General features: G+C 54.2%; 84 protein-coding genes, 1 tRNA gene, 1 pseudogene and 1 riboswitch (1 of these 87 only partly in view). Of the genes and pseudogenes, 57 read left to right on the forward strand and 29 right to left on the reverse strand.

The features are described 5' to 3' along the window. The 7 genes from hslO to TA5113_RS02260 form a co-directional block, all read left to right on the forward strand. Positions 1-90 carry the 3' portion of an Hsp33 family molecular chaperone HslO gene (gene hslO, locus TA5113_RS02230; protein ID WP_058313597.1) on the forward strand. The gene continues 900 nt to the left of window position 1, outside the view, so the window shows 90 of its 990 coding nt (coding positions 901-990); the start codon falls outside the window, past its left edge; it ends in the stop codon at positions 88-90. After that, positions 87-683 (forward strand): CoA pyrophosphatase, encoded by a 597-nt coding sequence (locus TA5113_RS02235; protein ID WP_058313598.1) that lies wholly within the window; start codon positions 87-89, stop codon positions 681-683. Before hslO ends, TA5113_RS02235 begins: the two co-directional genes overlap by 4 nt. Next, positions 680-1,831 (forward strand): CCA tRNA nucleotidyltransferase, encoded by a 1,152-nt coding sequence (locus TA5113_RS02240; RefSeq protein WP_058313599.1) that lies wholly within the window; start codon positions 680-682, stop codon positions 1,829-1,831. Before TA5113_RS02235 ends, TA5113_RS02240 begins: the two co-directional genes overlap by 4 nt. Before the next feature lie 211 nt (positions 1,832-2,042). Then, a complete protein-coding gene (locus TA5113_RS02245; RefSeq protein WP_058313600.1) occupies positions 2,043-3,923 on the forward strand; it encodes an ABC transporter ATP-binding protein in 1,881 nt (626 codons plus the stop codon). Beyond that, entirely contained in the window at positions 3,920-5,776 is a 1,857-nt protein-coding gene (locus TA5113_RS02250) for an ABC transporter ATP-binding protein (protein WP_058313601.1), read from the forward strand. The genes TA5113_RS02245 and TA5113_RS02250 overlap by 4 nt, the downstream gene beginning before the upstream one ends. 63 nt (positions 5,777-5,839) lie before the next feature. Further along, complete coding sequence (locus TA5113_RS02255) at positions 5,840-7,054, forward strand: class I SAM-dependent RNA methyltransferase (protein ID WP_058313782.1); 1,215 nt, start codon at positions 5,840-5,842, stop codon at positions 7,052-7,054. A gap of 78 nt (positions 7,055-7,132) precedes the next feature. Next, the gene (locus tag TA5113_RS02260) at positions 7,133-7,624 is read left to right on the forward strand and encodes a L,D-transpeptidase family protein (RefSeq protein WP_058313602.1); all 492 of its coding nucleotides are present in this window, start codon (positions 7,133-7,135) and stop codon (positions 7,622-7,624) included. Here TA5113_RS02260 and dalA read toward each other — a convergent pair whose 3' ends face one another. Then, entirely contained in the window at positions 7,625-8,197 is a 573-nt protein-coding gene (dalA, locus tag TA5113_RS02265; RefSeq protein ID WP_082638101.1) for a divisome-associated lipoprotein DalA, read from the reverse strand. It lies immediately after the preceding gene. Positions 8,198-8,400: 203 nt separating this feature from the next. On the opposite strand from dalA, the gene TA5113_RS02270 reads away from it, so the two are divergent. Both TA5113_RS02270 and TA5113_RS02275 read left to right on the forward strand, forming a co-directional pair. Beyond that, positions 8,401-9,015 carry a L,D-transpeptidase gene (locus TA5113_RS02270; RefSeq protein ID WP_058313603.1) on the forward strand — a complete coding sequence of 205 codons (615 nt, stop codon included), beginning with the start codon at positions 8,401-8,403 and terminating at the stop codon, positions 9,013-9,015. Positions 9,016-9,160: 145 nt separating this feature from the next. Next, positions 9,161-9,343 (forward strand): hypothetical protein, encoded by a 183-nt coding sequence (locus TA5113_RS02275; RefSeq protein ID WP_058313604.1) that lies wholly within the window; start codon positions 9,161-9,163, stop codon positions 9,341-9,343. Positions 9,344-9,441: 98 nt separating this feature from the next. Here TA5113_RS02275 and hemH read toward each other — a convergent pair whose 3' ends face one another. Beyond that, positions 9,442-10,500 (reverse strand): ferrochelatase, encoded by a 1,059-nt coding sequence (gene hemH / locus TA5113_RS02280; protein ID WP_058313605.1) that lies wholly within the window; start codon positions 10,498-10,500, stop codon positions 9,442-9,444. Positions 10,501-10,588: 88 nt separating this feature from the next. Then, entirely contained in the window at positions 10,589-11,404 is an 816-nt protein-coding gene (locus TA5113_RS02285; protein WP_058313606.1) for a methyltransferase domain-containing protein, read from the reverse strand. A gap of 12 nt (positions 11,405-11,416) precedes the next feature. Here TA5113_RS02285 and TA5113_RS02290 point away from each other — a divergent pair, with 12 nt between their 5' ends. The 6 genes from TA5113_RS02290 (at position 11,417) to TA5113_RS02310 (ending at position 14,469) form a co-directional block, all read left to right on the forward strand. Further along, positions 11,417-12,151 (forward strand): ComF family protein, encoded by a 735-nt coding sequence (locus tag TA5113_RS02290; RefSeq protein ID WP_181949454.1) that lies wholly within the window; start codon positions 11,417-11,419, stop codon positions 12,149-12,151. 37 nt (positions 12,152-12,188) lie between these two features. Then, on the forward strand, positions 12,189-12,446 hold the full coding sequence (gene grxC / locus TA5113_RS02295; RefSeq protein WP_058313607.1) for a glutaredoxin 3: 258 nt from the start codon (positions 12,189-12,191) through the stop codon (positions 12,444-12,446). After that, positions 12,446-13,285 carry a carbon-nitrogen hydrolase family protein gene (locus tag TA5113_RS02300; RefSeq protein WP_058313608.1) on the forward strand — a complete coding sequence of 280 codons (840 nt, stop codon included), beginning with the start codon at positions 12,446-12,448 and terminating at the stop codon, positions 13,283-13,285. Before grxC ends, TA5113_RS02300 begins: the two co-directional genes overlap by 1 nt. Further along, positions 13,266-13,718, forward strand: coding sequence for a MarR family winged helix-turn-helix transcriptional regulator (locus tag TA5113_RS02305; protein WP_058316592.1), 453 nt, complete (start codon positions 13,266-13,268; stop codon positions 13,716-13,718). Before TA5113_RS02300 ends, TA5113_RS02305 begins: the two co-directional genes overlap by 20 nt. Next, positions 13,715-13,873, forward strand: coding sequence for a hypothetical protein (locus TA5113_RS16875; RefSeq protein ID WP_165589372.1), 159 nt, complete (start codon positions 13,715-13,717; stop codon positions 13,871-13,873). The genes TA5113_RS02305 and TA5113_RS16875 overlap by 4 nt, the downstream gene beginning before the upstream one ends. Positions 13,874-13,941: 68 nt before the next feature. Beyond that, a complete protein-coding gene (locus TA5113_RS02310) occupies positions 13,942-14,469 on the forward strand; it encodes a hypothetical protein (protein ID WP_058313610.1) in 528 nt (175 codons plus the stop codon). Between the two features lie 29 nt (positions 14,470-14,498). On the opposite strand, the gene ubiG is transcribed toward TA5113_RS02310, so the two are convergent. Next, complete coding sequence (gene ubiG, locus TA5113_RS02315) at positions 14,499-15,245, reverse strand: bifunctional 2-polyprenyl-6-hydroxyphenol methylase/3-demethylubiquinol 3-O-methyltransferase UbiG (protein ID WP_058313611.1); 747 nt, start codon at positions 15,243-15,245, stop codon at positions 14,499-14,501. A 49-nt stretch (positions 15,246-15,294) separates the two neighbouring features. Here ubiG and pip point away from each other — a divergent pair, with 49 nt between their 5' ends. The 7 genes from pip (at position 15,295) to infB (ending at position 24,082) form a co-directional block, all read left to right on the forward strand. Continuing rightward, a complete protein-coding gene (pip, locus tag TA5113_RS02320) occupies positions 15,295-16,266 on the forward strand; it encodes a prolyl aminopeptidase (RefSeq protein ID WP_058316593.1) in 972 nt (323 codons plus the stop codon). Between the two features lie 84 nt (positions 16,267-16,350). Next, complete coding sequence (locus TA5113_RS02325; RefSeq protein WP_058313613.1) at positions 16,351-17,859, forward strand: ABC transporter substrate-binding protein; 1,509 nt, start codon at positions 16,351-16,353, stop codon at positions 17,857-17,859. 100 nt (positions 17,860-17,959) lie between these two features. Then, positions 17,960-18,580 (forward strand): CDGSH iron-sulfur domain-containing protein, encoded by a 621-nt coding sequence (locus TA5113_RS02330; RefSeq protein WP_058313614.1) that lies wholly within the window; start codon positions 17,960-17,962, stop codon positions 18,578-18,580. Positions 18,581-18,725: 145 nt separating this feature from the next. Further along, the gene (gene rimP / locus TA5113_RS02335) at positions 18,726-19,310 is read left to right on the forward strand and encodes a ribosome maturation factor RimP (RefSeq protein WP_058313615.1); all 585 of its coding nucleotides are present in this window, start codon (positions 18,726-18,728) and stop codon (positions 19,308-19,310) included. Positions 19,311-19,314: 4 nt separating this feature from the next. After that, entirely contained in the window at positions 19,315-20,943 is a 1,629-nt protein-coding gene (gene nusA, locus TA5113_RS02340) for a transcription termination factor NusA (protein ID WP_058313616.1), read from the forward strand. A gap of 8 nt (positions 20,944-20,951) precedes the next feature. Beyond that, on the forward strand, positions 20,952-21,584 hold the full coding sequence (locus TA5113_RS02345) for an RNA-binding protein (RefSeq protein ID WP_058313617.1): 633 nt from the start codon (positions 20,952-20,954) through the stop codon (positions 21,582-21,584). Beyond that, on the forward strand, positions 21,581-24,082 hold the full coding sequence (gene infB, locus TA5113_RS02350) for a translation initiation factor IF-2 (RefSeq protein WP_058316594.1): 2,502 nt from the start codon (positions 21,581-21,583) through the stop codon (positions 24,080-24,082). Before TA5113_RS02345 ends, infB begins: the two co-directional genes overlap by 4 nt. Before the next feature lie 127 nt (positions 24,083-24,209). On the opposite strand, the gene TA5113_RS17125 is transcribed toward infB, so the two are convergent. The 4 genes from TA5113_RS17125 to TA5113_RS02365 form a co-directional block, all read right to left on the reverse strand. Then, positions 24,210-24,332: a hypothetical protein gene (locus TA5113_RS17125; protein ID WP_258953911.1), complete on the reverse strand. Its 123-nt coding sequence runs from the start codon at positions 24,330-24,332 to the stop codon at positions 24,210-24,212. Positions 24,333-24,501: 169 nt separating this feature from the next. Next, on the reverse strand, positions 24,502-24,900 hold the full coding sequence (gene mutT, locus TA5113_RS02355) for an 8-oxo-dGTP diphosphatase MutT (protein ID WP_058313619.1): 399 nt from the start codon (positions 24,898-24,900) through the stop codon (positions 24,502-24,504). 10 nt (positions 24,901-24,910) lie between these two features. Next, complete coding sequence (gene argJ, locus TA5113_RS02360) at positions 24,911-26,140, reverse strand: bifunctional glutamate N-acetyltransferase/amino-acid acetyltransferase ArgJ (protein ID WP_058313620.1); 1,230 nt, start codon at positions 26,138-26,140, stop codon at positions 24,911-24,913. Between the two features lies 1 nt (position 26,141). Then, entirely contained in the window at positions 26,142-26,993 is an 852-nt protein-coding gene (locus tag TA5113_RS02365; RefSeq protein WP_058313621.1) for a peptidylprolyl isomerase, read from the reverse strand. Between the two features lie 183 nt (positions 26,994-27,176). Between TA5113_RS02365 and secA the strand changes: the two genes are divergently transcribed. The 3 genes from secA (at position 27,177) to TA5113_RS02380 (ending at position 32,557) form a co-directional block, all read left to right on the forward strand. Next, the gene (gene secA / locus TA5113_RS02370; RefSeq protein ID WP_058313784.1) at positions 27,177-29,873 is read left to right on the forward strand and encodes a preprotein translocase subunit SecA; all 2,697 of its coding nucleotides are present in this window, start codon (positions 27,177-27,179) and stop codon (positions 29,871-29,873) included. A 102-nt stretch (positions 29,874-29,975) separates the two neighbouring features. Then, positions 29,976-30,983: a hypothetical protein gene (locus tag TA5113_RS02375; protein WP_058313622.1), complete on the forward strand. Its 1,008-nt coding sequence runs from the start codon at positions 29,976-29,978 to the stop codon at positions 30,981-30,983. 20 nt (positions 30,984-31,003) lie between these two features. Next, complete coding sequence (locus tag TA5113_RS02380) at positions 31,004-32,557, forward strand: phosphate ABC transporter substrate-binding/OmpA family protein (RefSeq protein WP_058313623.1); 1,554 nt, start codon at positions 31,004-31,006, stop codon at positions 32,555-32,557. On the opposite strand, the gene radC is transcribed toward TA5113_RS02380, so the two are convergent. The 3 genes from radC to dnaK all read right to left on the reverse strand — a co-directional run bounded on the left by radC (position 32,549) and on the right by dnaK (position 36,530). Then, a complete protein-coding gene (radC, locus tag TA5113_RS02385) occupies positions 32,549-33,301 on the reverse strand; it encodes a RadC family protein (RefSeq protein WP_058313624.1) in 753 nt (250 codons plus the stop codon). The two genes, TA5113_RS02380 and radC, sit on opposite strands and share 9 nt — an antisense overlap. Positions 33,302-33,398: 97 nt before the next feature. Then, on the reverse strand, positions 33,399-34,541 hold the full coding sequence (gene dnaJ, locus TA5113_RS02390) for a molecular chaperone DnaJ (RefSeq protein WP_058313625.1): 1,143 nt from the start codon (positions 34,539-34,541) through the stop codon (positions 33,399-33,401). Positions 34,542-34,622: 81 nt separating this feature from the next. Then, entirely contained in the window at positions 34,623-36,530 is a 1,908-nt protein-coding gene (gene dnaK, locus TA5113_RS02395) for a molecular chaperone DnaK (RefSeq protein ID WP_058313626.1), read from the reverse strand. 200 nt (positions 36,531-36,730) lie between these two features. Between dnaK and TA5113_RS02400 the strand changes: the two genes are divergently transcribed. Then, positions 36,731-37,375: an alpha-ketoglutarate-dependent dioxygenase AlkB family protein gene (locus TA5113_RS02400; RefSeq protein ID WP_245627098.1), complete on the forward strand. Its 645-nt coding sequence runs from the start codon at positions 36,731-36,733 to the stop codon at positions 37,373-37,375. Here TA5113_RS02400 and TA5113_RS02405 read toward each other — a convergent pair. Together TA5113_RS02405 and TA5113_RS02410 are read right to left on the reverse strand one after the other, a co-directional pair. Beyond that, on the reverse strand, positions 37,339-37,965 hold the full coding sequence (locus tag TA5113_RS02405; RefSeq protein ID WP_058313627.1) for a hypothetical protein: 627 nt from the start codon (positions 37,963-37,965) through the stop codon (positions 37,339-37,341). The genes TA5113_RS02400 and TA5113_RS02405 overlap by 37 nt on opposite strands. Continuing rightward, on the reverse strand, positions 37,962-38,783 hold the full coding sequence (locus tag TA5113_RS02410; RefSeq protein WP_058313628.1) for an ABC transporter permease: 822 nt from the start codon (positions 38,781-38,783) through the stop codon (positions 37,962-37,964). The genes TA5113_RS02405 and TA5113_RS02410 overlap by 4 nt, the downstream gene beginning before the upstream one ends. Before the next feature lie 116 nt (positions 38,784-38,899). Between TA5113_RS02410 and cysQ the strand changes: the two genes are divergently transcribed. From cysQ to TA5113_RS02435, 5 genes are all read left to right on the forward strand, one after another. Then, positions 38,900-39,697 (forward strand): 3'(2'),5'-bisphosphate nucleotidase CysQ, encoded by a 798-nt coding sequence (cysQ, locus tag TA5113_RS02415; RefSeq protein WP_058313786.1) that lies wholly within the window; start codon positions 38,900-38,902, stop codon positions 39,695-39,697. A 128-nt stretch (positions 39,698-39,825) separates the two neighbouring features. Then, positions 39,826-40,848, forward strand: a complete 1,023-nt coding sequence (locus tag TA5113_RS02420) for a glycosyltransferase family 2 protein (RefSeq protein ID WP_058313629.1) — start codon at positions 39,826-39,828, stop codon at positions 40,846-40,848. 194 nt (positions 40,849-41,042) lie between these two features. Next, positions 41,043-42,029, forward strand: coding sequence for a glycosyltransferase family 2 protein (locus TA5113_RS02425; protein WP_058313630.1), 987 nt, complete (start codon positions 41,043-41,045; stop codon positions 42,027-42,029). After that, positions 42,026-43,723 carry a DUF5927 domain-containing protein gene (locus TA5113_RS02430; RefSeq protein ID WP_058313631.1) on the forward strand — a complete coding sequence of 566 codons (1,698 nt, stop codon included), beginning with the start codon at positions 42,026-42,028 and terminating at the stop codon, positions 43,721-43,723. Before TA5113_RS02425 ends, TA5113_RS02430 begins: the two co-directional genes overlap by 4 nt. A gap of 5 nt (positions 43,724-43,728) precedes the next feature. Beyond that, the gene (locus tag TA5113_RS02435) at positions 43,729-45,156 is read left to right on the forward strand and encodes a sulfotransferase family 2 domain-containing protein (RefSeq protein WP_058313632.1); all 1,428 of its coding nucleotides are present in this window, start codon (positions 43,729-43,731) and stop codon (positions 45,154-45,156) included. 9 nt (positions 45,157-45,165) lie between these two features. On the opposite strand, the gene TA5113_RS02440 is transcribed toward TA5113_RS02435, so the two are convergent. The 6 genes from TA5113_RS02440 to TA5113_RS02465 form a co-directional block, all read right to left on the reverse strand. Beyond that, the gene (locus TA5113_RS02440) at positions 45,166-45,630 is read right to left on the reverse strand and encodes a PTS sugar transporter subunit IIA (protein WP_058313633.1); all 465 of its coding nucleotides are present in this window, start codon (positions 45,628-45,630) and stop codon (positions 45,166-45,168) included. Between the two features lie 36 nt (positions 45,631-45,666). After that, a complete protein-coding gene (hpf, locus tag TA5113_RS02445) occupies positions 45,667-46,233 on the reverse strand; it encodes a ribosome hibernation-promoting factor, HPF/YfiA family (protein ID WP_058313634.1) in 567 nt (188 codons plus the stop codon). Between the two features lie 303 nt (positions 46,234-46,536). After that, a complete protein-coding gene (lptB, locus tag TA5113_RS02450; RefSeq protein ID WP_058313787.1) occupies positions 46,537-47,295 on the reverse strand; it encodes an LPS export ABC transporter ATP-binding protein in 759 nt (252 codons plus the stop codon). Beyond that, positions 47,295-47,786 carry a lipopolysaccharide transport periplasmic protein LptA gene (gene lptA / locus TA5113_RS02455; protein ID WP_058316595.1) on the reverse strand — a complete coding sequence of 164 codons (492 nt, stop codon included), beginning with the start codon at positions 47,784-47,786 and terminating at the stop codon, positions 47,295-47,297. The genes lptB and lptA overlap by 1 nt, the downstream gene beginning before the upstream one ends. A gap of 18 nt (positions 47,787-47,804) precedes the next feature. Then, positions 47,805-48,341 carry an LPS export ABC transporter periplasmic protein LptC gene (gene lptC / locus TA5113_RS02460; protein ID WP_220387187.1) on the reverse strand — a complete coding sequence of 179 codons (537 nt, stop codon included), beginning with the start codon at positions 48,339-48,341 and terminating at the stop codon, positions 47,805-47,807. 62 nt (positions 48,342-48,403) lie between these two features. Further along, positions 48,404-49,015 carry a ribonuclease D gene (locus TA5113_RS02465; RefSeq protein WP_058313637.1) on the reverse strand — a complete coding sequence of 204 codons (612 nt, stop codon included), beginning with the start codon at positions 49,013-49,015 and terminating at the stop codon, positions 48,404-48,406. Between the two features lie 169 nt (positions 49,016-49,184). Between TA5113_RS02465 and TA5113_RS02470 the strand changes: the two genes are divergently transcribed. Continuing rightward, positions 49,185-49,748 carry a DUF4202 domain-containing protein gene (locus tag TA5113_RS02470; RefSeq protein ID WP_058313788.1) on the forward strand — a complete coding sequence of 188 codons (564 nt, stop codon included), beginning with the start codon at positions 49,185-49,187 and terminating at the stop codon, positions 49,746-49,748. A gap of 134 nt (positions 49,749-49,882) precedes the next feature. Here the strand turns inward: TA5113_RS02470 and TA5113_RS02475 are convergent, their stop codons facing one another. Together TA5113_RS02475 and TA5113_RS02480 are read right to left on the reverse strand one after the other, a co-directional pair. Continuing rightward, complete coding sequence (locus tag TA5113_RS02475; RefSeq protein WP_058313638.1) at positions 49,883-50,944, reverse strand: ABC transporter ATP-binding protein; 1,062 nt, start codon at positions 50,942-50,944, stop codon at positions 49,883-49,885. Between the two features lie 12 nt (positions 50,945-50,956). Continuing rightward, positions 50,957-51,742, reverse strand: a complete 786-nt coding sequence (locus TA5113_RS02480) for an IclR family transcriptional regulator (protein ID WP_058313639.1) — start codon at positions 51,740-51,742, stop codon at positions 50,957-50,959. 141 nt (positions 51,743-51,883) lie between these two features. On the opposite strand from TA5113_RS02480, the gene TA5113_RS02485 reads away from it, so the two are divergent. From TA5113_RS02485 to TA5113_RS02525, 9 genes are all read left to right on the forward strand, one after another. Beyond that, on the forward strand, positions 51,884-53,119 hold the full coding sequence (locus TA5113_RS02485; protein WP_058313640.1) for an ABC transporter substrate-binding protein: 1,236 nt from the start codon (positions 51,884-51,886) through the stop codon (positions 53,117-53,119). A 79-nt stretch (positions 53,120-53,198) separates the two neighbouring features. Further along, positions 53,199-54,188, forward strand: a complete 990-nt coding sequence (locus TA5113_RS02490) for a carbohydrate ABC transporter permease (protein ID WP_058313641.1) — start codon at positions 53,199-53,201, stop codon at positions 54,186-54,188. 1 nt (position 54,189) lies between these two features. Continuing rightward, entirely contained in the window at positions 54,190-55,038 is an 849-nt protein-coding gene (locus TA5113_RS02495; RefSeq protein WP_058313642.1) for a carbohydrate ABC transporter permease, read from the forward strand. Further along, a complete protein-coding gene (locus TA5113_RS02500) occupies positions 55,035-57,119 on the forward strand; it encodes an alpha-galactosidase (RefSeq protein WP_058313643.1) in 2,085 nt (694 codons plus the stop codon). The genes TA5113_RS02495 and TA5113_RS02500 overlap by 4 nt, the downstream gene beginning before the upstream one ends. Then, positions 57,116-57,889, forward strand: coding sequence for an SDR family NAD(P)-dependent oxidoreductase (locus tag TA5113_RS02505; RefSeq protein WP_058313644.1), 774 nt, complete (start codon positions 57,116-57,118; stop codon positions 57,887-57,889). Before TA5113_RS02500 ends, TA5113_RS02505 begins: the two co-directional genes overlap by 4 nt. Next, the gene (locus TA5113_RS02510) at positions 57,886-58,809 is read left to right on the forward strand and encodes a 2-dehydro-3-deoxygalactonokinase (protein ID WP_058313645.1); all 924 of its coding nucleotides are present in this window, start codon (positions 57,886-57,888) and stop codon (positions 58,807-58,809) included. The genes TA5113_RS02505 and TA5113_RS02510 overlap by 4 nt, the downstream gene beginning before the upstream one ends. Continuing rightward, the gene (locus TA5113_RS02515) at positions 58,809-59,417 is read left to right on the forward strand and encodes a 2-dehydro-3-deoxy-6-phosphogalactonate aldolase (RefSeq protein ID WP_058313646.1); all 609 of its coding nucleotides are present in this window, start codon (positions 58,809-58,811) and stop codon (positions 59,415-59,417) included. The genes TA5113_RS02510 and TA5113_RS02515 overlap by 1 nt, the downstream gene beginning before the upstream one ends. After that, positions 59,414-60,265, forward strand: a complete 852-nt coding sequence (locus TA5113_RS02520; RefSeq protein ID WP_058313647.1) for an SMP-30/gluconolactonase/LRE family protein — start codon at positions 59,414-59,416, stop codon at positions 60,263-60,265. Before TA5113_RS02515 ends, TA5113_RS02520 begins: the two co-directional genes overlap by 4 nt. A 2-nt stretch (positions 60,266-60,267) precedes the next feature. Continuing rightward, a complete protein-coding gene (locus TA5113_RS02525; RefSeq protein WP_058313648.1) occupies positions 60,268-62,175 on the forward strand; it encodes a beta-galactosidase in 1,908 nt (635 codons plus the stop codon). 68 nt (positions 62,176-62,243) lie between these two features. Here the strand turns inward: TA5113_RS02525 and TA5113_RS02530 are convergent, their stop codons facing one another. Together TA5113_RS02530 and TA5113_RS02535 are read right to left on the reverse strand one after the other, a co-directional pair. Beyond that, positions 62,244-62,573 (reverse strand): DUF2322 family protein, encoded by a 330-nt coding sequence (locus TA5113_RS02530; protein WP_058313649.1) that lies wholly within the window; start codon positions 62,571-62,573, stop codon positions 62,244-62,246. 158 nt (positions 62,574-62,731) lie between these two features. Then, a tRNA-Lys gene (locus tag TA5113_RS02535) sits at positions 62,732-62,807 on the reverse strand. Positions 62,808-62,922: 115 nt separating this feature from the next. On the opposite strand from TA5113_RS02535, the gene dapF reads away from it, so the two are divergent. From dapF to TA5113_RS02550, 3 genes are read left to right on the forward strand one after another with little or no spacing between them, the layout of a single operon-like run. Beyond that, positions 62,923-63,756 (forward strand): diaminopimelate epimerase, encoded by an 834-nt coding sequence (gene dapF, locus TA5113_RS02540; RefSeq protein ID WP_058316596.1) that lies wholly within the window; start codon positions 62,923-62,925, stop codon positions 63,754-63,756. Further along, positions 63,753-65,024, forward strand: a complete 1,272-nt coding sequence (mtaB, locus tag TA5113_RS02545; RefSeq protein ID WP_058313651.1) for a tRNA (N(6)-L-threonylcarbamoyladenosine(37)-C(2))-methylthiotransferase MtaB — start codon at positions 63,753-63,755, stop codon at positions 65,022-65,024. The genes dapF and mtaB overlap by 4 nt, the downstream gene beginning before the upstream one ends. After that, positions 65,021-65,647, forward strand: coding sequence for a glutathione S-transferase (locus TA5113_RS02550; protein ID WP_058313652.1), 627 nt, complete (start codon positions 65,021-65,023; stop codon positions 65,645-65,647). Before mtaB ends, TA5113_RS02550 begins: the two co-directional genes overlap by 4 nt. Before the next feature lie 78 nt (positions 65,648-65,725). On the opposite strand, the gene TA5113_RS02555 is transcribed toward TA5113_RS02550, so the two are convergent. Further along, a complete protein-coding gene (locus tag TA5113_RS02555) occupies positions 65,726-66,166 on the reverse strand; it encodes a 6,7-dimethyl-8-ribityllumazine synthase (RefSeq protein ID WP_058313653.1) in 441 nt (146 codons plus the stop codon). Positions 66,167-66,245: 79 nt separating this feature from the next. After that, a riboswitch (FMN riboswitch) is annotated at positions 66,246-66,404 on the reverse strand. A 74-nt stretch (positions 66,405-66,478) separates the two neighbouring features. On the opposite strand from TA5113_RS02555, the gene TA5113_RS02560 reads away from it, so the two are divergent. Further along, positions 66,479-67,090 carry a glutathione S-transferase gene (locus TA5113_RS02560; protein WP_058313654.1) on the forward strand — a complete coding sequence of 204 codons (612 nt, stop codon included), beginning with the start codon at positions 66,479-66,481 and terminating at the stop codon, positions 67,088-67,090. Between the two features lie 33 nt (positions 67,091-67,123). Here the strand turns inward: TA5113_RS02560 and TA5113_RS02565 are convergent, their stop codons facing one another. Then, positions 67,124-67,768 (reverse strand): outer membrane beta-barrel protein, encoded by a 645-nt coding sequence (locus TA5113_RS02565; RefSeq protein WP_058313789.1) that lies wholly within the window; start codon positions 67,766-67,768, stop codon positions 67,124-67,126. Positions 67,769-67,987: 219 nt separating this feature from the next. Between TA5113_RS02565 and petA the strand changes: the two genes are divergently transcribed. Genes petA through TA5113_RS02580 form a run of 3 tightly spaced genes read left to right on the forward strand, consistent with a single transcriptional unit; the run spans position 67,988 to position 70,707 of the window. After that, positions 67,988-68,545 carry a ubiquinol-cytochrome c reductase iron-sulfur subunit gene (gene petA, locus TA5113_RS02570; RefSeq protein WP_058316597.1) on the forward strand — a complete coding sequence of 186 codons (558 nt, stop codon included), beginning with the start codon at positions 67,988-67,990 and terminating at the stop codon, positions 68,543-68,545. 11 nt (positions 68,546-68,556) lie between these two features. Continuing rightward, a complete protein-coding gene (petB, locus tag TA5113_RS02575) occupies positions 68,557-69,903 on the forward strand; it encodes a cytochrome b (RefSeq protein WP_058313656.1) in 1,347 nt (448 codons plus the stop codon). A 12-nt stretch (positions 69,904-69,915) separates the two neighbouring features. Continuing rightward, positions 69,916-70,707 carry a cytochrome c1 gene (locus tag TA5113_RS02580; protein WP_058313657.1) on the forward strand — a complete coding sequence of 264 codons (792 nt, stop codon included), beginning with the start codon at positions 69,916-69,918 and terminating at the stop codon, positions 70,705-70,707. A 191-nt stretch (positions 70,708-70,898) separates the two neighbouring features. Here the strand turns inward: TA5113_RS02580 and TA5113_RS02585 are convergent, their stop codons facing one another. From TA5113_RS02585 to trhO, 3 genes are all read right to left on the reverse strand, one after another. Further along, positions 70,899-72,461 carry an ABC transporter substrate-binding protein gene (locus TA5113_RS02585; protein WP_058313658.1) on the reverse strand — a complete coding sequence of 521 codons (1,563 nt, stop codon included), beginning with the start codon at positions 72,459-72,461 and terminating at the stop codon, positions 70,899-70,901. A 170-nt stretch (positions 72,462-72,631) separates the two neighbouring features. Then, positions 72,632-73,801, reverse strand: coding sequence for a winged helix-turn-helix domain-containing protein (locus tag TA5113_RS02590; protein WP_058313659.1), 1,170 nt, complete (start codon positions 73,799-73,801; stop codon positions 72,632-72,634). 45 nt (positions 73,802-73,846) lie between these two features. Continuing rightward, positions 73,847-74,755, reverse strand: coding sequence for an oxygen-dependent tRNA uridine(34) hydroxylase TrhO (trhO, locus tag TA5113_RS02595; protein ID WP_058313660.1), 909 nt, complete (start codon positions 74,753-74,755; stop codon positions 73,847-73,849). A 104-nt stretch (positions 74,756-74,859) separates the two neighbouring features. Between trhO and pncA the strand changes: the two genes are divergently transcribed. From pncA to TA5113_RS16880, 8 genes are all read left to right on the forward strand, one after another. Then, positions 74,860-75,456 (forward strand): bifunctional nicotinamidase/pyrazinamidase, encoded by a 597-nt coding sequence (gene pncA, locus TA5113_RS02600; protein ID WP_082625770.1) that lies wholly within the window; start codon positions 74,860-74,862, stop codon positions 75,454-75,456. Positions 75,457-75,509: 53 nt separating this feature from the next. Further along, positions 75,510-76,802 carry a nicotinate phosphoribosyltransferase gene (pncB, locus tag TA5113_RS02605; RefSeq protein ID WP_058316598.1) on the forward strand — a complete coding sequence of 431 codons (1,293 nt, stop codon included), beginning with the start codon at positions 75,510-75,512 and terminating at the stop codon, positions 76,800-76,802. A gap of 64 nt (positions 76,803-76,866) precedes the next feature. Beyond that, a complete protein-coding gene (locus TA5113_RS02610) occupies positions 76,867-77,205 on the forward strand; it encodes an ArsR/SmtB family transcription factor (RefSeq protein WP_058313663.1) in 339 nt (112 codons plus the stop codon). Beyond that, positions 77,187-77,618, forward strand: a complete 432-nt coding sequence (locus tag TA5113_RS02615; RefSeq protein WP_058313664.1) for an SRPBCC family protein — start codon at positions 77,187-77,189, stop codon at positions 77,616-77,618. The genes TA5113_RS02610 and TA5113_RS02615 overlap by 19 nt, the downstream gene beginning before the upstream one ends. A gap of 109 nt (positions 77,619-77,727) precedes the next feature. After that, entirely contained in the window at positions 77,728-78,042 is a 315-nt protein-coding gene (locus TA5113_RS02620) for a YciI family protein (protein ID WP_058313665.1), read from the forward strand. Positions 78,043-78,289: 247 nt separating this feature from the next. Next, positions 78,290-78,823: an invasion associated locus B family protein gene (locus TA5113_RS02625; protein ID WP_058313790.1), complete on the forward strand. Its 534-nt coding sequence runs from the start codon at positions 78,290-78,292 to the stop codon at positions 78,821-78,823. Between the two features lie 123 nt (positions 78,824-78,946). Beyond that, positions 78,947-80,134 carry a dual-specificity RNA methyltransferase RlmN gene (gene rlmN, locus TA5113_RS02630; RefSeq protein ID WP_058313666.1) on the forward strand — a complete coding sequence of 396 codons (1,188 nt, stop codon included), beginning with the start codon at positions 78,947-78,949 and terminating at the stop codon, positions 80,132-80,134. A gap of 57 nt (positions 80,135-80,191) precedes the next feature. Next, entirely contained in the window at positions 80,192-80,341 is a 150-nt protein-coding gene (locus tag TA5113_RS16880; protein WP_165589373.1) for a hypothetical protein, read from the forward strand. On the opposite strand, the pseudogene TA5113_RS02635 reads toward TA5113_RS16880, so the two are convergent. Continuing rightward, positions 80,325-81,167, reverse strand: a pseudogene (locus tag TA5113_RS02635) (LOG family protein). The gene TA5113_RS16880 and the pseudogene TA5113_RS02635 overlap by 17 nt on opposite strands. Positions 81,168-81,364: 197 nt before the next feature. Between TA5113_RS02635 and dapD the strand changes: the two are divergent. Next, positions 81,365-82,192 (forward strand): 2,3,4,5-tetrahydropyridine-2,6-dicarboxylate N-succinyltransferase, encoded by an 828-nt coding sequence (gene dapD / locus TA5113_RS02640; protein WP_058313668.1) that lies wholly within the window; start codon positions 81,365-81,367, stop codon positions 82,190-82,192. Positions 82,193-82,233: the final 41 nt, after the last annotated feature.

The following is an 82,233-nucleotide window of genomic DNA, read 5'->3' on the forward strand; positions in this document are numbered from 1 at the left end:
TGGGTTACTGCGGACTGCCAGTTCTGTGGCTCGCATTTCCAGCTTGATCCAAAAACCGTTGGGTTCGACGCGGAGAAACCTGCCGGATGACGGATGCGAAGGCGGCCCTGCTAAGTGCGATTGACCGCGACGGCGGGGCCTCTTCTGATTTTGATCTGAATCCCGATGTGGTGTTGCCGGAGGGGCGCAAATTGCGTCCAGCCGGGGTTTTGATCCCAGTTCAAATGATAGATGGACAGGCGCAGGTGATCCTCACCAAACGCAGTTCGCATTTGAAACATCACCCGGGCCAGATCGCTTTTCCTGGCGGCAAGCAGGACGAGGCGGACGCGGATGTCATTGCCGCTGCTTTACGTGAAGCGGATGAAGAGATTGGGCTCAAACCAACAAATGTCGAGGTGCTCGGGACGCTCGCCAGCCATGAAACGGTCACCAGCTTTTTAGTAACACCCGTTTTGGGCTTTGTTCGAGACGCTTTTGTTCACGAACCAGAGCCGGGAGAGGTCGAAGAGGTCTTTTCAGTCCCCCTTACGCACCTGATTGATCCGAACAATTTCCGTGTCGAAGGCCGTCGCTGGCGCGGGCAAAGGCGGCATTATTACACCGTGCCTTATGGGCCGTATTACATCTGGGGGGCCACCGCGCGCATGTTGCGTGGGTTGGCAGAACGGATGTCTTCATGAAAGTCACAGGGGATTGGCTCACACGGCAGACCACCCAAGACGTTTGCGCGATGCTTACCGGTGGTGGACACCAAGCTTTGCTTGTCGGGGGTTGCGTGCGTAATGCGCTGCTTGATGCGCCGGTGTCTGACATTGATATCTCGACAGATGCGCTGCCTGATCGGGTGATCGAGTTGGCTAAAGAGGTCGGTTTGAAAGCGATCCCAACCGGTAAGGAGCACGGGACAATTACTGTGATCGCTGGCGGTATTCCTCACGAGATCACCACATTTCGAAAAGACGTTGAAACTGATGGGCGTCGGGCCGTTGTGGCCTTCTCCGACTGCGTCGAAGATGATGCGCATCGCCGCGATTTCACAATGAACGCTCTCTACGTGAAACCGGATGGGACTTTGGTTGATCCGCTGGGTGGGCTTCAGGACCTTCATGCGCGCCGTTTCGTGTTTATTGATGATGCGGACATGCGCATTCGTGAGGACTATCTGCGGATCCTGCGCTTCTTCCGTTTTAACGCGTGGTATGGTGACCCAAGTGCCGGGCTGGATGCAGAGGCGTTGGCGGCCATTGCGGCGAATTCCGATGGAATAGAGTCTCTTTCTAAAGAGCGGGTCGGCACTGAAATGCTGAAATTGCTTTCTGCCTCTGATCCTGCGCCTGCTGTTGCCGCCATGCGGCAATCTGGGGCTTTGGCTCAGGTTCTGGAAGGTGCCGATGACAAGCCGCTTGCGCCCCTTGTGCATTTTGAAGCGGAAGCCGGTGTCGCGTCTGATCCAATACGACGCCTCGCTGCGCTGGGCGGGCAGGGGGTTGAGAAAGCGCTGCGCTTATCCAAGAAAGATGCGGCGCGGCTAGAGGTGTTGCGTGAGGAGACCGGAGCGATGACTCCGGTTGCCGAAATTGCCTATCGACAAGGTGCCGACCTTGCGATCTCGGTGATCTTGCTTCGTTCGGCAATGTTCGAACAACCGCTCCCGCACGGATTTAGCGAAGAAATCGCAATGGGTGCGACGGCGATTTTCCCAATCAAAGCAGCGGACCTATTGGACCAGTTTCAAGGCCCAGAATTGGGCGCGAAACTCAAGGCGCTTGAGAGTGCGTGGATCAAATCAGGTTTCGCGCTGGATAAAGACACGCTCCTGGAAATGTGAAGCCGCCGCTGTGCGCAGGTGTTGACTTGAGACTTCCTCTGGGTCACCTTCGCAGGGACTCACTAGGAGACTGCAAAAATGGATCGACGGACCTTTTTTATCTAAGCCGTCATTGACCGGTTCAATGATCGCTAACGCGGCTTTGGCCGAACCTTTTTGCCTACCCAACATTTCCCTGACCTTTTCAGGACGCCCTGTGTGAGTGACCCCAATGCCTTTTAAGTACTTTGAAAATCTTGTTGATCCCTATGCGGATTACGCTGAAACAGACACACCACCTAAGAAACTATGGCCATTTTTGATGGTCTACTCCGCGCCGTTCAAGCGCGTGTTTTGGATTGCTGCGATCCTTTCTGTGATTGTGGCCATCGTCGAAATTGGCCTGATCCATTACTTGGGCCGCCTCGTGGATTTGCTGAGCGGCGATCCCGCAGAAGTCTGGGCGCAGTATCAGACGGAGTTCATCCTAGCGGCGATATTTGTGCTGTTGATCCGGCCAATATTGCAGGCTCTGGACGTGTTGATCTTAAACAATTCGATCCTGCCGAACTTTGGCACATTGATCCGCTGGCGCGCCCATAAACATGTGCTGCGCCAATCGGTGGGATGGTTTGAGAACGATTTTGCAGGCCGCATTGCAAATCGGATCATGCAAACGCCTCCGGCAGCCGGTGAGGCGATCTTTCAGGTCTTTGACGCAATTGCATTTGCGCTTGCCTATGTGATCGGAGCTGCGGTGCTTTTGAACCAAGCAGACCCGAGACTGTTGGTGCCGCTGGTCATCTGGTTGGCGCTTTATGGGTGTTTGGTGGCCTGGACAGTCAAGCGCGTTGGACCGGCGTCTAAAGCCGCATCGGATGCGCGTTCCACCGTGACGGGTCGCGTTGTGGATGCCTACACGAATATACATTCGGTGAAGCTTTTCGCGCAGGACTCGCGCGAGCTTGATTATGCGAAAGATGCCATTGAAAACACCCGGGTGACCTTCCAGCGTGAGATGCGGATTTACACCATTATGGATGTGACACTGATCGTCCTGAATGGCTTGCTAATCCTCGGTGTTGTGGGCTGGTCCATCTGGCTCTGGATGCAGGGCAATGCGACCGTTGGCATCGTGGCGGCAGCGACGGCATTGACCCTGCGGCTGAACGCGATGACTGGTTGGATCATGTGGGCGCTGACCACTTTCTTCCGTCAATTGGGTGTCGTGGCCGAGGGAATGGAAACCATCGCGCAGCCGATTGATCTGGTGGATGGGCCGGGTTCCAAGCCTCTGGTCTTTAAGAATGGGAAGATCGAAGCGCGTGAACTGACGCACCATTATGGCCGCGAAAAAGGTGGTTTGAATGCGGTATCGCTGACGATCCAGCCAGGCGAGAAGATTGGGCTGGTTGGGCGATCTGGCGCAGGAAAATCGACCCTCGTTAAGCTGCTTTTGCGGTTTTATGATGCAGAAGGCGGTGCCATTTTAGTGGACGATCAGGACATCCGAGAGGTCACTCAGGACAGCCTGCGGGGTCATATCGGAATGGTGCAGCAAGACAGTTCTTTGTTGCATCGTTCTCTGCGCGACAACATTGCTTACGCCAAGCCCGATGCGAGTGATGCGGAAATCGAAGCGGCCGCGCGGAAGGCTGAGGCGCATGAGTTCATCCTTGAGCTAGAGGACCAAGAGGGCCGCAAAGGGTATGACGCCCATGTGGGTGAGCGCGGTGTTAAATTGTCCGGTGGTCAACGCCAGCGGATCACGCTTGCGCGGGTCATTCTGAAGGACGCGCCTATCTTGCTGTTGGACGAAGCCACATCTGCTCTGGATTCCGAAGTGGAAGCGGTCATTCAGGATACGCTGTATGGCATGATGGAGGGCAAGACCGTGATTGCCATTGCCCACCGACTCAGCACCATCGCGCAAATGGACCGTATTTTGGTCATCGATGATGGGAACATTGTTGAAGAGGGCAATCACAGCCAGCTACTGGCCATGCAAGGGCTTTACGCTAGCTTCTGGGAAAGGCAATCCGGTGGGTTCTTGGGTACCGAGGGTGGCACTGAGGATGGGACCGAGCCGGAATCAGAAGAGGCAGCGGAATGAGCGACGACAAAAGAAATGCATTGGTGCGCTGGTTTGGCGATTTGATCGATCCCGCACGTCCAACAGACGCGCCTCCCCCTGACACGCTTTGGGCGTTTTCGCGGTGGGTGATGGATGGGTTTGGGCCTGCCTTGATCATTGCTTTTTCGGGGTTCGCGCTTGCGGGCCTGTCAGAGGCCTATATCCTTTACCTGATCGGTGAAGTGCTTGATCTGACGCTTTCGGGGACCGAAGGCTTCTTCTCTGAAAACATGAACTTGCTGTTGTTTGCTGGGGCGTTCTTACTGATTTTCAGACCGCTGGTTTTCACGATGTCGTCGCTGTTCCAAAGCGTCGTCATTGCGCCAAACTTGATGAACCGGGTGCTCATCCGCCTCAATCGCTACACCAGCAGCCAGTCGATTAGCTATTTTGACGATGACTTCGCGGGGCGCATTGCGCAAAAGCAATTGCAGACCAGCAACGCGTTCTCCTCTGTTGTATCCGAGGTCATAAACGCAGGCACTTTCGCCTCTTCCACCTTTCTCAGCATGTTGCTGCTGTCAGGCGTTATTGAGCCGACTTTGGCTCTGATCGTTGCGGTTTGGATCGCTGTTTATCTTGGTCTGCTTAGCTATTTTATGCCGCGCGTCCGGGCGCGGTCAAAACAGCGCGCGAACGCGCGGGCTGCGGTAAGCGGACAGATTGTGGATACCACGGGCAATATGCGTACGGTGAAGCTTTTTGCGACGTCTGAGCATGAAGACAAAGCAGTCTTGCAGGAATCCGAGATATTCCGCGTTCGCTCCATGGAATGGGCGCAGCTTGCGGTAAGCATGCGGGGCGTCATGATTTTTCTGGCAGGAACGTTGCCCGCAACGGTCATGTTAGTCGGCCTTTTGAAATGGCAAGGCGGAGCTGTCACCACCGGTGAGTTGGCGGCGCTGGGCGCGATGTCTATTCGGCTTTCTCAGATGACTGGCTGGGTCAGCTGGACGTTGATGTCGATCTTTGCGCAAGTCGGCGAAATTGAAGATGGGATCAAGATGCTCGCCAAGCCGGTGACATTGTTTGATGACCCGGATGCTAAAGAGCTGCAGATTACGTCCGGCGCGATTTCCTTTAACGATGTGGGCTTTAACTATGGCACGGCGACCGGTGGGGTGGCTGACATTCAACTGACCGTCGCGCCCGGTGAAAAGGTGGGCATTGTTGGTGCGTCCGGGGCAGGGAAGTCCACGCTCGTTTCGCTTTTGTTGCGGCTTTACGATGCTGACAACGGCGCCATTACAATTGACGACCAAGACGTGACCAAAGTGACCCAAGACAGTTTGCGCCAGCAGATCGGGATGGTGACGCAGGATACGGCTTTGTTTAACCGCTCTGCCATGGACAATATTCGCTATGGCAAACCTGATGCGAGCGTTGGGGAGGTTGCTGCGGCAACGCGAAAAGCACGGGCAGAAGAGTTCGTGGGTGATCTGCTCGATCCAAAGGGTCGTCGCGGATACGACGCGTTTCTTGGGGAGCGCGGTGTAAAGTTGTCCGGTGGCCAGCGGCAGCGGATCGCCTTGGCTCGGGCCATTTTGAAAGATGCGCCGATCCTCATATTGGACGAGGCGACTTCGGCTCTGGACAGCGAAGTTGAAGCAGAAATTCAGGACGCCTTGCGTGAGGTTGTCGTCGGCAAAACCGTGATCGCCATTGCGCACCGTCTGTCGACCATCGCTGAAATGGACCGGATTATCGTGATGGATGAAGGTCGTATCGTAGAGCAGGGCAGCCACGCAGAGCTTTTGGCGAAAGATGGGCTGTATGCTGGGTTCTGGCAACGGCAGTCCGGTGGCTTTATTGGAGCCGAAGCGGCGGAATAAGGCTTTTCAGATGCGCGCATGCAGGCTATTGCCGCGCCCATTGCATCAAAAATGGCAGATCAGATGGCTGAGTTCCAGATCAACCGATTAGGGCACCAGGGCGACGGCATTGCCGATGGCCCGCTGTTTGCGCCCCTTACCTTGCCCGGCGAGACTGTGTCCGGGGAAGTCGACGGCACACAATTGCGCGATATTCGTGTGGTGACGCCATCAGACGACCGGGTCAAACCGCCGTGCCGCCATTTCAAGGCTTGTGGTGGATGTGGGCTTCAACACGCCTCAGACACCTTTGTCGCCGATTGGAAGGTTGATGTGGTGCGCCACGCTTTGGCGGCGCAGGGTATTGTCACTGAGTTTCGCCCGATTGAAACCTCGCCGGTGGCCGCCCGTCGGCGGGCTTCGATCTCGGCGCGTCGCACTAAGAAAGGTGCGATGGCTGGGTTTCACCAGCGGGCAAGCGACGTCATTGTCGAAATTCCCGATTGCCAGGTCCTGCACCCTGATCTGAAACCTGCGCTTGACGTAGCAAAGCAGCTCGCTGTGATTGGTGCGTCGCGCAAGGGTGAGTTGTCGGTGACGGCGACGTTGGCCCCGGAAGGGTTGGATATCTCGGTTGCCGGTGGCAAGCCGCTGGATGGTCCGTTCCAATCGCAGCTTGCGCAAGAAGCACAAAAAATGGGGCTCGCGCGGCTGACATGGGATGACGAAGTGATCGCGACGTGTTTCCCGCCGTGGCAGCCGATGGGAAAGGCCAAGGTCACGCCGCCGCCAGGCGCATTCTTACAGGCGACCGCTCATGGCGAAGAGGCGCTTTTGCGCGCTGCTTTGGAGATCGTCGGGGATGCCTCTAAGGTTGTCGATCTCTTCGCGGGATGCGGGACATTCTCACTTCCCCTTGCTGAAAAAGCCGAAGTGCACGCGGTCGAAGGCATCCGTTCAATGATGAAAGCGTTGGATCAGGGGTGGCGTCAGGCGCAGGGACTTAAACGGGTTACAACCGAAACCCGTGACCTTTTCCGCAACCCGATCTTGGCGCAGGACTTGCGTTACGACGCGGTGGTGATCGATCCGCCGCGTGCAGGCGCTGAGGCGCAATGCATTGAATTGGCCAAATCCAAAGTGCCAACCATCGCATTCGTGTCTTGTAACCCAGTGACTTTCGCCCGGGACGCGGCGACTTTGATCCGCGGGGATTACAAACTGCATTGGGTGCAGGTGGTGGATCAGTTCCGGTGGTCACCGCATATCGAGATGGTTGGGAAGTTCACGCGAGTTTGATGAAGGTGCCCGCGCAAAACCTCTGTGGCGGAGGCGGTGTTTGTGTTACGAGAGCCTTGAGCAGTATTGAGAGAACAGATGCAAAAAATTGCACTTTTGCTTGGGGTTTTGTTGGTCCTCGCGGGCTGTGGGTCTTCCAAGTTCGAAACCTATGACGGTCCTGAGGTCACGCGCATTATCTTGTTTAAAGAAGAAAGGCGCATGCATTTAATGCATGGGAATACGGCGTTGAAATCCTACGATGTCGATCTTGGATTTGCGCCTCTTGGCCACAAGGAACAAGAAGGAGACGGGCGCACGCCTGAAGGCGCATATGTCATCGACCGTCGCAATCCGAACAGTCAATTCCATTTGTCACTGGGTATCTCATATCCAAATGCTGATGACCGTGCCTATGCCGCAGAGCGAGGCTTTAGCCCCGGCGGGGATATTTTTATCCATGGAAGGCCGAAGAAATTCAGCAAGCTTCCCCAGGATTGGACGCAGGGTTGTATTGCCGTCACCAATCGCGAGATGCAGAAGATCTATGCGATGGTGAAGAACGGCACGCCTATTTGGATTTACGAGTAATCACTCGGCTGGGATTGCGGCTTCGGCCAGATCAAGCACGTCAGTTGTGGTGTCTTCGTACGAAATCTGCGGCGTCGGGATCTGTGGCGTACCCGGTGCGCCCATGACCAAAGTCCACCAGATCTTACCGTTGCTTTCTTGGTGCCAAGAGAACCCCATATCTGTTGCCGCTGGATCAAGGATCACCGCGCGTGGACCTTGTTCTTCCATCCACGCACCCAAAGTTTCCAGCTCGGTTTCATAGGTTTCCGAGATGGCTTCACCGACAAGAACCCCCTCATAGCCTACGCGTGCGACGCGCTGGATTGGAGAGGAGCCATCAGAGCCAAAATGCCAAGGGCGGTTTTGTATGGACATGTCACGGGAGTGGGTTGCCGCGGCTGCCACAAGTTTCGCGTCGAGATCGACTCTGCCCAATCCAGAGGCCGATCTTAGGGCATTGACCGAATCAACCATGCGGAACTGAATCTTGGACGTATCGTTTGAGCGAATCTTATAAAGCCGTGGCAAAGGCTTGCCGTCAGCACCCAATGGCGGTTCTGTAACCGTGGGCGTGCAGGCGGGAACCGCCATCAACAGTGCCATCATCGCCGCAATAAGACGCATATTATGCCCTTCCAAGTACTTTCGTCGTGTGCAGATGGGTGTAACGCCTGCCTCGTGGCGTTGAAAGCCCACATTCGCGTGAGTTGAGCCAAATGACGCTTGTTTGATTTGCGACTGAGGCATTCAAGCAATAGATTGGCGAAAAATCGCGTGACATGAGGCGAAATGAGATGAGTGAAGACAGCAAGACTAAAGCAGACAAGCTGCTTATTGGGCGCCGCGCCTTTCTGGCGACCGGCACCGCTTTTGTGGGTGCGCCTGCGTTGGCGCAAGACGTGAATTCTACAGCGACGACGGAAGTAGAGCGCGACATCACAGAAACGGTACGTCGCAATACCTCAAGCTTCCGCACCATGCGTTGGGAGCCCTATTTTGATAACCTCAAGAATGGGGCGATCTTGGTGGATATCACCAGCCGCGCGCTGCATTACTGGGGTGAGGACGGCACATATAAGCTGTATCCAAGCTCTGTGCCGCTGACCGAAGACCTGACCCGTCGTGGCCGCACCAAAGTCATCCGCAAGGTGGAAGGCCCGAGCTGGCGCCCGACACCAGCGATGCGTAAACGCAATCCTGAGTGGCCGGAATATGTTGGGCCGGGTCCTGATAACCCATTGGGGACTCATGCGCTTTATCTAAGCTGGACTTATTACCGGATCCACGGCACCCACGATACACGTAAGATCGGTCGCCGTTCTTCGAATGGATGTGTGGGCCTTTACAACGAACATATCGCCGAGCTCTTTGAATTGGCAAAAGTTGGCACACAAGTGTTGCTTATTTGACCACAAAGAGACGTTCGGCGGATTTTTCCCCCGTCTTTGGGTTTGCAAAGCCCTGCTTTTACTGTTTACACCTAAGATACGAGGTAAGTCTTGGGTGCTTACGTCGCCTAAACCTGTGACGTGAGCTAATTTTCTGGAGGTTACTATGAAAAAACTCGTTCTCGCAGCAGCTCTGACTGCAGCAGCTTCCACCGCATTCGCTGGTGGCATGTCCGAACCAATGGTTGAAGCACCAGTTGTTATGGAAGAAGCAGCGTCTTCTTCTTCTAACTTCGTTGTTCCTCTGCTGATCTTGGCAGTTGTAGCAGCAGCAGTTGCAGCTGACTAATCGGACCGACGGCGATTAGCCGTTGAGAAGAATTTAAAAGGGCGCTTCCTTTTGGAAGCGCCCTTTTCTTTTGAACCCAGTTAATTGGCTGATCCGTTTCAGGATGATGGTGTAAGCCAACCGCCAAGGTTTTCTTGCGCGATCTGGCTCAGCGCTTTGATATGCGCGTCATCGTCATTGAGGCACGGGATATAGGTGAAGTGTTCGCCACCCGCCTCCTCAAAGCTTTCTTTGATTTCTTCGTTGATCTCTTCAAGCGTCTCGATGCAGTCCGCAGAAAATGCCGGCGCAATCACGGCGATGTTCTTTTTTCCGTCCTCCTCGGCCAGACGCGCAACCTCCTCGACAGTGTAGGGTTGCAGCCACTCCTCTGGCCCGAAACGAGATTGGAAAGTGGTCACCAAATCAGTGTCTTCCCAACCGAGGCGTTCTTTGAGCAGTCGGGTCGTTTTTGAACATTGGCAATGATACGGGTCGCCCTGCATGAGATAGCGAAGAGGCATTCCGTGGTAGCTGACCACCAGAATGTCAGGTCGCGTTTCCATCTTGCCATAGGCGGTTTCCACCGATTTGGCCAAAGCGTCGATATAATCCGGGTGCTCAAAATACGCCGGTACGGTCCGAGCCGCAGGCTGCCACGCTTCTTTCTTCAGAGCGTCAAAGAAACTGTCATTTGCGGTTGCTGTCGTCGCGCCTGCGTAATGGGGGTAAAGCGGGAAGAACAGGATACGCTCACAACCAGCTTCTACCATTTTGCGCACCTTAGACTTGGTGGAAGGATTGCCATAGCGCATGCAGAAATCCACAATGACATCATCGCCATAAAGATCTTCCATCGCGGCGCGGAATTTTTTAGTTTTCGCCTTGGTGATCGTCATCAAAGGGCTTTCGCCTTCTTCGTGATTCCAGATCGATTTGTAGGCTTCACCGGATGTGAAGGGGCGTTTGGTCAGGATGATCAGTTGAAGCAGCGGCTGCCATTTCCATTTCGGGTAGTCGATGACCCGTTGATCCGAAAGGAACTCGTTCAGATAACGACGCATGGGCCAGTAGCTGTAGTGGTCAGGTGTGCCAAGATTTGCGAGCAGGATACCGGTTTTGCCACGGGGCACCTTTGGGTGGTCTTTGGGTGCATGCATAGGGCAGGTGGCTGACATTGTTGCGTCCTACTATCTTTTCAAAACGTCCATCTGAGATAGCGCCTTACAGCACTGGGTCAATTGTGAATTGCGCGGATTATGGTGTTTAGGGGAGTTTACTCTCTTTTGTGTCTAGCGCGTCCGCAAGTCGCTGTTGGGCCGATCCTGGACGTAGGGGCTTTTGTTGAGAAGGGTCTGGGGCCCATCCGGTCATGAAAATAAGGTCAAAAGTCGCTTGTACGCGTTCATCTATAGAGAAGTTTTGTTGATAGATCTCTGCAGCTCTTTGAAAAACGCCGCGCCGGGAAAAAGACCTGCGACGATTGGTCAGTGCGTTCGCTTCACCCATCGCGCGCAGATCCTTCATCAAGTGGAAGGCGCTTTCATAACTCGCAGTTACAGGGAAGCCGTCTGCAACCGGCAGGGCAAACCCCGCCCGTTGCAGCAATCCGCCCATGTCTCGGATTTCGCCCATCGGCAAAATGCGTGGCGACAAGCCGCCGGTCAATTCGGACTCCGCTTGCGCTAAAGAAGCGCGTAATTCGTGTAGTGTCTGTCCGCCGAAACTCGCGGTCAGCAGCAAACCGTCTGACTTCAGTGCGTGACGACATTGGATCAGTTGCCCCACCGGATCATTGGCCCAATGCAGTGCCATTGCGTGGATCACGACATCATGGGCGCCGGGCTGAAGTGAGAGCACGTCATCATCCGATATGATCACCGCTTTTGGAAAGCGCCCCGCCCAGATTTCGGGAAAAGGTGTCACGATCGCCGGTGCGCGAAAGGTTCTGTTAACCATCGATAGGCGATCTTGCAGGTCGTCGGCTGCGGTGGTTTGCAGGAACATCCCGCCCTCGCGGCCGGCACGACGTCGAAATATCTCTAGCGCTTTGCGATCGGTGAGCTGGGGCGTGTTTTGCATGGATCCGACCTTATGATCACGCGAAAACAAGTTCAAACCGCTATGCAGGTGATTTTTCCGCCTCGCTGCGTGAGTTGCGGCGACCTTGTGGAGGAAGATTTCAACTTATGTGGGGCGTGTTGGCGGGATACGCCTTTTATCGGTGGCGCGATTTGCGACGCTTGCGGATCACCGCTGCCCGGTGCACCGAGCGACGTGTTGGAGACCTGTGATGATTGCATGACCAATCCGACACCATGGGTGCGGGGACGGGCGGTGTTCCTTTATGAGGGCCGTGCCCGGCAAATGGTGTTACGGCTTAAACACGGAGACCGGCACGATATTGTGCATCCTGCGGCGCGTTGGATGGCATCGGCGGCAAAAGACATTGTCTCAGAGAAAACTGTGGTCTGTCCGATCCCGCTCCATTGGAAGCGGTTTCTTCGGCGAAGGTTTAACCAATCCGCACTCCTAGCTGCAGATATGGCACATCACTTGGCGGTGCCCTATGTGCCAGATTTGCTTGTGAGAACGCGGGCAACCTTGGCGATGGAAGGCATGTCGCGGCAGGAACGGCATGACAATCTGGTGGGTAGCATTGCGGTAAACCTTAAGCACTCTGGGCGGATCAAGGGCCGCGATATCCTTCTTGTAGATGATGTGATGACCAGCGGAGCGACATTTTCTGCGGCAACAGGGGCATGTTTGGCGGCAAAGGCGGCTCAAGTCAGCGTGATCGCCCTAGCAAGGGTGGCCAAACTGCCTTAGATCATGGCCCAAACCAAGATCCTAAGGAACTCAGACAATGGCAAATGTCGAAATCTATACCCGCCCAATGTGCGGCTTCTGCGCTGCGGCCAAGCGCCTTCTGACCCAAAAGAACGTGGCTTTTGTGGAATATGACGGCTGGAAAGAACCGGCGCGCAAAGACGAAATGATCCAGCGCAGCAATGGTGGCCGCACGTTCCCGCAGATTTTCATTGACGGAAAACACATCGGCGGTTGCGACGATATGATGGCGCTGGAAAGCGCGGGCAAGTTGGACCCGCTGCTGGCCGCTTGATGAAAACAGCGCTTCTGCAAATCACGTCGTCTGATGACCCCGAGACCAATCTGTCCTTGGTCAAAGACCGTATTGCGGAAGCGGTGGGCGAGGGTGCGGGATATGTTCTGACGCCCGAGGTCACAAATTGCGTATCGGGCAGCAGAACTCATCAGAACGAAGTCCTGCGTCTTGAACAGGATGATCCGACCCTTGCTGGCCTGCGAAATGAAGCGGCGCGTCATGGGATTTGGCTGACCATTGGGTCTTTGGCACTGAAAACCGACGACCCGGATGGGCGCTTTGCCAATCGACAGTTCCTGATCACGCCGGATGGCGAGATCGCCGCGCGATATGATAAAATCCACATGTTTGATGTGCAGGTTTCAGAGACAGAAACCTACCGGGAATCGGCCGGATACCGCCCCGGCACCAAGGCGGTCCTTGCAGAAACGCCCTTTGCGAACATCGGTCTGACGATCTGCTATGATCTGCGGTTTCCAAAACTGTTCCGCAGACTTGCGCAGGCTGGAGCTGAGGTCATCACAGTCCCATCGGCTTTTTCCAAAGTCACCGGGGCGGCCCATTGGCAGGCACTTTTGCAAGCGCGGGCGATTGAAAACGGCTGTTGGATACTAGCGCCCGCTCAAACGGGCGCCCACGCGGCAAATAGAGGTCCGCAGCGCCAAACATATGGGCATTCTCTGGCGGTTTCCCCTTGGGGAGAGGTTGTCACAAACGCTGGGGTTGAGCCGGGGACAATCTTCGTTGATTTGGACCGCGAAAAAGTGGACAAAGCTCGCACGCGCATTCCATCCCTGACCCACGATAAGGATTTCGATGGCCCAGACCGTCAGTGACTCCAATGCCTTAGCGGTCTCGCTGTTCAGTGAGATCCTGATGGCAGACCAGTTGGCCCGTAGCCGCCTGACCAAGGCGCTGCCAAAAGGGATGGAGCTTTCGCATTTCTCGGTTCTGAACCATCTGGCGCACACCCATGCAGAAAAAAGCCCGGCGCAATTGGCGAAGGCGTTTCATGTGACCCGTGGGGCGATGACCAACACGTTGAGCAAGCTGGAAACAGCCGGATACGTGCATATCCGCCCCGATTGGGATGACGCCCGCCGCAAGATGGTGGCGATCAGCCCAGCCGGTCAAAGCGCACGGGACGCGGCACTGGCGGGAATTGCGCCACTTCTTAGCGAAGTGGTGGGCGAATTGGGCGAAAACCGCGTGCGCGGCGTGTTGCCTGTCTTGCGAGAGCTTCGGGTGAAGCTGGAGGGTGACGGGTGATCGGCCGTAAAGGCATGAACCTGTTTGCCGTCATGGCGGCCGTGATCTTTTTGCTGGTCTATACGTTGCCGACCTTAAAGAGTGCGCAAGATGCTGAAGCCTGTGCCGCTGATGGCGGGCGCTGGGTGCATTCCGAGGGTGTTTGCGAGAAGTGAGCTGACTGTAGATCGTGGTCAGGACGTTTTGAATTCAACGAAAAAATAATGCTGTGTCGAACTAATAAATGTCGTTAACATCTCCTACACAAAAGATTTTTTGGGGAGCGAACGCCAATGAGCAAGACATTTTGAATTCCAGCGAAGAGACATATGACAGCCTTTATTCAGACCAAGATTCGCTTTGGCAGAAACGAGGACAGAAGAAAACCGTCGATACGATCATTCAAAGTGTGTCGGGGCGACTTCCGTATAATTGCCGTCAATATCGTTATTTGTTTTCTGATTTTGATGGTGACATTGTTTTTTTTAACCAAAGTTTCCTAGCATCGGGAAATTGCGTTCATACGAACTTACGGCTGAACCTCCGCACCCAAAGTGTTTGGTCGCTGGACTATGATGCGGTGTCGGATACGCTCGTACTGGTTGCTGGCAATTACAGTTCGACCTTCACCAACCTTCGGCAAAGCAATGACCCTGCTCAAATGAAAGTAAGCGTAGCAGAAAAAAGAGTAATTTTTGCTCTCCGCTCAAAGGTGCCTTACGGCGGCTGTACTTTGAGCCCGGGATCCAACTTGATCATCCAAGGTTTATAGCATTGCGCGGCCAATTTGGCCGCGCGCCATTAGGCGGCTTTCAAACTCGCCGTCACATAATTCACGCTCAAATCCCGGTCTGAAATCGACCAGCTCCAACCCAGCGGATTGAATACAAAGCCTTTACGGTCCACCGGGTTCAAGCCCGCGGTTTCCAGCATTGAAAACAGCTCATCCGGCGTGATGAATTTGTTCCATTCATGGGTGCCTTTTGGCAGCCAGCGCATGACCCACTCGGCACCGATGATGCCCATCATAAAGCTTTTGGCGTTCCGGTTTAGGGTTGAACACACCATCAAACCGCCCGGGCGCAAAAGCTGTTGGCAGACGGTCAGGAACTCTTGCGGGTCAGCCACGTGTTCGACCACTTCCATGTTGAGCACCACATCAAAAGTCTCGCCCGCTTCGGCGATGGCTTCGGCTGTGGTGTGCCGGTAGTCGATTTCCAGCCCAGATTGCTCCGCGTGGACTCGAGCCACCGGAATATTGCGTTCTGCTGCATCGGCGCCGACCACCGTTGCGCCAAGTCGCGCCATGGGTTCGCTCAGCAAACCGCCGCCGCAACCGATGTCGAGGATATTGATCCCTTCGAATGGTTTTTCGGACGTTAGGTCACGGTCGAATTCCTCGGCGATTTGCCGTGTGATATAGTCCAACCGGCACGGGTTTAGCATATGAAGCGGTTTGAACTTCCCATTGGGGTCCCACCATTCCGCGGCCATGGCCTGGAACTTTGCGACTTCGGCGGGGTCGACAGTGTTCATCGTGGGTTGCATTCTTCACTCCATGTGCTCATCTGGGGGCGCAATACTATATAGATCGAATATGGACAAACACTCGGGTCATAAGCGCACACTTGAATCATTATTTCCGCCGATCCATCCGTTTGATCAGCGGATGATGGATATGGGCGATGGCCACACAATTTATGTCGAACAATCTGGTAATCCAGAAGGCCTGCCCGTTGTTGTGTTCCATGGTGGTCCCGGCGGGGGCGCGAGCCCGGCGATGCGGCGGTATTTTTACCCCAAGGTCTATCGTATCATTTTGTTTGATCAGCGCGGATGCGGGCGGTCAAAACCCCATGCGTCGACTGAGGACAACACCACTTGGCATTTGATTGCGGACATTGAGCGTATCCGCGAAGAGCTAGAAATTGATCAATGGATCGTCTTTGGCGGCAGTTGGGGTGCGACCTTGGCGCTGCTTTATGCGCAAACCCATCCGACACGCCCGGCGGCTCTGGTATTGCGCGGGGTGTTCCTGATGACGCAGGCGGAGCTGAATTGGTTCTACGGCGGCGGCGCTGGGCAGTTCTGGCCGGAAGCTTGGCAGCGGTTTGCGAGCCTCATTCCAGAAGATGAGCACGATGACATGATCGCTGCCTATCACAAACGTTTGTTTTCTGGCGATGAAGAGACCGAAGTGAAATACGGACGCGCTTGGGCGTCGTGGGAGAACTCGCTGGCGTCTATGTCGTCAAACGGTATGTCCGGTCAGCCCAATGCAGAATATGCGCGGGCGTTCTCTCGGTTAGAGAACCACTATTTCACAAATGCGGGCTTCCTAGATTTCGACGGGCAGATCCTTGCGCATATGGACCGGATCACGTCGATCCCCGGTGTGATCGTTCAAGGGCGCTATGACATGATTTGCCCGCCGTATTCCGCTTACGAATTGGCAAAGAAATGGCCGAATGCGCGGTTGCGGATGATTCAGGATGCGGGGCACGCGCTCAGCGAACCGGGCATTACTGCTGAATTGGTGCGCGTCATGAAGGACTTCGCCGAGCTGTGAACAGAGTTTTTACGCTCATCCGCTTGTAAATCTTAAAAATCCGCGCTTTTCTGAAAGCCGCTTTAGACAAAGGACCTCGATTCCGTGACCCGTTTGGACAGACGTAACCTATTGAAGACCGGCGCTGCCGCCGGTGTTCTTGCGGCGTCTGGTCTTCCGCTGGGCGCTGCCGCGCGTCGCGGTGGGGTGTTGCGCCTTGGTGTCGGCGGAGCCCATGCAACGGATAGCTGGGACAGCCGAACCCATCGCGGCCAATTCATGGTCATGGCCGGGCATGGCGCAGTGTTTGATACGCTGACCCAAGTTGCGGCGAGCGGTGAATTGATTGGCGAGTTGGCGGAAAGCTGGGAAGCCAGTGCAGATGCCAAAGTGTGGACGTTCCGACTGCGCCAAGGGGTCGAGTTCCACAATGGCAAACTCTTTGACGCCCAAGACGTGATGGCGTCCTTGCGATTGCATCTGGAGCCACACTCCCCGGCACGTGGGATTGTTTCGGCGATTTCAGAGATGGAGGCGCTGGGCAGCCATGAGGTCCGGTTCCATCTGGCGGCACCAAATGCGGATTTCCCGTTCTTATTGGCGGATTATCACCTTTGCATCTACCCGGCGGACAACATGGCAACCGCCATGTCTCAAGGGATCGGTACGGGCCTTTATAAGGTTATCGGTTTTACACCTGGCAAGCGCGCGATGCTTGGGCGGGTGCGTGGGCACTATAAAGATGGCAAAGAAGGTTGGTTTGACGCGGTTGAGCTGATCGCGATGAATGAGCCGAGTGATCGGGTGAATGCGCTTTTGACCGGTCAAGTTGATGCGATCAACGATCTGGACCTCGCTCAGAAGGCTGATGTTCTGAAGAAGCCGACGCTGCGCGTGAGTGATGTGGTGGGCAACCAGCATATCGGGTTCTCGATGCGGGCGGATCGTGCTCCGTTTTATGATGTGAACCTGCGTAAGGCGCTAAAGCATGTGGTGGATCGGCAGGCGATTGTCGATGAAACATTATTGGGCCACGGGCAGGTCGGCGCGGACCATCCGATTGGGCCGCTTAATCAGTATCTCGCTGGGTCGCCTGTGCCAAATGACTACGATCCAGATCAATCACGGTTCTATTTGAAGAAGGCGGGCTTGCGGGCTTTGGATGTGCAGATTGATTCAAGCACGACGGCACATTCGGCGATGGCGCGTTTGACTGACGTTGTGGCGCGAGATGCGCAGGCGGCGGGCATCAATGTTTTGAGCGGTCAGGGCGCTGATTTAACGGTTCAGGCGTCGGTCTGGTCGGGGCGCGTCACCGAAGACTGGATGTTCACCATGATGGCCGCCGAAGGTGGCGCATGGAATGATAGCCAATGGCAGAACCCACAGTTCCAAAACCTGCTTCTGAGCGCACGGGCGGAACTGGCCACGGACAAGCGCCGTGCACTTTACCAAGACATGCAGGAACTCATGGCCAAAGACGGCGGTGCGCTGATCCCAGCTTTTGCGAATTTCGCGGATGCTCACCATGCGCGGCTGAAGCATGGACCTTCTGTCGGGAATTTATTCGCCCAAGACAGCGGTCGCATGATCGAGCGCTGGTGGTTCGCATAACGCAGTAATACTCTGCACCAACGCACAGACTTATGATTTTGCGCAAGAACACTCTGCACTTATGCTGATGTCATAAGACACAGCCAGTGAGGAGCCTGCCATGTCAGACAGCCCAACCATCGAAGAACGTGAAAACGGACCTTTTGTCGTCAAAGGGATCACACACTTGCGGATGCCTGATGGCAGCGAGGTGGAATGCAAGCCAGTGATGGCTTTGTGCCGTTGTGGTGAGAGTAAAAACAAACCTTTCTGCGATGGGGCGCATAAAGAGGCTGGTTTTGAAAGCCGAGGCGGAACACCTGCGGGGCGCGATCGTTTGCTGAACTATGAAGGCGAAGAGATTTCCGTCACTTTCAACCCGCTTCTGTGCTCGCATGCAGCGCAATGCAATAAGCTGTCTCCGCACGTGTTTGATTCCAAGAAGCGGCCTTGGATCACGCCTGACACCGGCACCATTGAAGATGTGAAAAAGGTGGTTGCGGCCTGTCCTTCGAGCGCCTTGGCCATTGCCAATGCTGATGAGCCGCACCTCACCACCGATGGTGCGCAGATACAAATTGAGAAAAACGGTCCGTATTGGATATTGGATGTGCCTTCGCCGGTGCCGCCGCAGGCCGAGAATATGTCCGAGCGAAAATACGTGCTGTGTCGTTGCGGGAAATCGGGCAACAAACCCTATTGCGACGGCACTCATCACGATGAAAAATGGCGCGATGATTAAGGCCTAACGAAACGCACTTGCAGACTCGGGGGATAAGGCGTATATCCCCCTCAACAGCGGCGCGCTGGACCTTCGGGTCGAACGCTCCACCGGAAATTCTGACGGGCCGCGGGCCCGTTTTTTTGTGTTTGGACATGACAACACTATGAGCAACTTGATTGCGAAAACTGCGATGGATCGGCGTTTGGCTGAGATTGTCGCCCCTGTGATTGAAGACATGGGGTTTGAGCTGGTGCGTCTGCGCTTAATGAGCGGCAAGACCAGCACGCTACAAATTATGGCGGAACGCCCAGAGGGCGGTATCGAAGTGGATGATTGTGGTGAAATCAGCACCGCGGTCAGCGCGATCCTAGACGTGGAAGATCCTTTGGATGATTCCTACGTCTTAGAAGTGGGCAGCCCAGGCATTGACCGCCCGCTGACCCGTCTCAAGGATTTTGAGACCTATGAAGGCTATGACGCCAAGCTTGAAACATCCGAGCTGATCGACGGCCAGAAACGCTTTCGCGGCATCCTTGCCGGCGTTGAAGGCGAAGAGGTGTTGGTTAACCTGGAGCAGGGCGGTGAAGTGCAAACCGTTGGCCTGCAATTTGACTGGCTGGCGGATGCCAAGCTGGTTCTAACCGATGATCTGATTGCCGAAATGCTGAAGCAGCGCAAAGAAGCGGGCAATCTGAGTGATAAAGATTTCGACGAGACTGAAACCGACACCGGTTCCAAGGAGGACTGAGTAAATGGCAATTACCTCTGCAAACCAGCTGGAGCTTTTGCAAACTGCTGAAGCTGTAGCCCGTGAAAAGATGATCGACCCCGGTCTGGTGGTTGAAGCGATGGAAGAATCGCTGGCCCGTGCGGCCAAGTCTCGTTACGGCGCGGAAATGGACATTCGCGTGTCCATCGACCGTAAAACCGGTAAAGCGACCTTCACACGCGTGCGTACCGTGGTGGATGAAGAAGAGATTGAGAACTACCAGGCGGAAATGACCGTTGAGCAAGCCAAACAGTATTTGGAAGCTCCGGAAATCGGCGACACGTTCGTTGAGGAAATCCCACCGGTAGAACTGGGCCGTATCGCGGCGCAATCTGCGAAGCAGGTTATCCTGCAGAAGGTCCGCGAAGCAGAGCGTGATCGTCAGTACGAAGAGTTCAAAGACAAGGCTGGTACCATCATCAATGGTCTGGTGAAACGCGAAGAATACGGCAATGTCATCGTAGATATTGGCCGTGGCGAAGCGGTTCTGCGTCGTAACGAAAAGATCGGCCGCGAAAGCTATCGCCCCAATGACCGCATCCGCGTCTTTATCAAAGACGTACGTCGCGAGACCCGTGGCCCGCAGATCTTCCTGTCGCGTACTGCACCAGAATTCATGGCAGAGCTGTTCAAAATGGAAGTGCCAGAAATCTATGACGGTATCATTGAGATCAAAGCCGTGGCGCGTGATCCGGGTTCCCGTGCGAAGATTGCTGTGATCTCCTATGACAACTCCATCGACCCAGTTGGTGCTTGTGTTGGTATGCGTGGTTCGCGCGTGCAGGCTGTTGTGAACGAGCTGCAAGGCGAGAAGATCGACATCATCCCTTGGAACGAAGATCAGCCAACATTCTTGGTGAACGCGCTGCAACCTGCAGAAGTGACCAAGGTTGTTCTGGACGACGAAGCAGGCAAGATCGAAGTTGTTGTTCCGGAAGAGCAGCTGTCTTTGGCCATTGGCCGTCGTGGTCAGAACGTACGTTTGGCGTCTCAGCTGACCAACCTCGACATCGACATCATGACCGAAGCGGAAGAATCCGCTCGTCGTCAGAAAGAATTCGAAGCCCGTACCGCGCTCTTCCAAGAAGCGTTGGATATTGACGAATTCTTTGCACAGCTTCTGGTGTCTGAAGGCTTCGCAAACCTCGAAGAGGTTGCATATGTTGAGATCGACGAATTGCTGGTCATTGATGGTGTCGATGAAGGCACAGCGAATGAGCTGCAAACCCGTGCGCGCGAATATCTGGAAGCCGCTGCAAAAGCAGCTCTGGATGCGGCCCGCGCGCTGGGCGCAGAGGACAGCCTTATTGCATTTGAAGGCCTGACGGCCCAAATGGTAGAAGCACTGGCGAAAGACGACGTGAAAACGCTCGAAGATTTCGCAACTTGTGCGGACTGGGAGCTGGCCGGTGGCTGGACAACAGTCGACGGTCAACGTGTCAAAGATGACGGTGTTCTGGAACCATTCGGTGTTACTCTGGAAGAAGCGCAGGACATGGTTATGACTGCCCGCGTCGTTCTGGGTTGGGTTGATCCGGAAGAACTGGTGGCTCAGTCCGAGGAAGAAGCTGAAGAAGGTGCCGAGGAAGGCGCATCTGAGGCGGAAGCGTAAGGATCAGCATGTCACGCGGTGGTCAGCCAAAAAACCGGGAGAATGGCCCGGAACGCAAATGTATCGCTACGGGTGATACCCAGCCCAAGTATGGGTTGGTGCGCTTTGTGACTGGCCCCGATGGCACCATCGTGCCGGATGTGCTTGGCAAATTGCCGGGACGGGGCATGTGGGTTTCTGCAGATCGTTCTGCGATCGAAAAGGCCTCTAAAAAGGGCGCTTTTGCCCGCGCGGTCAAGCAACAGGTGACTGTACCTGACGGCTTGGCGGATGAGGTGGAAAAACAATTGGCTCGCCGGGTGGTTGATCTGATCAGCCTGGCGCGCAAATCCGGCGATGCGGTCGCCGGGTATGAGAAAGTGAAAGACTGGCTCTCTAAAGAGGTGGCAGAGGTCTTGATTCAAGCGGCGGATGGTTCCGGTCGCGGCAAGTCAAAACTGAGCACACCGCATTACGGGAGCTACATCGGTTGGTTGTCTCAGGAGGAGCTAGGATTGGCTTTTGGGCGACAAACTGTAATACATGGTGCGCTTGCCACTGGTGGACTCACAAAAAGAGTTGTAGAGGAAGCCCAACGATTGAAGGGCGTACGTGAAATTGCGGCGGCAGGGGCCGCCCAGAAGGGTAAGACAGCTAGATGAGCGATAACGACGGTAAAAAGACATTGGGCCTGCGCGGTGGTGCGGGTCGTCCGGGCAACGTAAAGCAAAGCTTTAGCCACGGGCGTACCAAGAACGTCGTGGTGGAGACCAAACGCAAACGCGTTGTGGTGCCAAAGCCCGGTGCTTCGAAACCAGGCGTCAGTGCTGGCCAGCCGGGCGGTGACCCGTCCAAACGTCCTGCCGGGATTTCTGAAGCGGAAATGGCGCGCCGTCTAAAGGCGCTGCAAGCGGCGAAAGCCCGCGAGGCCGAAGACAAACAACGTCGCGAAGCCGAAGAGAAGGCACGCGAGGAACAGCGTCAGCGTCGTCGCGCGGAAGCGGAACAGAAAGAACGCGAACAGCGTGAGGCCGAGGAAAAAGCCAAGGCCAAAGCGGAAGCGGAAGAGCAAAAGCGCAAAGACGCTGAAGCAGCGGCACAGCGCGCGGCAGCGGAAGCAGCGGCTGCGAAAGCCGCGCCTGCGAAGGCGGCGGCGCCTGCAAAACGCGAACCAAACCACAAGCCAGCGCCAGCGGCGACCCCGCGCAAAGCGGATCGTGAACGCGAACAGCGCGGACGTGGTCGCGGCCAAAATGATGGTCGTCGCTCTGGTAAGCTGACTCTGAGCCAAGCCACCGGCGGTGCTGGCGGTCGTCAGAAATCCATGGCTGCGATGAAGCGTAAGCAAGAGCGCGCGCGTCAGAAGGCAATGGGCGGTCAGGTTGAGCGCGAAAAGGTGATCCGTGATGTTCAGCTTCCAGAAGCCATTGTGGTTTCTGAGCTGGCGAACCGTATGGCAGAACGCGTGGCTGACGTCGTTAAGGCGCTCATGAACATGGGCATGATGGTGACGCAGAACCAAACGCTTGATGCGGATACTGCGGAACTGATCATCGAAGAGTTCGGCCACAAGGTTGTGCGGGTTTCTGACTCTGACGTTGAAGACGTTATTACCGACGTTGAAGATACTGAAGAAAATCTGCAGGATCGTCCTCCGGTCATCACCATCATGGGCCACGTTGACCACGGTAAAACATCCCTTCTGGATGCGATCCGTGACGCGAAAGTTGTGGCTGGCGAAGCCGGCGGCATCACCCAGCACATTGGTGCGTATCAGGTGACAACCGACAGCGGCACCGTTCTGTCCTTCTTGGATACTCCGGGCCACGCGGCGTTTACGTCGATGCGTTCCCGCGGTGCGCAGGGGACAGACATTGTTGTTCTGGTTGTTGCGGCGGATGACTCCGTGATGCCACAGACGATTGAGGCGATTAACCACGCGAAAGCGGCGGAAGTGCCAATGATCGTGGCAATCAACAAATGTGACAAGCCAGCGGCTGATCCAAACAAAGTGCGCGCAGAACTGCTGCAGCACGAGGTGATCGTGGAAGCTATGTCTGGTGAAGTTCAGGACGTTGAAGTCTCTGCCATCACCGGCCAAGGCCTAGATGAATTGCTTGAAGCGATCGCGCTGCAGTCCGAAATTCTGGAACTGAAAGCCAACCCAGATCGCGCGGCACAGGGTGCTGTAATCGAAGCGCAGCTTGACGTGGGCCGTGGCCCGGTTGCGACTGTTCTGGTTCAGAAAGGTACACTTCGTCAGGGTGACATCTTCGTTGTGGGTGAGCAGTACGGTAAAGTCCGTGCGCTGATCAACGACAAGGGTGAGCGCGTCGAAGAAGCTGGTCCTTCGGTACCGGTAGAGGTTCTGGGCCTGAACGGCACGCCAGAAGCTGGTGACGTTTTGAACGTGACAGAAACCGACGCACAGGCGCGTGAGATCGCGGAATACCGCGAGAAAGCGGCCAAAGATAAGCGTGCGGCGGCTGGTGCAGCGACCACTCTGGAACAGCTGATGCAGAAGGCGAAGGAAGACGAGAACGTCTCTGAACTGCCAATTCTGGTGAAAGCTGACGTGCAGGGTTCTGCCGAAGCCATCGTTCAGGCGATGGAAAAGATCGGCAACAACGAAGTGCGCGTACGTGTTCTTCACTCCGGTGTGGGTGCGATCACTGAATCTGACGTTGGTCTTGCTGAAGCCTCCGGTGCTCCGATCATGGGCTTTAACGTTCGTGCGAACGCATCTGCTCGGAACACTGCGAACCAGAAGGGTGTTGAGATCCGTTATTACTCCGTCATCTACGATCTTGTAGACGATGTGAAAGCGGCGGCCTCTGGTCTGCTCTCTGCGGAGATCAAAGAGAACTTCATCGGTTACGCGGCGATCAAAGACGTCTTCAAAGTGTCCAACGTTGGTAAAGTTGCCGGCTGTCTGGTCACCGAAGGTGTGGCACGTCGTTCCGCGGGCGTTCGCCTGCTGCGCGACAATGTGGTGATCCACGAAGGCACGTTGAAAACACTGAAGCGTTTCAAAGACGAAGTGGCGGAAGTTCAGTCCGGTCAAGAATGTGGTATGGCGTTTGAGAATTACGACGATATCCGCGCTGACGACGTGATCGAAATCTTCGAGCGTGAAGAAGTGCAGCGTACGCTGGACTAACGAGTAGCTCGGTTTGAATTAGAAAAGCCCGCCGGTTCTGGTGGGCTTTTTCATTTGTAGAAGCCTGAATCAAAAAACGCAGCCAATGGCTGCGCTTTTTGTCTTCTACGAGGTGTATCTTAGGTCGTTAGACCGGACGTCCTTGGAAGACCCGTTCCCCAACGCGTACTGCGATCAGTCCGTTTGGTAGATTTCTCACAAAGAAGCCCTGCACAGAGATGCAGCTGCCCACCATAATGGTTCTCAACATGTCCAATCCCCCCAGATTGAATGACAAGTGAATTAAGTAGCTAGTCTGTTTTGCGACGGCCCAGTTATCCGCCACAGTGCTGTTACATTACGCAGAACCACAAAAAAACCAAGTCAATTAGGGAAATCCTAACCAAAAGATCTTGTGAGCTGGATGTTATGTTGCCTGTTTACAGCCAATCACGGAGAATCGGTATCAAAGGCACATCCGCGGGGGGCATCGGGTACTCTTTCAGGTCTTTTGGAAGCACCCATTTGAGCGTCTGACCTTCTTGTGCAATCGGAGTTCCTTCCCATTTGCGGCACGCAAACAACGGCATCAGCAGATGAAACGAATCGTAGCTGTAGCTGGCGAAGGTAAGGGGCGCCAGGCAGCTGTCCCAGGTTTTAATCCCGAGCTCTTCCTCAAGTTCGCGTACCAAAGCCGCTTCAGGCGTTTCACCTTCCTCGATTTTGCCACCCGGGAACTCCCACAGCCCAGCCATGGATTTCCCTTCTGGGCGTTGTGCGAGCAAAATGCGGCCGTCACGATCAATCAACGCTACTGCGGAAACAAGAACAGTTTTCATGAGAGTTCCCTTAAGACCGGTAGTCAGCGTTAATTGAGATATAGCCATGGGTGAGATCGCAGGTCCAAACGGTGGATTTGCCATCTCCAAGACCCAAGTCCACTCCAATCTCGAGGTGGTCTTGCTTCATGTAGGCCGCGCCTTGTTCTTCGGCGTAGCTTTCCGCGACCCAACCTTTTTCGGCGACGACAATGTCCCCAAATCGGATGGAAAGAAGATCTCGGTCTGCTGCCGCGCCGGATTTTCCGATGGCCATGACAACGCGACCCCAGTTCGCGTCCTCGCCCGCAACGGCAGTCTTCACCAAAGGTGAGTTGGCAATCGCCAAACCGTGGGTCTTTGCATCCGCGTCATTGGCCGCCCCGGTGACTTGGATCTCAACGAATTTGGTCGCGCCTTCGCCGTCCTTTACCACCAGATGGGCAAGTTCAAGCATGACGCTTTTTAACGCGTCGCTAAACGCGCCGTCTTTAGACGTGACCTCGGCGCCTGACGCGCCGGTTGCGCCAAGCAAGAGCGTGTCTGACGTGGATGTGTCGCTGTCCACCGTGATGCAGTTGAAGGTCACGTCCGTGAGGTCAGACAGGATCTCTTGCAGCAATGGCTGGGATACTTTGGCGTCGGTAAAGACGTAGACCAGCATGGTCGCCATGTCCGGCGCGATCATACCGGAGCCTTTGGCGATACCTGCGATTTTCACCGGTTTGCCGTCGATCTCTACGGTTGCCGTTGCACCTTTTGCGAAGGTGTCTGTGGTCATGATCGCTTGCGCTGCACCTTCGATACCGTCGGCATCGAGGCTGCCGGCCAGATCCGCGACCTTCGCCGTGATTTTTTCATGCGGCAAACGCTCTCCGATTACCCCGGTTGAAGACGTAAATATCCGATCCTCCGGCAGTCCGGTTGCGTTTGCAATCGCTTCGCTAATGGCTTTGACAGAGCCTTCCCCTGCACGGCCCGTAAAGGCGTTGGAGTTGCCGGAGTTGATGAAGAAGGCGGCGCCTGCATCGCTTGCGCCGCCCAGCTTGCGCTGGCAATCCAAAACGTTGGCGGACCTTGTCGCGGATTTGGTGAATGTCCCTGCCACCGAGCTGCCGGTTGCGAGGGTGATCAGACACACATCCTTGCGGCCTTCATACTTCACGGCAGCTTCGCCGGATGCGAATTCCACCCCGTCGACAGCGGGCAATTCCGGAAAGCCCGCTGGAGCCAGCGGGGAGATAGGCGTCGTCGTGGCCAAATCAGTTCTCCAACAGGTCGGCTTGTTTCAAGATGGACGGATCAAGCGCTTCGCTACCGGATTTGTCGATGGAAGCGGTTCCTTCTAGGCGCTTGATCTCTTCTTCGATAACTGTGCGCTGAAGCTCGCCTTCGAGCTGCTGGCGGACAGCATCGAGTGGTGGTGCTTCCTGCTGACGAGACTCGTTCAGGATGATCACATGCCAACCGAACTGTGTCTGAACCGGATCAGAAATCGCCCCAACTTCGAGCGCTTCTACAGCCGCTTCAAATGGCGCTACCATTTGACCAGGACCAAACCACCCTAAAGAGCCGCCATTCGGGCCGGAGGGGCCAGTGGATTTCGCTTTCGCGGTTTCTGCAAAATCTGCGCCGCCCCGGATCTCTTCTGCTATGGCTTTCGCTTCTTCTTCTGTCTGTACCAAAATGTGGGACGCGTTGAATTCACGTGGGCCTTCAAAATCCTTGTACTGGATATCGTAGGCGGCTTGGACAGCGGCATCATCGATCTTGGTGTTGATGACGTTTTGAATAACAGCTGCCGCCATTAGTGCGAGGCGTTGGTTTTGGAGCTCGAGTTCCACCTGTTTAGGGGTGTCACCTTCTAGGCTGCTGCCCAGCAGTGCCTGCTGCACCAACTGGTCCAAAATACCGTTGAACAAAACGTCATCTGGAAGTGATTGATATTGTGCGTCCAGACCCGCGCGCACCGCGATCATTTGGCCCAGAGTGATCTCAGTGCCATTCACGGTCGCCACAACCGTTTCTGCATTGGGCGAATCGTCTGCAAATGCGGGGGTTGCAAGCATCAGCGCAACGGCGGAGCCGCGCAGGAAATTGAGCGTTTTTGACATGGTTTTGTCCTTCGAATTACCCCAAGCGGGGGTCGCGCAGTCTGGCGACGTTGACACTGTATAGATGCGCCCTTACGTAGCTTTGAGGCTGTCGCAAGAACCCTTTGTCCCGTTTGTATGAGCAGGGGCGGGATCGGGCAAGCAGAAGCGGCACAAGAAATTGTCAACGAAGGACAAACGAACATGTTGGGTTTTGGAAAATTGACGAAAATGGTCTTCGGAACGCCGAATGACCGTAAGATCAAAGCAACCCGTTCGACTGTCGAAAAGATCAACGCGCTTGAGGAAGAGTTCGAGAAACTCACCGATGAGCAATTGATCGAAAAGACCGCGGAATACCGCAAGCGTGTGGAAGGTGGCGAGGCGCTGGATGCGATCCTGCCGGAAGCTTTTGCGAACTGCCGAGAGGCCGCGAAACGTGCGCTTGGTCTGCGTGCCTTTGATACGCAGCTTTTGGGCGGCATCTTCCTGCATCAAGGCAACATCTCTGAGATGAAAACCGGTGAGGGTAAAACCCTTGTGGCAACCTTCCCGGCCTACCTAAACGCGCTTACAGGTCGTGGCGTCCATATCGTGACTGTGAACGACTACCTCGCTCGTCGTGACGCGGAATGGATGAGCAAGGTCTTCAGCGCACTTGGGATGTCTACTGGCGCGATCTATCCTCAGCAGCCTGATGACGAGAAAAAAGCCGCTTATCAGTGTGACATCACCTACGCGACCAACAATGAGCTGGGCTTTGATTATCTGCGCGACAATATGAAGTCCGAGCTCAAGGACCTGTCTCAGCGTGATCATTACTTTGCGATCGTCGACGAGGTGGACTCGATCCTTATCGATGAGGCGCGGACACCTCTGATCATCTCTGGTCCAGCAGAAGACCGCACGGAACTTTATATGTCCGTAGATAAGATCATTCCGTCGATCAGCGAAGAGCACTACACGCTGGACGAAAAAACCCGCAACGTTTCCTTCACCGACGAAGGCAACGATTGGCTGGAAGAGCAGCTTAGTGCAGCGGGCATTCTGCCAGAGGGCCAGTCCCTATATGACCCTGAAAGCACCTCTATCGTTCACCATGTGAACCAAGGCCTGCGCGCCCATAAGCTGTTTACCAAGGACAAAGACTACATTGTTCGCGGTGATGAAGTTGTTCTGATTGACGAATTCACCGGCCGTATGATGGCTGGTCGTCGTCTCTCTGAAGGCCTGCACCAAGCGATTGAAGCCAAAGAAGGCTGTTCGATCAAACCTGAAAACGTGACTCTGGCGCAGGTGACCTTCCAGAACTACTTCCGTCTTTACGACAAGCTGGGCGGCATGACCGGTACGGCGCTGACTGAAGAAGAAGAATTCCAAGAAATCTACAATCTTGGCGTTGTCGAAGTCCCAACCAATCGCCCTGTGGCGCGGGTTGATGACGACGATGCGGTCTACCGGACTGCACAGGAAAAATACAACGCGATTGTCGACACCATCAAAGAAGCAAGCGGCAAAGGCCAACCGACGCTTGTGGGTACGACGTCCATTGAGAAATCCGAACTGCTGTCGGACCTGCTGACTAAAGCGGACATCAAGCACAACGTTCTGAACGCGCGCCAGCACGAGCAGGAAGCGCAGATTGTTGCTGATGCTGGGAAATTGGGTGCCGTGACGATTGCGACCAACATGGCGGGCCGTGGTACTGACATCAAACTTGGCGGCAACGTTGAATTCAAAATCATGGAAGCGATTGCCGCTGATCCAGAGACGAACCCAGACGAAATTCGGGCCAAAATCGAAGAGGGCCATAAGGCTGACGAAGACGCAGTGAAAGAAGCCGGCGGTCTGTTTGTTCTCGCGACAGAACGCCATGAAAGTCGCCGGATTGATAACCAGCTGCGCGGTCGTTCGGGCCGTCAGGGTGACCCGGGGCGTTCTGCGTTCTTCCTGTCTTTGGAAGATGATTTGATGCGCATCTTTGGCTCTGACCGTCTGGACAAAGTTCTGTCCACGCTGGGCATGAAAGAAGGCGAAGCAATTGTGCACCCTTGGGTCAACAAGTCGCTCGAGCGCGCGCAGGCGAAAGTTGAAGGCCGCAACTTCGATATTCGGAAGCAGTTGCTGAAATTCGACGACGTGATGAACGATCAGCGGAAGGTGATCTTCTCTCAACGTCGCGAGATCATGGAAGCCCAGGACCTGTCAGAGATCATCAAAGACATGCGTCATGAGGTGATTGGTGATCTGGTAGACGAATATATGCCGCCGAAAACCTATGCGGATCAGTGGAACACTGAGGGCCTGCAAGGCGCTGTCGTTGAGCAGCTTGGCATTGATGTGCCAGTTGCCGATTGGGCGCAGGAAGAGGGTGTGGATGATGAAGACATCATTGAGCGCCTTGAGAAGGCAGCTGACGAACATATGGCGCAGAAAGCGGCTCAGTTCGGTCCAGAGCAACTGCGTGGCATCGAAAAGCAATTGCTTCTGCAGATCATCGACCGCAAATGGCGCGAACACCTGCTGACGCTTGAACACCTGCGCTCTGTGGTTGGTTTCCGTGGTTATGCGCAGCGTGATCCGTTGAATGAATATAAGAGCGAGTCCTTCCAACTTTTTGAAAGCATGCTGGATGGCCTGCGCACAGATGTTACGCGCAACCTCAGCCAAATTCGTCCGCTGACGGAAGAAGAACAGCGCGCGATGATTGCGCAAGTTCAGGCACAGCAGGCAGCGGCAGTTCAGGCCCAGGCGGAAGCTGCGGAAAAGGCTAATCGCAAGCCACTTGTTGAAGGTTTCAAAGAAGACGACCCGAGCACTTGGGGAAATCCGGGTCGTAATGATCCTTGTCCGTGTGGATCTGGTAAGAAGTTCAAACACTGCCACGGCAAACTGGCCTAAAGCGGCCAGAAATCGTCTGATATTCTTCAAAAGGGTGCCACACCGGCGCCCTTTTTGCTGCCCACCTTGCAAGATGAGTTATTGCGAGTAGGAGGGAGCGAGATGATTCCCATCAAACTATCAGGACGTTCTGGAAAGCTGGCGTTGATCGCTGGCACGACGGTCACTGCGGCGGCCATCGGTTTCTTTTTGCAAAGCGGTACGCCGACACAGGCATCGGCGGTGCAGCCAGAAAAGGTTAAAAAGCTTGAGGTGCCAACTGAAGCCTCGGTTCAAATCGCCTCATCTGTTGGTTTATCCGCTCATGCTTTGCCCAAGGTTCCGTCAGAGCCAGAGGCATCTTTCCCGACGCGGCCCATCACCGTCTCGCTGAGCACTGATGCTCCGATCGCAAAAATGCCTTTGGAAGAGCCTACGCCGATTCTAGGCTGCGATATGAGCTTGAGCGCTGAACCGACGATCGCGGCGCTTGTGGATCTAACCATTGAAGCAAGCTGCATGCCGAATGCGCGTATCTCAATTTCCCATGCGGGTCTGAAATTCCATGAAGTCTTGGATGACGCGGGCCGTCTGGATATTACGGTACCTGCGTTTGACGAATTTGCATCTTTCAATGTGACGTTCCCCAACGGTGACGAACGCAAAGCGCGCACCGAAGTGCCGGCAGTTGTTTTCTATGACCGCGTCGCGCTGCAATGGCTGGGCGAAACCGGTCTTCAAATCCATGCGTTAGAATTTGATGCCGACTACGGCGAAGAGGGTCACGTTTGGTTTGGCAATCCTCGTGACTTGACCGCAGTGATCGGTGGCAACGGCGGATTTATGATGCGTATGGGTGCAGGCGAGAGCGAAATTTCGCGCATGGCTGACGTCTATACATTCCCGAAATCCAACCCTTCGCAAGACGGCCAAGTGCTGTTGACTGTCGAGGCAGAGGTGAATGGTGCGAACTGTAACCGCCCAATTGCTGCAGAAACCCTGCAAGTGAACGGCGGCGGCGACAAATTGACCAACAGCTTTGATCTTGTGATGCCCGATTGTGGGGCCACTGGTGATTTTCTGGTGTTGAAAAACTTGCTCGAAGACCTGACAATCGCGCGCAATAACTAAGCGCAGCGCAGGGTCCCATTATGACAATTTTGCGTGCGGCGATCATCGCCGCACTTTCCTTTTTGGGAACCTCAACTTCGGCGCAGGACATCACCCTGACGTCGCCTGACGGAGCTGTAGAGATCTCTGGAACTTTGCTCGGCTTCGACGGCGAATTCTATCGCGTTGAAACGCTTTATGGCGAGCTTACCGTTGATGGGTCCGGTGTGAATTGTGACGGCCCTGCCTGCCCAAGCTTGACCGACTTCGTGGCTGATGTGACCATTTCTGGCGCGGCGGGTATGGCGGATATCTTGATGCCTGCGTTGTTAGATGGATTTGCTTTGCGCAACGGTTACACGGTTGCGCGCGATGTGACAGACACCACACATTTCACTTATGTGCTGAAAGACCCCGATACCGGCGCAGATCAGGCGCGTTTTTCCTTCAAAGCCTCTACGACCGATGAAGGGTTCGCCGATCTGCTTGCTGATGAGGCGGATATCGCGATGTCTTTGCGAGAAATTCGCGAAGATGAATCCCGCCGTGCCTATGAGGCAGGGCTGGGCAATATGCGCAGTAAGAACCGCAGCCGCGTGCTCGCGCTGAACGCGCTGGTGCCGGTCGTGGCACCTGGCAATCCGGTGTCCCGGATCACAGCCGCTGAATTGGCGCGGGTGTTCACGGGTCAGATCGACAATTGGCAAGCGCTTGGCGGGCCAGATGCGCCGATCACTTTGCATGTGCCTCAGCAAGAATCGGGACTATTGCAGGCGATCGAGGACCGCTTGCTCAAACCGGCTGGTGGCAAGCTTGCGGACACCGCCGAGTACCACGACCAGATGGCAGCATTGGTCAGCGCCGTGCAGCGTGATCCATTTGCGATTGGCATTGCCACCTATGCCAGCTCGGGGGCAGCGCTGCGTATTCCGCTTTCTGGCGGCTGTGGCTTTGCGGTGCACGCAACGCGGCGCGGGATCAAGATGGAAGACTACCCTCTGACCACACCAATGTTCCTTTATTTGCCTGCACGGCGTCTGCCGAAAATCGCGCGGGATTTTCTGACCTATACGAGGGGACCAGCCGCACAAATCGTCATTCGCCGTGCAGGCTTCGTCGATCAGTCGCCGGAAGAAGTGTCTATCGCATTGCAAGGGGAGCGGTTTGTGAATGCCATTTCCTTGGCTGAAAAAACGGTCCCGCTTGAAGACTTGCAGGCGATTGTGGACCGGCTAGGCAACCATCAGCGGCTGACAACGACGTTCCGGTTCAGGCCTGGTGTCTCAGCGCTCGATGCGCAGTCGCAATCCAATGCGCAGCAACTGGCACGCTCTTTGGAGCTGGGCACCTATGATGGGCGCGAGCTTGTCTTTGTGGGATTTAGCGACGGCGAAGGATCCACAGATGCCAATCGAACCATCGCATTACGTCGGGCGCAGGCGGTGCGGGATGCGGTGTTAGAAGCCGCTGAAGCCGTTAACCGAGATGGGCTGAACATTGCCGTGGAAGGATTTGGTGAGGCGCTGCCCATGGCCTGTGATGAAAGCGCATGGGGCCGTCAAGTGAACCGTCGTGTTGAAGTCTGGCTAAAGTAGATCATTGGATCGGAAACTGAAGTGACGCGATTGCCCGATGACCAGATGGTCGTGCAGGGTGATCGACATCACCGATGCTGCTTTTTGGATTTCTCGCGTCATTTCAACATCTGCTTGCGAGGGCGTTGGGTCACCTGAAGGGTGGTTATGAACCATGATCAAGGCGCTGGCGTTAAGCTCGAGCGCGCGTTTGATGACTTCGCGGGGATAGACTGGAACGTGGTCCACTGTGCCGCGCGCTTGGGCCTCATCTGCGATCAGCGTGTTCTTTGTGTCCAAGAACAGGATGCGGAATTGTTCCGTTTCCAGATGCGCCATGCTTGTCTGGCAGTAATCCAACAACGCGTCCCAAGAGCTTAGAACCGGGCGACGCAAGACCTTGGATTGAGCGAGCCGCTGCGCGGAAGCTTCTACGATTTTGAGCTCACACACTATCGCGTCACCCACGTCATGGCATTCTTTTAGCCGGGGGATGGAGGCAGAGATCACACCGTTGAAGCTTCCAAACCGATCCAAAAGACGGCGGGCTATTGGTTTCACGTCTCGTCGCGGGATGGCGCGAAACAGAACCAATTCCAGCAGCTCGTAGTCCGGCACTGCACCGGCACCACCGCGCATGAAGCGATCACGCAATCGTTTGCGGTGGTCGCGGATATATGACGGCAGGCGCGCCTTACCGGGCACCGGTTGCACGCCGTGCATCAAGGGGAGGGATTGGTCGCGAAAAACGTTTCTCTGATCCATGACCCAAGGCTCGGATGCTTTGGTTAGGATTCGGTAAAAACGAAAGGGTCTAAGAAAAAGGCGCGGTGTGTGCCGCGCCTTTACTTTGATTGTTCGCTTAGGACTTCATTGAGTCCCAGAATCCTTTCACAGACTTAAAGAAGCTGCTGCTTTCCGGGCTGTTATCCTCAGAGAGTTCGTTGAACTCTTTCAGCAGTTCCTTCTGGCGGCTTGTCAGATTGACTGGGGTTTCCACCGCCAGCTCAATGAACATGTCGCCCTGACCAGCTCCGCGAAGTGCCGGCATCCCTTTGGAACGCAAGCGCATCTGACGGCCAGATTGGCTGCCCGCTGGGATTTTCACCCGGCTGCGGCCACCGTCGATGGTCGGCACTTCGATGTCGCCTCCCAGCGCGGCCGCGGTCATAGAGACCGGTACGCGGCAGAAGAGGTTCGTGCTTTCGCGTTCAAAGATCTTGTGCTGTGCCACATCGATAAAGATGTAAAGATCCCCCGCGGGACCGCCGCGCAGACCTGCTTCGCCTTCGCCGGCCAGACGAATGCGCGTGCCAGTTTCAACACCCGCTGGGATGTTCACTGCCAAAGAGCGATCTTTTTCGATCCGGCCAACGCCGCCACAGGATTTACATGGGTTCTGGATGATCTGACCGGTACCCGAACAGGTCGGGCAGGTGCGTTCAACCGTGAAGAACCCTTGCTGTGCGCGAACCTTGCCCAGACCGGAACAGGTTGGACATGTGGTTGGCTCTGCGCCGCCATCCGCACCCGTGCCGTTACATTCACCACAGCTTACAGATGTTGGCACCTGGATGGTCTTCTGAAGGCCCGAGTAGGCTTCTTCCAACGACACACGCAAATTGTAGCGCAAGTCAGAGCCACGGGTTGCGCGCTGTCGACCACCGCGGCCGCCACCGCCGCCCATGAAGTCACCAAACAGGTCGTCAAACACATCAGAGAAGGCAGAAGAGAAGTCACCACCGGGGTGACCGCGTCCGCCGCCACCGCCCATGCCGCCTTCAAACGCTGCATGACCATATTGGTCGTACGCGGCCTTCTTGTCGCCGTCCTTTAGGACTTCGTAAGCTTCATTGGCTTCTTTGAACTTTGCTTCGGCGTCTGGGTTATCCGCGTTGCGGTCTGGGTGAAACTCTTTGGCTTTCTTGCGATAGCCTTTTTTGATTTCGTCCGCAGAGGCCCCTTTGGCCACGCCCAGCACGTCGTAGTAGTCGCGTTTTGCCATGGATTACTACTCCTTCAAGCCGGAATGATAAGGGCCGATCCAGGGTAGGACCGGCCCATAAATCAGGGTCCGACCGCGCGCTTAGCGCTTGTCGCCGTCCAGATCTTCGAAGTCAGCGTCGACGATGTCGTCATCCACTGGACCAGCGTCCGCTGCTTCAGGCGCTTCCGCGTCTTCCGCTTGCGCTTTGTAGATCGCTTCACCCAGCTTCATGGCCGCCTCAGTGACGTTCTGAACGCCTGCGCGCAGCTTGTCTGCGGTGACTTTCTCGTCATCCAGGTCGTCTTTCAGCGCGGCAATGGCCAGTTCAATCGCCTCAATCGTGGTTGGGTCAACCTTGTCAGCGTGCTCTTCCATGGACTTCTCAGTCGAATGGATGAGGCTTTCCGCTTGGTTGCGTGCTTCCACCAGCTCTTTGCGCTCTTTATCCGCTTCGGCATTTGCTTCCGCGTCTTGAACCATTGCTTCGATGTCCGCGTCAGACAGACCGCCGGACGCTTGGATGGTGATGGACTGTTCTTTGCCGGTGCCTTTGTCTTTCGCGCCGACAGACACGATGCCGTTGGCGTCGATGTCGAAGGTCACTTCGATTTGCGGCATGCCGCGTGGCGCCGGTGGAATGTCTTCCAGGTTGAACTGACCAAGGATCTTGTTGTCCGCAGCCATCTCACGCTCACCTTGGAACACGCGCAGGGTTACGGCGTTCTGGTTGTCTTCCGCAGTGGAGAAAGTCTGAGACTTCTTGGTTGGGATGGTTGTGTTGCGGTCGATCAAGCGCGTGAACACGCCGCCCAAAGTTTCGATACCCAGGGACAACGGGGTCACGTCCAGCAGAACAACGTCTTTAACGTCGCCTTGCAGAACACCGGCTTGGATCGCAGCACCCATGGCCACAACCTCATCAGGGTTCACACCCTTATGCGGCTCTTTGCCGAAGAATTTGGTCACTTCTTCGATCACTTTAGGCATACGGGTTTGGCCGCCCACCAGAACCACTTCGTCGATGTCAGACGCGGACAGGCCCGCATCTTTCAGCGCCGCAGCACAAGGCTTCAGAGAGTTCTTGATCAGGTCAGACACCAGAGATTCCAGCTTCGCACGGGTCAGTTTCATAACCATGTGCAAAGGCGCGCCGTCTGCGCCCATGGAGATAAACGGTTGGTTGATCTCTGTTTGGGACGCGGAAGACAGTTCGATCTTCGCTTTTTCTGCCGCTTCTTTCAGACGCTGCAGGGCCATCTTGTCTTTGGACAAGTCAACACCGTGCTCTTTTTTGAACTCATCCGCGAGGTAGTTCACGATGCGCATGTCGAAGTCTTCACCACCCAGGAACGTGTCACCGTTGGTGGATTTTACTTCGAAGAGGCCGTCGTCGATTTCCAGAATGGTTACGTCGAAGGTACCGCCGCCGAGGTCATAAACCGCGATGGTTTGGGTGTCTTCTTTGTCCAGACCGTAAGCCAGCGCCGCGGCGGTTGGTTCGTTGATGATGCGCAGAACTTCAAGACCCGCGATCTTACCCGCGTCTTTGGTCGCCTGACGCTGTGCGTCGTTGAAGTATGCTGGAACAGTGATCACCGCTTGGGTCACTTCTTCGCCGAGGTAGGACTCAGCGGTTTCTTTCATTTTGCCCAGGGTGAAGGCAGAGATTTGGGATGGGGAGTATTTCTCACCCTTCGCTTCCACCCATGCGTCGCCGTTGCCGCCGTTCACGATGGCGAATGGCACCATCTTTTTGTCTTTTTCAACAGCTGCGTCGTCAAACCGACGACCGATCAGACGCTTTACACCGAAAACGGTGTTTTCTGGGTTTGTGACGGCCTGGCGTTTTGCCGGCTGGCCAACAAGGCGCTCGTCATCTGTGAATGCAACGATGGACGGTGTGGTGCGCGCACCTTCCGCGTTTTCGATTACACGTGCTTGAGAGCCATCCATGATGGCAACGCAGGAGTTTGTTGTACCGAGGTCGATACCAATAACTTTACCCATTTTAGATCCCTTCTCACTTAAGGCGATATTTACGAGACGAGACCCGTTTTGGCATCTCGCCCGATTCTATTGGCAATGGCCTTTGGCCACTACGCTTCGGAGGGTATATAGGGAGCCAGAAAAGCTGCTGCAAGCGTCTCATTGCGCTGCTTTGTCCAATTTTTGCGCCTTTTGCCGCTCTGACACAGGATGATCGCCAATTGACCCTACTTCCGCCCCTGAACATTCGCGGATTCCAGGTTTACAAAGGGTTTCTGGATCGTGCCGCACAAGACGAACTGGTGGCGCAAGCTCGGCAAGTGGCACAGGACGCGCCGTTCTTTTCACCAATGACTCCGAGCGGCAGAACTATGTCCGTTCGTATGACCTCTGCTGGGCGTTTGGGATGGGTCACGGATCGGTCGGGCTACCGGTATCAAGCAGCACACCCAAAGGGGCAGGGTTGGCCTGAAATTCCGGAACAGATCCTAGAAATTTGGCGGGGAGTCGCGTCAAAAGAGCGGATGCCCGACAGTTGCTTGATGAATTTCTATGGCGAAGGCGCGCGGATGGGGATGCATCAGGACAAGGATGAAGGTGATTTCAGTTGGCCTGTGGTGTCAGTGTCTTTAGGAGATGACGCGCTCTTTCGAATGGGTAACCCAGAGCGGGGCGGGTCAACGGAGTCCGTTTGGCTGACTTCGGGTGACGTGGTGGTGATGGGCGGAGACGCGCGTTTGAGCTACCACGGAATAGACCGCATTCGCTTTCAAAGTTCATCGCTCTTGCCAAAAGGTGGCCGGATCAATTTGACCCTGCGCGTTGTCGATCAGGGCGACAGCCCACAACAGCCGTCGAGCCCGTAGCTTTCGCCGTTGTCGTGAATAAAGAGCCGAATGCGCAACGCGTTCTCGCGGTCGGACATGCCATCATGACACATCTGGTTTTCGATCAGGGCCGAGAAGCCTTCGGATGCGCTGCCTGAGCCGAGCCCAATCGAGCTGATCGGACGCGCGGCAATGTCAGACATCCAATCTACCGCGTAAGGGTGATCTTGGGAGTCATAATCCGTATAAATTGCCTGGCTGGCACCGATATTGAGCCTGAAATCCCAGAACGGCTCGGTGCCAAAACAGGTCATCGGGGTTTTGAACTCATGCCATTTCGGTTGTTCAGGCATGGTTATGTAGCTCAATCGCACCCATCCACTGCCCTCGCCGCTGTTCACCAGCCCCCACGTGTCGCTTTCATCTGTCGCGACAATTTCAATGTTTTCTGCATTGTGCGCGATGGTTCCAAGGATTTCTGACGTGTGATCCGACTCAATCCGAATGTTAAGCGTATCGTCGCTCGCCACATTCACCACGCTGCCAAGCAGTGGGAACCGGTCTTGGTCATGCCAATCGGCAAGCACAACGCTGGGCGTAAGCAGCAATGCAAAAAGCCAGCGGATCATCGTTTTGATCCCCAGCTCAGCGATGCCTGACGTCGGGTATAGAACTCACCCATTAGGCCGATCATCAGGAGCACGAGACCGACGTAAAGCGGATATTCGACACTGGAGTTGCGCGGCACGTAATTGATGAAAGCATAGCCTCGCGCTTGGTCGATGGTGTGGAAAAGCGGGTTCCAGTCAAACATCGCCAGCATGAAGCTTGGAAGAGAGTTGGCGACGAACATCTTGCCGGATGCAATCATATTGGCGCGTGCATAAATGGTGTTCGCGATGCTGACAAAGGTCGGATACCAAGGCTTGATTGCAAGGAGCAACAAGCCAACGCCGGCACCGGTGAACCAGGACAACAAGATCATACCCAAACAGCCCATAGGGTCATCGATCACAAATGGCGTCACGGCAACGTAGTAAATAAACAGGATCGCGATCAGCGACAGCATCTGAATGTAGAGGGTTCCCAGCGCAGCGGCGAGGATCGCGATCGCTGTGTTCATGGGGGCGTGTTTCATCATCGGTGACGAAGGTCCTTCCGCACCCACGACCGCACCCATGGTTTTGGTGTGAGTCATGAAGTTGAAAATGCCCGTCATGATGTAAAGCAAGAAGTCGCCGCGAATTGCTGCTCCGCGCAGGCCCAAGATTGAGAACATGACAAAGAAGACCATGATAAAAATCGCGGTCTGCATCATGTTCATCAAGATCGACATAACGGCATTGCCGTGGGTTTTTCGTACCGTTCGCACAATGGAATGGTAGACGAGCTCACAAATTGTGAGCGCCGATTGCAACGTCGTCTTAGGGCCGGATTGTTCAAACATTCGGCGTCCTGCTAGATTTACCCAATTTGGTTGACGGAATTCTTGCTGTTCCGCGTTGAGGGCAGCATAAGAGCCTCGACGTTAATTTACAACAAATGCCTAAATGGGAGCTTCCCTTGAATTACGATGCACTTGTCCCTGTTATGCGCCGCCTTGCGATTGAAGCCGGTGCAAAGATCATGGAAATCTATCAATCCGATGATTTCGAGGTGAAGTCTAAGTCTGATGACAGCCCTGTCACGGCAGCAGATGAGGCGGCTGACGCTTTGATCAGCGCCGGTCTTCGCGCCGAATTCCCGGATGTGATGCTGGTGACTGAGGAGCAAGCAGATAGCCACAAGGCGAAAGGCGACACATTCCTGATCGTTGATCCTCTGGACGGTACAAAAGAGTTCATTCACCGTCGCGGGGACTTCACGGTGAACATTGCTTATGTGGAAAAAGGTGTGCCTCAGCGTGGTGTGGTTTACGCCCCAGCGCGCGAGCGGATGTTTTTCACCCAAGCAGACGGTCAAGCGGTTGAAGAAACCGGTGCGTTTGATCTGGAGCAGGTGGGTGCCCTGACTGAAATCAATGTATCCGATGCGGACAACAGCGCTTTGATGATCGTTGCTTCAAAATCGCACCGCGATCAGGCGACCGATGATTACATCAACAAATACAGTGTAAAAGACAGCAAAAGCGCTGGGTCCTCTTTGAAGTTCTGTTTGGTCGCAACTGGCGAAGCGGACATTTACCCGCGCGTGGGTCGCACAATGGAATGGGACACTGCCGCTGGTCACGCCGTTCTATTAGGCGCAGGTGGTCAGGTGGTTCGCTTTGATGACCACACACCGCTGATCTACGGCAAAGAAGATTTCGCCAACCCATTCTTCATCGCCTACGCCCCAAGCGTTGAGTTGAAAGAAGCCTGATCTGAGTTTTCGACAGGTCCGTGATTTTTTGGCGCGCGAGAATTGATCGATTCTCGCGCGTTTTGTGTTTAAGGTTTGGTCTAAACCGCGAGCGCTCAAAGCTCGCAAGAGCGGGACCACCACGAGCGATGCAGCCTTCCATTTCCCTATGGCAAAGATACAAGCTAAGGCTAAAGCGTCGCCGGTATCTTTGGCGTTCCTTTCGCTCTCGTCATTCGCTCAAACGCCTTGCTTTTCAAGGTGTGCCTGAACACGGTGTGTTGGTCTTTTCGGTTGTGCGCAACGAGGCGACCCGGCTTCCCTTTTTCTTGGATTTCTACCGAAAAGCGGGTGTTTCTCAGTTCTTTATTGTCGACAACGGGAGTGACGACGGAAGTCTGGAGTTCTTGCTCGAACAACCTGACTGCGCCGTGTGGCAAACGAGTGCCAGCTACCGTGACGCGCGCTTTGGGCTGAATTGGTTGAATTGGCTCATGATCCGCTATGGTCATAACCGTTGGTGCTTGATGGCTGATGCGGATGAGCTGCTGGTCTATGACGGGGATGACATATCAGACCTCAACGGCCTCACTCAAACCCTTGAAGACAAAGGCCACATGGCTTTTGGGGCGATGATGCTCGATCTTTATCCGAAAGGCGCATTGGGCGAGCAGGAATATACGGCTGGTCAAGATCCGCGAGAGGTGCTTACGCATTTCGATGATGGACCTTATCGACAGGTTTGGCAGATGCCGAAAGGCAACCTCTGGCTGCAAGGCGGTATGCGCGAGCGGGTGTTTTTTGAAGAAAAGCCGGAGCAGTCCCCGACGCTAAACAAGATTCCACTTATCAAATGGAACCGTCGCTTTGCATGGGTGAATTCCTGTCACTCGCTTTTGCCGCCAAACCTAAACACGCTGTATGATGGCCCTGGCGGAAAGACGCCGTCAGGTGCTTTGTTGCATACCAAGTTTCTACCGGAGATTGTTTCCAAATCGGAAACCGAAAGACAGCGACAGCAACATTTCCATGATCCGACTTTATTTGATCCCTATTACCAGGCTATTGAAAATAAGCCGGTGCTTTGGAACGAACATTCAAAACCCTATGAAGGGTCAGCGCAGCTTGCACGACTTGGATTGATTTCTAAGAAAGACTGGCTCGCATCTTAAAGGTGTGGCGTCGTAAAGCGCGCGGTTTTAATAAAAGTCTCGGCAGCTCATGGCTCGCGCTAAGCCAATCTAAATTCATTGATTCTTATAAGAAAAACATGACATACTGCATCTCAAATGCAGTAGAACGGGCCACAAGGCCTGCGCGGCGGTAAAGAGCGGATAATTTAGTGGGACTTTGGGATTCCTATCGAATGCGGTTGCGCCGTAAGCAGCGCCTTATTCGGGCTGTGCGCAAATCCCAACAACTTCGTATCAAGCAAGACCACACTGGCAATATACGTGAAGGCGACATTTTGCTTGTGTCTACGGTGCGCAATGAAGCGATCCGCATGCCGTATTTCATGCAGTATTACCGCAATCTAGGCATTAACCATTTCCTATTCGTGGATAATGGCAGCTCAGATGGCTTCATGGATCACGTGGCCGGTCAATCGGATGTGTCTGTTTGGTACACGGATTCCAGCTATAAATCCGCCCGCTTTGGCATTGATTGGATGAATGCGTTGAAGCGGCGCTATGCACATGGGCACTGGACGCTCGTGGTGGATCCGGATGAGTTCTTTATCTATCCGTTCTGTGACAGCCGTCCCATCAATGCATTGACAGATTGGCTCGACAATTCGTCCATACGCAGTTTTTCGGCGATGTTGCTGGATATGTATCCAAAAGGTCGATTGGACGAGTTCCCCTACCAAGAAGGGCAGAACCCGCTTGAGATCGCCAATTGGTTTGATGCGGGAAACTATATGATTTCTAAGAATCCTGAGTATGGGAATCTCTGGATTCAAGGCGGCCCGCGCGCTCGGGCGTTTTTTCCTGAGGAGCCAAAGCTCGCTCCGGCTTTGAACAAAACCCCTCTGGTGAAATGGGACAAGCACTACGCCTATGTCAGCTCCACTCATGCTCTTTTACCGCGCGGTTTGAACCGGGTTTATGAAGAATGGGGTGGTGAGAAGGCCAGTGGCATCTTGCTGCACACCAAGTTCTTGGACACGTTTGCCCACAAAGCAGGCGAAGAGTCCCTGCGTAAGCAGCATTATCGCGGCAGCATCGAATATGCTGCCTATTTACAGACGCTTAAGGACAATCCGAACCTATGGTGCAAGTGGTCTGAGAAATACATCAACTGGCGCCAGCTTGAGATTCTGGGCCTCATGTCAAAAGGAAACTGGGCATGAGCGTCGGGGTCATCATGTTGGTGCATTCCGCGCTGCACCGAGCAACACAGGTGGCCAATCATTGGCTAGATGCTGGTTGCCCAGTGGTGATCCATGTGGACGCGAATGTGGACCGAAAAACGTTCCGCAGCTTTCAGGCGGGGTTTGCCGACAATCCAAATGTGCGGTTCAGCAAGCGCCATAAATGCGAGTGGGGCATGTGGGGGCTCGTGGCCGCTTCGCAATCGGCTTCTGAGCAGATGTTGAAAGAATTCCCAGATGTTCGGCACGTGTACCTTTCTTCGGGCTCTTGCCTTCCGCTAAGGCCGGTGAGCGAGTTGATTGCGTATTTGGATGCGCGCCCACAAGTCGACTTTATCGAGTCCGCCACAACTGCGGATGTGCCCTGGACCGTCGGTGGATTGGACTCCGAACGCTTCACGCTGCGCTTCCCGTTCTCTTGGAAGCGTCAGAGGTTTTTATTTGATCGGTATGTAGATCTACAGCGCCGCGTGAAGTTTAAGCGTCGTATCCCGAGCGGGCTCGTTCCTCATATGGGATCGCAATGGTGGTGCCTGACACGTCAGACCTTGTCGGCAATCTTAGAAGACCCTGATCGCGATCATTATGACCGGTATTTCAAGCGGGTTTGGATCCCAGACGAAAGCTATTTTCAGTCTCTTGCACGGCTTCATTCGACTGATATCGAAAGCCGGTCGCTGACGCTTTCAAAGTTTGATCACCAGGGTAAACCGCACAATTTCTACGACGACCATTTGCAGCTACTGAGGCGCTCTGATTGCTTTGTCGCTCGCAAAATCTGGCCGAACGCGAACCGACTTTACGATGCGTTTCTGAATGCCGCTCCGGATAACAACCGGCAGGTGGAACCGAACCCTGCGAAAATCGACCGGATTTTTGCCAAGGCAGTCGAGCGTCGCACCATTGGCCGCGCGGGTCTTTATATGCAATCACGTTTTCTGGATCAGCACTGGGAAAATGGGGTTACCTCGTCGCGCTACTCGGTGTTCCAAGGATTTACGGAGCTGTTTGAGGACTTCGAAAGCTGGCTCGGAAAAGCATCAGGCTGTCGTGTTCATGGACACTTGTTCGCGCCAGATCGCGTTGAGTTTGCGGGCAGAGAATCTGTTCTCAATGGCGTCCTGACGGACAATGCAAAGCTGCGCGATTATAATTCGCAAGCGTTTTTGACGAACCTAATTTGGAACACACGCGGAGAGCGGCAGTGCTTCCAATATGGGCCGCGCGACTCGCAGGCGAACAATTGGTTGATGGCCAAGGATCCAAACGCGCAAATATCAGTGATTTCTGGCGCTTGGGCGGTGCCACTTTTTAAATCCAATCATAGCTTCTCAAAGCTGCGCAAACAGGCGGCGCGGTTGCAAAAGATTGAATCGGATTTCCTAGATGTGCTGCGCTCTCCTTGGGCTAAAGCACGTGTGCGGATTTGGACGATGGCGGAGTTTGTTGAGGCCCCGATGGAACCGTTGCAAAGCATCATCGACGAAATCGGCAAACAAGCGCCACACCGCTTGGCAGAGGCTCCGCGAATGACCGATCTGACGGGCTTTGGGCAATTCCTGCAAAACCTGAAGAACCAGGGCATGCATCCCTATCTTATGGGTGATTTCCCCGTGGGTTCGGCGGATCCAGTTGAAAACACTCCCCCTCGACGACCCTATCTGGTGCAATAAGCTAAATGACTGACCGATTTGATTATTTCGTGGTTTTCGCAGAAATGCGCACGGGTTCGAACTTTTTAGAAGCAAACTTGAACGCGTTTGAATCTGTCAACTGCCACGGGGAGGCGTTCAACCCTCATTTCATCGGGTATCCGAATAAGACCGAGATCCTTGGCATAGCAATGAGCCAGCGTGACGCGGATCCAATGTCTTTGTTGGAAGCGATCAAAAATGACGAAACCTCGATCTCTGGCTTCCGGTTTTTCAATGATCATGATCCACGGGTTTTGGAAACCATCATAGAAGATCCTCGTTGCGCCAAGATCGTCTTAACCCGCAACCCTATGGACAGCTTTGTGAGCTGGAAGATCGCGCAAGCAACGGGGCAGTGGAAGCTGACGGATGTTCGAAAGCGCCGTGACAGCAAGGTTACTTTCGATGGCCAGGAGTTTGCAAAGCACGTAGCGCGGCTTCAAGCCTTTCAGATCGAGCTGATGAATGGGTTGCAAAAGAGCGGGCAGACCGCGTTTTACGTGGCCTATGAGGATCTTCAAGACATTGAGATCATGAATGGACTCGCGCGGTTTTTGGGTCTGGAAGCGCGACTTGAAGCGCTTGATGGAAAGCTCAAACGTCAGAACCCCAGCCATATTTCCGAGAAAGTTGAGAATTTCGACGATATTTCTACGGCTTTGAAAGAGTTGGATCAGTTCAATTTGGCGAGGACGCCAAATTTTGAACCCCGCCGGGGGGCAATGGTGCCAACCTATATTGCCGGTTATCAAGTTGGGTTGATGTTTATGCCAATTCCTGGCGGGCCTGCGGATTCTGTGGTGGATTGGCTTGGCGCGACTGATGGCGAGGGGCCGGACGGATTGCAGCGCAATATGAACCAAAAACAGCTCCGGCAATGGAAACGCCGGTTTGTGCCCAATCGGGCGTTCTGCGTATTGCGCCATCCAGTGGCGCGGGCGCATTCGAGTTTTTGCAAGACGATCTTGTCCACAGGGCCGGGAAGTTTCTCAAAAATTCGACGGACGTTGCGTAACCGATTTGCATTGCCCATCCCTGAGACAATGCCAGACGAGGTCTACGGCGTGGATGAACACCGAATCGCCTTCAAGCAATACCTTACGTTCGTCAAAGCGAATTTGGCTGGTCAGACAGCGATTCGACAGGACGCTCATTGGGCGTCTCAGGCCAATATCATTGCAGGCTTTGCAAACCATGTGATGCCTGATCGCGTGTTCCGAGAGGATGAATTACGGGGTGGGTTGCCTGAATTGGCAGCTATCGTTGGCGCAGAAAACGTGCCCGAATTTGAGGAAGAAACGCCTGAAAAACCGTTTGATATCGCCGACATTTACGACGCGGAAATCGAAGCGATGTGCCAGGATGTTTATCAGCGCGACTACACCGTTTTTGGCTTTGCCGCTTGGAAATGAGCAGGCAGCTTAGGCCGCCTGCATCGCGTCTGATTCAGTCAGAATAGTGTACAGCGTGGACGCCACTGGGTTGGCCCGGAGTTTCGCACAGATGCTGCTCTCACGAAGCAACCTCGATACGTTTGCCAGCGCTTTCAGGTGGTCAACACCCGCGTCATGAGGCGCAAAAAGGGCAAACGCCAAGTCAACTGGTTGACGGTCTACTGAATTGAAATCAACAGGCTTTTCCAACATGATAAAGGCACCGCGCACGGTATCAATGCCTTCCAAACGTGCGTGAGGAAGGGCAACGCCGTTGCCCACGCCGGTTGGGCCAAGGCCCTCACGTTCCTGCAGCGCAGTCACAACACGGTTCGCTTTAAGCCCATAAAGGCCTGCTGCAAGGTCACCAAACTCTTGCAGCAAACGCTTTTTGCTTGAGGTGGCCGAAATCACTTTGACCGCCTCAGGGCGTAAGATCGTAGATAGGTCCATTTCGCCTGTATCTCCGGACCGGGAAATCCTGGTCCCTTATTGCGGGTCGATCCAACCAATGTTGCCGTCATCACGGCGGTAGACCACGTTAAGCCCGTCTTTTCCCTCGTTACGGAACACTAACACAGGTGCCCCGGCAATTTCCATCTGCATGACCGCCTCACCAACCGAAAGTGATGGAATTTGAGTTTCCATCTCTGCAACAATCACAGGTTGCAGGCTTTCCGGCTCTATCTCTTCCGAGGCGTTGTCGGTGGCGAGGATATAAGAGGAAGCGCCGGAAAGTTCAACCGGGACCTCGCGTTCCTTGTGATGGTCCTTCAAACGGCGCTTATAGCGGCGCAGCTGGGTTTCCATTTTGTCGCTGCAATTCTCGAATGCGGCATAGATTTCCGTGGCGCGTCCTTTGGCTTGGGCGGTCAGTCCGGTGGACAAATGTACGGTTGTTTCACAGACAAATTCGTGTGCGCTTTTGGAAAATACGACCTGGGCGTCCGTCGGTCGGCCGGCATATTTGCCCATGATACTGCCGAGTTCGCCTTCAACATGCTGTTGAAGTGCATTGCCGATGTCGATTTGTTTTCCAGAAATTTGATAGCGCATTCTATCTCCTTAGTTATTGAACATACCCGAAACCAAAAACCAAAGCGTTAAGCTCAATCAGAGCTTTGCAGGGTCTAGTTCGGAATGTTGGGATAAGACGCTAGGACCAAGCTGCCATGGCTCGATTTGGCTTGGCAAAGCTGAAGTTGGTTTATTTTGAAAGCAACCGCCCCTGTGGCAGGGGTCGAGAGATTCGCCAACTTGGAAAGTACCAGCGTCATGCTCCCATTGGGGCAGGCTCAAGCGCAAAAGTCAATTGGACGAATAGTAACGGTCACTAAAATCCGCTTATACAGCGGTTGTTCAGGAGATTTTGAAACCGTCTCCGAGGTACACGCGACGTACATTTTCATTCTCGACGACCTCATCAGGGCTGCCGGACATCAGAACTTTACCATCGTGCAAGATGTAAGCGCGGTCTACGATCTCAAGGGTTTCGCGAACGTTATGATCGGTGATGAGAACGCCAATACCGCGCTTTTTAAGGTCGGCGACCAAATGACGAATATCCCCGACGCTGATCGGATCAACACCTGCGAAAGGTTCATCAAGAAGTAGGTATTTCGGATCCGCAGCCAAACACCGCGCGATTTCAACACGGCGACGTTCACCGCCGGACAATGCAAGCGCAGGGGCACGACGCAGATGTTCGATGGAAAACTCAGAGAGCAATTCTTCCAAACGAGCGCGGCGTTTCACGCGGTCTTTCTGCGAAATATCAAGAATGGCGAGAATGTTGTCTTCGACACTGAGTCCACGAAAAATGGACATCTCTTGTGGCAAGTATCCGATGCCGAGTTTGGCGCGGCGATACATTGGAAGGGTGGTAACATCTTCACCGTCGATGGTGACACGACCGCCCTCAGGAACAACAAGCCCTGCAATCGCGTAGAAACTGGTGGTTTTGCCGCTGCCGTTTGGCCCCAAAAGCGCTACCACTTCACCGCGCTTAAGGTCGAGACTAACATCGCGAATGACAACGCGTTTACGATAGCTTTTGCGGAGATTCTCGATCTTAAGACCCGAGCTGCCATCAGTGACTTTCAGTTCAGGAGCGGCCATCATTGATTTCCAGTCGGCTGCAAAACGGTCCGCACGCGTCCATGCAATTCTGCGGTGGAGTCATTTGTATTCACGGTCATCCGCTGCGCGGTGATTGTGTTTCGACCTTGCGCCAAGGAAACGTTGCCTTGCATGTGGATCAAGCCGGTACCGACGTCATAAACAGCGCTTTCAGCCTGAGCGGTGTCTTTCCCGCTTAGAATCTTAACGCCTCCGGATCCGGTGAGTTTGGAAATGCCGTCTTGGCCATCGGTGTAGGCCACGTCGACCAGAGATGCGGTAAACTGCATTTCGCCTTGTGTGATCACGACGCTGCCTTCAAACCGAGCGTTGCCCGTTTCTTGGTCAACACTCAGGCTGTCAGCTTGCACCTCAATTGGTGCGTTTGAGTCATTGCCCCCAATGCCGAAATCTACTTTGAATTCCTGTGCTAAAACGCCGGATGAAAGCCCAATCAAGAAGGCAATACTGATAACAAAAAGTCGATACAAACCGTGCCTCATGCGTTTCTATGGCGTGTATATCAGCTTTACGCCATTTGTGAAAAGGAAACGCCCGTTTACGTCGTCCTCATCAACCTTCAACTCCATTGAACCAGCGGTGAATTCGCCAAAGGGTCCATCACCGTGGATTTCGGTATTGGAAATGGCGGTGCCAGAATTGAAATTCAAGGTCAGCGTTTCGGAAAGGAAGCGGTAACCCGTCGAGGATATGACCTCTACCGCGCCAGCCAATTCAGCTTCCATTCTGCGTGAATTCACAGTGCCTTCGCGCGCTGTCAGGTTCACGTCAGAGCCATTGGCGTAGATAATTTCCGCATTGAGGTTTTCCACCTCAGAGTGCTGGGGGTTATGCGGATCTGGCCTTGCAGAACTCGCAGTGATTTTAATGTCGTCCCCAAAGGTAGTTTGCCCGGTCAAAAAAGGTGTCGTGATCCGTTGATCGCTCGCACGATTTTCAAGTTCGACTTTGGCGAATGGGATTGTGCTGGTTGGGGCGACGGAGCGGGCGAACAGGAACATGGTCGACAAAAGGACCAGCGCCAATAGTGGTAACAGGACCTTCAGACCATTTATGGTCTGAGTGTATGTTAACCCGCGACGCGCCATCAGTGTGCAAAAATGTCCTGATCCGGCCAACCTTCCAAATCCAACACGGCACGCGTTGGTAGGAAATCATAGCAAGACTGCGCCAAGGCTGTGCGGCCTTCACGTTCCAAGCGTTCATTTAGCTTTTCACGCAGCTGATGAAGGTACAGAACGTCTGACGCCGCATAGTCTAGTTGCGCGTCAGTCAGCTTAGTCGCGCCCCAATCGCTCATCTGTTGCTGTTTGGAGATGTCGACATTCAAGAGTTCTTGCAGCAGGTTTTTCAGTCCGTGTCGGTCCGTATAGGTGCGGACCAGTTTTGAAGCGATTTTAGTGCAATAGACTGGTGCGGTGAGTGCACCGAACGCATTGTGCATCGCAGCGATGTCAAAACGACCGAAATGAAACAGCTTTAAGACATTTGGGTCTTCTAGCATCTTGCAGAGATTTGGTGCCTCTGTCTGGCCTTTCGCTACTTGGACAATATGCGCATCACCGTCTCCGCCGGACATCTGAATGACGCACAACCGGTCCCGATGGGGATTCAAACCCATGGTCTCACAATCGATTGCCACGATGGGGCCCAGATCAAGCCCGTCCGGTAGATCGCCCTGATAAAGATGGTTTGCCATAGTGTCCTCAAGTTTGGTGCTGTTTCCGACTTACGTCTTTGTACGATGTTATTCAATTGCAGGCGCGCGGGAAAACGCTGGTTTTGCTCCCAGCGAAATTCTTTGGCGGCTGGTCATCAAGACGCGGTTCGTCGTAAGCTAATTTTACAGCTATTCTTGGAAGATGAATATGAGCCAACGACTAGAACAAGTCCTCAATGCGATCGACGCTGCTAATTCCAAAGACCCACGGATGGAAGACGGCCAACCTGAAGCTCTGCTCTATGGACACCGAATGAGCGAGGAATGCGCGCGCTTGTTTCCTGACGCCCCAGAAACTTTGCAGCTGGCGGCAAGGGGGCAGCATGTGGAACGCTGGATTCTGAAGCGCACAGATTTCCCAGAGGGTCGTGCGGGCTACCTGACTTGGCGAAAAGACCTTGCGGCGCATCATGCCAAAACGGTGTCAGGGTTTATGGCTGATGCAGGGTACAGCGACGACGATTGTGCAGAAGTGGAAAAGATGCTTCGAAAAGAGGGCATCAAACGAAATGAGCTTGTTCAGTCCCTTGAGGACGTCATCTGTTTTGTCTTCTTAAAGTGGTACTTCGCCCCGTTTTCGGCGAAACATCCCGACGACAAAGTTCAGCGAATCGTTGAAAAAACAGCGCGCAAAATGTCCAGCCAGGCGCGTCAGCGAGCGTTGGAAGAGTTTGATTTGCCAGCCGAATTGGCGCCAAAATTTGCGATCTAGAACACTGGGCTAAATCTCAGCGTAACTCATGTCGCAATCGATGCTCGTGTCACACTTTGGTCGCCGCGTCTGACCAGGACGCAAAAAACGGCGCCAGAGTGCCGGCGCCGTTTTGCAATAAGTCTAGTTAGATCTTAGCGGATCCGTTGTTCTGTCTTCGCATCGAAGAATAGGACTTTTTCAGGCTGATAAGCGACCTTCACCGTAGAACCTTTTGGCAGCACTTCTTCTTCTTTGCTTTCGACGATGATGCGTTCGCCGGTGCTTGCGGTGAGGTATTCGTAGGACACGCCGCCTAGTTGCTCTGCCAAATCGACTTTGATGCCGCTTTCAGCTTCAGAAACGGTAAGGTGTTGCGGACGTAGGCCGACCAATACCTGGGTTCCCTCGGCAGGGAGTGAAACCGTTGTTTCGATCACTTCGCCATCCAGCGCAGGGACGCGCACTTTCCCGCCGTCTACAACACCGTTCAAGAAGTTCATGGACGGAGAGCCGATAAAGCCAGCAACAAACTTGTTGTCGGGGTCACGGAACAGATCCATCGGAGCGCCGACCTGTTCGATATGACCTGCACGTAGCACAACGATTTTGTCTGCAAGCGTCATCGCTTCGACCTGATCATGTGTCACATAGATCATGGTCGCGCCGATTTCGCTGTGGAGACGTGCAATCTCAACACGCATGTCCACGCGCAATTCTGCGTCGAGGTTTGAAAGCGGTTCGTCAAACAGGAACACTTCTGGTCCCCGGACGATAGCACGGCCAATCGCTACCCGTTGACGCTGGCCGCCGGACAATGCCTTTGGTTTGCGGGTCAGGTATTCATCGAGCTTCAGGATTTCAGAGGCTTCGCCCACCTTCCGCTTGATTTCATCTTTTGGAACGCCGTTCATTTTCAAGCCGAAGCCCATGTTTTCTTCGACGGTCATATGCGGGTAAAGCGCATAGGTCTGGAACACCATAGCGATACCCCGCTCAGCAGGGTCCATATGTGTCACGTCACGTGCACCAATGTCGATCTGCCCGCCGGTGGTTTCTTCGAGACCAGCCACCATGCGCAGCAAAGTTGATTTACCGCAGCCTGATGGGCCAACAAAGACGCAGAATTCCCCGTCTTCGATTTTTAGATCCACACCGTGGATAACCTGTGTCTGGCCGTATTTCTTTACGACATTGGTGAGTTCAACACCGGACATAAGGGGATACTCCTAATTATATGCGGGGAACTGCCAAGCTGCGGCGTCTTCCCCGATGTCGGTTGCACATTTCAGCAGGCGCGGACGCAGTTCGTCCAACTCTGCCAATGAGCGTCTGTCTGTTGTGGTTGTGATGGAAATCGCGCCGATGACGCGACCGCCGCCGGAATGAATCGGGGCCGCGATACAAATGATACCGGGCTCATGTTCTTCGCGGTCATAGGAAAAACCGTCAGCGCGAATAGTCTCTAATTCAGCGCGAAGTGCGTCCGACGAGGTAAGTGTGGCGTCGGTATATTTTAGGTAAGCTTGTTGGCTCAGCGCGCGTTCCAGGCGTTCACCTTCCATGTAGGCCATCATCGCTTTACCAACGCCTGTGCAATAGGCCGGGCCCACCTTGCCGGCGGCAGCAAACATTTCCACAGGCTTTGCTGCGTTACGTTTGTCGACGTAAAGTACTTGGCCATTGTCGAATTGCGCGAGGTGAAGTGTTTCACCGGTTTCTTCCGCGAGACTGTCGAGGTGTCGACTTGCGACCGGTGCAAGCGAGGACTGTCCCCATGCGGCGTGCGCGAAGCGTACCAAACGTAAGCCGAGGCTATAGGTTTGACGCTCCTCGTCGTAATTCAGCATGCCTTGATTCGTCAGAGTCTGCAGGAAGCGGTAGAGGGTCGCCTTGGGATGAGGACTTTGCGCAAGTAGGTCAGAAAACCGAATGGGCCGACCTGCGGTCGCCACCAAATCAAGGATTTCCAAGGCCTTACCGACCGTGCCATCCTTTTTCTCTGTTTGTGCCATGTCTTCATTCCTCCCAGTTCCATCGGGTTAAGCCTGACGAAACGTGTTGACAACCCTAGCTGCACGCTTCATTGTTTTCAATAGTTAAAACCAAGTTTCACTATTTGGAACTTAAATTGGAGCAATATGGGGAGGAAAACCATGTTCCTTAAGACGAAGTCCGCGCTGGCGGCTTTGGCAGCATCCGCTGCTATGACCACGACTGCGTTTGCAGGCGATCTTGTCATCAACTTTGACGACCTGAACCCAGGTCCGAAGCAAGCGTTCGAAGATGCGATCGCGCAGTTCAAATCTGAAAACCCTGACATCAACGTCATTGTGAACAACAACGACCGCGAAGCGCACAAATCCGCGATCCGCAACTTCTTGACCGCCGATGCACCGGACGTGACTTCTTGGTATCCTGGCAACCGCATGGCGCCGTTCGTTGACGCGGGTCTGTTCGAACCGGTGACTGATCTGTGGGCCGAAAACGGCTTTAACGATGATCTGGCCGCGATTAAGGCAACCATGTCCCGCGATGGCGAGATCTGGGGTGTGCCTTACTCTTACTACCAGTGGGGCGTTTACTACCGCTCTGACATCTTTGACCTTCTGAAAATTGAAGAGCCAAAGACTTGGGACGATCTGTTGGCAGCTTGTGCTCCGATGAAAGAAGCGGGCGTGACACCATTCACCATCGGCACCAAATTCCTTTGGACTGCAGCGGGTGTATTTGACTACATCAACCTGCGTACAAATGGCTACGAAGTGCACAACGATCTGACCGCAGGTAAGATCAAGTACACCGATCCTCGTATCGTGAAGACCATGGAAAACTGGAAGACTCTGATCGACGAATGTGGCTTCGTTGACAATCACGCTTCCATGAGCTGGCAGGACGCAATTGCACCATTCGCAAACGGTGACGCGGCGATGTATGTCATGGGTAACTTCTCTGTGGATGGCTACAAGAACGCTGGTCTGACATACGAGCAGATCGACTTCTTCCAGTTCCCTGAAATCACCCCGGGTCTGCCACGCGCAGAAGAAGCACCTGCGGATGCTTTCTTTATTCCAACCAACGCGAAGAACAAAGAAGACGCGCGTAAATGGCTGGCATTTGTGGCACGTCCTGATGTGCAGACAAAGTGGAACTCCACCATGGGTCAGCTGCCAATCAACTCCAAAGCGGAAGTGGGCGACGACAAGTTCCTGAAAGAGGGCTTCGCAACTCTTTCCACTGCAACCGGTCTTGCACAGTTCTACGACCGTGACGCCCCAGCGGCGATGGCGAAGGCTGGTATGGAAGGCTTCCAAAAGTTCATGCTGGACACATCCACAATGATGGAAGTTCTGACCCGTTTGGACGAAGTACAGGAAGAGGTTTACAAGTAAACCTTAACTCATCGCGGCGGGCGTCCATTGATGCGCCCGCCGTATTTTGTTTCACGCGATGTTTGTTGGGAGATCGCGCATGGCTTTTACCGAAACACGCGCTGGGACACAAAAAACCAGCTGGCTGGCTAAGAACAAGCTGAACATTGCCCCTTGGCTCTTTTTGGCTCCGGCATTGCTTTACTTTGCCATCTATGTGGTTGTGCCGATCTTTGAATCGATCTGGCTGTCGTTCTATGAATGGAATGGCTTGTACCGTGCCGATGGTACCTCTACCGCATCATGGGTTGGGTTTGAGAACTATGTGAAGCTTTGGGATGACCCAAAGTTCTGGATCTCGCTCAAAAACAACGTCCTTTGGTTGGTGCTTTACATGCTGGCGGTGCCGGCAGGATTGTTTATCGCGCTGTTTTTGAACCAAAAAACGCCGGGAATGCGGCTTTATAAATCCCTCTTCTTCTTCCCATTTGTGATTTCACAAGTGGTTGTTGGTCTGATCTTTGGCTGGTTTTACAACCCGGATTTCGGCGTAGTGGGTACCATCTGGAAAGCGCTTTATTGCGAGGAAACCGTCAACATTCTGGGGAATGCGACGTTCAAGTGTTCCCGTGCTGCGCCGGACATTTTGTCGAGCCCAGAATTCGCGACCTATGGCATTATCGCCGCTGGTTTGTGGCCACAGATTGCTTATTGCATGATCCTCTACCTCACGGGTTTGAACAACGTCGCTGCTGACCAAATCGAAGCGGGTCGTTTAGACGGCGCAAAAGGCTGGAAAATGCTTTGGTATGTGGTGCTCCCACAGCTGCGCCCAGCAACTTTCATTGCCGTCGTTGTCACCGTGATCGGCGCGCTGCGTTCCTTTGACATGATTGCAATCATGACACAGGGCGGACCGTTCGGATCTACCAATGTGCTGGCTTACTACATGTTTGAAACTGCGATCTCGGAATATGGTGAACGCTACGGCTATGGCTCTGCCATCGCGACGGTCCTCTTCCTGATCATGCTTGTCTACATCAGCTATTTCCTATGGCGGATGTACCAAGACGAAAAAGGAGCGCACTAAGATGTTCCCGAAACCGATTGAAAACTCAAGCGCCACGGTGCGCACCGGCTACCAAGCCTTTGTTCCTGTGGCTCTGTTTATCTGGCTCTTGCCGATGGTCGCCATCTTCATGACCTCCGTGCGTTCCGCCGAAGATATCAACTCCGGTAACGTATTCGGTTGGCCCTCTGAATTCGCGCTGGTCGAGAACTACATCGCCGTTTTTGAACGCTCTCAGGCTGCGATGTACCTGATGAACTCCTTTATGATCACGATCCCATCGGTGGTGATCTCGGTGGCCTTGGCTTGTCTGGCGGGTTATGCGTTGGCGATCTATCGCTTCAAGTGGGCGCTGCCGTTGTTCTTCCTGTTCGTGGCAGGCAACTTCGTGCCTTACCAGATTCTAATGGTGCCGGTTCGCGACATGTCTGTGCAGGTGGGGCTCTATGACACGATCCAAGGCCAGGTTTTCTTCCACGCAGCTTTCCAAACGGGCTTCTGCACTCTGTTCATGCGGAACTTCATTAAGGCGCTTCCATTCGATCTGATCGAAAGCGCTCGGATTGAGGGCGTGTCTGAGCCGAAGATCTTCTGGTACGTGGTCATTCCTTTGATGCGCCCAGCGATTGCGGCACTTGCGGTTCTAATCTTTACTTTTGTTTGGAACGACTTCTTCTGGGCAAACGTTTTGACCCAAGGTGAAAGTGCGAAACCGATTACTGCAGGCGTGCGTGCGCTGAACGGCCAGTTCGTGAACAACTGGCACCTCGTATCTGCGGCTTCACTACTGGCGGCCTTGCCCCCGGTTGTCATGTTCTTCCTGATGCAGCGCCACTTCATTGCGGGCCTGACGCTCGGAGCCGTGAAATGATCCGATGCTGGCGTCTTGATGACCCTCGTCAAACGCTGGTGCTAGGGTCCCATAAAGATCACCTTGCAGAGGTGATCTATTGGGGCCCACGGCTACCGGACAATGAGGATCTCACAACGCTATATAAGTCGCATATTCTAGACGTGACCGGTGGCATGATGGATGCAAATCCAGAGCTTTCGATCTGTCCTGAAGAAGCGCGCACTTTTCCCGGCCAAGTTGGTCTGAGGCTGCGCGATGAAACGGGAGCGCTTCTGACGACAAACTTCTTGTTCGTTAAAGCAGAAGAATCGCCCAATGCACTGTCTCTGCATTTTAAAGACGCAGTAGCTGAAGTTCGCTATGTCGCGGAATTTGCCATGCATCCGCAGACACACATGATTGAAGCGCGCGCTAGGATTGAAGCGGAACAGCCGGTTCATTTGGACTGGCTCGCGGCTCCGGTTTTTCCGGCCTCTCAGCAATCTGAAGAGATCATCGATTTCACGGGGCGCTGGATTGGCGAATTTCAAATGAACCATACGCCTTGGTCTGCCGGTCTTCGCCTGCGCGAAAATCGGACCGGTCGGACCGGTCATGAACATTTCCCCGGCGCGATTGTTGCTTGTTCCGGTGCATCCAACACCTCTGGCCAAGCCTATGCTTTCCATTACGGATGGTCTGGTGGTCACCGCATGGTGGCTGAAGAATTGCCTGATGGGCGACGTCAAATTCAATTTGGCCATGCAAGCGCGTCAGAGCGTGCAGCGCAAACTCGGTTTGAAACTGCCACATTGTTCGCGACATTCTCGGACACGGGTTTGAACGGGTGTGCAACCGCATTCCAACGTCATTTACGCGATCATGTGGTGACCTGGTCTAAACCAGACGCGCCGCGGCCGGTTCACTACAATTGCTGGGAAGCGGTTTATTTTGATCATTCTTTGGACGAACTCAAAGACATCGCGAACCGTGCCGCTGCCCTTGGCGCCGAACGTTTTGTTCTCGATGATGGTTGGTTTGGCAAGCGTGACGACGACACAACGTCTCTGGCGGATTGGCAGATTGACCCACGCAAGTATCCTGAAGGCCTGACACCGCTGATTGACCATGTTCAATCGGTCGGGATGCGTTTTGGTATCTGGTTTGAACCCGAGATGATCAACGAGGACTCTGATACCTACCGCGCGCACCCTGATTGGGTGCTTGGTAAAGCGGATCAAATTCGCGGCCGCCAGCAGCTGGTGCTGAACATGGCTTTGCCAGAGGTGCAGACCTATCTTTTTGACTGCATCAGTGCGGTTTTGCGCGATCACGATGTCGATTACGTCAAATGGGATCACAACCGCGTACTGCCCCATCCTGATGCCGCGCAAACCCGAGGCGCATACGCGCTTATCGACCGTTTGCGGAGCGCTTTTCCAGAAGTGGAAATCGAAAGCTGTGCGTCGGGCGGAGGTCGCATTGACTTCGGCATATTGGAGCGGACGCAGAGGGTTTGGCTCTCAGATTCTAATGACGCACATGAGCGCCTGAAAATCCAACACAATGCGGCTCTGTTTCTGCCGAATGCGGTCACCGGCAGCCATGTTGGCCCGCGCGAGTGCCACACGTCTGGGCGGGTTTATGACATTCGCTTCCGCGCTTGGGTCGCAGCTCAGCGTCATATGGGTTTTGAAATGGATCCGCGCGAGTTGACCGACGGCGAAGCTGAGGTGCTTAAGCACGTCACAAGTTGGTGGAAAGACAACCGTGACTGGATGCGGCACGCGGATATTCTGCGCCTTGATAGTTCGGATCCAGTGGTCATCGCAGAGCAACAACATGCGCAAAACGGCGATCGTTTTGTGGTCTTCGCAGGCCTCGCAGACACGTCAAAGCAAGCACTGCCACGTCCCCTACGACTCACAAATCTCGATCCAAACGCCACCTATCGCGTTGATCTCATAAATCGAGAGGACGCGCCGGGGTTGTCCCGCGGTGCACCTCATCTAAAGAACGCGCCCTTGGAAGCGAGCGGCACTTACCTTATGGCCCATGGCATCAACCTGCCCTGGAGCTTCCCTGATCGACTATGGGTGTTGGAAGGAACACGTCTATGACCGAACCAATGGCAACGTTTCATGATTTGAGCGGCAAGTCAGTCTTTATCACAGGTGGAGGCGCGGGCATCGGCGCGTTTCTGACTGATGGATTCATGGCGCAAGGCGCAAAGGTCGGTTTTGTTGGTCGTTCTGATGCCACTGCGTTCTGTGATGAAATGGAAGCCAAGCACGGTGTGCGGCCACTCTTCATCCAATGTGACATTACCGACATTGAGGCCCTCAAGGCTGCTATGGATAAGTGTGCCGAAGCGCATGGTACAATCACAGCACTGGTCAACAATGCCGCCAATGACAAGCGCCATGATACTTTGGACGTCGACGAAGAATTTTGGGACTGGTCGCAGTCGATCAACCTCAAGGCCTACTTCTTTGCATGCCAACATGCGATTGCTGGTATGAAGAGTGTTGGGGGTGGAGCAATCATCAATTTCACGTCTATCTCCTACATGATGGGCAACACCGGCTACCCGGCTTACACCACCGCCAATTCCGGCATCAACGGGATGACTCGTAGTCTCGCGCGTGAGTTTGGTGCCGATAGAATCCGGGTGAATGCATTGGCGCCAGGTTGGGTTTTGACCGACAAACAGAAAGAAATGTGGGTCACACCAGAGGCTTTGGAAGAACATATGAAACGGCAATGTCTTCAAGACACGTTGGATCCGCAAGACGTGGTCGGTGCGACGCTGTTCCTTGCGTCTGACACCAGTAAAATGATGACCGGGCAGGCCATGGTCGTAGATGGCGGCGTCGTGGTGACAGGATGAGCGAAGCTGTGCGAGATAAATTGGTATTCGTTGCCGTCGACTGGGGCACCAGCAACCTTCGCGTTAGCTTGCTGGACGAAGATGGCGCAATCCTAGCAAAGCGGCAATCAGATCGCGGCATGGCACAATTGTCGCGAGAGGAGTTTGAGCCCGCGCTGCTTGATCTCATCGGTAGTGATCTGCCAGCCAATAAAGTGACACCAGTCATGTGCTGCGGGATGGTTGGGTCTCGTCAAGGATGGGCTGAGGCGCGCTATGTTTCGGTGCCTTGCAACGCCCCGAGCGGCGAATTGGCAACGCGTGTTCAATCCAAAGATGCAAGGATTGCGACTTGGATCCTTCCGGGCGTGCAGCAGGTCGGACCTGATGACGTGATGCGTGGCGAAGAAACGCAGATCGCTGGCTTCTTGGCGCAAAACCCAAAGTTTGACGGTGTTGTTTGCCTACCAGGCACGCATACGAAATGGGTTCGTGTCAGTGCAGAAGAAATCGTTAGCTTTCAGACTTTCATGACTGGCGAGCTTTTTGCGCTGCTTTCCAAAGAATCTGTCTTGCGTCATTCGGTTGAGACCGAAGACTTTGATCAGTCCGTCTTCTTGAATGCTGTGTCAGATGCAATGTCGCGTCCGCAGAGTATTGCTGCCAAGCTCTTTGGAATAAGAGCAGCGCATTTGGTCTCAGATCAGTCTCTAACGCATGCCAAATCCTCTCTGTCTGGGTATTTGGTTGGACTAGAGTTGGCCGGATCACGCCCTTATTGGCTTGGCATGGATATTGCATTGATCGGCGCACCAGCTCTTTGCGAGATCTATCAAGACGGCCTGAAGGCGCAGGGTTGCCTAGCCAAGTCCTATTCTGCTGAAGACATGACACTTGCTGGCCTCAAAGCCGCTTTTGAACAGGTTAAGGAAACCATCTAATGAGCCGTGAAATAATTGCGATCCTGCGAGGCGTGAAGCCAAACGAAGTGCTGGGCATTTGCGAACAAATCATTGAAGCGGGCATCGATCGGATTGAGGTACCCCTGAATTCACCAGACCCGTTTGAAAGCATCGGCGCGATTGCCAAGGCGTTTGGTTCAAATGCTCTGATTGGCGCTGGCACTGTGTTGACCACTGATAATGTACAGCGTCTGAAGGATGTCGGCGGCGAGCTCGTTGTGTCCCCTGACTGCAACATTGCGGTGATCGAGAAGTCAAAGGCGCTGGGTATGCAATCTTGGCCCGGTGTGATGACCCCGACAGAGTGTTTTGCAGCGCTGCGCGCGGGCGCAGATGGCCTCAAGATTTTCCCAGGTGACATGGTTGGCCCAAAGGGTTTGAAAGCGATGAAAGCTGTTTTGCCTTCGGATGTGCCGGTTTATGCAGTCGGCGGTGCGGGACCGGACAATTTTGCAGAATGGGCCGCTGCCGGTGCGGCTGGCTTTGGTATCGGGTCTGCGATTTATAAGCCAGGGCTAAGCGCAGCAGACGTGCGCGCGAAGGCGGATGCAATTGTCGCTGCCTATGACTCAGCGATGGGCACATGAGCGCATATATCTATGACGACCGCGTTTGTGCGTTAGGGGAGGGTGCCTTGTGGCACCCTTTGCGCAATCAGCTGTTCTGGTTTGATATCTTGGGCCACAAATTGCTGACCCGTGAGAACGGTAAAGCGAAATCTTGGCAGTTTGACGAACATGTATCGGCTGCGGGCTGGGTAGATGAATCAACGCTGTTAATTGCGTCAGAAACCGGCTTGTTCCGTTTCGACATCGCAACCGGTGACAGCGAATTGCTGCATTCGCTGGAAGCCGACAACACCGTAACCCGGTCCAACGATGGCCGCGCAGATCCCTTTGGCGGTTTCTGGATTGGCACGATGGGAAAAAGCGCAGAGAACGGTGCGGGAGCCCTATATAGACTCTATAAAGGCGAAATACGTAAAATCGTTGGTGACGTCAGCATCACAAATGCCATCTGTTTTGCACCTGATAAGTCCGTTGCCTACTACACGGATACCGCGACGAAACGCATATTGAAGGTCGCACTTGATCAAACTGACGGCTGGCCAGTAGGCAGCGCCGAAGTTTTCATTGATCTGACCGATGAGGGCCTCAACCCAGATGGCGCTGTGGTCGACGCCGATGGAAACCTCTGGAGCGCACAATGGGGCGCACACCGCGTTGCGTGCTATGATCCGCAAGGGAATTTTTTGCGCGAGGTTCGTCTGGTTGCCGAACAGGTTAGTTGCCCGGCTTTTGGGGGCGAAAACCTCTCGACGCTTTTTGCAACCTCTGCGGCCGTTGGCCTTGAGGGAGAAAACGAAGGCAAGACCTTCGCAATTGATTTGCCTGATGTGCGTGGTCAGGCGGAACACGCTGTAATTTTGGACTAAAGATGAAACGAACAACTGGTACTTGTTATTACCCAGAGCACTGGGACAAAGCCCTATGGGCGGAAGACGCGCGGCGCATGGTCGAGGCGGGTCTCACTTGGGTGCGCATTGGCGAATTTGCATGGAGCCGCATTGAGCCAACACCCGGTGATTTCCAGTGGGAATGGCTGGACGACGCCATTGAAGTGCTAGGTACGGCAGGTTTGAAAGTCGTTCTCGGAACTCCGACGGCGACACCGCCACGATGGGTGGCCGACAAGCATCCGGACATGTTTGCAGTGGATGTTGATGGGAAACAGCGCGGCTTTGGATCTCGACGGCATTATTGCTTTAGCCATGAGGGCTATCAGGCAGAGGCTGCACGGATTGTAGAGCTTTTTGCCGAGCGATACGGGGCGAACCCGCATGTGGCCGCTTGGCAGACTGACAATGAGTATGGCTGTCATGACACGACAATTTCCTACAGCGATGCGGCACTCAAAGCCTTCCGGTTTTGGTTGAAAGACAAGTACAAAACCATCGATGCTTTGAACGAAGCATGGGGCAATGTGTTCTGGTCGATGGAGTACAATGATTTTGACCAAATCGGCCTGCCTAACCTGACCGTAACAGAGCCTAATCCAGCCCATTCTCTGAATTTTCGCCGGTTTAGTTCGGATCAGGTGGTGCGGTTCAATCGCATTCAAACGGACATCATCCGAAAACACTCAAAAGCGCCACTCTCCCACAACTATATGGGGCGGGTGACAGATTTCGATCACTACAAAGTCGGTGATGATCTGGAGATCGCGACTTGGGATAGCTACCCGCTGGGTTTCCTAGAGGACCGAGTCGGTGCTGATGTGTCTGAGCAGCGCGTCTATGCGCGCCAAGGGGATCCGGATTTCCAGGCCTTGCACCACGATCTGTACCGCGCCGTCGGAAAAGGCCGTTGGTGGGTGATGGAGCAGCAGCCGGGACCCGTGAACTGGGCACCCTACAACCCTGCACCCTTGCCGGGGATGGTGCGCCTTTGGTCGTGGGAGGCTTTTGCGCATGGAGCAGAGGCGGTTTGCTACTTCCGTTGGCGGCAAGCCCCGATGGCACAAGAACAGATGCATGCGGGTCTCTTGCGGCCGGACAGCGCCGATGCGCCAGCTATGGCGGAAGCCAAGCAAGTGCGTGATGAGATTGCGAACGCACCGGACGTCGCGCCTTATCAAGCGCCTGTCGCTATGATCTTTGACTATGATGCGGAATTCGCTTGGGCGGTTCAGCCGCACGGGCAAGGCCTCAGCTATTTCAGCTTGTTCTTTGAAACATACAAAGCGCTGCGCAAGATGGGGCTGTCCATTGATATCCTACGACCAGAGACGCGTGATTTTGATGGGTACAAGCTTATCGTTGCGCCGGGCCTGATGCATATGGACGAAAGCCTAAAACAGGCTCTAACAAAGGCGAATGGACATGTCATGCTTGGGCCGCGCACCGGTGCAAGGGATGGCGATATGGTCATTCCAACCCCACTTCCTCCCGCCATTGAAGGTCTTGATGTGATCGTTTCGCGGGTTGAGTCCTTGCGTCCTGATATGCCGGAACCAATCGCGGGCGGCGGTGCTGTAACTGGGTATCGCGAATTGCTCGAGGGCAGTGTGGACGTGGTACTTCGTTCAAAGGACGGGGAAGCAGCTGTCGTTTCCAATGGGGATGTCACCTATGTCGCCGCGTGGCTTAATCAAACCGCGCTGAGGCGCGTGCTTGCGCCGATCGCAGAGGGGCAAGGCTTGGACGTGTTGGACCTGAAAGATGGCGTACGTGTGCGTGACACTGCGACAGAGCGTTTCTGGTTCAATTATGGTGCATCAGAGACTGAATATGATGGACGTCGCCTTGAAGCTGCCTCTGTGATCCGTGAAGAGCGTAGCGAATAGTCTCAAATCTGTTCTATGAAAGAACGCGTCTCCCCGGCCAACGCTGGGGAGATACACGTAACGCGAAATCAAGCGTTTTTAAGTCTGATTTCGAGCGGTTCGCGACCGCCAATGATCTCAAACAAAAGATCGATGTTTGGATGCGCGCCGGGACGGTTCTTGGCGTCCTCAGTATGCTCGGCGAACACCTCTACGCCATGGGCTGCGGCTTTCGAATCAAGAGCCCCAAAAGTTGCCTGAAGATATTGGTACACCGCCAAAGACCCTTGCTTGCCCGGCTTGTTTTCGATGAAAGCAACCGTTGCCCCTTCTGAGTCGATCAGATCGATGCGCGCGAGTCCTTCAATCGAAGGCAAAAGTGCGAGGTTTTCTTTGAATGAAGCGGTTGGCTGAATCATCGTGTATTCCTTAAATGCAGGTCAGAATCGCATTTAACAGTTTGATGGCTGGAATCCCATCAAGTGGGCGAAAATCATGGTTTTATTGATATAAATTGTAAAATTGAGGCCAAGAACGCAAAAGCCCGGGCATTTCTGCCCGGGCCTTAGAAACAAAGTGGTGAGCCGTATAGGATTCGAACCTATGACCCACTGATTAAAAGTCAGTTGCTCTACCAACTGAGCTAACGGCCCACTTCGCTTTGCGTGAGGGGGCTTCTAAGAATAACCGCCAATAGGGTCAACCCAAAAACGCACAAAAAATGCAGCCGACTGGAATTACCGAAATTTCGACGTTATATGCCCGCCCATGACACAAGAAAGACATACGATAAATTTCGAAAAAATGCACGGACTCGGCAATGATTTCGTGGTGATCGACGCGCGTGATCGCGAGTCGGGTCTTTCTGAGTCGTTGATCAAGGCGATTGCAGATCGACATTTTGGTGTCGGCTTTGACCAGTTGGCGGTTATTGAAGCCGCAACCAATGCTGACGCGCATTTGGTCTTTTATAATGCAGACGGATCAACTTCGGCAGCTTGTGGCAATGCGACACGCTGCATTGGCCGTAAATTGCTCGATGAGTGCGGAGCGGAGGCGCTGACGCTCACAACGGCCCGTGGCACGCTCTATGCGCGTGAATCTGGCAATGGGCTTGTTTCGGTCAATATGGGCCATCCGCAGCTAAATTGGGACGAGATCCCATTGGCGCGGGAAATGGATACGCTGGAGTTGCCGATCGAGGGTGCGCCGACGGCGACTGGTATGGGCAACCCCCATTGCACGTTTTTTGTGGAGGACGTCGAGGCGGTTGATCTGGAAGGTCTTGGCTCAAAGCTTGAACATCACCCGCTTTACCCCGAACGAACGAATGTGGAGTTTGCTTCTCTTGTGGGAGAGAACCACCTGCGCATGCGGGTCTGGGAGCGCGGTGTGGGCGTTACGCTAGCCTCTGGCTCTTCGTCTTGCGCAACCGCTGTCGCGGCTGCACGGCGTGGGCTAACCGGTCGTCAGGTTCAAATCGATCTGGATGGTGGCACGCTGCATATCGATTGGGCCGAAGATGGCGTCTGGATGACCGGTGCGACCATGCATGTGTTTTCTGGAACATTCACTTTAGATTTCGTGGATTCCGTCAAGTGACCCAGCCACCCAAGTTCACCACGCTTGGCTGCCGTTTGAACGCCTATGAAACGGAAGCCATGAAAGAGCTCAGCGAAGAGGCGGGGCTTTCCAATGCGGTTGTGGTGAATACCTGTGCTGTAACGGCGGAAGCGGTGCGTAAGGCGCGCCAAGAGATCCGCAAGCTGCGTCGGGAGAACCCTGAAAGTACCATCATCGTCACTGGCTGCGCCGCTCAAACAGAGCCGGAAACCTTTGCCGCGATGGACGAGGTCGACCGGGTCATCGGCAATACCGAGAAGATGCAGCCCAAAACCTGGCAGGGCATGGCCGAAGATCTGGGTAGCCCGTTTATTGGTGAGACCGAAAAGGTCCAGGTGGACGACATTATGTCTGTCACAGAGACCGCCGGTCACCTCATCGATGGCTTTGGCACGCGCAGCCGCGCCTATGTGCAGGTTCAGAATGGCTGCGATCACCGCTGTACCTTTTGCATCATTCCCTACGGCCGGGGAAACTCGCGATCCGTGCCGGCAGGCGTTGTTGTTGATCAGATCAAGCGGCTGGTCGACAAAGGTTTTAACGAAGTGGTGCTCACAGGCGTTGATTTGACCTCTTGGGGTGCTGACCTGCCCGCTATGCCGAAGCTTGGCGATCTGGTGATGCGGATTCTAAAGCTGGTGCCGGACTTGCAGCGGCTTCGGATCAGTTCGATTGACTCAATTGAGGTCGATGAGAACCTGATGATGGCCATCGCGACCGAGCCACGTCTTATGCCGCATCTTCACCTGTCGTTGCAGCATGGGGACGACATGATCCTAAAACGTATGGCACGTCGCCATCTGCGCGACGATGCAATCCGTTTTTGCGAAGAGGCAAAAAAGCTGCGGCCTGATATGACCTTTGGAGCCGATATCATCGCCGGTTTCCCGACCGAAACCGATGCGCATTTTGAAAACAGCCTAAAACTGGTCGAAGATTGCGATCTGACCTGGTTGCATGTCTTCCCATACTCGAAACGAGAAGGCACTCCGGCGGCGCGTATTCCAAAGCAAGTTCCGGGCCCGGTGATCAAAACACGCGCGGCACAGTTGCGCGCAGCGGGCGATGCGCAAGTAACCAAACACTTGGATGCCCAGCTTGGCAAAACCCACAGCGTTTTGATGGAAAACCCACATATGGGCCGGACAGAACAGTTTACGGAAGTGCGTTTTGATCAGCCCCAAACTGAGGGTGCAGTTCTCAGCGCAAAGATTCGCGGCCATGAGGCCGGCCAGCTCGTCGCATGACGCCTCTTCTCTACAGTTTCCGCCGCTGCCCCTATGCAATGCGCGCGCGTCTTGCGATTGCTGCCTCGGGGCAAAAAGTCGAGTTGCGGGAAATTGTCCTGCGCGACAAAGCTCCGGCGTTTCTTCAAACAAGCCCTAGCGGCACGGTGCCGTGTCTTAAAGTTGATGATCGGGTGATCGATGAATCGCTCGACATTATGGTCTGGGCGCTGGAGCGCAGTGATCCCGAAGGCTGGCTAAACATGCCGGATGAAGGCAATGACCTAATCAAAGAAGCGGATGGGCCATTTAAGAAAGCGCTGGATCGCACAAAATACGCAAACCGCTACAAAGATGCGGATCCCGAAGAAGAACGCATCAATGCCAATGTCTTTTTGCAAAAGTTAGATGCGCAACTCATGCAGCCCTTTCTATTTGGGCCGTCCCCGACGCTGGCCGATATGGCCATCCTTCCCTTCGTGCGTCAGTTCGCCTTTATCGACAAAGCGCGGTTTGACGCGGAGGATTGGCCAAGCTTGTCACGCTGGCTCGAAGGCTTCTTGGCCTCTGATCGCTTCAAGAGCATCATGCAGAAATACGATAAATGGGTGTCGGGCGATGCGCCCATCTTTCTCCCAGAATAGCGTTTTCTTTTTGGTCGAAAATATCCCGGGGTGGGGGTGAAACCAAAGGTTTCACCCAGAGGGGCAGAGCCCCTTAAATCAAGCCGCGTCTACAAGTGCAGCTTTGGTTTTTAGAACCCCTAAAGCTCCTCGTGCTGCCTCACGCCCTTTCTCGACGAAATGCGTGCGGTAGATGGCGTTGTGATGTTCGGTTTCTTGGTACTGGTGCGGCGTCAAAGAAACCGACAAAACCGGTACACCGGTGTCCAAGCCCGCACGCATAAGACCATCAACGACTGCCTGCGCGACAAAGTCGTGACGGTAGATTCCCCCGTCGACCACAAATGCAGCACAGGCCACGGCGCCGTAACGACCAGACGCGGCCAGATCTTTGGCGAGCAATGGCATCTCAAACGCACCAGGGACGTCGAAAACGTCCACTTGCTCTGCGGGGATGACCTCGCAAAATCCTTCCAAGGCACGGTCTACAATATCCGCGTGCCATTGCGCTTTAATGAAAGCAAATCGGGTGTGTGTCATGGATCGAACTCCTTTCGGTAACAGACACGTCACCCAAGGCGATCACAAAGGCTCCGCGCGCTATCGCAGCACACAGACCCTTCATTCTCTTCCATCCGGACTTTAACCGTCGGCTCTGGCCTCTCACCAGATCTGCTGACACCCACATTGTGGGCCGCTCGCGGGCTCGTGGTGCAACCGATGTCTCGGCTCGCCACATACCGCCGGTGGGGAATTTCACCCCGCCCTGAGAACGCGCGCACATTGCCAATCTCTTTGTCGGGGTGCAACATGAAACCCGACATTTTATGATGAGAAGAGTACAAAACACCCATGAAATTGATCACCGCACCAGCGTCCCCGTACAGCCGCAAGGTCAAAGCGTTGTTATATGAAAGCAACCAAATGGGAGACGTCGAGTTACTCAACGTGAAAACATCGCCGGTTGCCGTGGATGAAGGCGTGCAAGCGGCCAATCCGCTGGGCAAAATTCCTTGCCTGCTGCGCGACTCAGATCCTGCGCTGTATGACAGCCGCGTGATCTGCCGCTTTTTGGATGCGCGTAGTGGAGGACAGTTCTACCCGGATGGTTCGATATGGGATGTTCTCACCATCGAGGCCACTGCCGATGGAATTTTGGATTCCGCGCTTTCGATGGTTTACGAGAAACGATTTCGCGACGAAAGTATTCAGTCTGAAGCATGGTTTAACGCTCAAAAAAGCAAAGTATTGAATGGGGTTGCCGCGTTGAACGAGACTTGGATGAGCCATTTGAATGGTCCCATTCATATGGGCCACATCGCGGTAGGATGTGCGCTGGGATATTTGGATTTCAGGTTAGATGATTTGGGTTGGCGCGCAGAAAATGAAGCGCTTGCCGGTTGGTATGCTGAGTTTCAATCTCGAGAGGCAATGAAAAAGACGGAACCGTTTGATCCCGCCTAAAGAAAAGCCCCGCTGTTTGGCGGGGCTTTTTGATTAGAACTTGTAAGTCAGACCGAAGTTCAAAGCGTTGGTAATGAGCGAAGTTTCTAGCGTTCCGCCGCTGTCCAAATCTGCTTTGTTGTCAGAATAGGTGATCTGGTATTCTGCGTAGGTTGCGATGCGATCTGAGAGGTCTAAGGAAATTCCTGCTCCCAGACGCGCGGCCGGGCCGGTATATTGATATCCGAATGTGGCGTCGCCAACACCGGGCTCCACGTCCACATGGGGCACAGCCACACCAATACCTGCTGTCACGAATGGTGTCAGGCGCCCATTCCACCACTGGTCTTCCCAACGGCGGTGAATGTTCGCGGTTATAATGTTGTGGCCGTCGGTGAACTCTAAGCTATTGAGTCCCAGGGACGCGAGATCAGCGTCAGATGCATAGGCCTTAGCGTGCGTGAGTTCGACACCATAGCCCCAACCGCTTTCACGCCAATAAATTGCGCGCAGGCCGTAATAGACAGGCGCTTCAAATGATTTGCCTTCCCATTTCACGGTCTGATTGCCGAATGGGCTTTCGATTGTGCTGTGCGGGGATGATTGAGAGCCGAGATAGAAGCTCACTTCCATCTCTGCGGCGGCAGGAGTGGCGAGAATCACCGCAGAAAATGCTGCCTTTACGCCTAAATGAGCCATGGTGAACGTTCCTTCGTCGAAAATACGCGTCTCTCGATCGCTGATACACTTGCTCAACATACTCCTCAAGCGCGACACTTCAACGCTCTTGTCACGATCTTTTGCTGGAAAGCTAGACGTGAGCACGCCGCTTCGCTAACAATCTGCGCAGGCAGGTGCGTCCAATTGCGCCCAACCCCAGCGGCTTTCTTTGGAAAGCCCTAATATCGGAGTAACCTTGTGGCCCACGTAGACAATGACGAAGGCACCCGGAGGGATTTCCTCTACTACGCGACGGCAGGGGCCGGCGCGGTGACCGCTGGTGCAGCGGTTTGGCCTTTGGTCAACCAAATGAACCCATCCGCAGATGTGAAAGCCTTGGCCTCGATCCGGGTCGATGTATCCGGGGTTGAGCCCGGCACACAGCTCACCGTGAAATGGCTTGGTAAGCCGGTGTTCATTCGCCGCCGTACACAGGCGGAAATCGATGACGCGCGGTCCGTGAGCTTGGAAGAGCTGACAATCGATGCTGAATCCCAGAACGCCAACAAGCCTGGCACCGATGCCGCGGATGAAAACCGCGCGATGGATGACGCTGGCGAATGGCTGGTGATGATCGGCGTTTGTACGCACCTTGGCTGTGTTCCACTTGGAGACGCGGGTGATTTCGGCGGTTGGTTCTGCCCTTGCCACGGCTCCCACTACGACACATCCGGTCGGGTCCGCAAAGGTCCGGCTCCTGAAAACCTTCCTGTTCCGGTCGCCCGCTTTGAAGGCACCGAACTGGTACTCGGATAAGGAGCGCGAAGATGTCTGGTATTCCTCACGATCATTACGAGCCAAAGACTGGCGCGGAGAAATGGATTCACAGCCGTTTGCCGATTGTCGGTCTCGTTTATGACACACTGATGATCCCAACTCCCAAAAACCTGAACTGGTGGTGGATTTGGGGCATCGTTCTGGCTTTCTGCCTGGCGCTGCAAATCGTCACCGGTATCGTTCTGGTGATGCATTACACGCCGCATGTCGATCTGGCCTTCGCCTCCGTCGAGCACATCATGCGCGATGTGAATGGCGGTCATATGATCCGTTATCTGCACATGAATGGCGCATCGCTGTTCTTCGCGGCCGTTTACATTCACATGTTCCGAGGTCTTTTCTACGGCTCCTACAAGGCGCCACGAGAGATCACATGGATCATCGGTATGCTGATCTACCTTCTGATGATGGCAACCGGCTTTATGGGCTACGTTCTGCCTTGGGGTCAGATGTCCTTCTGGGGCGCGACTGTTATTACCGGCCTGTTTGGCGCGATCCCATTTGTTGGTGACGCTCTGCAGACCTTCCTGCTGGGTGGACCAGCGGTTGATAACGCTACCCTGAACCGCTTCTTCTCTTTGCACTACTTGCTGCCATTCGTGATTGCAGGTCTCGTGATCCTTCACATCTGGGCATTCCACCACACTGGCAACAACAACCCGACCGGTGTTGATGTACGTAAAGGCTCTAAGGAAGAAGCAGAGAAAGACACTCTGCCATTCTGGCCTTACTTTGTGATCAAGGACCTGTTCGCGCTGGGCGTTGTTCTGGTCATCTTCTTCGCGATTGTGGGCTTTATGCCAAACTATTTGGGTCACCCAGATAACTACATCGAAGCAAACCCACTGGCGACACCAGCACACATTGTTCCCGAATGGTACTTCTTGCCGTTCTACGCGATCCTGCGTGCCTTCACTGGCGACGTTTGGGTTGTCATGTTCGCAAGCTGGATCACTGGTGGCATCATCGACGCCAAGTTCTTTGGGGTTCTGGCGATGTTTGGCGCGATTGCTGTTATGGCGCTGACGCCTTGGTTGGATACGTCCACTGTACGGTCCGGTCGTTTCCGTCCGATGTTTAAATGGTTCTTCCGTCTTCTGATTTTGGACTTCTTTGTTCTGATGTGGGCGGGCGCGATGCCTGCGGAGCCGCCATACTCCACCATCTCGTTGATCGGTTCGACCTATTGGTTCGCCTACTTCTTGGTGATCCTGCCGCTGCTAGGTGTGTTTGAAACACCAGAAACGCCACCGGCGACAATCGAAGACGACTTCAATGACCACTATGTCAAAAAGCCCGCTGACGACGCTGACTCCAGCGCGCAGCCAGCTGAATAAGGGGACAGGGATATGCTTAAGAAACTAACCCTATCCGCGGTCGCTGCCCTTTCACTCACAGCTGGTGGCGCAATGGCCGCCGGCGGTGCGGGGCACGTCAATGACGTTGACTTCTCGTTTGAAGGGCCATTTGGCAAATTTGACGAGAACCAGCTTCAGCGTGGTCTGAAGGTTTACACCGAGGTCTGCGCGGCGTGTCACGGTCTGCAATATGTGCCGTTCCGTACGCTTTCTGACGAAGGTGGTCCTCATTTCTCTGAGGCGCAGGTCCGTGCCTACGCTGCAGAGAACTTTGAAGTGTTTGATGCAGAGCTGGACGATACCCGTCCAGCAAAGCCTGCGGATTTCTTTCCAGGTTCCGCTCTTGAAAATGCGCCTGACCTATCTTTGATGGCCAAGGCACGTGCGGGTTTCCACGGTCCACAGGGTACTGGTCTGAACCAGCTTTTCAAAGGTATGGGTGGCCCTGAATACATCACGTCGCTTCTGAGCGGTTATACCGGTAAGGAAAAGACACAAGCTGGTACAACGCTTTATGAAAATACTGCCTTCCCAGGTGGCTGGATTTCTATGGGTCCACCGCTTGAGGATGGTCTTGTCGATTTTGATGATGGCCACGCAAATGACTTGCACCACATGGCAGAAGACGTGTCAGCGTTCCTGATGTGGACAGCTGAACCTAAGATGATGGCGCGCAAACAAGCGGGCTTTACCGGTGTGTTCATTCTCTTCATCCTGACGGTGTTGCTCTATATGACCAACAAAAAGCTTTGGGCACCTCACAAAGGTAAGAAATACGTCTGAGTATTTTGAGTTCTAAATAGAGAAAGCCCCGCCAGTTGGCGGGGCTTTTTTTTGTGTGTACATCGTGAGGGGCGCTGCCCCTCGGCCTGACGGCCTCACCCCGGAGTATTTTCGCAAAGGTGAATGGGCCTGTGGGGTTATCAAAATCACAAGGCCCCAACCCGTTGAGGCGGGGTCTTGAAACTTTGTCGTTAGTTGACGGAAGCCCAACGCAGGATAAAGAAGTTATCGGCGCGTTGTACGACGTCCACATTGCTGCGTGCGCCCCAGAGCAGTGCTTGTACGTACATTGGGACATATCCGGCTTCATCCTGCAGGATCTTTGCCACCTCATCGAGCATCGCTTGACGTTTGCTGTCATCGACCTCGGATTGGATCATTGGCAGCAACTCATCCACACGCGCGTTGGAGAAATCGCCAAAGTTCCAGCTGCCCAGTTTCTTCTCTGGGTTTGGTGTGGTCACCAAGAAGCGAATTGGGTGCTCTGCATCAAATGAACCCGGGGACCAGCCCAGCATGTACATGTCAAAGTTATCGGCGCGGAGTTCTGGCCAATAGTTGCTGACAGGCATCGCATCGAGTTCCGCATTCAGACCGATCTGAGCCAGCATACCAACCGCCGCCTGACATACCGCTTCGTCATTGATGTAGCGGTTGTTCGGGCATTTTAGGCCAAAGCTGAAACCATCAGCGTATCCAGCCTCTGCGAGCAACGCGCGTGCTTTGTCCAAATTGTACTCTGGCCGCGCGGCAAGGTCTTTGGAATAGCCACGCATTGTAGAGCTAACAAGTTGCGAGATCGGCTCTGCGGAACCACGCATGATTGTCTGAACGATCGCGTCTACATTGATGGCGTGGTTCACCGCTTGGCGCACACGCACATCTTTGAATGGGTTTGGTTTACCTGCGTCAGCAGAATACTTCAGCGCATCTGCTTGATGAGCAAATCCAAACATAATCACACGTGCTTCAATCCCGATCTGCACCTTCACATCGGGGCTGCTGGACAACCGCGCAACGTCCTGCGTCGGAACCGGGTTGATCATATCGACTTCGCCCGACAGCAGTGCCGCCACAGCAGTGGCCGGGTTCTTAATAGGCGTGAACTCTGCGCGGGTGATATTGTGAGTCGCGTCATCCCACCAGCCATCAAAAGGTTCTAGAACCGTTAGAAGGTCGGTTTGACGTTCTACGACCTTAAACGCGCCCGTGCCATTGGTGTTGCGGGTCGCGTGGTTTTCTTCTTCTTTGGCCGGGATCGCGGAGTTGTTGGCTTCTGTCCAACCTTTATCCATGATCATGAAGTTGGCGATCGTATCTGGGAAAATCGGGTTTGGTGCGGTGGTGTAGAAATCAACGGTGTAGTCGTCGACAGCCTTTACTTCGGAGATCGTGGAGAACCAGCTTGCGACGTCAGACTCTGGCCGTGTCGCACGTTCATAGGAATAGACCACATCTTCGGCGTTAAAGGCGGAACCGTCGTGATATGTCACGCCCTGACGCAGGAAAAAGCGCCAGCCGTCGCTGCCGATGGCTTCCCATCTTTCAGCGAGCGCGCCTTCTACTTGCATGTTCTGGTCACGCCGCACGAGGCCTTCGTAGACGTTGTTTAGAAACCCAAGAACCGGCGCGGAGTTCACCGCATGGGGGTCCATGGTCTGAGGGTCAGTTGTACCGGCCCATTTAAAGGTCTCAGCAGCAGCACCTTGCGCTGATATGATTGCTATGGCCGTGGCCGCAAAAATCTTGTTCATAAGTGTCTCCCAAATTGCCCCGTTTCGCACAGAGTCTAAGATTGAGAGTACACGTGTTTTTTGAATGGGCAGTCAATTTATGCGATTTTGGTGTTCACATCTGCGTAACCGTCTAAAAGCTGGCACAAATTTGGTGCGAACCAACTGATCAAGTTGAAGCCGAAAGGCCTTTAAACCTGACTGCCACGCTCCCACTTTACTGTCCGGCACCCAACAAACCGGCCGAGTCGCTCTAATTCCGCACGCAGTTTGTTTCGGCGCGCCTTGCCCCAATTCACGCCCGGTTCAGGCCAGAAATCGATCACCCTCAGGGTTTCGGCATTGCGTTCGGCCTTTGCTTCGATGCGCCCAACAAAACGATCAGCTTCTAGGATTGGAAAGACATAGTAGCCCCAAATGCGTTTTTCTGCCGGCACGAACATTTCGTTGCGGTAATTGAAACCAAACAGCCTCTCAAGGCGGTTGCGGTCTCGGACAGCTGGATCAAACGGGTTGAGGATGCGAAGGCGTGATGTAGGCGCAGCAAGCGACGCGAGACGCGCTTCGATGTCTGGCGCGCCGAAGCCTTTGGTAATGCTGCCATCGTCGTTTTCGATCTCAACAGGCACCAAACCAGCGCTATCCAGCCAGTTCTTGGTTTCTTTGGCTGAACTTGTTTCCCAGAACCTTTGGATTTCTCCTTGGCTTCCGACGGCGATGCGATCTATCGCTGCGTTTAACAAGAAATCGAGTTCATCTTTTTCTGACAGAGAGCGGTTGCGGAATTCTTCGGGAAAGACGCGTTCTGGCAGGTTGTAAAACTTAATGAACCCATCGCGAAAACATGTCGTCAGCTGCCCAGTCATCCACATGTAGTCGAGTGCCTTCTTGTGGGGGGGACGGGCCCACATCTTTTTTTCGCCTTGGATTTTGGTGTCAAAGGCATGGGTCGAAAGCGCGCCTTCATCGCGGATGCGATCTTTAAGCTCGTCCAGATAAGGGTTGTTCTCCAAATCCCCGTGCCAGCGCCGCGCCGTGACGACCATACGACGGAACTGACGCTGCCACGCGGGCAGGAACTCCATGGGTAAGACGCTGGCGTCATGGGTGAAATGTTCAAAGATCTTGCGCTCTTTAGCCAAGAGCGGGTTCAGCATCGGCTCGCGATAGTTCTGATTGCGGGACCAGAGGATGTGGTGATGCGCGCGCGCGACATATTGAATGGTGTCGAGCTGCACCATCCCAAGCTTCAGAATCGTATCGTAGAGATTGAGTGGTCCGGTGGGCGTGTCAGACAGGCCTTGAGAGGCCAGCCAAAGCCAGCGCGCCGTGCGATTTTCGATTTTGAGGACTGCCTGCAAGATGCGCTCCTTTTGAGCGCATCAAACAGGAACAAAGGGTGAAAATCAATCCACCCCGATAATATGCTGTTCGCCGCGTTGGCGTGCCAATTCCATTTGCTTCTGACGCTCGCGGAACCGCTCTTTATCCTTCTCGGAATATTCATCCACGCAAAGATGGCAGCTGACGCCGGCCTCATATTCCGGACGCTTCAGATCCGTTGGCAACAGGGGGCGACGGCAAGCGTGGCAAAGCACATGCGGGCCTTCTTTAAGACCGTGCCCAACGGACACGCGGCCGTCAAAAACGAAACATTCGCCCTCCCAAGTGCTATCTTCTTGAGGCACTTCTTCGAGATATTTCAGGATGCCACCTTTGAGGTGGTACACATCCTCGACCCCTTGGCTCATGAGGTAGTTTGTGGATTTCTCGCAGCGGATGCCGCCTGTGCAGAACATCGCGACGCGTTTGTTGTGGAAGCGATCTTTGTTCTCTTCCCACCATTTTGGGAAATCGCGGAACGATGCGGTTTCAGGGTCGACGGCACCTTCAAAGGTGCCGATGGCCACTTCGTAGTCGTTGCGTGTGTCGATTGTCACCACATCGGGGGATTTGATCAGTTCGTTCCAGTCTTCTGGGTTCACGTAGTTGCCGACATGCGCCGTCGGATCAACATTGGGTTGGCCCAAAGTCACGATCTCTTTCTTCAGCTTCACCTTCATGCGCGGGAAGGGTTTCTCAGCGGCTGTGGATAGCTTCCATTCAAAATTCGCGCAGCCCGGCAAGGATTGGATATGCGCGATGACCGCATCAATGCCTTTGCGAGGTCCCGCGATGGTGCCGTTGATGCCTTCGTGTGCCAAAAGCAGCGTGCCGGTGATGTTTTCTTTTTCGCAAAGTTCGAGCAGCGGGGCGCGGAGCGCCTCGTGATTTTCAAAGCTGGTGAAGTGATAAAGAGCGCAGACTGTATACATGGCGTGCCCATTACGCCCAAAATAGTCTCTGATCAAGACTTGGCGATGGGCCCCATTGACGCGCCTTGCCGCAGTTCCTACCCATAACATCAAAGGAGAGCCGCATGTCCAAAGCCCTGATTGTGATCGATGTTCAGAATGACTTTTGCCCCGGCGGCGCATTGGCGGTTCCAGAGGGGGATCTGATCGTACCTGGCATCAACGCGCTTATGGCGGATTTTGATGCTGTGATCTTGACGCAGGACTGGCACCCAAAGGGCCATTCTTCTTTTGCCAGCAGCCATGCTGGCAAGGACCCATATGATTTGGTGGAGATGGCCTACGGTCCGCAGGTTTTGTGGCCGGATCACTGCATTCAAGGCACTGAAGGTGGCGCATTCCACGCGGATTTGAATACCGATCGCGCGGACTTGGTTGTGCGCAAAGGGTATAATCCAGCTATCGACAGCTACTCTGCATTCTTTGAGAACGACCAAGAGACGCCGACCGGTTTGGAGGGCTATCTGCGCACACGCGGGCTGACGGACCTCACCATGGTGGGCTTGGCCACAGATTTTTGCGTGAACTTTTCCGCAGTCGATGCGGCGAAGCTCGGGTTTAATGTCACCGTTGATCAGTCCTTGTGCCGGGCTATCGATCTAGATGGATCTCTGGACGCCGCCCTTAGCGGTATGGCAAAATCCGGGGTGATCCTCAGCTAAGTACGCTTGCCAAGGTCATTTCAGTGAAGGCATGAGAGAATTAAGAGGGTAGAATGGTCGATATTGCGACGCGGGTTTGGAACCACAAGTGGAAGATTGATCCGATTGTGCGGTCTTTAATCGACACGGATTTCTACAAGCTTTTGATGTGTCAAAGTGTGTTCCGGAATCGTCCGGACACACAAGTGACGTTCTCGCTGATCAACCGCACCAAATCTGTACCTCTGGCAAAGTTGATTGATGAAGGCGAGCTGCGAGAGCAACTTGACCATGTGCGGTCTTTGTCGCTGACGCGCGGTGAAAGCACTTGGCTGCGCGGGAATACGTTTTACGGCAAACGCCAGATGTTCCGCCCTGATTTCATGGAATGGTTCGAGAATCTGCGCCTGCCCGACTACCATCTGGAGCGGGTCGGTGATCAGTATCAACTGACCTTTGAGGGCAGCTGGCCTGAGGTGATGTTGTGGGAGATCCCTGCGCTTTCTGTGTTGATGGAGCTGCGCAGCCGGGCCGTTCTGGATCAGATGAAAAAGTTCGAACTGCAGGTGCTGTACGCCCGTGCGATGACCAAGCTTTGGGAAAAGATCGAAAATCTGCGCGACATCGACAATCTGCGGATTGCAGATTTTGGAACGCGGCGGCGGCATTCCTATCTTTGGCAGGACTGGGCTGTTCAGGCCATGGGGGAGGGGCTTGGTGAAAAGTTCGTTGGAACCTCCAACTGTCTCATCGCCAAGAACCGAGATTTGGAGGCGATTGGGACAAATGCGCATGAGCTGCCAATGGTCTATGCGGCGCTTGCTGAGAGCGACGAAGAGTTGGCGCAAGCTCCCTATCAAGTTCTTGCTGATTGGCACGAAGAGCATGATGGCAACCTGCGGATCATCTTGCCCGACACATATGGCACCAATGGGTTCCTAGACCGAGCGCCAAAGTGGCTTGAGAGCTGGACGGGAATTCGGATCGATTCTGGTGATCCTGCGGCGGGCGCCGGGAAGGCCATCGATTGGTGGACGTCGCGCGGGGAAGATCCCACAAAGAAACTGGTCATCTTCTCTGACGGGCTGGACGTAGACAAGATCCGCCAATTGCAACAGCAGTTTGAGGGCCGAGTTTTGACCAGTTTTGGTTGGGGTACCTTGCTGACCAATGATTTCCGTGGGCTTGTGCCGGGCGATACGCTCGCGCCTTTCTCGCTTGTCTGTAAGGCGGTTTCTGCCAATGGTCAGTCGACTGTGAAACTCTCAGACAACCCAAATAAAGCGATGGGGCCTGCGGATCAGATAGACCGCTATAAACGCGTCTTCGACGTGGGTGCACAGACCAAACAGGACGTTGTCGTCTAACCGCACTTATGCAGGCTACAAAAGAATCCTTCCCTTATTTAACAAATATGTTAAATAAGGTGACATGAGTGATTTACGATCCGTTTTTGCTGCGCTGTCTGATGAAACCCGTTTCGACATTGTTGAACGGTTGATGAAAGACGGCGAACTGCCTGCCGGCGATCTGGTCTCTGACTCAACGATTAGTGGCCCTGCAATCTCGCGCCACCTGAAGGTGCTTCGTGAGGCAGGGCTCGTCGAACAGCGGGCAGAAGGCACCAGGCGGCTTTACGCGGTGCGGCCGCAAGCATTGAAAACGATTTCGGATTGGACAATCGACCATCGGGCTTTCTGGGAAGTCAGCCTAAATCGTATGGCAGCTGCCTTGGAGGCTGAGGAGGACATATGCCCGACATCAGATTAGAACGCGAATTCAACGTAACGCAGGAACGGCTATTTGATTTTGTGACCAAACGCGCTTCGGTGCTTGAATGGTTCGGCTATGAGGGCATGACCTTTCCAGCAGACGAAATGGATTTTTCGCGCACTGGTCCGTGGTTTCTGGAAATGGTGAGCAAAGAGGGCAACACGATGAAGCTCTCTGGCCATGTAACCCATGTGGATCGTCCGAAGACCGTAGGGTTCACTTGGGGATGGCATGATCCCGAAGACAAGCGAGGACCTGAAAGTCATGTCATGTTTACGGTGATGGAAACCGCGAAGGGTGCAAAGCTCATCATCGATCACCGAGAGCTTCCGGATGAGGAAGCGGCGACCGGACACAATAGCGGTTGGACTTATGCGCTGGGCACAATAACCCGGATCTTGCAGAGCTAACCAAACAAAGACCGAATTTGACGTCAATTTCTGGCAAATCGGGTGACTCCCGTTTGCTCGATCCAAAAGGGCTGCGCGCCCGTAACATTGAACCAAAAGGAGAAATGAAATGCCTAAATTTATATTTGCTTATCATGGTGGTGGCATGCCGGAGACCCCTGAAGAGGGTGAGCGCGTTATGGCTGCTTGGACCGCATGGTATGAACAGATTGGACCGAACCTAGCTGATGGTGGCGCGCCGGTGGGAATGTCTAAGACGGTTACGGAAAATGGTATTGAAGACAATGGTGGCGCAAATCCCTTGTCCGGCTTCACCTTGGTAAATGCAGACAGCATGGAAGCGGCGCTGGAGATGGCAAAAGGTTGCCCAATCATTGGTGACCGAAACGGCACCGTTGAAGTGGCCGAATGCATGGAAATGTAAGTCGACGAAATTCACTTTATGTAGCGGTCTCTGGGATAACCGGGGGCCGCTTTTGCGTTCCGTCGTCGGTATCGCCTCAATAACCTGAGAAGTGATGGGCAATTTCGTGCCAACAGGGCTTTCGCAATCCGCAAAAATAAGAGTATTGTAAGCCCATCGAGAAAAGGGAATGCCGCAAATACAAAGCCGGGAAACGGTGCGGTGGGTTTTCGGAATTGAGGGCAAGGACAGCTTGGAGGCTGTAAATATGGGATCAAAGACATTGCGCGCGTCTATCATTGGGACAGTCATGGGTGCGCTGACGCTGGTGGGCGCAGCCGGTGCTCAGGAGAGCAGCAATCAAGTGGCGGCAAAGACCGATTGGAGCGTCTTTGTTGAAAGCAGTCCAAAGGAATGCTGGGCCGTTTCGACTTTTAAGGAAAGCGTAAACACACGCAACGGCGCTGTGGTCGCGGTGCGCCGGACCCAGACATTGCTGATGGTTATTTTCCGCCCAGACAATAACATCAAAGGCCAAATCGGTTTTACAGGTGGATATCCGTTTAAGTCTGGTTCTACGGTAAGTCTAAAAATTGATGACGATACCTATGATCTATTCACGGAAGGCGAATGGGCGTGGCCTCAAACCACTGAAGAGGACGCAAAGATCGTGGCCGCGATGAAACGCGGGAAAACAGCTGTGGTCGTTGGTGAATCGGGTCGTGGTACACGTACGCAGGATACGTTCTCGTTGCTGGGTTTCACCGCAGCACATGACGATGCGGGCAAACGCTGTAGCTAGTTGGTACACAAGTCAGTCAAATTGAAAGCCCGACATTCGTCGGGCTTTTGTCTTTGACGCGCTGTGTTTGCAAATTATCTACTATCGTGTATGTGACCCGCCTGAACCCCGGAGATTCCAGCCATGACAGCTCGTGCACCGATCACGCAGGACGTACATACAATTCCGCGCAAGATGCCGGAAGGCGACAAGCAAAACCTTGTTGGCCTGACGCGCGACGCGATGCGCGACGCATTGATTGCTGCCGGAACACCGGAAAAACAGGCGAAAATGCGCGTGGGTCAGATCTGGCAATGGATCTACCAATGGGGTGTGCGCGACTTCCATGAGATGACCAACCTGTCCAAAGCGTATCGCGCACAGCTGGACGATGCGTTCACGATTGAGATTCCTGAAGTGGTATCAAAGCAAGTATCTGTCGACGGCACTCGCAAATACTTGGTGAAAATCGCCGGCGGCCACGAGGTCGAGGTGGTTTATATTCCAGAAGATGACCGCGGTACTTTGTGTGTTTCTTCCCAAGTTGGCTGCACACTCACCTGTTCTTTCTGCCATACGGGCACACAGAAACTGGTGCGGAACCTGACGGCTGGCGAAATTGTCGGTCAGATCATGATGGCACGCGATGACCTAGAAGAATGGCCAGTTCCCGGCGCGCCGAAAGATGAGACGCGGCTTTTGTCCAACATTGTTTTGATGGGTATGGGTGAGCCACTTTATAACTTCGACAACGTGCGCGACGCGATGAAAATTGCGATGGACGATGCTGGAATTTCTCTAAGCCGTCGTCGGATTACATTGTCCACATCCGGCGTGGTGCCAGGCATTGTGCGCACCGCAGAAGAAATTGGCTGTCTTTTGGCGATTTCTTTCCACGCGACCGATGATGAAACCCGCGATGTGTTGGTGCCAATCAACAAGAAGTGGAATATCGACGCGCTTCTTAAAGCCCTTGCGGAATACCCTCGCGCCTCGAACTCTGAACGGATCACGTTTGAGTATGTGATGCTTGATGGCGTAAACGACAGCGACGAAGATGCGCATCGTTTGATTAAGTTCCTGAAGGACTACAATATCCCAGCGAAGATCAACTTGATCCCATTCAATGAATGGCCGGGCGCTCCATATAAACGGTCTTCGAACAATCGTATCCGCGCTTTTGCCAATATCGTTTACCAAGCTGGTTATGCGAGCCCGATCCGCAAAACACGCGGTGATGACATTATGGCAGCCTGTGGTCAGCTTAAATCGGCGACAGAACGGGCGCGAAAGTCGAAAAAAGCGATCGAAGCGGAAGTTGGTCTGCGTTAATTCACCTAAAATTAATCAGATGCATGTTCACATGCTCTTATGAGCAAAGTGACCGTTATGTTTGACTTGGACGAAAACACCTTTCAGGCCCTGAAATGGGCTGCGCGGCAAGAGCATGCCGCGCTTGGTGATCTTGTCCGCATCGCCTTAAACAAAGACTTAGTTGGGCGCCAAATGGCGACCAATGCGATTAGCGACCCGGAATAGCGTCGCGTTTTCCGCCTTGATCCCAGTTGTCGATCAAGTCGATGGCTTCTGCAGCGCTGTCCACAAAACGGAATAGATCCAAGTCATCCGCGGAAATGGTTCCCGCATCAGATAGTGCGTCCCAGTTGATGATATTTTCCCAGAATGCTTTGCCAAAGAGAACGAATGGCACCCGTTCCATACGGCCTGTTTGGATCAAAGTCAGCGCTTAAAAAAGTTCATCCAAAGTACCAAACCCGCCAGGGAAAACAGTGATGGCGCGGGCGCGCATCAGGAAATGCATTTTGCGGATCGCAAAGTAGTGGAAGTTAAAACACAGGTCCGGCGTAACGTATTGATTTGGCGCTTGTTCAAACGGCAGCACAATATTCAGGCCGATTGATTTGCCACCGGCATCGACCGCACCGCGATTGCCTGCTTCCATCACCCCCGGTCCGCCTCCGGTCACGATAACATTCTCATGTCCGCCGCTTTCCATGGATTTAAGCGTCATGAGGCGCGCAAACTCGCGTGCCTCGTCATAAAATACGGACAGATCCGCGAGTGTTTTTGTGCGCGCCGTTTCTTTCTTTGAAGGTTCAGGAATGCGTGCACCGCCAAACATGACAATTGTGCTCTCGATACCCGCCTCGTCCTGAAGCATTTCCGGCTTCAAGAGTTCGAGTTGCAGGCGCACGGGGCGCAATGCGTCTTGGCATAGGAAATCCTCGTCCGCGAAAGCCAAGCGATATGCTGGGGCTTTTGTCTGCTCGGTCTCGGGCGCTTTTTCAGCGGCGCTGCGGTCGGTGTGGGCGTCGCGGAATGGGGTGCGGTGATCGTCTTTCATGTCCTGTCCTTTAAATGCGCGTGTTGCTTTAGGCGTAGCGCGAAGCGAAAGCCATTTCCAGCGCGGCTTAGGGGGAAACACAAAGAGGTGTTGTCCATAATTGGTCGCTTTTTCATGCAAGGGTGGCGGTCCGCTGGTGACGTTGGCGGCTTGTTTCGCTATGAAAGCTCGAATCCGAAATTAAGGAGCCGAATTTAATGTCCAACGCACAATTGGAAACTGCCATTGAAGCCGCGTGGGAAGCACGCGACACAATCACCCCAGCGACCACTGGCGAACAGCGTGAAGCCATCGAAGATACGCTGAACGCGCTTGATTCAGGTAAACTGCGCGTGGCGGAAAAGCTGGAAAATGGCGATTGGCATGTTAACCAATGGGCCAAGAAAGCGGTTCTGCTCGGCTTCCGTATTAAAGATATGGAAGAGCAGTCCGGTGGCCCACAAGGGTCCGGTTGGTGGGACAAGGTCGACAGCAAGTTCAAAGGTTGGGGTGAAGCACAGTGGAAAGAAGCTGGCTTCCGTGCGGTTCCTAACGCGGTTGTTCGCAAGTCTGCGTACATCGCGCCAGGCGTCGTTTTGATGCCATCCTTTGTGAACCTCGGTGCCCATGTTGATGAAGGCACTATGGTTGATACCTGGGCGACCGTTGGCTCTTGCGCTCAGATCGGTAAAAACGTGCACCTGTCCGGCGGCGTTGGCATTGGCGGCGTTCTGGAGCCTATGCAAGCAGGTCCAACCATCATCGAGGACAACTGCTTTATCGGCGCGCGTTCTGAAGTGGTCGAAGGTTGTATCGTCCGTGAAGGCTCTGTGCTGGGCATGGGCGTTTTCATCGGTCAGTCCACCAAGATCGTTGATCGTGAAACTGGCGAAGTGATGTATGGCGAAGTGCCGCCTTACTCCGTTGTTGTCGCCGGCTCTATGCCGTCCAAAAACAACGTAAACCTTTACTGCGCGGTGATCGTGAAACGCGTGGATGAGAAGACCCGCAGCAAAACCGGCATCAACGAATTGCTGCGCGACTAATCGCGCTTTAAGTGACAAGGCATGCGCCCGCCACTGGCGGG

Origin of the sequence: Cognatishimia activa (genome assembly GCF_001458335.1) — a bacterium.
Taxonomy (GTDB): domain Bacteria; phylum Pseudomonadota; class Alphaproteobacteria; order Rhodobacterales; family Rhodobacteraceae; genus Cognatishimia; species Cognatishimia activa.

Excerpts from the sequence above, each read along its gene's own strand:
- TA5113_RS02235 (WP_058313598.1), top strand. The coding sequence starts at position 87 with ATGACGGATGCGAAGGCGGCCCTGCTAAGTGCGATTGACCGCGACGGC.
- TA5113_RS02240 (WP_058313599.1), top strand. The coding sequence starts at position 680 with ATGAAAGTCACAGGGGATTGGCTCACACGGCAGACCACCCAAGACGTT.
- TA5113_RS02245 (WP_058313600.1), top strand. The coding sequence starts at position 2,043 with ATGCCTTTTAAGTACTTTGAAAATCTTGTTGATCCCTATGCGGATTAC.
- TA5113_RS02250 (WP_058313601.1), top strand. The coding sequence starts at position 3,920 with ATGAGCGACGACAAAAGAAATGCATTGGTGCGCTGGTTTGGCGATTTG.
- TA5113_RS02255 (WP_058313782.1), top strand. The coding sequence starts at position 5,840 with ATGGCTGAGTTCCAGATCAACCGATTAGGGCACCAGGGCGACGGCATT.
- TA5113_RS02260 (WP_058313602.1), top strand. The coding sequence starts at position 7,133 with ATGCAAAAAATTGCACTTTTGCTTGGGGTTTTGTTGGTCCTCGCGGGC.
- dalA (WP_082638101.1), bottom strand. The coding sequence starts at position 8,197 with ATGGCGGTTCCCGCCTGCACGCCCACGGTTACAGAACCGCCATTGGGT.
- TA5113_RS02270 (WP_058313603.1), top strand. The coding sequence starts at position 8,401 with ATGAGTGAAGACAGCAAGACTAAAGCAGACAAGCTGCTTATTGGGCGC.
- TA5113_RS02275 (WP_058313604.1), top strand. The coding sequence starts at position 9,161 with ATGAAAAAACTCGTTCTCGCAGCAGCTCTGACTGCAGCAGCTTCCACC.
- hemH (WP_058313605.1), bottom strand. The coding sequence starts at position 10,500 with ATGTCAGCCACCTGCCCTATGCATGCACCCAAAGACCACCCAAAGGTG.
- TA5113_RS02285 (WP_058313606.1), bottom strand. The coding sequence starts at position 11,404 with ATGCAAAACACGCCCCAGCTCACCGATCGCAAAGCGCTAGAGATATTT.
- TA5113_RS02290 (WP_181949454.1), top strand. The coding sequence starts at position 11,417 with ATGATCACGCGAAAACAAGTTCAAACCGCTATGCAGGTGATTTTTCCG.
- grxC (WP_058313607.1), top strand. The coding sequence starts at position 12,189 with ATGGCAAATGTCGAAATCTATACCCGCCCAATGTGCGGCTTCTGCGCT.
- TA5113_RS02300 (WP_058313608.1), top strand. The coding sequence starts at position 12,446 with ATGAAAACAGCGCTTCTGCAAATCACGTCGTCTGATGACCCCGAGACC.
- TA5113_RS02305 (WP_058316592.1), top strand. The coding sequence starts at position 13,266 with ATGGCCCAGACCGTCAGTGACTCCAATGCCTTAGCGGTCTCGCTGTTC.
- TA5113_RS02310 (WP_058313610.1), top strand. The coding sequence starts at position 13,942 with ATGTCGTTAACATCTCCTACACAAAAGATTTTTTGGGGAGCGAACGCC.
- ubiG (WP_058313611.1), bottom strand. The coding sequence starts at position 15,245 with ATGCAACCCACGATGAACACTGTCGACCCCGCCGAAGTCGCAAAGTTC.
- pip (WP_058316593.1), top strand. The coding sequence starts at position 15,295 with ATGGACAAACACTCGGGTCATAAGCGCACACTTGAATCATTATTTCCG.
- TA5113_RS02330 (WP_058313614.1), top strand. The coding sequence starts at position 17,960 with ATGTCAGACAGCCCAACCATCGAAGAACGTGAAAACGGACCTTTTGTC.
- rimP (WP_058313615.1), top strand. The coding sequence starts at position 18,726 with ATGAGCAACTTGATTGCGAAAACTGCGATGGATCGGCGTTTGGCTGAG.
- nusA (WP_058313616.1), top strand. The coding sequence starts at position 19,315 with ATGGCAATTACCTCTGCAAACCAGCTGGAGCTTTTGCAAACTGCTGAA.
- TA5113_RS02345 (WP_058313617.1), top strand. The coding sequence starts at position 20,952 with ATGTCACGCGGTGGTCAGCCAAAAAACCGGGAGAATGGCCCGGAACGC.
- infB (WP_058316594.1), top strand. The coding sequence starts at position 21,581 with ATGAGCGATAACGACGGTAAAAAGACATTGGGCCTGCGCGGTGGTGCG.
- TA5113_RS17125 (WP_258953911.1), bottom strand. The coding sequence starts at position 24,332 with ATGTTGAGAACCATTATGGTGGGCAGCTGCATCTCTGTGCAGGGCTTC.
- mutT (WP_058313619.1), bottom strand. The coding sequence starts at position 24,900 with ATGAAAACTGTTCTTGTTTCCGCAGTAGCGTTGATTGATCGTGACGGC.
- TA5113_RS02365 (WP_058313621.1), bottom strand. The coding sequence starts at position 26,993 with ATGTCAAAAACGCTCAATTTCCTGCGCGGCTCCGCCGTTGCGCTGATG.
- secA (WP_058313784.1), top strand. The coding sequence starts at position 27,177 with ATGTTGGGTTTTGGAAAATTGACGAAAATGGTCTTCGGAACGCCGAAT.
- TA5113_RS02375 (WP_058313622.1), top strand. The coding sequence starts at position 29,976 with ATGATTCCCATCAAACTATCAGGACGTTCTGGAAAGCTGGCGTTGATC.
- TA5113_RS02380 (WP_058313623.1), top strand. The coding sequence starts at position 31,004 with ATGACAATTTTGCGTGCGGCGATCATCGCCGCACTTTCCTTTTTGGGA.
- radC (WP_058313624.1), bottom strand. The coding sequence starts at position 33,301 with ATGGATCAGAGAAACGTTTTTCGCGACCAATCCCTCCCCTTGATGCAC.
- dnaJ (WP_058313625.1), bottom strand. The coding sequence starts at position 34,541 with ATGGCAAAACGCGACTACTACGACGTGCTGGGCGTGGCCAAAGGGGCC.
- dnaK (WP_058313626.1), bottom strand. The coding sequence starts at position 36,530 with ATGGGTAAAGTTATTGGTATCGACCTCGGTACAACAAACTCCTGCGTT.
- TA5113_RS02405 (WP_058313627.1), bottom strand. The coding sequence starts at position 37,965 with ATGATCCGCTGGCTTTTTGCATTGCTGCTTACGCCCAGCGTTGTGCTT.
- TA5113_RS02410 (WP_058313628.1), bottom strand. The coding sequence starts at position 38,783 with ATGTTTGAACAATCCGGCCCTAAGACGACGTTGCAATCGGCGCTCACA.
- TA5113_RS02420 (WP_058313629.1), top strand. The coding sequence starts at position 39,826 with ATGCAGCCTTCCATTTCCCTATGGCAAAGATACAAGCTAAGGCTAAAG.
- TA5113_RS02425 (WP_058313630.1), top strand. The coding sequence starts at position 41,043 with ATGCGGTTGCGCCGTAAGCAGCGCCTTATTCGGGCTGTGCGCAAATCC.
- TA5113_RS02430 (WP_058313631.1), top strand. The coding sequence starts at position 42,026 with ATGAGCGTCGGGGTCATCATGTTGGTGCATTCCGCGCTGCACCGAGCA.
- TA5113_RS02435 (WP_058313632.1), top strand. The coding sequence starts at position 43,729 with ATGACTGACCGATTTGATTATTTCGTGGTTTTCGCAGAAATGCGCACG.
- TA5113_RS02440 (WP_058313633.1), bottom strand. The coding sequence starts at position 45,630 with ATGGACCTATCTACGATCTTACGCCCTGAGGCGGTCAAAGTGATTTCG.
- hpf (WP_058313634.1), bottom strand. The coding sequence starts at position 46,233 with ATGCGCTATCAAATTTCTGGAAAACAAATCGACATCGGCAATGCACTT.
- lptB (WP_058313787.1), bottom strand. The coding sequence starts at position 47,295 with ATGGCCGCTCCTGAACTGAAAGTCACTGATGGCAGCTCGGGTCTTAAG.
- TA5113_RS02465 (WP_058313637.1), bottom strand. The coding sequence starts at position 49,015 with ATGGCAAACCATCTTTATCAGGGCGATCTACCGGACGGGCTTGATCTG.
- TA5113_RS02470 (WP_058313788.1), top strand. The coding sequence starts at position 49,185 with ATGAGCCAACGACTAGAACAAGTCCTCAATGCGATCGACGCTGCTAAT.
- TA5113_RS02475 (WP_058313638.1), bottom strand. The coding sequence starts at position 50,944 with ATGTCCGGTGTTGAACTCACCAATGTCGTAAAGAAATACGGCCAGACA.
- TA5113_RS02480 (WP_058313639.1), bottom strand. The coding sequence starts at position 51,742 with ATGGCACAAACAGAGAAAAAGGATGGCACGGTCGGTAAGGCCTTGGAA.
- TA5113_RS02485 (WP_058313640.1), top strand. The coding sequence starts at position 51,884 with ATGTTCCTTAAGACGAAGTCCGCGCTGGCGGCTTTGGCAGCATCCGCT.
- TA5113_RS02490 (WP_058313641.1), top strand. The coding sequence starts at position 53,199 with ATGGCTTTTACCGAAACACGCGCTGGGACACAAAAAACCAGCTGGCTG.
- TA5113_RS02495 (WP_058313642.1), top strand. The coding sequence starts at position 54,190 with ATGTTCCCGAAACCGATTGAAAACTCAAGCGCCACGGTGCGCACCGGC.
- TA5113_RS02500 (WP_058313643.1), top strand. The coding sequence starts at position 55,035 with ATGATCCGATGCTGGCGTCTTGATGACCCTCGTCAAACGCTGGTGCTA.
- TA5113_RS02505 (WP_058313644.1), top strand. The coding sequence starts at position 57,116 with ATGACCGAACCAATGGCAACGTTTCATGATTTGAGCGGCAAGTCAGTC.
- TA5113_RS02510 (WP_058313645.1), top strand. The coding sequence starts at position 57,886 with ATGAGCGAAGCTGTGCGAGATAAATTGGTATTCGTTGCCGTCGACTGG.
- TA5113_RS02515 (WP_058313646.1), top strand. The coding sequence starts at position 58,809 with ATGAGCCGTGAAATAATTGCGATCCTGCGAGGCGTGAAGCCAAACGAA.
- TA5113_RS02520 (WP_058313647.1), top strand. The coding sequence starts at position 59,414 with ATGAGCGCATATATCTATGACGACCGCGTTTGTGCGTTAGGGGAGGGT.
- TA5113_RS02525 (WP_058313648.1), top strand. The coding sequence starts at position 60,268 with ATGAAACGAACAACTGGTACTTGTTATTACCCAGAGCACTGGGACAAA.
- TA5113_RS02530 (WP_058313649.1), bottom strand. The coding sequence starts at position 62,573 with ATGATTCAGCCAACCGCTTCATTCAAAGAAAACCTCGCACTTTTGCCT.
- dapF (WP_058316596.1), top strand. The coding sequence starts at position 62,923 with ATGACACAAGAAAGACATACGATAAATTTCGAAAAAATGCACGGACTC.
- TA5113_RS02550 (WP_058313652.1), top strand. The coding sequence starts at position 65,021 with ATGACGCCTCTTCTCTACAGTTTCCGCCGCTGCCCCTATGCAATGCGC.
- TA5113_RS02555 (WP_058313653.1), bottom strand. The coding sequence starts at position 66,166 with ATGACACACACCCGATTTGCTTTCATTAAAGCGCAATGGCACGCGGAT.
- TA5113_RS02560 (WP_058313654.1), top strand. The coding sequence starts at position 66,479 with ATGAAATTGATCACCGCACCAGCGTCCCCGTACAGCCGCAAGGTCAAA.
- TA5113_RS02565 (WP_058313789.1), bottom strand. The coding sequence starts at position 67,768 with ATGGCTCATTTAGGCGTAAAGGCAGCATTTTCTGCGGTGATTCTCGCC.
- petB (WP_058313656.1), top strand. The coding sequence starts at position 68,557 with ATGTCTGGTATTCCTCACGATCATTACGAGCCAAAGACTGGCGCGGAG.
- TA5113_RS02580 (WP_058313657.1), top strand. The coding sequence starts at position 69,916 with ATGCTTAAGAAACTAACCCTATCCGCGGTCGCTGCCCTTTCACTCACA.
- TA5113_RS02585 (WP_058313658.1), bottom strand. The coding sequence starts at position 72,461 with ATGAACAAGATTTTTGCGGCCACGGCCATAGCAATCATATCAGCGCAA.
- trhO (WP_058313660.1), bottom strand. The coding sequence starts at position 74,755 with ATGTATACAGTCTGCGCTCTTTATCACTTCACCAGCTTTGAAAATCAC.
- pncA (WP_082625770.1), top strand. The coding sequence starts at position 74,860 with ATGTCCAAAGCCCTGATTGTGATCGATGTTCAGAATGACTTTTGCCCC.
- pncB (WP_058316598.1), top strand. The coding sequence starts at position 75,510 with ATGGTCGATATTGCGACGCGGGTTTGGAACCACAAGTGGAAGATTGAT.
- TA5113_RS02610 (WP_058313663.1), top strand. The coding sequence starts at position 76,867 with ATGAGTGATTTACGATCCGTTTTTGCTGCGCTGTCTGATGAAACCCGT.
- TA5113_RS02615 (WP_058313664.1), top strand. The coding sequence starts at position 77,187 with ATGCCCGACATCAGATTAGAACGCGAATTCAACGTAACGCAGGAACGG.
- TA5113_RS02620 (WP_058313665.1), top strand. The coding sequence starts at position 77,728 with ATGCCTAAATTTATATTTGCTTATCATGGTGGTGGCATGCCGGAGACC.
- TA5113_RS02625 (WP_058313790.1), top strand. The coding sequence starts at position 78,290 with ATGGGATCAAAGACATTGCGCGCGTCTATCATTGGGACAGTCATGGGT.
- rlmN (WP_058313666.1), top strand. The coding sequence starts at position 78,947 with ATGACAGCTCGTGCACCGATCACGCAGGACGTACATACAATTCCGCGC.
- TA5113_RS16880 (WP_165589373.1), top strand. The coding sequence starts at position 80,192 with ATGTTTGACTTGGACGAAAACACCTTTCAGGCCCTGAAATGGGCTGCG.
- dapD (WP_058313668.1), top strand. The coding sequence starts at position 81,365 with ATGTCCAACGCACAATTGGAAACTGCCATTGAAGCCGCGTGGGAAGCA.